This is a genomic window from Curtobacterium sp. MCLR17_055 (genome assembly GCF_003234305.1).
GTDB lineage: Bacteria > Actinomycetota > Actinomycetes > Actinomycetales > Microbacteriaceae > Curtobacterium > Curtobacterium flaccumfaciens.
Genome location: NZ_QKSX01000003.1, coordinates 1 through 110,115, shown reverse-complemented (window position 1 = coordinate 110,115; position 110,115 = coordinate 1). Strand labels below are relative to the sequence as shown.

Sequence of the window (110,115 nt, the reverse complement as noted above, 5' to 3'; positions counted from 1 at the left end):
ACTGCATGAGCGCATGCGAGATGTCGGCGTCGATGTGGTACTGCGCGGTGCCGGCGGCGTAGTACGCGCTGGACTCTTCACCGTTGATCGTCCGCCACGGGAACAGGGCGCCGCGCTGGTTCAGCTCGCGGGCCCGAGCCCGTGCCGCGTCGAGCATGTTGTAGCGGAAGCGCAGGGCGTTCCGGGCGACGATCGGCGCCGTGTACGACAGGAACGGCAGGACGTAGATCTCCATGTCCCAGAAGTAGTGGCCGCCGTAGCCGGAGCCGGTGACGCCCTTCGCGGCGATGCCGTGGCCGTCGGTGCGGGCGGTGGCCTGCGCGAGCTGGAAGAGGTTCCAGCGGACGGCCTGCTGGATCGCGGGCTGACCGGCGATCTCGACGTCACTGCGGGCCCAGTAGTCGTCGAGCCAGTCGCGCTGCTTCGCGAAGGTCTCGTCGACGTTCTCGGCGTGCGCGCGGTCGAGCGTGCGGTCGCACCGGTCGGCGAGCTCGCGCACGGGCACCCCGCGGGAGGTGTGGTAGACCACGTGCTTCACGAGCCGGATGGGCTGCCCGGCGCGGGCCTGCACCCGGTAGACGTGCTTCGCCAGGTCGTCCTCGATCGACGACGACTCGTCCCAGCTGTTCTCGGTCTCGATGTGGTGCTCGACGCCGACGCAGATCGTCATGCCGGAGCTGGACGCCTGGTACCCGAGGACCGAGCGGCCGCCGGTGCTGCGCTTGAGCTTCGGCACGAGCACCCGCTCGGTGAACGACTCGGCCTTACGGGGGTCGAAGGCGTTCGCCGCGGCCCGCATGCCGGCGTGGTACTCGTCCTGCACGTCCTGGCGGTTGAGGATCTGGCTGGACAGCAGGATCGAGGCGTCCGCGTCGAGCACGGTGACCTCGTAGTCGATGACGGCGAGGTGGCGGTCGGTGAACGACACGAGTCGACGTGCTCGGATGAGCACCCGCTTGCCGGACGGCGTCGACCACTCGGTCTCGCGGAACAGGTAGCCGCCGCGGAACTCCAGCCGACGCGTGTGCCGGAGGATGTCGGCCTCGGCCAGCACGAGCGGCTCGTCGTCGACGTAGAGGCGGATGACCTTGGCGTCCGGCGCGTTGATGATCGTCTGCCCGGTCTTCGCGAAGCCGAAGGCGTCTTCCGCATGCCGGATCGGCCAGGTCTCGTGGAACCCGTTGATGTACGTGCCGTACTGCACGCCGCCACGGCCTTCGTCGAGGTTCCCGCGCAGGCCGAGGTACCCGTTGCCGACGGCGAAGTTCGTCTCGGCGACGCCCTGCTCGTCGGGGGTGTACTCGGTCTCGACGAGGGCCCACTCGTCGATCGGGTAGCGGACGCGGTCGAGGGGGTCCGAGGTGATGGGGTTCATGCTGCTCCGTGGGAAGGGAGGGAGATGGGTACGTCGGTGCGGCCGGCAGCCAGGGAGCGTCCGGCCCGGTGGCCTACGTCGTGCTGGTGGCCGGTGCGGGCAGCTGGTCGATGAGTTCGTCGAGGTCGGACACGACGACGTCGGCACCGTGCTCGCGCAGGGCGTCCGCCCCGGCGCCGCGGTCGACACCGACGACGAGACCGAACGATCCGTTGCGGCCGGCTTCGACCCCGCTGGTGGCGTCCTCGACCACGACGCACTCGGCGGCGGTGAGTCCGAACCGGGTCGCCGCGTCGAGGTAGGTGTCGGGAGCGGGCTTGCCGGTCAGGCCGTCCTGGCGCGCGACGAGCCCGTCGACGACGACGGGGAACCGGTCGAGGATGCCCGCCGTCCGGAGCACCGACGTGGCGTTCGCCGAGCTGGAGACGACCGCGACGGACATGCCTGCGGCGATCGCGGCGGTCAGGAACCGGAGTGACCCCGGGTAGGGCTCGACACCGTGCTCGTCGAGCTCGGCGGTGAACTCCGCGTTCTTCCGGTTGCCGAGCCCGCACACCGTGTCGGTGTCGGGTGCGTCGTCCGGGGTGCCCTGCGGCAGGTCGATGCCGCGCGACTCGAGCAGCGAGCGCACGCCGTCGTAGCGGGGCTTGCCGTCGATGGAGGTGAAGTAGTCCTGCTCGGTGTACGGCGCGACCCCGTGTGCTTCGAGGTACGGCGTGAAGAGTCGGCTCCACGCGCGCATGTGCACGTCGGCGGTGGGGGTGAGCACGCCGTCGAGGTCGAACAGGAGCGCGCGCTGGTCACTGAGTCGCGCGGGCGTGCGCTGGTCCTGCGTCGTCATCTGCGGTCCTCCGGGGACTGGTGGTGGACGAATGGCTCGCGACGAGTCTAGGACCGCTCCAGTCCGGACGTTCCGACGCGCCGCACCCTGTGGAGCGAGTTCACCGGCCGCTCCGCTGTGCGGGGAGGACCCCCGCCACGGCGCACCTGTGAGGCCTCTGAGACACGCCCCGGCACGCTGACCCGGACGAAAGGCACCACCATGACCAGCGACACCACGGCCGCACCCCACGACGGCACGCAGTCGAAGCTCCGCCAGGCGATCACCGGCCCGCTGCTGTTCCTCTTCATCCTCGGCGACGTGCTCGGTGCCGGCATCTACGCCCTGATGGGGACGCTGGCGAAGGACGTCGGCGGTGCGCTCTGGGCACCACTGGTGCTCGCGCTCCTGCTGGCCCTGCTCACCGCGGGCTCCTACGCCGAACTCGTGACGAAGTACCCGAAGGCCGGCGGTGCCGCGGTCTTCGCCGAACGCGCCTACAAGGCGCCGATCGTCTCGTTCCTGGTCGGGTTCAGCATGCTCGCCGCCGGCGTCACGAGCGCCGCCGGTCTGTCACTCGCCTTCGCCGGCGACTACCTCGGCACGTTCGTCGACCTGCCGCCCGTGCCCACCGCGATCGTCTTCCTCGCCCTGATCGCCTGCCTGAACGCCCGCGGCATCTCCGACTCGCTCAAGAGCAACGTCGTGATGACGATCATCGAGGTCTCCGGCCTGGTCATCGTGATCGTGGTCGTGGCCGTGATGCTCGGCGGTGGCGGCGGTGACGTCTCCCGGATCGGCGCGTTCCCGTCCGAGGCGAACCCGGCCCTGGCGACCCTGAGCGCCGCGATCGTCGCCTACTACTCGTTCGTCGGCTTCGAGACGTCCGCCAACATCGCGGAGGAGGTCCGCGACCCCCGCCGCGTCTACCCGAAGGCCCTGTTCGGTGCCCTCGCCACGGCCGGCGTCGTCTACGTCCTCGTCGCCCTCGCCAGCGCGATCGCCCTGCCCGCGTCGGAGCTGTCCGAGTCCAGCGGCCCGCTCCTCGCGGTCGTCTCCGCCACCGGCGTCCCGATCCCCGACTGGGTCTTCAGCCTCATCGCCCTGGTCGCCGTCGCGAACGGCGCGCTGCTCACGATGATCATGTCGAGCCGCGTGACCTACGGCATGGCCGAGCAGCGGCTCCTGCCCGCCCTGCTCGCGAAGGTCCTGCCGAACCGGAAGACCCCGTGGACCGCCATCGTCGCCACCACGGTCGTCGCGATGCTCCTGACCCTGGTGGGTGACGTGGGCGTACTGGCCGAGACCGTCGTGCTCCTGCTGCTCTTCGTGTTCATCAGCACGAACGTCGCCGTCCTGGTGCTCCGCCGCGACCACGTCGAGCACGACCACTTCAAGGTCTGGACGTTCGTCCCGGTGCTCGGGGTGCTGTCGTGCATCCTGCTGCTGACGCAGCAGAGCGGTCAGGTCTGGCTCTACGCCGCGATCCTGCTCGCCGTCGGCGTGGTCCTGTACTTCGTCGCCCGGTTCACCGGGCGCCGTTCCGGACGCGACCACGAGGCGGGCGTGATCCACTGACGTCACGCACCACGGGCCTCCAGGCAGACCGTCTGGAGGCCCGTGGTGCGTCCGCCGGTCCGCCCGCGTGATCAGCGCAGGTCGCGCACCCAGGCCTCGATCGCGTCCGAGATCTGCTGGCGGGCATCAGCACGGCTGATGGTCGCCGTGCGGTCGCCCGGCTGGTCGCCGTAGGCACCGAAGTCGGCGTGGTTCGAGCCCTGGATCTCGGTCATGGTGGCGGTCGACGGCAGCTTGTCCCGCGCGGCGTCGACCTTGGCCGGGGTCGACAAGCCGTCACGCGAACCGGAGACGCTCAGCACGTCGATGTAGGAGCGGCTGATGTCGTTTGCGCAGTAGCTGCCGAGCAGCAGCAGGCCGTCGGCGTCCTGGGCGAGCTGGCACGCGCGGACCCCGCCGAGGGAGTGCCCGCCGACCCCCCAGCGTGTGACCGAGGGCGCGTGGGCCTCGAACGTGGCGAGCGGCCGGGTGTCGAAGAACGCGAGGTTCAGCGTCGGCTTCGTGATGACCACCGTCGTGCCGTTGGCGACCACCTGCCGGAACGTGGCCATGTAGGCGTACGGATCGACCTTCGCGCCGGGGATGAAGACGATCCCGACCCCGTCGGCCTGGCCGGTCGGGGTCATCACCACCGAGTCACCGGCGTCCCGGACCGCGATCCGGTCGTCGCGCCAGACCTGCAGGGCGGCGCTGCGGGTGCCCTGCATGACGATGTGCGCCCAGACGAGGAACACCACCGCGATCAGCACGACGACGGCGACGATCCAGGTGGTCCAGCGCAGCGCTCGGTTCATGTGGCCACCGTACGGCGCATCCGGACCTCGGTCCGACCGTCCGGCAACGGATCGCCGGGTTCGTCGCGGGCGCTGAAGCCGACTCGCTCGTAGGCGCAGCGGGCGACGGCGTTGTCGGGCAGCACCGAGAGTTCGAGTTCGGTGGCTCCGGAGGTCGCCGCCCACACGGCGATCGCGTCGATGAGGGCGCGGGCAACACCGCGGCCGCGCGCTGCCGGGTCGACCCACATCGAGATGAGCTCGGCGGGGCCGTCGGGGCCGGTGGGTGGGATCCCGCTGGCCATCCCGACGACCGTGCCGGGAACCTCGGCAGCGGTGTCGACTGCGAGCAGGTCGAGCGCTCCCGGGATCGACAGGCGGGTGCGCCACCGGTGTTCGGGTGCGTTCGCCCAGTCCTGCAGCGTCGAGCCGAAGGCGTGCGGGGCATCGGCGAGCGCGCGGAGGCGCACTGGTCGCCAGGCTTCCCAGTCGTCGGCGGTCGCGCGGCGCAGTTCGATCCCCACGGCCCGACGCTACCGCGGGGCGGGGTGTGACCGCAGGGGCGGGAGCCAGTGAGCAGAAGACGTCGGGTGCGGTGGTCGCACTCGACGTCTTCTGCTCACTCGTTGACCGTCGCCCGGGGAGGGTGACCGGGACGCGCTACTTGATGGCGGCGCGGATCTCGGCGGCTGCTGCGCCGACGTCCGAGGCGCTGTAGATCGCGCTGCCGGCGACGGCGATGCGGGCACCGGCCTCCTGCACCGAGGCGACCGAGGACGCGTTCACGCCGCCCGCGATCGAGAACGGGACGCCCGAGTCCTTGCCGGCGTCGAGCAGGGTCGAGAACGTGAAGCCCTCTTCCGCCTGCTCGTCGAGCCCGGCGTGGACCTCGACGAACTCGGCGCCGAGCGCGACGACCTCGCGGGCACGGGCGGCCTTGTCGGAGACGCCGATCAGGTCGACGACGATGCCCTTGCCGTGCTTCTTGGCGGCCTTGACGGCGCCGACGATCGTCGAGTCGCCGGCGACACCGAGGACGGTGACCAGGTCGGCACCGGCCGAGAAGGCGATGTCGGCCTCGAGCTCACCGGCGTCCATGGTCTTGAGGTCGGCGAACACGATCTTGTCCGGGTGTGCTTCCTTGATCGCCGTGACGGCGGACAGGCCGGCGCTCTTGATCAGGGGCGTGCCGAGCTCGAGGACGTCGACGTGCGGCGCGGCCGCGGCGGCGAGCTCGAGGGCGGCTTCGGTGGTCAGGGTGTCCATGGCGAACTGGAGCTGCATGGGTGTGCCTTTCATTCGAGGTTGGCGTGACGGGGCCAGAGGTCGTCGGCGGACTGCCCGCCTCGGGTCCACAGGGCGTGGAACACGGCGTCGCCCACCAGGGCGACCGCCTGTTCGAAGAGGCCACCGGCGTACTGGGCCGAGGCGGTGCCGGAGCGGTCGGTCTTCGTCGCGGCAGGCAGCACGATCGTGACGTCCGCCAGCTCGGAGAGCGGGGAGTCGTCGGTGGTCGAGAGCGCCACGACGGATGCGCCGACCTCGTGCGCAGTGCGCGCGGCCTGCACGATGCCGGTGGTCGTACCGGAGCCGCTCGCGACGAGGAGCAGGTCACCCTGACGGATCGCCGGGGTGGTGACCTCGCCGACGACGTGGGCGTCGAGCCCGAGGTGCATGAGGCGCATCGCGGTCATGCGGAGGGCGAGTCCGGAGCGACCGGCGCCGTGGACGAACACCCGGTCGGCGCCCTCGATCAGGTCGAGTGCGCGCTGGGCCGGGGCATCGTCGAGGCGGGCCGCCAGGTCGCCGACCTCGCGGACGACCAGGTCGAGCGCTGCGGAGACGGTGGTTGCTGCCATGCCCTCGATCCTTCCCTTGCGCGCCTCGGCACGCCGCTACCCGCCCCGGCAGGGACCCCATCCCATCGGGTGGGCCCGTCCGCTCGGGTGGGACGGGTAGCGTCGCGTCCATGGACGCATCGGTCGACACCCTGGAGGCCCGGGGCGGCTCCGCCATCCGGCTCGCGGCCGCCGAGCACGCCCGCACGGTCGCCGAGCAGGCGGACCGGCACGCGCTCACGCTGGAGTCCGTCCTCGCCGTGCTCCGGTCGTCGCGGGTCACCGACGCGGCCGCCAGGGCCGAGGCCGTCGAGATCGCCTCGGCCGCCCTCGTCGACCTGCGCACCGTGACCGATCAGCAGCGGAGCACCCTGCTCGAACCCGTCACCGGCGCGTTCTCGCGGTTGCGCGCCGACCTGCGACCGCTCGTGCGCTTCGGGGACCTCGACGTGCAGTTCGTCGAGCCGCCGGCCACCGGTCGTGCGTTGCCGGGCGACGTCGCCCACGCGGCCCGGGCGATCGTCCGGACCGCGGTGCTCGCCCTGGTCGACGACGGTGCGGCGAAGCGGGTGCGCATCCAGTGGGACTGCGACGGCCGGAACCTGCTCATGCAGCTCCGGGACGACGGCTCCGGCACGCTCGACGTGCACGACGACGCCATGCGGCCGATCGCGGAGCGGGTCGTCACGCTCGACGGGCGGGTGCAGGTCGCGAGCACGCCCGGCTGGGGGTCCGTGCTCGACATCTCACTGCCGCTCGACCCGCGGCCGACCGAAGTGGACGCGGTCGACGACGGCGACCTGACCCCACGGGAGCGCGACGTGCTGCGGCTCGTGGCGACCGGTGTCGGCAACCGTGAGATCGCCGAGGGACTCGGCATCAGCGTCAACACCGTGAAGTACCACGTGGCGAACCTGCTCCGGAAGCACGGCGCCCGGACCCGGGCCGAGCTCGCGGCGTTCAGCTCCCGGGCGTGAAGCGACGGGACCGCGACGAGGCGTCCCGACGAGACCGCGACAACGGGTACCGACGGTCGAGCGCGGGCTCGACGACGGTCGCCATCAGGAACTGGGAGAGCAGCCGCCCACCCGCCCAGTAGATGGGGATGACGAAGATCGCGGCACCCGGCCAGATGCGCGAACCGATGAGCGCCAGGGTGCCGAGCGTCACGACGATGCCGACACCGGAGTACAGGTACTGCCAACCGCGCGAAGCAGCGTCGCGCTGCGCCTGCTCCCGCTCGGCGCGCTCGTCGAGCCCGCGCACCCCGGGGTCGAGCGACGCCGGCTCCTCGGTGGCGAACAGGTCGCGCACGGGGACCTCGAGGGCCGTGGCCACCGCGGACAGCGACTCGAGGCTCGCGTCGTTGCCGCTCTCCATCCGTTGCACCGTCCGCACGGCGATGCCGCTCGTCTCGGCCAGTCGTTCCTGGGTCCAGCCCCGCAGTCGTCGGAGTTCACCGATCCGCATCTCGTTCATGTCCTGAACAGTAGGGAACCGCGGAACGGCGCACCACGACAGGGACCCGCCACCGACACGACAGCTTCCCGCCAGTCCCCCGACAGCGGCGGGTTCCTACGCTCCGGGGGCGAAGCGGTAGCCCATGCCGGACTCCGTCACCAGGTAGCGCGGGTGCGCGGGGTCGGGCTCGAGCTTCCGCCGCAGCTGGGCCATGTAGAGGCGCAGGTACCCGGAGTCGTTGCCGTGCGTCGGCCCCCAGACCTCGGTCAACAGCATCTCGCGGGTCATCAGCCGGTCGGGGTTCGTGACCAGGACCTCGAGCAGGCGCCACTCGGTGGGCGTCAGGCGGATCGCGGGGCCCTCGGCCGGGGTGACCTGCTTCGCGACGAGGTCCACGAGCAGCGGTCCGATGGCGATCGTCGGGGTCTCCTCCGACGCCACCACCCGGCGTCGTCCGAGTGCCCGCAGCCGGGCGAGGAGCTCGTCCATCTGGAACGGCTTCGTCACGTAGTCGTCCGCACCGGCGTCGAGCGCGTCGACCTTGTCCGACGAGTCGGTGCGCCCCGAGAGCACGAGGACCGGCACCTGCGACCAGGCCCGGACGCCCTCGAGCACCCCGATGCCGTCGAGCCGGGGCATGCCGAGGTCGAGCAGCACCAGGTCGGGGCGCTCGGTGATGACGGCGTCGATCGCCTCGCGCCCGTCCCGAGCCGTGACGACGTCGTACCCGCGCGCCGAGAGCGTCACCGACAGCGCGCGGACGAGCTGCGCGTCGTCGTCAGCGATCAGGACCTTCATCGGATCTCCACTCCCACGTGCCCGGCGATCGGCAGCCGCACCACGACGGTGAGCCCACCGCCCGGGGTGTCGTCGACCTCGATCGTGCCGCCCATGCCCTCCGTGAACCCGCGCGCCAGGGCCAGGCCGAGCCCGAGGCCGGTCTCGTTGTCGGTGTCGCCGAGCCGCTGGAACGGCTGGAACACCTCGTCGCGGCGGTCCTCGGGGATGCCGGGGCCGTGGTCGGCGACGCGGAGTTCGACCCCGCCGGCGAAGGCGCTGGCGGCGACCCGGACGTGGGTGCCCTCCGGCGCGTACCGGGCGGCGTTCGCGAGCAGGTTCACGACGACGCGCTGCAGCAGGACCGGGTCGGCGAGCACCGGCGGCAGGTCGGCGGGCAGGTCGAGGTCGACGTCGTCGGGGCCGAGCTCCAGCTCGTCGAGTGCTGGCGCGACCACCGTCTCGAGCGCGATCGCCGCCGGGGTGACCGCGAGGACTCCGGCCTGCACGCGGCTGACGTCCAGCAGGTCTGCCAACAGCACCGCCAGCTGACCGAGGCTCTCGTCGGCGGTCGCGAGCAGCGCCTCCCGGTCGGCCCCGGACAGGTCGATGTCGGACGCACGCAGCGTCTGCACGGCGGCGGAGGCCGCGGCGATGGGTCGGCGCACGTCGTGGCCGACGGCCGCGAGCAGCGCGCTCCGGACCCGGTCGGCGGCGGCGATGCGCTCGGCGCCGACGGCCGTGCGGGTGAGCTCGCGGTGCTCGACGGCGGCGTCGAGCTGCTGCTCGACGACCCGCAGCAACCGGCGCTGGGTCGGGTCGTCGGGCGCACCGGCGAACTCGAGCACGGCACCGGACGCCAGCGTCGTCGACGCGTCCGGCGTCGCACCGAACTCGCCGGAGGTCGCCGGCACCTCGTCACCCTGGCGGATCCGGACCCCGACGAAGCCGAACGCCTCTCGTGTGCGGTCGAGCAGTGCCTGCAGGGCGTCGTCGCCGCGGAGCACGCTGCCGGCGATGCCCATCAGGAGCCCGGACTCGGCCGAGGCCCGACGGGCGGCACGTGATCGGCGAGCGGACCGGTCGACCACGAAGCTGACCAGCACCGCACTGATCACGTACATGACCAGGGCGAACAGGTGCCACGGCTGCTGGACGGTGACCATGTAGAGGGGTTGCACGAAGAAGTAGTCGAGGCTCAGCCCGGACAGCACGGCCGTGAACACCGCCGGCCACATCCCACCCACGAGCGCCACGACGAGGACGAGCAGCTGGTACGCCAGCACGTCCACCGTGATCGCGTCCGGATCGCTGCCGATCGACAGCACCCACGTGAGCAGCGGCCCGACCAGGACCGACAGGACGAACGCGGCGACCACCCGGCCGCGGGACAGGCTGCCGCCGAGCTTGGGCAGGGTGATCCCGCCGCCAGCGCGCTCGTGCGTGACGACGTGCACGTCGATGTCGCCGGACTCGCGGATCACGGTGTTGCCGATCCCCGGGCCGGTCATGGCGGCCGCGAGCCGGCTGCGGCGGCTGACCCCGATCACGATCTGGGTGGCGTCGATCGACCGCGCGAACCGCACCAGCGTGCTCGGCACGTCGTCGCCGACGACCTGGTGGTACGTCCCACCGAGCTGCTCGAGCAGGGTCCGCTGCTTGCCGAGCGCGCCGGGGTGCCGGACGCGCAGGCCGTCGTTCGTCGTCACGTGGACGGCGGCGAGCTCGCCGCCAGCACTGCGGGCGGCGATCCGGGCGCCGCGGCGCAGCAGGGTCTCGCCCTCGGGGCCGCCGGTCAGGGCGACGAGCACGCGCTCCCGGGTCTCCCACCGGTGCTCGATGCCGTGCTCGGCGCGGTAGGCCTTGAGCGCGTCGTCGACTTCGTCGGCGAGCCAGAGCAGGGCGATCTCGCGCAGTGCGGTGAGGTTGCCGAGGCGGAAGTAGTTCGACAGCGCGGCGTCGATCCGGGCCGCCGGGTACACGAGCCCGTCGGAGAGCCGCTCCCGCAGCGCTGCCGGGGCCAGGTCGACGACCTCGATCTGGTCGGCCGCGCGCACCACGGCGTCGGGGACGGTCTCGCGCTGCACGGTGCCGGTGATCTCGCGGACCACGTCGCCGAGGGACTGCATGTGCTGCACGTTGACGGTCGAGATGACGTCGATGCCGGCGTCCCGTAGTGCCTCCACGTCCTGCCAGCGCTTCTCGTTCGGGCTCCCCGGGGCGTTCGTGTGCGCGAGTTCGTCGACCAGCGCGACCTCGGGTGCCCGGGCGATGACGGCGTCGAGGTCGAGGTCGTCCAGGTCGACACCGCGGTGCGAGACGGTGCGGCGGGGCACGACCTCGAGCCCGTTCACCAGTGCTGCGGTGGCGGCGCGCTCGTGCGTCTCGACGACGGCGACGACCACGTCGCGACCCTCGTCGAGCAGCCGACGCCCCTCTTCGAGCATCGTGTAGGTCTTGCCGACACCGGGCGCCGCACCGAGCAGGACCCGCAGCTTCCCGCGCTTCACGTGCTCATCCTCTCGCGTCCGGGGGTCGGTCTCCGCAAAACACCGGTGTTCACCTGTCGCACCGCGGATTGCGGGTGTTCGACGCGCGAGCACCGGTGTTTTGCGGAGGGGACACCCACGCTCAGGACGCCTTCGCCAGCGCCAGGTTCAGCGCGAGCACGTTCACCACGGGCTCACCGAGGAACCCGAGCTGCCGCGACTCGGTGTGCGACGCCACGAGCTGCCGCACGGTGGCGACGGACAACCCCCGAGCCGACGCCACTCGAGCCGCCTGCTGGGACGCGTAGGCCGGGCTGATGTCCGGGTCGAGCCCCGAACCGGATGCGGTCACGGCGTCGGCAGGCACCTGCGCGGCGGAGACCCCGTCGGCCTTCGCCAGCGCCGCACGACGCTCTTCGACGGCCTTGAGCAGGTCGGCGTTGTTCGGCCCGAGGTTCGAGCCGGAGGACGCCCCGGCGTCGTAGCCGTCCCCGGCGGCGGACGGCCGCGACTGGAACCAGCGGTCGGCCTGCTTGCCCGTGAACGACTGCCCGATCAACGAGGAACCGACGACCTTGCCGGACGAGTCCGTGACCATCGAGCCGTTGGCCTGGTCGTGGAACGCCGCCTGGCCGACGCCCCAGACGGCGAGCGGGTAGCCGACGCCCAGGACGACGGTGGCGACGAGGGTGAGGCGGATGGCCACACCGGCGGAACGGAAGGTGGAACGTGCAGATGCCATGACTAGAACCCCGGGATGAGACCGACCACGAGGTCGATCAGTTTGATGCCGATGAAGGGGACGACCACGCCGCCCAGCCCGTAGACGAGCAGGTTGCGGCCGAGGATCGACGACGCTGCGGCCGCGCGGTACTTGACGCCACGCAGGGACAGCGGGATGAGCGCCACGATGACGAGCGCGTTGAAGATGACAGCCGACAGGATCGCCGACGACGGGCTGTGCAGCCCCATGATGTTGAGCGCCGCGAGCCCGGGGAACGCCGCCTGGAACATCGCCGGGATGATCGCGAAGTACTTCGCGACGTCGTTGGCGATGGAGAAGGTGGTCAGGGCACCGCGGGTGATGAGCAGCTGCTTGCCGATGCGGACGACGTCGATGAGCTTGGTCGGGTCGGAGTCGAGGTCGACCATGTTGCCCGCCTCCTTCGCCGCCGTCGTGCCGGTGTTCATCGCGACGCCGACGTCCGCCTGGGCCAGGGCCGGGGCGTCGTTGGTGCCGTCACCGGTCATGGCGACGAGGTTGCCGCCCTCCTGCTCGCGCTTGATGTAGGCGAGCTTGTCCTCCGGGGTGGCCTCGGCGAGGAAGTCGTCGACGCCGGCCTCGTGGGCGATGGCGGCCGCGGTGCGGGGGTTGTCGCCGGTGATCATCACCGTGCGGATGCCCATCGACCGGAGCTCGGCGAACCGCGACGCCATTCCGTCCTTGACGACGTCCTTCAGGTGCACGACGCCGAGCAGGGCGACCGCGCCGTCGGAGGAGCGGCGGCCGACGACGAGCGGGGTGCCGCCCTGGTCGGAGATCTCCGCGACGGTCGCGTCGATGGCCGACACCACACCGGCTTCGGTGGTGTCCGCCCAGGCGAGCACTGCCGCAGCAGCGCCCTTCCGGATCTGCGACCCGTCGGGCAGGTCGAGACCGGACATGCGGGTCTGCGCCGTGAACGGCACCTCGACGGCGCCGTCCGGCAGTGCCGGCGCCACCCCTGCGTCAGCAGCGAGCGACACGATCGAGCGGCCTTCCGGTGTCCCGTCGGCGGCGCTCGACAGCGCGGCTGCCGCCATGAGCGAAGCCTCGCTCACGCCCGGCACCGGCACCACGCGGGATGCCCGACGGTTGCCGTAGGTGATCGTGCCGGTCTTGTCGAGCAGCAGCGTCGTGATGTCACCGGCGGCCTCGACCGCGCGGCCCGACATCGCCAGCACGTTGTGCTGCACGAGCCGGTCCATGCCGGCGATGCCGATCGCGGAGAGCAGGGCTCCGATGGTGGTCGGGATGAGGCAGACGAGCAGGGCGATGAGCACCGGCACGCTGACCGTCGCGCCGACGAGTCCCGCGATGGGCTGCATCGTCAGGCAGACGATCACGAAGACGATCGACAACGAGGCGAGCAGGATGTTCAGCGCGATCTCGTTCGGCGTCTTCTGCCGTGCCGCACCCTCGACCAGGCGGATCATCCGGTCGATGAAGGTCTCACCCGGCGTCGAGGTGATGCGCACCACGATCCGGTCCGACAGCACCCGGGTGCCGCCGGTGACGGCACTGCGGTCACCACCGGACTCGCGGATGACCGGTGCAGACTCACCCGTGACGGCCGACTCGTCGACCGACGCGATGCCGTCGATGACGTCACCGTCGCCGGGGATGACCTCGCCGGCGACGACCACGACCACGTCGCCCTTCGCCAGGTCGACGGACGCGACCTCCTCGGTCTCGTTGCCGGTCGCGGCCGCGTCGGTCGTCGTGTACCCGAGCACGCGGCGGGCGCTCGTGGTCGAGCGGGTCTTCCGCAGGGTGTCGGCCTGCGCCTTGCCGCGACCCTCGGCCACCGACTCCGCCAGGTTGGCGAAGACGACGGTGAGCCAGAGCCACACGGCGATGGCGATGGTGAACGCGGACGGCTCGACGACGGCAGCCGCCGTCGTCAGCGCTGCGCCGACCTCGACGATGAACATGACGGGGTTCCGCCACATGAGTCGCGGATCGAGTTTCCGCAGGGCGCCCGGGAGGCCCGACACCAGTTGGCGGGGGCCGAATGCGGACGAGCGGGTGGCCGGTTCCACGGCGGTGCGCGGTTCCGACTCCGTGGTCACGGGGGTGGTCATGACAGTCCTTCTGCGAGCGGACCCAGTGCGAGCACCGGGAAGTAGGTGAGTGCGGTGACGATGACGGCGACGCCGCCGAGCAGCCCGATGAACAGCGGGCGGTGGGTGGGCAGCGTGCCGGCGGTCTCCGGCACCCGGTCCTGCGCGGCGAGGGACCCGGCGAGCGCCAGGACGAACACCATCGGCACGAAGCGGCCGAGCAGCATCACGACGCCGAGCGAGGAGTTCATCCACGTGGTGTTCGCGGTGAGCCCGCCGAAGGCCGAGCCGTTGTTGTTCGCCCCCGAGGTGAAGGCGTAGAGCAGCTCGGTCAGCCCGTGGTTGCCGGGGTTGAAGATCGACGTCCCGAGCACCTGTTCGCGGACCCCGGGGATCACGAGCGAGAGCCCGGTGGCCAGGAGCACGAGCGTCGGCGTGACGAGGATGTACAGCGCCGCGAAGGTCATCTCCTTGGCGCGGATCTTCTTGCCGAGGTACTCCGGGGTGCGACCGACGAGCAGGCCGCCGATGAACACCGTGATGACGGCGAGCACGAGCATGCCGTACAGGCCGGATCCGACGCCGCCGGGGGTGACCTCGCCGAGCATCATGTTGACGAGCGCCATCATCCCGCCGATGGGGGTGTAGCTGTCGTGCATCGCGTTGACGGCACCGGTGGACGTCGAGGTGGTCGCGGTCGAGAAGAGCGTCGAACCGAGGATGCCGAAGCGGCTCTCCTTGCCCTCCATCGCGGCCCCGGCAGCGTGTGTGGCGACACCGCCGCCGCCGAGTTCGGCGATCGACATGACCGACAGCGACACGAGGAAGATCGCGCCCATCACGGCGAGGATCGCGTACCCCTGGCGGTCGTCGCCGACCAGGCGCCCGAACGTGCGCGGGAGCGAGAACGGGATGACGAGCATCAGGAAGATCTCGACGAGGTTCGTCCACGCCTGCGGGTTCTCGAACGGGTGCGCCGAGTTCGCGTTGAAGTAGCCGCCACCGTTCGTGCCGAGCTCCTTGATCGCCTCCTGCGACGCGACGAACCCGTCCGGGATGTGCTGCGTGCCACCGATGAGCGTGGTGACGTCGGTGCCGCTCCCCCACGACTGGACGACCCCGCCGGCGACGAGGATGATCGCGAAGACGAACGCCCCGGGCAGCAGCAGTCGGCCGAGCCCGCGGACGATGTCCACCCACACGTTGCCGAGCGTGCCCGACTTGCGACGGGCGAACCCGCGCACCAGGGCCACGGCGACCGCCAGGCCGACGGCTGCGGACAGGAAGTTCTGCACCGCCAGGCCGGCCATCTGCACCGTGTAGCCGAGGGTGACCTCGGGCGAGTACGACTGCCAGTTCGTGTTCGACACGAACGACGCCGCGGTGTTGAACGCGAGCGACGGTCCGACGCCGGGCAGCCCGAGGTCGCCGGGCAGGACGACCTGGATGCGCTGCAGCAGGTAGACGAGCAGGAGCCCGGCGACGCTGAAGAGCAGCACGCCGCGCAGGTACACGGGCCAGGACTGCTCGGCGTCCGGGTCGACCCCGATCAGCCGGTAGACCCCGCGCTCGACCCGGTTGTGGCGGACGGGCGTGAAGACCTTCGCCATCCAGTCACCGAGCGGGCGGTACGCGACGACGAGCAGCAGGACGAGGGTGGCGACCTGGGCGATGCCCGCCCAGACGTCCGCGGCGCCCACTAGAAGCGCTCCGGACGCACGAGCGCCCAGACGAGGTACACGACTGCGGCGATGCCGAGGACGGCGGCCGCGATGGTGATGCCGATCACAGCCGTTCCACCCCCTTGGCGATCAGTGCCACCACGCCGAACACGGCGAGGACACCGGCGACGACGAACACGTCGAACACGAGGGACTCCAGAAGATCTGCGGTGTCCGCGCCGGGTGACGCGGACCGGCACCACGAGTGGTGCCGAACCGATGCTGGATCCTGCGCCGCGCCTCCAGGCCGCTCCTAACGGATCCCTGACGCCGCCCTGGCGGACGCATGCACGCTCCTAACGCGCGTGACCGAGGCGGCTCAGTCAGCCGCGGTCGCGAGTCGAGTCGACAGGTCGCGGACTGCGCCACGCAGCGCCTCCGGCCCCTCGACCCGGATCGGCACGGCCAGCCCGGCGACGACTCCGGCGAGCCCGTCCCACGACCACGATCCGAGGGTGACGCGGGCCCGGTCGTCGTCGAGCTGCTCGACCACGGCGTCCTCGGGCAGGTACGGCCCGATCCGCCGCGCATCGCCCGCCGTCGTGGTCACCGACCCGGTGCACGGCCACACGTCGTCGACCGCCGACCCCTTGAACCGCGCGGACACGAACGCGGCCGCATCGCCACCGGGGATCGGACGTGGCGTGAAGGGGACGCGCGTGCGCATCCGCGGCGTGATCCGGTCGATGCGGTGCGTGCGCCAGTCGTCGCGATCGGCATCCCAGTCGAGCAGGTACCAGCGGCCGTTCCGGGCGACGACGGCGTGCGGTTCCACCCGGTGCGGGGTCTCATCGTCGCCGTACCCGAAGCGGAAGACCTCCTGCAGGTGGACGGCCTCGCTCACCGCCACCAGGACCTCCGGGTCGGTGGTGGTCCGGCTCGTCGCGGTCACGGCCTGCACCGCGTCGACCCGGGACCGCAGCCGCGCGGGCATCACCTGCCGAACGGTCGCGAGGGCACGGGCCGCCGACTCGGCGACGTCCGCCCCCGAAGCCGGCGCCACGGCGAGCGCCAGGGCGATCGCCACCGCCTGCTCGTCGTCGAAGAGCAGCGGGGGCAGGTCGGAGCCGGCCTCGAGCCGGTAGCCGCCGGCCGGGCCACGGAGCGCCTCGACCCGGTACCCGAGCCCGCGGAGTCGGTCGACGTCGCGGCGGACCGTGCGCGGACTGACGTCGAGCCGACCGGCGAGCTCGTCGCCCGGCCAGTCGCGGTGCACCTGGAGCAGGGAGAGCAGCGCGAGCATCCGTGCGGAGGGTCCGGCCATGGCGTCCATCTTCGTCCGAGAAGCGGACACGATCTGACCGCATTGCCCGTCATCCTCGTCCCATGAGCATCGAGACGACAACCCACCTCAACTTCGACGGCGACGCCCGCGCGGCGCTCGACTTCTACGCATCGGTCTTCGGCGGCGAGGTCACCGCCGCCACCTACGGCCAGATGGGCGCCCTGGACGACCCGGCCTGGGCGGACCGCATCGTCTTCGGGCAGGTCTCCACGCCCGCCGGCTTCCGTGTCATGGCCTTCGACGTCTGGCCCGGGCAGCCCTACGACCAGGGATCGAACGCCTTCTACGTGTTCGTGCACGGCGACGACACGGCCGAGATCGAGCGGTACTGGGCCGTACTGTCCGAGGGCGCCGAGGTCCGGCAGCCCCTGGAACCCTCGGCCTGGGCACCGTTGGCCGGGCAGCTGCGCGACCGCTTCGGCGTGGTGTGGCAGCTCGACGTCGCCCCCGCTGGCGACTGATCCGTCCTGAGGGCCGCGGTCAGCGCGTCGGCGTCCACGTCGACACGGTGACCGCGGCCGTCACCGTCGCCGGCTCGAACACGGTGTCCGCCGCGACGTGGTGGTGGCTCGGCCCCATGTGCACCACGTCGTGGACGTCCTCCGCCGACAGCTCCATGGTCCAGGTCAGGTCCTCGGAGGACCGCAGCGCGAACGACGGCGTCAGGGAGTCGTGCAGCCGGCGCTCCTTCTCCGGGTCCACGCTGATCGTCGCCTCGGCGAGTTCCGCCAGGTGGCCGGCCCGCGGGGTCACCACCGCGAGCACGCCGTCGGCGTGCAGGACGCGGGCGTACTCGGTCTGGTTGCGGGGTGCGAAGACATCGAGCAGGACGGCGGCAGCGCCGTCGACGACCGGGAGGCGCTCGGTCACGTCCCCGACGACGGCCCCCGCGCGCTCGTGGGCGCGTGCCGCACGCCGGATCGCGACGGCCGACAGGTCCAACGCGACCCCGAGCCTCCCGTCCGCCGCGCGCAGCGCATGCGCCAGGTAGGTCCCTGGGCCCGAACCGACGTCGAGCACGATGCCGGGCGCGGTCGCGTCCGCGACGATCGCGGCGAGCGCCCGCTCGACCGGCGCGTAGTGGCCGCGCCCCAGGAACCGCAGCCGCGCGTCCACCATCTCCGGGGTGTCCGCGGTGAGTGCGCGCCGCTTCGCGGGCAGGAGCGTCAGGTGGCCCTGCTTCGCCTCGTCGAACCGGTGACCGTTCGGGCAGCCGACCTGGCCGCCGTCGACGCGGCCGAGGGGCTCGGCGCACACGGGGCAGGCGAGCATCGGCAGCAGATCGTCACGCACCGGCCCAGCGTACGGGCCTCGGTAGCCTGACCGGATGTCGCTGCAGCAGCTCTTCGGCCTCGACGGCCGCACCGCACTCGTGACGGGAGGCAGCTCCGGCATCGGCCGAGCGATCGCCACCGCACTCGCCGACGCGGGTGCCCACGTCCTCGTCGCCGCCCGGACGTCCGCGACCATCGACGCAACCGTCGCCGGCATCCGCCAGGTGGGCCGCTCGGCTGACGGCATCGTCGCGGACCTCTCCTCCCGCGCTGGCGCACACGCACTCGCGGACGCCGCCGGGGACGTCGACGTGCTGGTGAACTCCGCCGGGATCAACCTGCGGCCGCCGATGCCCGAACTCGACGAGGCCACCTGGGACGCCACGATGGCCGTCAACCTCGATGCGCCGTTCGTGCTCGGGCAGCGGCTCGCACCCGGCATGGCGGCGCGTGGGTACGGGCGGATCGTTTCGATCAGTTCGCAGCAGGCCCACCGCCCCTTCGCCGCCAGCGGCGCGTACGGGGTCTCCAAGGCCGGCCTGGAGGCGCTGGCCCGGTCCCAGGCAGAGGCCTGGTCCGCGCAGGGGGTCACCTCCAACGTCCTCGTCCCCGGTTTCGTGCGCACCCCGCTCAACGAGCGACTCGGGTCCGACCCGGCGACGGTCGCGGCCCTCGCCGCACGGACGCTGGTCGGCCGGAACGGGCTGGCGTCGGACTTCGCCGCGGCGGCGGTGTTCCTCGCCGGGCCCGGGTCGGCCTACGTCACCGGCCAGTCCATCGCGGTGGACGGCGGGTTCTCCGTCCACTGACCCCGAGGTGCGCCGACGGCAGTGTGCTGCGCGGCAGTACGGTCAGGACATGGCAGTCATCGAGCAGGCAACGCTCCGCCCCTCCAAGGCCGAGGCGCTCGCCGCCTGGCTCCCCGACCAGGCGTGGAGCGGCGTCGTCGCGGGATCGCCGCTCCAGGTCGTCGGGCAGTTCCGGTTCGACGACCCCGCTGGCGAGGTCGGCGTCGAGGTGCTCCTCGTCCGCACCGACGACGGCCGGATCCTGCAGGCGCCACTGACCTACCGGGACGCACCACTGCCGGGTGCCGACGCGTTCCTGGTCACCGAGATGGACCACTCCGTGCTCGGGCGACGGTGGGTGTACGACGCGGTGGGTGATCCGGTCCATGCCGACGTGCTGCGCCGGGCGATCGTCACCGGCGGGCACGAAGCCTCGCTCGAGTTGGCCAACGGTGCCGGACAGCGGCCGAAGGACGCCTGGGCCAGCGGGAGCGGCTCCGATCCCGACTCCCCCAGCGTCACCTCGGTGCGAGCGACCACTGCGGACGCCCTGACGTCGATCGCGACCGATCACGGCACGATCGTCATCGCTCGGGTCGTCGGTACGGCCCTGCCCGAGGGCGAGACGCTGACCGGGACGTGGACGGACGGCTCCGAGGTGCTCGCCGTCCTGCTGCCCGAACGCGCCTGAGGTACTGGCAGGGCCTGCCTGTGCCGGGGACCGGCTGGCAGGATCGACGGCGTGAAGACACTGGAGTTGCCACAGACAGACCTCACCGCCTCCGACGTCGTCGTCGGACTGATGCGGATCAACGACATGAGCGACGAGGACATCCGTTCGCTCTACAGCGCCTCGCGTGATGCGGGCGTGAACATGTTCGACCACGCAGCGGTCTACGGCGAGTGGCACGGCTGCGAGGAGCGGTTCGGCGCCGCCGTCACGCTGACGCCCGCGGAACGCGCCGAGATCGTGCTGCAGACCAAGGTCGGCATCCGGCCGACGCCGAAGGGCGCGTACTTCGACTTCTCGTACGAGCACATCCTCGAGTCCGTGCACGAGTCGCTCGAGGCACTGCAGACCGAGTACGTCGACGTCCTGCTGCTGCACCGCCCCGACGCCCTGGTCGAGCCGGAAGAGGTCGCGAAGGCATTCGACGAGCTGCACGCCGCCGGCAAGGTGCACCACTTCGGCGTCTCGAACCACACCCCCGGCCAGGTCGACCTGCTCAAGAAGCACGTCCGCCAGCCGCTCGCGTTCAACCAGGTGCAGCTGAGCATCACCCACGCCAACGTCATCTCGCAGGGCCTGACCGCGAACATGGGCGGCCTCGAGCAGTCGGTGGACCGCGACAACGACATCCTCAACTACTCGCGCATCAACGACATCACGCTGCAGGCCTGGTCGCCGTTCCAGAAGGGCTTCTTCGACGGCGTCTTCCTGGGCGACCGTGAGCAGTACGCGGAGCTGAACGACGTGCTCGAGGAGGTCGCCGCCGCGCACGGTGTCACCCCGACCGGCATCGCGGTCTCGTGGATCACCCGCCACCCCGCGCACTTCCAGGTCGTCCTCGGCACCACCAACCCGCAGCGCGTGCGGGACTCGGCAGCCGGCTCGGACGTCGAGCTGTCGCGCGAGGAGTGGTACCAGATCTTCACCGCGGCCGGACACACCGTTCCCTGAACCGGGACCGCCCCGCCGGGTCGGGCAGGGTGGGGTCGTGCTCCACGACCTCGCCCTGCCCGTCCGCCTGACCACACGCTCCGGCGAACTGACGCTGCGGAACGCGGTGGACGAGGACCTCGATGCGCTCATGGCGCTGTTGTCCGACGACCCGATCAGCGCCGCACGGGGTGACGTCGCCGCGCCGGAGGACCGCCCGCAGTACGCCGAGGCACTCCGGTCGATCGTGGACGACCCGGCGAACGCGCTGCTCGTCGCCGAGGACGCCGACGGGCGGCTCGTCGGGACGCTGCAACTCACCCGGATCCCCGGGATGGCTCGTCGTGGTGCCACCCGGCTGCTCGTCGAGGCGGTGCGGGTCAGCAGTGCGCTGCGCTCCGGCGGCATCGGGAGTGCGCTGATGCGCTGGGTGACCGACGTCGCGGCGCCGGCCCTCGGGACCCCGCTCGTGCAACTCACCTCGGACGCTGCACGGACCGATGCGCACCGGTTCTACGAGCGCCTCGGCTTCACCGGCTCGCACGTCGGGTTCAAGTACCGGGTCCCCGACCCTTCCGCCATCCCGCCTGATATGTCACACTGAGACCAGTCGCCCCATCGAGGTGGGTGCGGAAGTGATCCCCGGGAGCTCCTGCGGTATAGCGGGGCCCGGGGATTCGCGCGTTCACCGACGGTGTTCGTGGACGCTCAGCACATGGCCCAGCTGCTCGAGGTAGGCCGTTTCCCCTCGCCGAGCCAGCGCGACCACGCCGCACACCGCGTCCGCCGCCCAGAGAAGTGGCTCGCGGCCACCCGGCAGGTGCTCGAACGCCAACCCGTGCACCAACTTGCGTGATCGCAAGGCGTCGAGGTGCGCACGATCGTTCCGGTCCGAGGGCCCGCGAGATTCGAGGACGACTCGATCGACACCGCCCGCGCGGAGTTCCAAGATCAAGTGCTCAAGAGCGAGACGGCGACGACGCTCGCTCCGGACGGATGGGTCGGTCACGCTCACGACCCCGATGGCTGCAAACGGATGGTCGCACAGCATCCCGACGATCCCGGTGCGGTGCCGGGCGTCGCTCTCGGACCAGTGCAGCTTCCGCGCCGATCGTGGCTTGATGGCGCAGAGCGAGTCCCGGAACCGCTCAGCATCGCTGTCGGCAACTGTGACCGCCCCGAGGATGTACGCGCCGGGGTCACGTTCGTCTCCGGGCTCGGATTCGTCCACGTACGCCGTCGGTACCATTCCGGAATACTACCGGTCGGATGGGACCGCGCGGCCGCTGCAGCCGGGCGCGCGCTAGTCGTCGGAGGCGGAACCCGCAGACCTCGGCGTCGGCACGTTCACGTCGACCGGGGACACCCCGGCGGGATCGGCGGAGGCACCACCCACGACGTCGAACGAGATCCCGAGCATCGCCGGGTCCTCGTCGAGTTCGAGCCCGTCCTGACGGACCTGGTCCTCCGGGATTGCACGGCCACCGGACGGGTCCCACGAGTTCGCGATCGACATGCGCACGAGCATGCCCGAGCCGCTTGGCAATCGCCCAAGAAACCCCGGAGGACCCCCGGAACGGTCAGAGGTCGTCCGGGTGCAGCCGATCGCCGGCGTGCGGACGCCGGAACACCGGGCCGCCGCCGGCCTCGTCCTCGTCGTGGTGACTGACGGGCGAGACGCTCGGGTCGGCGGAGTCGTCGCCGACGTCGGCGCCGCGGTCCTCCTCCATCTCGAGTTCGGACTCGTCACTACCGTCCACGGGGATGGATCGGCCCTGCTGTTCGGGATCGAACGGTGCGCTCATCGACATGGGGCGAGCATGCTCCCGCTCGGTGAACGCCGGGTCAACGCTGTCCGTCGGCCGCGATGAGCTCGAGCTGCGTCAGCGTCAGGTCGGTGCCGGCGGTGAACGTGAACGACGAACCACCGCCGAGGATGCGGAACACCCGGGTCTGGCCGGCCCACGAGAACTCGGCACCGTCGACCGCGGTGACGGCGTCGTCGAAGCCGACCTGCCACGAGTAGGACCCCGGCGATGCCACCGTCACGGTGTACAACGAGGCGGCGGGGCACGACACGTCGAAGGACACGGACTCCCCCGCGGCGAGCGCCGTGACGGTGCGGCCGGTGTCGTCGGTGAGCGCCGAGGCTCCGACGGGCAGGACGTCCACCGGGGCGTCCCGGTACCCGTGCACGTCGGAGGCGGAGACGGGGCGGGTGTCCGACGCCCAGCCCTGCGGTTCGTCGGACAGGGTGAACTCGATCCGCGACGCGGCCACGACCACGCTGTGCGGGATGGTGACCGAGGTCCAGGGCGCGCCGTCGACCGTCACCGATGCGACGTACCGGCCTGCGGAGCCGGCGGCGATCTCGATGACCGTGGGCGATCCTCCCGGCTGTCGCAGCACCGTCCTGCGGACCGACGGCGGCACGAGCACGTAGGTGCCGGTCGACGGCGCGAGCGGGTACAGGCCGATGGTCGCGAAGACGTACCAGGCGCTCATCTCGCCGTTGTCCTCGTCGCCGGGGTAGCCCTGGCCGAGGTCGGACCCGACGAACAGCCGCTCGAGCGACTCGCGGACGATGCGGTGCGCGTCGTCGTGGCGCCCGGTGAACATCGGGAAGAAGGGGATGTGGTGCGCCGGCTGGTTCGACAGCCCGAGCATGCCCATCCGGACGTCGCGGGCCTCGGTCATCTCGTGGATCGGGAACCCGTACGAGCCGGACCGCGCCAGGGCGCCGGTCTCGGGAGTCGCGAAGAACGCGTCGAGGGCCGCGTCGAACCGCTCCGGCCCGCCGTGCAGGTCGACGATGCCGGCGCCGTCGTGCGGCGCCGTGAACGCGGTACCCCACGCGTTCGTCTCCGTGTAGTCGTCGCCCCAGTCGCGCGGGTCGAACTCGGTGCCGACCCGCCACGAGCCGTCCGGGTCGCGGCCGATGAAGAACCCGCGCTCGGAGTCGAAGACGTGCCGGTACTGCAGGGACCGGCGGGCGAACCACTCGGCCTCGGCCTCGTAACGGGACAGGTCGGCGGGCGTCCGCGCCCGTGACGCGAGCAGGCCCGCCATGACGGCCAGACCCCAGTCGTTGATGGCCGCGTCCAGGGTCCACGACATCCCCTCGTGGGTCGCCGTGTCGACGTGGCCGCGGAAGGCGCCCGGGAGGCTCCCCTTGCGTCCGACGCGCTCGTCACGCGGCGGGACGGTCGCGTTCCGCACCGCGCTCCGGTACGCCTCGGCCAGGTCGAAGCCGCGCACGCCCTTCACCGCGAGGTCGGCGAAGACGGTGTCGCTCGTGGTTCCGGTCATGCAGTCCTCGGCGCCGGGGGCACTCCAGCGGGGCGTCCACCCGCCGTCGTGGTGGTGCTCGACGAAGCCCTGCGCGAGCTCGCCCGCGGTCTCGGGGGTCAGGAGTCCGAGGAGCGGCCAGGCCGTGCGGTAGGTGTCCCAGAAGCCGTTCGTGGTGGTGAACGGACCCTCGACGATCTCCGGCCCGGGCTCGTCGCGGATCGGGTCCGCCAGCACGTCGCCGTACGGGGAGCGGTGCCGCGGGGTGCCGGTCAGGGCGGTCTCCCCGGCGCGGTTCGGGTAGAGGAACAGCCGGTACAGGCCGGAGTACAGGCTCGTCAGCTGGTCGGGGGTCGCGCCGTCGAAGGACAGCGTCGCGAGCTTCTCGGTCCACAGCGCCTCGGCACGGGAGCACATGGCGTCGAACGAGCCGGCGTCGTCGAGGTTCGCGCGGGCGTCCTCGATCGAGACGGTCGAGATGCCGAGCAGGACGTCGACCGGGCCGTCCGTGGCCCCAGCCTGCCCCACGGACAGCCAGCCGCGCAGCTCGTGCTCGCCGATAGACGTGTGGTCTGCGGTGACGCCCGCGACCCGCAGGTGCACGTGGTGCGGCGGGGTGCCGGGGCGGTCGTCCAGGAGAGCCTCGACCACGACGGTGCCGTCGGTGATCGTCACGGAGACGTCGGACACCCGGCCGTGGTGGTCGAGCACGACGCTGCGGGTGCCGGTGAACCGGAACCCGAGGGCGAACTCCCCCGCGGTCAGCTCGGCCGTCACACCGTGCTCGAGGGCGACCCGGTAGCGGTGCGGGCCGTCCTGCTCGTCCTCGTGGTCGAACCCGAGCGCCCGGGCGGACCGGTCGACATCGGGGGTGTCGAGTGGCGAGGGCATCACCTGGAACACCCCGCGGTCGCCCATCCACGGCGACGGGATGTGACTCGTCGCGAAGGCCTGGATCGCCGGGCGGAGCCGCCCCTGGTCGTCGAGCCGGTCGTGCTCCTGGTACGCGTACGGCCAGCGGTTGCTCGAGGCGTCCGTCATCGGCAGGCCGAACACCCCGCCGTGCGGAACGCCGACGAGCGGGGCGTTGTTGCCGCGGGAGAACCGGGAGGACGCGTGGGTGCCGCGGGTCGTCCGGACGTGGCCGAGCGGGGTCGTCGGGGTCGGACGCGCGGGACCGATCCGGACGGCGTCGAGCCAGCCGCGCAGTGCGGGACGCTCGCCGTCGGTGGCCGCAGCCGACGTGTCGGAACCGAGCCGGGCCTCCAGGCGGTCGACGACCAGCCCCGCGAACGGCGTGAGGTCGACCGCGCGACGGTTCCACTGGTCCACCCACTGCTTGCGGGCCGCGTCCTGCGCGTCCGGGGTGACCGCGTCGCCGTACTGGTCGCGGACCGCGGCGTCGTCCCGCAGCCGCGAGCCGTCGGTGAAGACGACGTCGAGGGCGAAGGCCGTGGCGTCCCAGAAGTGCGGCAGGTCTGCTTCGGTCGGTTCCGACGCCCCGTCGGGCAGGGTCCGCTCGGGGAACCAGACCCAGGAGAGCTCGTCGCCGGTGGCGATGGTGCGTCCGGTGCAACCGGGCACGATCGCCTCGGCCACGGACGCTCCCGCTGGTCGTTCGACGAGCCAGGCCTCTCTCGAACCGAAGCCGACACCGTTCCGAGCGGCCACGGCCGTCGTCGGACCACCGCTCCGTTGCAGTTCTCGCACGGGGCGAGCCTATTGCTCCAGGGACTGGACGAAAACCCGGCGTGTCAGTCCTTGTTCTGTCCCGGGGCGCTGCCGGACTTGCCGGGGGCGGTGTCCGACGTGGTGTCGACCGCGCCGGTGTCGGCCGCGCCGGTGTCGGCCGCGCCCGTGCCGTCCTGCGGCTCCTGCACCGGGTTCGAGGCCGGGGTGCTCGGCTCCGGCCCGACGGGCGGGTCCTGGGTGGGCTGCTCCGGCTCGGTCGGTTCGCTCGGCTGCTCGCTGGGTTCCTCGGCGGGCTGCGACGGCTGCTGCTGCTCCTGCGGGGGCTCCTGCTCGGCGGGTTCGCTCGGCTGCTGTTCCTCGCCCGGGTCCTCGGACGGCTGCTGCTCGGTCGGCGCGGTCGACGTGGTGTCCGTCGGGGCCGGGGTGCCGTCGTCGTCGCCGTTCAGGGCGAACACCGCGACCCCGATGCCGATGAGCACCAGGACGATCACGATGATCGCGGCGATGAGCGGTCCGCGCTTCTTCTTCTCCGGCTGGTCGTCCGGCCGGTCGGCCCGGACCGGCCGGGGCGTGACCGGCGGCGGGGTCGGCCCGCTCGGGCCCGATGCGCCGCGGCCGTTCGCCTGGGCGCCGAGGACGGTCGTCGAGACGTCGTCGGCGGCGTTCGGACGCTGGGTGTCGAGGACGCGGGTGGCGTCGTCCCCCGGACCCGCGCCGCCGTTCGGCAGTTCGCTCGCCGGCATCGCCTGCGTCCGGTCGTCGGCGTTCGCCGCTGCGGCGGCACCGGCGCCGACCGCGGCACCAGCCGCACCGGCGGCCGCGGACGTCACCGCACCGGGCGTGCCGGGCAGCAGCTGCGTGGCGTTCGTCGGCTCGTCGCGGCCCAGCGCACGCAGGCGCTCGGCGGCCTCGGCAGCCGTCGGTCGCTCCGCCGGGTCCTGCGCGGTCATCACGTGCAGCAGGGTGCGCCAGGCCGTGGGCAGCTGCCGGTCGATCTCGGGTGAACGGGTGAGCCGGGCGGTGGCCGACTCGACCGCGCTGCCCGGGAACGGCTGGCGGCCGGTCATGCACTCGAGCAGCACGAGCCCGAGCGAGTAGACGTCGGCCTTGCCGGTGATCTCCTTCGCCAGGACCTGCTCCGGGGCAAGGTACGCGGCCGTCCCCATCACGGTCCCCGTCCCCGTCACGCGTGAGGCGTCACGGAGCAGGGCGATCCCGAAGTCGGCGAGCTTGACGTGCCGGCCGTCGCTCTCGAGCAGGACGTTCGCGGGCTTCACGTCACGGTGGACGATCCCCTGCGCGTGCACGGCGGCCAGGCCGTCGGCGACCTGGGCACCCAGGCGGGCAGCGGTCGCGGGGTCGAGCGGACCCTCGCGCAGACGGGTCGCCAGGTCACTGCCCGGCACGAGTTCCATGACGAGGTACGAGTCGCCGTCGACGTCGTCGAGTGCGGCGTCGTAGAGCGTGACGAGCTCGGGGGCGCGCAGCGTCGCGAGGGTCTGGATCTCCGCCTCGGCGCGGGCGCGCTCACCGCGGTCCACGGGGCCGATGCGGAACACCTTGACCGCGACCTCGCGACCGAGTTGCTCGTCGACCGCCCGGTACACGGACGCCATGCCACCGTGTCCGAGCGTGCCCGTGACGCGGTACCTGCCGCCGAAGACCCGTTCTTCCATGCCCGGCAACCTACCGGTCGCGGCTGACGGCGCTCTGCCGTTCGGGGCGCCCGGCGACTTCGTGAGCAGAAGATGTCGGGTGCGGGCGAGCGACCCGACGTCTTCTGCTCACGAAGTGATGCGGTCGACGTCCGGCGCGGGCTCGGCACCGTGGTGGAGCGCCGTCAGGTACAACCGGTGCGCCGTGATCACGAGGGCGAGCCAGGCGAGTCCGAGCGCCCACGCCGCCAGGACGTCGGTCAGCCAGTGGTGCCCGAGGAACACCCGCGACGCCCCGACCGACAGCACGAACAGGGTGCCCACGACGATCGTCCACACCCGGGTGACGACGCGCGACTGCCGCAGGAGCAGCAGGTACACGATGGTGCCCACGATCACCGTGGAGTTGAGCGTGTGGCCCGACGGGAACGACGGCGACGTCTCGTACGGCGGCACCGCGTCGGACAGCGGCGGACGGGCGCGACCGATCAGGTCCTTGCCCGCGATCGTCATGAGCAGCGAACCACCGCTCGCGGCGACCAGGAGCACCAGTGGCGTCCACGCACGGCGCTGGATCGTGAAGCCGACCAGGAACCCGAGCGCGACGATCGGCATCCCGATCGTGCCCGCGATGTCGGTCCACCAGGTGACGAGCGTGTCCGCCGTGGGTGATCGGAGTGTGAGCGCCCAGTCGAGGACGGGTCGGTCGAGCACCGCGACGTCGTCGGCTTCACGGACGGCGTCGTAGACCTCGGAGGCGATCCACGTGGCGAGGACGGCGACGCCCAGGCCGATGGCGAGGGTCAGCAGCAGGACGGGCATGGCACCGAAGCGCTTGCCGAGCGCGGTCCACGCACCGGCGACGCTGCGGCCGGCACGGGAGCGCCAACGGGTCAGGTCGACTTCGCCGACGGTGCGGTCGGCGGCGTCCCCGTGTTCGGTGTGCATCCGTCCACACTGCCCGAAGCCGCCGGGAGCCGTCCCGGCCGCCTCAGTCCTTCGCCTCCGAGTACGCCCCCACCACCCCGACCGACAGCGGGAACGTCACCGGGAAGTCCTGGAACAACAACCGGCCGGCATCGACCGCGGCCTCCCGGATCTGCTGCGCCACCCACTCGGCGTGCTCCGCCGGGGCGTGCACCACGATCTCGTCGTGCACGAAGAACACCAGGTGCGGACCGTCCGTCACGGCTCCGGGGAAGCGCGCGATCAGCCGCGAGCGCAGGGACCCCATCCACGCGAGCGCCCACTCGGCCGCGGTCCCCTGCACCACGAAGTTCCGGGTGAACCGTCCCCAGCTCCGGGCGCGGGACTCGACCGCACGCTGCATCGCCGGGGTCCCCTCGACCGTGTAGGCCTGGTTCCGGGCCTCGAACCACGAGTCCTCGGGCACCGGTGACGTCCGCCCGAGCAGCGTCGTGACGGGTTCGCCGCGCTCCCCCGCACGCGCGGCCCGTTCCACCATGTCGAGCGCCTGCGGGAACGCCCGGACCAGGCGCGGCACGAGCCGACCGCCCTCGCCCTGGGTCGCCCCGTACATCGCACCGAGCATCGCCACCTTGGCCTGCTGCCGGGTCTCCACAGCACCCGACGCCACCACGCCGTCGTACAGGTCGCGCCCGTCGCCGGCCGCGGCCATCGCCCGGTCGCCGGACATCGCGGCGAGCACACGTGGCTCCAGCTGCGCGGCGTCCGCCACGACGAGCTTCCACCCGGGGTCGGCGATGACCGCCCCGCGGATGCCCTTCGGCAACTGCATCGCTCCCCCGCCGTCGGCCGCCCAGCGACCGGTGACGACACCGCCGACGACGTACTTCGGGTGGAAGCGGCCGTCGCGGATCCAGTCGTCGAGCCAGGTCCAGCCGTTGGCGGTGAGCAGTCGCGCCAGGCGCTTGTACTCGAGCAACGGCTCGATGACGGGGTGCTCGATCTCCTGCAGCTCCCACTTCCGCGTGCTCGTGACCATCAGGCCGGCCCGGCGCAGCGACTTCAGGACGTCGGCGGGCGAGTCCGGGTTGAGACCGGGGTCGTCGAGGCGCTCGCGCACGACGGCCGCGATCTCCTCGAGGCGTCGCGGCCGCACCCCGTAGGGCACGCGCGGCCCGAGGGCGTCCTCGAGCAGCCGCTCGTGCACGTCGGCACGCCACGGCAGCCCCGCGTGCAGCATCTCGGCCGCCACGAGCGCGCCGGCCGACTCCGCGGTGAGCAGCAGGCGGAGCGCACCGGGAGCGCTCGACCCCGCCACCGCGGCGAGCTGCGCCCGGAACTCCGCCACCGGGTCGACCTCGTCGTCGGGCGCGGCGGCGGTGAACAGGGCGTCGTCGAAGAGCTGGGCCTGCGTCGGCCGGACCACGCGGGCTTCCGCGACCGGGGCGTCCAGGGCGTCGGTCGGCGCAGCGGCGAGCGCGGATCCCCGTGCCGCCAGCGCGGCCCGCAGGACACGACGGCCGAGGCGCAGGTCGACGCAGCGACCGACCCGACCGCCAGCGGCGAGCACGGCCGGGTACCAGCGGGCGGTGTCGTCCCACACCCAGCGCACGCCCGGTGCATCGTGGGCCGCGACGAAGGCCGGGAGGCCCGGCTCGTCCAGGCGGATCGGCTCGCCCCCGGCGGTCCCCGCGTCGGTCAGGGGCGTCGCGAGGACGCCGCCGTCGACGCGGCGGAGGACGAGGTGCACGACACGATCATGCCGTGCCCCACCGACCCCGGCGGACCAGGGCCGGAACGGGTGTCACTCGCCGGGTCGGACCGCCGCGGTGTCGGCGACGTCGATGCGGACGTCACCGTCCTCGGCACGGGAGACCTCGACCCGCGGATCGGCGTCGTGCTCGTCGGATCCGGACATGCGGCGGAACGTGTCCTGTCGGCGTTCCTCGAACGTCATGTCGACGCCGTCGTCGAGGTGGTCGTGGTCGGGCTTCGTCATGCCGTGCACGGTACGCGGCCGCGGCTGCGGGCGGTCACGCGACCGGTGCCGTGCCGGTCCGCTCGGTCCAGTGCCCACCCCTCGCCCACCGGTCGAGCACGGCCGCACGCAACCGACCGGACGGCGCCGCGGACCGTGCGGTGGCCAACGGCACCCCGAAGACGAACTTCGCGACGCTGGCGTCGCCCTCGGTCGCGTCGTGCGCCCCCGGCGGGACGAGACGGAAGCGCCGGGCGAAGCGCACGAGGTTGGCATCGGGGCCGAGCGCGGCGGGCAACCCCGGATCGAGCATCCAGGAGCGGCACTGCCACCGATCGGCAGCGAGCTGCGGTGCGAGGCCGCGCAGGACCTCGGGTGCGCGGGCGAACGAGCGGTCGCAGGCCACCGGGTCGAGCGGCCCGGTCTCCGGCACGTGCACCCCCCAGGCCGGCGTGCCGTCCGCCAGGTGGTCGCCGAGTTCGAACTGGAGGCGCCCCACGGCCACCACGCGCCCGGTCACCACGGCGACGAGCCACTCCACCCCGGTGCCGTGCAGTCCGTAGCGTGCGAGCTTGCGGTCGACGTCGGCGACGGAGGCCTCGGCGAGCGCGCGCGGGAGGCCCAGCTCCGCGAGCGCGTCGGCGCTGTCCGGCACCGCGGCGCGGAGCGCCGCGACCAGCAGCGCGTCCCGCTCCGCGGGCCCGGCGTCGGCGACGGTGGCGGCCAGTGCAGCCGCCACCGTCGCGGAGTCGTCCGGTGACCCCACGGCGGCGGCGAGGACCGCGACGGACGCGGGGCGGGCCTCCAGGCCGGGGGTCGCGGTGGTCACTTCAGACCGGACGACGCGAGCCCGTCCATCACCCGACGCTGCAGCACGACGAACATGATGAGCACCGGTGCCATCGCCATCAGGCTGGCGGCCATCAGCACCGGGTAGTCGATCGTGCGGTCACTCGACAGCGTCGCGAGGCCGGCGGCGAGCGGCATGTCCTCGGCGCGGGTGGAGACCACGAGCGGCCAGAGCAGCTCGTTCCACGACCACAGCACGGTCGTGATCGCGAGCACGCTGATCGAGGGACGGGCCAGGGGCAGCATGATCCGCCAGAACGTCTGGAACGGGTTCGCGCCGTCCATCCGCGCTGCCTCTTCCAGCTCGGGCGGCATGTTCAGGAACGCGGTCCGCATCAGGAACGTGCCGAAGGCGCTGAACAGCCCGGGTGCGACGATCCCCATCAGGGTGTCGAGCCAGCCGAGCCCCTGCACGATCTGGTACTGCGAGATCAGGTAGACCTGCGAGGGCACGAGCAGGATCGACAGCACGATCGCGAGCAGTGCCGCCCGGCCGCGGAACCGCATCCGGGCGAAGGCGTACCCGGCGAGCGTGCACAGGACGATCTGCGCGATCGTGCGGATGATCGTGACGTACACCGACGTGCCGAGCTGGCTGAGGAACGGCAGGCGTTCGAACACCTGCGCGTAGTTCTGCCACTGCAGCTCCCCCGGCCAGAAGACCGGCGTGACGGACTGCACCTGCGCGTTCGTGGAGAGCGACATGATGATCTGCCACAGGAACGGGAACGCCATCGCGAACCCGCCGATGCCGAGTACGACGTGGATCCACCAGTGGCTGCCGCCGCGACGGCCGGGCCGGCGTGCGGTCCGAGGCGGTGTGACGGTGGCGGTCATCCCTGCACCCACTTCCGTTGGACGCGGAACTGCACGAGCGTGACGATGCCGATGAGCAGGAAGATCACCATCGCGATCGCGGCCGCGAAGCCCTTGTCGTTGTCGATGAACCCGGCGCTGTAGAAGTAGAAGACGAGCGACATCGTCTTCGGGATCACCGGGTTGGTGCTGCCGAGGATCGCGTACAGCAGGTCGAACAGCTGGAAGCTCGAGATCGTCGTGACGATCACCACGAAGAAGATGCTCGGGCTGAGCAACGGCACGGTCACCGACCGGAACTGCCGCCACCGGCTCGCGCCGTCGAGCTCCGCGGCCTCGTAGAGCTCCGGCGGGATGTCCTTGAGCCCGGCGCCGAGGATGATCATCGAGAACCCGAGGGACGACCAGAGGCCGACCAGGCTCACCGCGATCAGCGCGAAGCCGGGGGTCGAGATCCAGTACGGGCCGTCGATGCCGAAGTTCCCGAGGAACCAGTTCACGATGCCGTAGTCGCCGTTGTACATGATCCGCCAGACCAGGGCGATCGCCGCGGGCATGGCGACGTACGGCAGGAAGAAGAGCACCCGGTAGAACTGCGCGAACCGCAGCCCCGGGGTGTTCAGCAGGCTGGCGAGCCACACCGCGATCGGGATCCCGGCGAGGACGATCACGGTGTAGATCACCGTGTTGAGCAGCGACTGGTACAGCTGCGGGTCACCGACGAGCCGGACGTAGTTGGCGACGCCGGTGAACGTGGCGCCCCCGAAGACGCCCCAGCTGGTGAACGAGTACCAGAACGTCTGGATGATCGGCCAGATGTAGAAGGTGCCGACGCCGACGAGCAACGGGAGCACGAAGAGCCACGGCCACCAGCCGTCGGTCCGTCGTGGCGCTCGGCCGCCGTCGGCTCGCTGAGCGGGGGCACCCCGCCCGGACGAACGTGTCGTCCGGGCGGGGGCGGCTGCGGCCGGGGGCCGCTCGGTGTTGATCGTCACGCGCGGGTCCTACTTTTCCTTGGCGAGGGCGGCGTCCATCTTCTGTGCGAGGTCCTCTGCCACCTGGTCGACGGGCTTCGATCCGTCGAAGGCACTCGGCAGCAGGGTGGTCTCGAGGGTGTTCCAGGCCGCGGTGTTCTTCGACACCGGCAGCGGCTTCGCGTAGTCCACCGCGTCGAGGAACACCTGCAGGTCGGCGTCGGGCATCGTCTTCGTGAAGGCGCTCTGCGTGCCCTCGTACGCCGGGATGACCGCGCCCATGTCGCCCTGCTGCTGCTGGGCCGTCTTGCCCGCGAGGTAGACCTGCAGCGCCTGGGCGGCTGCCTTGTCCTTGCTCGCCTCGGACACGACGTTCGAGACCCCGTGGATGACGGTCGCCTGCTCCTTGCCCTTGGGCAGCGGGTAGGCGACGACGTCCTTCTCGAGCTCGGTGCCGGTCAGCGCGGAGCGGAACCAACTGCCGCCCTGGTACATCGCGAGCTTGCCCGAGGTGAACCACTGGTCGGCCGTGGTGTCGGTGAGCTGCTTGATCGAGGGCGATGCCCCGGAGCCGATCAGGTCGGTCCAGAACTGCAGGCCGTCCTCGGAGGCCTTCGTGGCGTACTCGGACTCGGTGCCGTCCGCGTTCACGACCGATCCCCCGGCCTGCAGGATCGTGTTGTAGTACGTCGTCTGGCCGTCCATGCCGCCGGCCGCCCCGTAGGCGCCCTTCGACTTGAGCTTCTCGGACAGCTCGGCGCCGGTCTGCTGGAAGTCGTCCCAGGTCCAGTCCTTGGACGGCAGGTCCATGCCGGCCTGCTCGAACAGCGACTTGTTCACCCAGACGCCGATGGTGTCGAAGTCCTTCGGCACGCCGTACTGGGTGTCGTCGTACGTGTACAGGTCGTTGAGCGCGCTCGAGTACTTCGACGCGTCGATGTCACCCGAATCGACCTCGCCGGTGATCGGCGCGAGCTTGCCGTTGGCCGCGTACAGCTGGAAGTTCGGGCCGTTCATCCAGAACAGGTCGGGCAGGGTGTTGCTCGAACCCTGGGTCTGCAGCTTCGTCCAGTAGTTGGCGAACGGCGTGACGTCGACGCTCACCTTGATGTCCGGGTACTCCTCGTTGAAGCCCTTCAGGTTGGCCTTGATCGCCTTCACCTGGTTCTCGTCCCAGACGGCGTAGGTCAGGGACGCCTTGGTGTCCTTCGGCGCGGCTTCGTAATCGCCTCCGGAGCCGGACGCGCCGGACGACGAGGAGCAGCCTGCCAGGAGTGCGGCCGCGCCGAGGGCGGCGACGGCGCCGAGGAGGACGCGGCGCACGCCGGTTCCTCGGATGGGGATGTGTGCGGTCATCGGGGTGTCCTTTCGCACGGCCGTCAGGAGCCGACGGTCTGGGCGGGATGCGGGGTGGAGGGGGTGGAGTGCGGGGCGTTCGACGTGAAGTGCGCGATGGTCTCGGCCGGCAGGGACGGGACGTCGATGGGGACGGACCCGTTGCGGAGCGAGCGCGTGGCCAGCGCGCCGGCGGCGACCGCGGCACGGGCCGCGATCGGGGAAAGCTCCGACGGTTCGCCGAACGCGACGGACCGCAGGAACTCGGTCATGGTGAGCAGGTCGGCATCGGCATGCCCGTCCTCGACGCCGTCGATCGGGTACTCGCGGTCCCCCGTGGTGTCCCAGCCGCGGCGGTGCGTCCAGACCTTCACGACGCCCCCACCGGTGTCGCCGATGTTCTCGAGGCGCCCCTCGGTGCCGATGACGGTGTAGTTCCGCCAGTAGTCCGGGGTGAAGTGGCACTGCTCGTAGCTGGCCTGCACCCCGTTGTCGAGCGTCATCATCACCATCGAGACGTCCTCGACGTCGACGACGGGGTTCAGCCCGGTCTGGGCGAGCGGCGGCCAGTTGTCGTGGGAGAACCAGTCCCCCATGAGCTCGCCGCTGCGGTCGCGCCGGTCGGTGACGTCGCCGTAGACCGACAGCGAGCCCATCCCGACGACCCGGGCGGTGTCACCCCCACCGAGCGCGTGGATGACGTCGAGGTCGTGGCTCGCCTTCTGCAGGAGCAGGGAGTTCACCTTGCTGCGGTCGGCGTGCCAGTCCTTGAAGTAGTAGTCACCGCCGTTGCCGACGAAGTGCCGGCACCAAACGGCCTTGACCTGGCCGATCTCGCCGCGGTCGACGATCTCGCGCATCAGGCGGACGACGGCGGCGTGCCGGAAGTTGTGCCCGACGTACAGCGGCGTCCCGGTCTCCGCCGCGGTGTTCAGGACGGCGTCGGCGTCCTCGACCGTGATGGCCAGCGGCTTCTCGAGGTAGACGGCGATGCCCGCGCGGAGCAGGTCGATCGCGATCTCGGCGTGGGTCCAGTCCGGCGTGGTGACGATGGCCGCGTCGACGTGACCGGTGAGGTCACGGTGGTGTTCGACCACCAGGGCGTCCGGGTACTCGTCGTGCCCGCGGTCCCGGCCGGCCGCGGTGACGTCGGCGACGGCCACGACCCGGGCCTGCAGCGACGGGTCGTCCGCGGTTGCCTCGGCCACGTGGCGGGCGATGGCGGACCGCTGGCCCATCCCGATCACCGCGACGCGGAGTCCTGCGTTGTCAGCGCCCATGCTCATCGCTCCCTTGCGTGAATGTGACGCCCATGATGCCGAATCGATCATGAATGCACAATAGGCGCTCACGGATCGCTCACGCATCCGTGCCGGGGAGGGTTTTACACGATCGAAACGTCCGGACCGTTCCGGGGTGGCCGCAGGGGGCGCTCAGTCGGCGACGACGAGCTCCACGCCGGCGCTGGCCAGGTCAGCAGCGAACGAGGCAGGCACCGGCTGGTCGGTGACCAGGACGTCGATGCGGTCGAGCGGGCAGATCCGGGCGAAGGTCGACCGTTCGATCTTGGTCGAGTCGGCGACCACGACGACGCGTCGTCCGACCGAGGCGAAGTGGCGGCTGACCTCGGCCTCGCCCTCGTGCATGGTGGTCGCGCCGTACTGGCCGGTGAGACCGTCGACGCCGAGCACCACGAGGTCGAGGGCGAACTCGTCGAGGGTGTCCCGGACGAGCGGCCCGACGAGCTCGTAGGACTGCCGCCGCGCCACTCCACCGGTGACCACGATCTTCACGTTGGCGCGGACGGACAGCTCGTACCCGACGTTCAGCGCGTTCGTCACGATCGTGATGCCGAACTCGCCGTCGGCGCGGATGAACCGCTCGCTCTTGCCGAGTTCACGCGCGACCTCGGTCGTGGTCGTCCCGCCGTTGAGGCCGACGGTCTCCCCCGGCTGCACCAGTCGGGCGGCCGCGCGGGCGATCGCCGTCTTGGCCTCGGCCTGCCGGGCGATCTTGTACTGCAGCGGGAGCTCGTACCCGGCCCCGAGTGCTGCCGCGCCCCCGTGCGTGCGCGTGACGAGCCGCTGGTCGGCGAGGGTCGCGAGGTCACGGCGAGCCGTCGCGGCGGAGATCCCGAGCAGCTCCCCGATCTCGGCGATCGACACGTTGCCGCGTTCGCTCACCAGTTCGAGCAGGGCGTTCAGCCGCTGTTGGGGGGTCATGACGGTCATCCTACGGCGTCACCACCGTCCCCCGGTGATCGAAAATGACGTTTTCCCCTTCCCTTGCGCACGATCGCTCGCTACGCTTCCTGATCATCGATCACCCGGATCGATCCGGACCCGGAAGGCTCCCATGACCGACACCTTCGTGAGCGCTGAACTGGCCTCGCAGCCGGAGACCTGGCGTGCAGCCGCCGCGCTCCTGCCGACCTTCGCCGACGCACTCCCCCAGCCGGGCGAACGCGTGGCCGTGATCGGCTGCGGCACGAGCTGGTTCATCGCCATGAGCTACGCCGTCGCCCGTGAGCAGGCGGGTCTCGGCGTGACCGATGCCTTCGCCGGATCCGAGTACCCCGCGTCCCGCGAGTACGACCGCGTGCTCATGATCAGCCGCTCGGGCACCACGACCGAGATCGTCGACCTGCTGCAGGCCCTGCCGTCCCAGCGGACCGTCCTGATCACGGCCGTCGCCGACAGCCCTGCCGCGGCCGTCGCCGACCAGGTGGTCGCCCTGCCCTTCGCCGACGAGCGTTCGGTCGTCCAGACCCGCTTCGCCACCACGACGCTCGCACTGCTGCGGGCGTCCATCGGTGACGACGTCGACGCCCTCGCCGCCCAGGCCGAGACCGCGCTGACGGTGCCGATCGACGACCTGCTCGACGCCGAGCAGGTCTCGTTCGTCGGTCGTGGGGCCGCCGTCGGCCTGACGTTCGAAGCCGCGCTCAAGACGCGTGAGGCCGCGCAGTTCTGGGCCGAGTCCTACCCGGCGATGGACTACCGGCACGGCCCCATCGCGATCGCCCAGCCCGGACGGCTCGTCTGGTCGCTCGGCACCGCACCCGAGGGCCTGGTCGACGAGGTCGCCGCCACCGGCGCCCGCTTCGTCCAGCACGACCTCGACCCGATCGCCGGACTCGTCGTGGTGCACCGGTTCGCCGTCGCCCTGGCCGAGGGACGCGGGCTCGACCCGGACAACCCCCGGTCGCTCACGCGGTCGGTCATCCTCACCTGATGGGTGGCGCAGGCGCGGTGCTCGGGGTCGACGTCGGCGGCACGGGCATCAAGACCCGGCTGACGACGGCCGACGGACTCGTCCTCGACGAGACCCGGGTACCGACGCCGCGCGACGACCCGGGCGCCGAGCGCCTCGCCGCCGTCGTCGCCGAACTGGCCGCACACGCCACCCGACGGGCGCAGCTCGGAGCCATCGGGGTGGTGACCCCGGGCGTCGTCGACGACACCCGCGGCACCGTGGACCTGTCCGTCAACCTCGGGTGGCGCGACGTCCCGGTGCGTGACCTCGTCCGTGCCGAGCTCCTGCGGCAGGGGATCGACGTGCCGCTCGCCTTCGGCCACGACGTCCGAGCCGGCGCCCTGGCCGAGGTCCGGGCCGGCGACCCGGCGCTCGCGCGGGGGTCGGTCTCGTTCGTGCCGGTCGGCACCGGGCTCGCGAGCGCCCTGGTGGTCGACGGCGTCGTCGTGTCCGGCGGTGGCTGGGCGGGGGAGATCGGGCAGGTCCGCATCCAGACCGGTCCGCACGCGGGCCACCGCGTCGAGGAGATCGCGTCCGCCGGGGGAGTCGCACGTCGTTCCGGGGCACCCTCCGCGCACGCCGCCATGCTCCTGGTCCGCCAGGGCGACCCCGCAGCCCGTGCGGTCTGGGACGACTGCGTCGCGGTCCTGGCCGACGCGCTCGCCTGGACGACCGCGGTCGCCGGGGTCCACACCATCATCATCGGCGGGGGACTCGCCGAGTCGGGGCCGCTGCTGCTCGACCCGCTGCGCGACGCCGTCACGGAGCGTCTGCAGGGCGTCCGTGTCCCCGTCATCGTGCCCGCGCGGCACGGCGACGCAGCCGGCGCCATCGGAGCGGGGCTCCTCGCACGCACGCTGCTCGAGGCCGAGACCGGGGTCCTGCTGTGACCACCCTCGTCCGGGCCCATCGCATCGTCACGGCCCAGGCAGACCTGCACGACGGCTGGCTCGTCATCGGTGACGACGACACCGTGCTGGCGACCGGTACCGGGTCCCCGATGCGCACGGACACCGCCGTCACCGTCGACGGTGTGGTCGTGCCCGGGTTCGTCGACCTGCACGCCCACGGGGCGCTCGGGCACGACTTCGCCGGGTGCTCCGCCGAGGATGCCCGTGTCGCCGCCGGGCACCACCGGTCACGGGGCACGACCACCCTGGTCGGGTCCATCGCCACGGGCGAGCGCGCGGACACCGTGGCGGCCCTCACCCGGCTCCGGCCGCTCGTCGCGGACGGCACGCTCGCCGGGCTGCACCTGGAGGGGCCGTGGCTCGCGCCCGCCCGTCGCGGGGCGCACCACGTCGACCTGCTGCACGCCCCGGACCCCGCCGAGGTCGACGCCTACTGCGACGCCGCGGGTGGCGCCCTGCGGATCGTCACGCTCGCGCCGGAGCTCCCGGGTGCACTCGACGCCGTCGCCCGCTTCGCCGAAGCCGGGGTCGTCGTCGCCATCGGCCACACCGACGCCACCGCCGAGCAGACCCGCCGCGCGGTCGACGCCGGGGCCTCGCTCGTCACCCACCTGTTCAACGGGATGCCCCCGCTGCACCACCGTGCGCCCGGGCCGGTCGGGGTTGCGCTCTCCGACGACCGTGTGCTGCTCGAGTGCATCGTCGACGGCCACCACCTAGACCCCGTGACCGTCACCCTCGTGCAGCGCAGCGCTCCGGGCCGGATGGTCCTGGTCTCCGACGCCATGGCGGCGACTGGCTGCCCCGACGGCGCGTACACGGTGGCCGGATCGGCGGTGACCGTCCGCGACGGGCTCGCCGTGCTCGCCGACGGTTCGTCGCTGGCGGGCAGCACGATCACGGTCGCCGACGCCGTCCGCCGCCTGCTCGACGCCGGGACCGACCTGCCCGAGATCGTCGCGGCGTCCGCGGGGCGTGCGGCACACCTGCTCGGGGCCCCGGCACCGCTCAGCGTGGGCGCCCCCGCCGACCTGGTCGTGCTCGACCCGGAGCGCGGCAGCGTCCGAACCCTGCCGACGGCGGTGGTCGCGTGATCCTCGTCGTCACCCCGAACCCGGCCGTCGATGTGACCTACCGGGTCGCCGAACAGCGCATCGGCGAGACCCAGCGCGTGCTCGAGGTCCAGCGGCGCCCCGGCGGCAAGGGCCTGAACGTCGGACGGGTCCTCGCCGCCACCGGTGTCCCGACCCACGCCGTGCTGCCCCTCGGCGGCGACGGCGGGCACTGGATCGCCCATGCCCTCGACGACCTCGGGCTCGCCCACACCGACGTCGCTGTCCGTGGCGAGACCCGCACGACCGTGACGGTGGTGGACGACCTCGCGCACCCGACGATGTTCGGCGAGCCCGGGCCCGTGCTCAGCGCCGACGAGTGGGACACCGTCACCAGCGCGGTCGAGCAACTGCTCGACGACGGCGACGACGGCGACCCCGGCGGCACCCGCGGTGCCGCCGGCGCCCCGGCCGCCGCGGCCCTGGTCGTGTCGGGCTCACTGCCCCGCGACACCGACCCCACGGTCGTCGCCCGCTGGGTCACCACCGCCCGCCGCCGCGGTGTGCTCTCCGTGGTCGACTGCTCGGGAACGGCACTGCTGGCTGCCGCCTCGGCCGGGGTGACGGTCTGTAAGCCCAACCGCGAGGAACTGCTCGAGGCCACGGGCACCGACGACGAGCGCTCGGGGGCACTCCGGCTCCTCGGACTCGGCGCGACGGTCGTCGTGGTGTCCCGCGGATCCGACGGCATCGCCGCCCACACCGCCGAGCACGTGCTCGAGGTGCCGGCCGTCCCCGGGGTCTCGGGCAACCCGACCGGCGCCGGGGACGCCGCCACCGCCGGGCTCGTCAGTGTGCTCGTCGATGTCCTCGTCGGTGCTGGTCTCCCCGGGCCTGACGGCAGCGTCCCGGCCCCCGACGACGCCACCCTGCTCCGAGCCCTGCGGTCCGCCGCCGCACACGGTGCCGCGGCCGTCCTCCAGCCGGTGGCCGGCGTGGCCGACCCGGCAGACGTCGACCGCTTCCTGTCCACCCCGCCCGCTCCCGCCCACGACCGAACGAGGACCCCCGCATGATCACCGACCTCGCCCTCACCGGCCTGCTCGACACCGCCCGCACGGCACGCCGCGGGGTCGGTGCGTTCAACGTGGTGCTGCTCGAGCACGCCGAGGCGATCGTCTCCGGCGCCGAGCTGGCCGGTCTGCCGGTGATCCTGCAGATCAGCGAGAACTGCGTCCGGTACCACGGCGGCCTCGCACCGATCACGACCGCGACCCAGGCGGTCGCACGTGCCGCCGACGTCGAGGTCCTCGTGCACCTCGACCACATCGAGGACCCGGAGCTGGTGGCGGCCGGCGTCGAGCTGGGCGTCGACTCGGTCATGTACGACGGTTCACACCTGGACTTCGCCGCCAACGTGGCCGCGACCCGCGAGCTCGCCGCTCGGTGTCACGCCGCGGGCGTCGCGATCGAGGCCGAGCTCGGCGAGGTCGGCGGCAAGGACGGCGTGCACGCGCCCGGCGTCCGGACCGATCCGACCGACGCCGCCGCGTTCGTGGCCGACACCGGGGTCGATGCCCTGGCGGTCGCGGTGGGGACCTCGCACGCGATGCAGACCCGCGAGGCGTCGGTGGACCGTGACCTGGTCGAGCGCCTCCGTGCCGCGGTTCCGGTGCCGCTCGTGCTGCACGGGTCCTCCGGCCTGTCCGACGGTGAACTCCGCGGCGCCGTGCACGCGGGGATGACGAAGATCAACATCTCGACGCACCTGAACGGCCTGTTCACCCGTGCGCTCCGCACCGTGCTCGACGAGCGGCCGGACGTCGTCGACCCGCGAAAGTACGTGTCGGCAGGCCGGGACGCCATCGCCACCGAGACGGCACGGCTGCTGACGCTCCTGCACGCCTGACGCGCGAGCGGGCGCAAACGGGCGCGAGCTGGCGTTCAGCAGAGCGGGACGTTCACCGCCAGCCCGCCCATCGCGGTCTCCTTGTACTTCGACGACATGTCCGCCCCGGTCTGCCGCATCGTCTCGACGACCTGGTCGAGCGACACGTGGTGCACCCCGTCGCCACGCAGGGCCATCCGGGCGGCGTTGATCGCCTTGTTCGCCGCGATCGCGTTCCGCTCGATGCACGGGATCTGCACCAGGCCACCGATCGGGTCGCAGGTCAGCCCGAGGTTGTGCTCCATCGCGATCTCGGCGGCGTTCTCGACCTGCTCGGGCGTGCCCCCGAGGACCTCGGCGAGCCCTGCAGCCGCCATCGACGCCGCCGAACCGACCTCGCCCTGGCAGCCGACCTCGGCACCGGAGATCGACGCCCGTTCCTTGTAGATCGACCCGATCGCCCCGGCGGTGAGCAGGAACCGCACGACGGCGTCGTCCCGTTCGGCGGCGGGGGCGTCGGCGACCGTGGGCACGTAGGTGAGCGCGTAGTACAGGACCGCGGGGATGATGCCGGCTGCGCCGTTCGTCGGGGCGGTGACGACGCGGCCTCCGGTGGCGTTCTCCTCGTTGACCGCCATGGCGACGAGGTTCACCCACTCCATCGCGAACAGCGGGTCGTGGTCGGGGTCCTCGCGGGTGAGCTGCTCGTGCCAGGTGGCGGCGCGGCGGCGGACGTCGAGTCCCCCGGGCAGGCACCCGCCCCGGCGGACGGATCGGTCGACGCACGACTCCATCACGCCGTGGATGCCCAGCAGTCCGGACCGGATCTCGGCGTCCGTCCGGGTGACGGTCTCGTTCGCCAGGGCGATACCGCTGATCGGCAGGCGGGAACCGGCACACGCGGCGAGCAGCTCCGCGCCGCTCGAGAACGGGTAGGGCACTGCGTCGTCGACCGGGATCGCGGCACCGGCGACGGCAGCGGATGCGTCGGCCGCGGGCTCCGCCGCCTCGTCCCGTGCGATGAACCCACCACCGATCGAGTAGTAGGTCTCGTCGGCCAGGTCGGCACCGGCGGCGTCACGGGCACGCAGCCGCATGGCGTTCGGGTGCCGGGGCAGCATCGTCAGGGGGTGCAGGACGATGTCGGCGAGGCGGAACGACACGCTCGCACCGCCGTCGAGCCGCAGGACACCGTCGCGTTCCAGGGCGTCGAGCGCGACGACCATGGCATCGGGGTCGACGGTCTCCGGGTGTGACCCCATGAGCCCGGCGACGACGGCACCGAGGGTGCCGTGACCCTGCCCGGTCGACGCGAGGGACCCGTACAGGTCGACCACCACGGACGCGACGGGCAGGCCACGGACGAGCGTGGCGAACTCGGCACCGGCCCGCATCGGGCCGACGGTGTGCGAGCTCGAGGGGCCGACACCGACGCTGAACAGATCGAAGACGGAGACCGGCACGCCGCCACACTAACCCGTCCGGACGGACCGGTGCTCAGCGCCGCCGACCACCCTCGGGCGGCATCACGAACCACAGCACGACGTACGCGATCCACAGCGGCCCGGGGAAGAAGCTCAGGATGACCCAGACCACCCGGACCAGGGTGCGGGACAGGTTGAAGCGGTCGGCGAGACCGGCGCAGACGCCGGCCAGCAGACGACCGTTGCGGGGACGGGAGAGTGTGCTCATACCGACGACGCTACGCAACGCCACCGGTCGAGCGCATCCGGGACGCACCCCGAGCGTGGTGGGGGAAACCCCCGGACCGGCCCTGAGCGGCCCCGGGATCAGGGGATGAGGACGATCTTGCCGCGGGTGTGGCCCTGCTCGAGCTCCTCGAAGGCGTCCTGCACACGGTCGAGCGGGTAGGTCGCGGCGATCGGCACCTCGATCGCGCCGTTCGCGACCTCCAGTGCGAGCGCCCCGAGGATCTCCGGGTCGGCGGTGTCCGCGCTGCCCGAGGCCTTCGCTCCGACCTCGGCGGCCTCGTCGAACGCGATGATCGTCTCGATGCGGTCGACCGGCACCCCGAGGGCGATGCCGAGCCGGACGTACTCGGCGCCGTGGGTGTCGATGACGGCGTCGATGCCGTTCGTCGCGAGTTCGGTGATGCGCTCCTGCAGCCCGTCGCCGTACGCGACCGGCCGTGCACGCTTGGAACGGAGCCACTCGTGGTTCGCCTCGGAGGCGACGGCGATGACGTCGATGCCCTCGTTCGCGAGCAGCTGGGTGACGAAGCCGCCGACCCCGCCGGCGGCGCCGGACACGACGACGGTCTCGCCCGGACGCGGGTCGACCGCACGCACGGCTGCGGCCGCGGTGGTCGCGATGACGTCGAGGCCACCCGCCACGGTCCAGTCGAGCAGGCGTGGCTTCTGGACGACCTGGACGGCCGGCACGGAGACGTACTCGGCCTGGCTGGCGCGGTCCCACGACCAGCCGATGACCTCTTCACCCTCGTCGACGCCGTCCACCTCGGCCCCGACGGCCACCACGATGCCGGCGAAGTCGGTGCCCTGCCCGGACGGCAGGTCGCCACCGAACGCACCCTGGCGGATGGCCGACTCACCGGGGTTGATGCCTGCGGCGCGGACGCGGACGAGCACCCGCCCGGGCGTCACCTCGGGAACGGGCACCTCGGCGACGTGCAGGACCGATCGGTCACCCCACTCGTCGAAGCGGACAGCGCGCATGGTCTCCGGGATCTCAGTCATCCGCACCGACGCTACCCCGGCGCGCGGCACCCGGTCTGTGTGGACCGCTCCATCCCTACGAGGACGCGAAAGGGAGAGGGTGCGAGACTGGGGGCATGCCCATCCTGAACAAGGACATGCAGGTCTGCATGTCGCTGGCCGCGCGCCCGAGCAACATCGGCACCCGGTTCCACAACTTCCTGTACGACGAGCTCGGCCTCAACTACCTGTACAAGGCGTTCACCACGACCGACCTGCCCGGCGCCGTCGCCGGCATCCGTGCGCTCGGCATCCGCGGTTGCTCGGTGTCGATGCCCTTCAAGGAGGCGATCATCCCGTTGGTCGACCACATCGAGGACTCCGCCGCCGCGATCCAGTCGGTCAACACGGTCGTGAACGACGACGGCGTGCTCACGGCGTCGAACACCGACTACGAGGCGATCGCCGCCCTGCTCGGGTCGCACCAGGTCGACCCGGCTTCGCGCGTGCTGCTCCGCGGCTCGGGCGGCATGGCCAAGGCCGTCACGGCGGCGTTCCGCGGCGCCGGCTTCGACCGGTTGACGGTCGTCGCCCGCAACGAGCAGACCGGCTCGGCCCTCGCATCGCAGTACGGCTACGAATGGGTCGCCGACGAGCACGAGGCGGGGGAGACCGACCTGGTCGTCAACGTCACCCCGCTCGGCATGCGCGGCGACCAGCAGGACGCACTCGCCTTCGCGCCGGAACGGATCGAGGCGGCGCACACCGTCTTCGACGTGGTCGCGTTCCCGTCGGAGACCCCGCTCGTCCGTGCGGGACGCGATGCCGGCAAGCACGTCATCACCGGCGCCGAGGTCATCGCCCTGCAGGCGGCCCGTCAGTTCGAGCGGTACACGGGCGTCGCCCTGACCGACGACCAGGTGGCGCGGGCCAGCGAGTTCTCGCGCGCCGAGTAGTCGACGCGCCCACGGGGCGGACGGGAGGCCCGGGGCGGCGCCGCCACGCGCCTCCCGTCCGTTCGTGGGGACGTCTCAGGCGTTCGCCGCGCGCCCGACGGCCACCCACTCGAGGCGGCGGAGCGTCTCGCGGTTGCGGATCCAGATGAGCGGCTGCATGAGGAAGTCGGGCACGTACGAACCCGGCCCGGCCACCGCGTTCTCGGTGATCGTGACCTTGCAGCCGTGCCGGTGCGGTTCGACCGTCAGCTCGACGCGGGCCTCGCCGATGGGCCAGCCCTTCGGCTGGATGACCATGCGGTGCGGCGGCTCCCACACCAGCGACGTCGTGACGTCGTTGATGACGATCGGCCACGCGCCGAACGAGTGGTGCAGGTGGGTACCGACCTGCGGCCAACCGGACTCCTCCTGGCGCATGCGCGAGGCCCCGACCACCCAGGTCGTGTAGAGCCACCCGTCGCCGAGCACGTCGAAGACGGCTTCGGGACGGCAGTGCAGGATGCGGACGTTCTTCGCCATGGTGATCAGCCTTCCGGGGTGAGGTCGACGTCCTCCGGCAGGCCGAAGGTGTGCCGGAGTGCGCTTTTCGCCGCGTGCCAGCCGGCCATGCCGTGCACGCCGGGGCCGGGCGCGGAGGACTCGGAGCACAGGTACATGCCGCCGCCCATCCGCCACGGGTCGCTGGACAGGACGGGGCGCTTGACGAGCTGCCAGAAGCTCGCGGCACCGGCGGCGATGTCGCCACCGACGTAGTTCGGGTTGTACTCGCCCATCTGCACGGCGGTGCGGGAGCTCGACGAGAGGATCGTGTCCCGGAACCCCGGCGCGAACCGCTCGATCTGACGGGTGACGGCCTCGGTCGGGTCGACGTCCGACCCCGCGGGGACGTGCGCGTAGGCCCAGAAGACGTGCTTGCCCTTCGGGGCGCGGGTCGGGTCCACCACGGTCGGCTCCGCGCCGAGCACGTACGGGCGCTCGGCGTGCTGCCCGTGCGCCACCGCCCGTTCGGCCTCCGCGATCTCCTGGCGGGTCCCGCCGATGTGCACGGTCCCGGCCTTCCGCAGCGACTCGTTGGTCCACGGCACCGGGTCGGACAGCGCGAAGTCGACCTTCGCCGCCGCGTTGCCGAACCGGAAGCGCCGCAGTGCACCGTGCTTCGGGGTCGGGATCTGCTTGCCCGCGATCCGGAGCATGCCCGGCACGCTCGTGTCGAACAGCACCGCCTTCGCCGGGGTGAGGTCACCGAGCGACCGGACCTCCTGCCCGGTGACGATGCGGCCGCCGTGCGCGACGAGGTCCGCGGCGAGCGCGTCGACGATCGCCTGGCTGCCACCGATCGGCACCGGCCAGCCGCGGGCGTGCGCGTACGAGCCGAGCGACAGGGCAGCCGCCGCGGTGGACAGGGACGGCAGGTGCTGGATCGAGTGCGCGGCGACGCCGGACACCATCGCCGGGGCGGCCTCGCCGCGGAAGCGCAGGTTCCACGCAGCGGTGCCCTGCTCGAGCGCCCGCAGACCGAAGCGCAGGACGGTCAGGGGGTGCCGCGGCACGTGCAGCAGCGCGTCGGTCGCGAAGTCGGCGACCTGGTCGGCGTTCTCCGCCAGCGGGGCCATCAGCTGCTTGAAGGCCGGCCCGTCCACCCCGAGCTCGGCGGCGGTGCGATCGAGGTCCTGGTAGGCGATGCCGGCGCGGCCGCCGTCGAGCGGGTGGCCGTACTGCACCTCGGGCAGGCGGAGCTCGATGCGTTCCTCCATGCGGAAGAGCCGGAAGAACTCTGACTGCAGGGCCATCGGGTGCACGGCGGAGCAGACGTCGTGCAGGAAGCCGGGCAGGGTGAGCTCGGCCGTGCGGGCGCCGCCGCCGATCGTGTCGTTCCGTTCGACGACCTCGACCGACAGTCCGGCGCGTGCGAGCGTCACCGCTGCCGCGAGCCCGTTCGGTCCCGCTCCGACGACCACCGCATCAACCATGCACCGAGCCTAGGGACTCGTGACTGCGTGTGGTGTCGGTCACGTGCGCGAGGTGTCGGGATCAGCCGGGTCGGACTCGTCCTGGTCACCGTCGGCGTCGTCGGGTTCGTCGGCGTCGACCGGGGTCGATCCGACCGGGTGCTCGGCGAGCAACTCGGCGAAGTCCTCGTCGAGCATCTGCTGCAGCCGGTCGTCACGGCCGATCTCGTAGTCGTCAGCCGGACGCTGTGCCCACCCGAGGCGTCCGACCACGGTGGTGCCGATGTCGTCCCAGGCGCGGGCCCGCGCGGCGAGCACGATGCCGTCGACGAAGTGCTGGTCGTCGCGCCGCTTGTCGAGCATGGTGGCGAGCTGCTCGTACGTGGCCTCGCGCATCCGGAGCTTCAGGTCGTCGCCCCGCCGGTAGTCGTGCTGGTGGCGGGAACGGCCCTTCTGCTTGCTCGAGGTGGAGCGGATCTCCCGCATCCGTGCGGCGTCGCCCCGCTGTTCCTCGGCCATGCGGTGGAGTTCCTCGCGCGTGGCCTCGGCGATGAGTGCGTGGTCGAAGTACCCCTGGTCACGCAGGGCGTTCGTGATGATGCGGTTGGCCACCGCGATGGTGACGGCGGCCTTCGCGATGAGGAAGCCCTCGTCGACCGCCCGCTTCAGTTCGACCTGGCTGATGGGTCGATCGCGCACGTCGTGGTTGCGTCGTCCGAACAAGGCCATGCTCCGACGATACCGGCGACCGGTGTCGGTCGGCCTGCACGAGGGAGTCGTTCGTCAGAGCAGCAGGCCGTACACCGCGACGTCGACACGCTCGGGCCCGAGGGGCAGCGCCCCGCGCAGGGTGCCCTCGTGCACGAACCCGAGCCGCTCGGCGAGCCCCCTGCTCCGCGTGTTGTCGACCGCCGTCCGGATCTCCATCCGTGCGCACCCGCGCGCCCGGGCGACCCCGATCAGCACGGTGGCGGCCCGCCGGACGACACCACGGGCCTCCTGTCCGGCGTCCACCCAGTAGCCGAGCGATGCCTGGCCCAGGTACGGGTCGAACGTCAGCGAGGCCACCCCGACGATCCGGTCGTCCTGGCGGATGACGCAGGGCAGCGCGCGGTCCATCGCGAACTGGCCGAGCAGCCGCTCGGTGTGCAGGGCGATGGCCTCTCGGGTCTGGGGGTCCCAGGCCCAGGGCTCGGCGGCTCGCAGACGATCGGTGTTGGCGTGCACGAGTGCGAGCACGTGATCGACGGTCGTCAGGTCGCGCAGCGTCAGCGTGTAGCCGTCACCGAGGTCGCGTCCGAACGTCGTCACCGTTCCGACACTAGGCAGCCCTGCCTGTCACTCGTACCGGAGCGCCTCGATCGGGTTCTGCCGTGCGGCTCGTCGTGCCGGCAGGGTGCCCGCCAGGAACGCGATGAACATCACGACGAGGATGATCGTGGCGACCGACCCCGGCGCGAACTGCATGATCTGCAGCCCCGGCAGGTCCTTGAGGAGCGTGCCGGCCAGGACGTTCGAGATCCCGGTGCCGAGCAGGATCGCGACCCCGGCGCCGATGGCGCTGCCGAGGAACCCGATGAACACCGCCTCGAGCGAGAACAGCGTGTAGACCTTGCCGCCACCCATGCCCATCGCCTTCATCAGGCCGATCTCGCGGGTGCGCTCCTGCACGCTCATGAGCAGGGTGTTGATGATGCCGAAGCCGGCGGCGACGAGCGCGATCACGGCGAAGGCGTTCAGGACCCCGACGATGCCGCTGATGACGGTCTGGAACTGGCCGAGCTGGTCCTGGATGGTCTGGCCGAGGAACCCGTCGTCGGCCAGGGACTTCTTGACCGTGGTGACGGAGGCGTCGGCGTCGAGCGTCGCGGTGGCGCTGGCGTAGGACGTCGCGATCGAGTCGGGCTTGCCGATCTCCTGCGCGGCCTGCATGGCGTCGGTCAGTGCGGCGTTCGCCCCGGCACCGCTGCCGAACAGCGACTCGTTCTGCACCCCGACGACGGTGGCGGTGAGCGTGTGCTCCTTGCCCTGGTAGTCGTCGACGGCGATCGTGAGCTCCTTGCCGACGGCGGCCGAGGCACTGCCGAGACCCATGTTCTTCAGGTAGTCGGTCGGCAGCATCACCTGGTTGGCGTCGGTCTCGTCGTCGAGCTGCTTGCCGCTCGCCAGGTCGGCGTCGAGCTCGCCAGCGTTGGCCGTGAGCGACACGACGTACTTGCCCTGGTCGTCGTACTCGGCGTACTTCGGTGCGAGGGCGATCGCGGGGCGGAGGCTCTTGATGCCGTCCGTCTTCTCGATCGCGTCGACGTCGGACTGCGACAGGTACGAGAACGACGCGGGGCCGCGGTCGACGCTCTGACCGGACGCCTCGGGGTCGTACTTCGCCGGACCGCTGTCGGTCGAGGTGCTGTCGACCGCCTTCGTGATGGTCAACGAACCGGTGTCGCCGATCGAGGAGACCTGGCTGTCGATGTAGTTGCTGACGCCCGTGCCGATGGCCGAGGTGAGCGTGATCGTGAAGGCGCCGATGAAGATCGCGATGACGGTCAGGGTCGTGCGCAGCTTCGAGCGGAAGGTGTTCGAGACCGCGGTGCGCAGGAGGTCGAGGAAGTTCATGCGGAGTGCCTTCCGTGCGTGGCAGACGCGTCGACCGCGTCGTCGGGTCCGCCGACGATCAGGCCGTCGCGGACGTTGACGCTGCGGTCGCAGCGCGCGGCGAGCTCTTCGTCGTGCGTGACCACGACGAGCGTGATCCCCCGCTCGCGCTGCAGCCCGAACAGCATGTCCTCGACCACCTGTCCGGTGTTCGTGTCGAGGTTGCCGGTGGGCTCGTCGGCGAAGATCACGCTCGGCTCACCGACCAGCGCCCGGGCGATGACCACGCGCTGCTTCTGGCCGCCGGACAGGTCGTTGGCGTCGTTCTTCGCCTTGTCGGCCAGGCCGAGGGCGTCGAGCGCCGCCATGCCCCGTCGCTTCCGCTCGGCTCCGGAGACACCGGCGATCTTGAGCGGGAGCACGACGTTGTCGAGCACCGAGGTCTTCGGCGTCAGGAAGAACTGCTGGAAGACGAACCCGAAGGTGCTGTTCCGGGTGCGGTTGACCTGGCGGGCACCGAGCGTCGCCGCGTCGGTGCCGTCGAGCAGCACCTGTCCGGCCGACGGCTTGTCGAGCAGTGCGAGCAGGTGCATCAGCGTCGACTTGCCGGAGCCGGACTTGCCGACGATCGCCAGGCTCTCGCCCTGGTGCACCGCCAGCGACACCCCCTTGAGCGCGTCGAACCGCGTCGCGCCGCGGCCGTAGGTCCTGGCGAGGTCACGGGCCTCGAGCACGGGAGTGGTCATGGGTTCACCGTAGTGTCCGATGCACGACTGCAAGTTTGCGTTTGCTGTAGATCATGTGACGTTCCGGTTACAGTCGGGCCATGCCCGACTCCGCGACGCCGTCAGAACTCGGTCTCCGTGACCGCAAGCGCATCGAGACCCGCAACCGCATCGCCGAGGCGGCCCGGTCCCTGGCCCTCGAGCAGGGCGTCGACGGCACCACGATCGAGCAGATCGCTGCACGAGCCGACGTCTCCCCGCGGACGTTCTTCAACTACTTCGAGAGCAAGGAGGACGCGGTCCTCGGGCAGACCGAGCTCGACCTCGAACCCGCCACCCTCGAGGCGCACCTGGCCGCCGTCGCAGGGGAGCCGGCGGCGCAGGCCGTCGTGGACCTGGCGTTCCTGGTGTTCGGGTCGTCGTTCGGCGACGAGCACGAACGGCTCGAGCGCAAGGCCGTCATCGTGCGGTTCCCGCAGCTGATGCGTCGGCAGGTCACGCGGATGACCACGGTCGCCGAGGCGATGACCGGCGCGGTGCGCACGATCCTCGAGCGCGACCCGGCCTGGGGGCCGGAGGCGGCGACCCCGCAGGCGGCCGAGATGCTGCTCGGCATGTGCATGACGGGGCTCCGCAGTGCCGCTCGGCACGAAGGTTCCGACCCGGAACAGGTGCGGGCTGCGGTGGTCGCGTCGATCCGCGACACGGCTGCGCGCATCGCCGCGGCCTGAGACGCGACCACGAACGCAGGGGAGGCACGGTGCCAGCTGGCACCACGCCTCCCGTCCGTTCGTGGGGACGTCGAGAACGGTCAGGGCTTCGTGATGAAGCCCTCCTTCACCATCCAGTCGAAGGCGACGTCGGCAGGCTCACGCCCTTCGACGTCGACCTGGCGGTTCAGCTCCTGCAGCACGGCGTCCGTGAGCTTCGGTGAGATCTGGTCGTAGATCCCCTCGAGCTGCGGGTACTCCTTGAGTGTCTTCGAGTCGATGACGGGCGCGACGTTGTACGCCGGGAAGAACCCCTTGTCGTCCTCGAGCACCGTCAGCCCGAGCGACTTGATACGGCCGTCGGTGGTGAAGACCTCACCGAAGTTGCACTTGCCGCGGTCGGTGGCCGTGTAGACCGTGCCGGTGTCGAGGATGCTGACGTTGCTGCTCGGCACCCCGTTCGACCCCGAACCACCGAGCTCCAAGCCGTACTTCTTGAGCATCGGCTTGAAGCCGTCGGCACGCGAGTTGAACTCCGACTCCACGCAGAACGTGCGCTGGTCGACCGGCAGCTTCGTGATGTCGGAGAGCATCTTGACGTCTCCGAGCTCCTTGACGGCCTCGTTGCGGACGGCGAAGGCATACGTGTTGTTCATCGGCGCCGGCTCGAGCCAGGTCAGTCCGTTGCCGGCGTCCTCCTTCTTGACCGCCGTCCACTGCTCGGTCTTGTCCGGGATCCCCTTCGTGTGACCCATGAAGGTCAGCCAAGCGGTACCGGTGTACTCGTACGTGAAGTCGGCGGCGTGCGAGGTCATCAGCTCACGGACCGCGACGCTGCCGGGCACGTTCGTCTCGTCGGTGACGTCGAACCCCGCGGCCTTGGCGGCGAGCACGGCGATCTTGCCGAGCACGAGCTGCTCGGTGAAGTTCTTCGACGTCACGGTGATGTGGGCGCCGGCCGGCAGGTCGTCGATGCGCTGGATGGAGCCGGCGCCGGCCTCGGGCACGAACGACGTGGCGGGCTGCAGGCCGCACCCGGTCAGGACGAGGGCGGTGGCACCGGCGACGAACGCGGCGGCTCCGACCCGGGTGCGGGTGCTGCGGGTGCGGCGGGTCATCGGAGTCCCTTCGGTCGTGCGACCGTCTCGACCACGCGGCCGAGCCAGTCGATGGAGAGGGCGAGCAGGGCGACGAGCAGGGCCCCGGCGACGAGCACCTTCGGCAGGAACAGGGTCACGCCCGTGGTGATGAGCAGACCGAGTCCGCCCGCACCGACGAAGGTCGCCAGGCTCGCCGTGCCGACGAGCAGCACGAGGGCGGTGCGGATGCCCGAGAGCATCACGGGCACCGCGAGCGGCAGTTCGACGCGCATCAGCACGCTGAAGGCGCTCATGCCCATGCCGCGACCGGCCTCGACCAGGCGGTCGTCGACGCTCTGCACGCCGATCATGGTGTTCCGGAGCACCGGCAGGATCGCGTAGAGCACGAGCGCGATGACGGCGGACGAGCTGTTCAGGCCGAGCCAGGCGGCGAGCAGCACGATGAGGCCGACGGCCGGTGCCGCCTGCCCGAAGTTCGCGACGGCGAGCACGTACGGGCTCGCCCGGCGCAGCGGCCCGCGGGTGAGCACGACGCCCAGCGGGATGCCGATCACGAGCACCAGGACCGTCGACTGCAGGGTCAGCACGAGGTGCTGACCGGTCAGGGCCAGGATGTCCGCCGGGTTGAGCGTCGTGCGCTCCGTCGGGGTCAGGTCCGCCGTCGCGAGCCACACCGCGAAGCCGGCCAGGACGACCAGGATCGCGATCGGCTGGAACAGCAGGCCCTTCCACGAGGTGCTCGCACCGGTGGCGGGGCCGGCAGTGGCGACTGCGCTCACAGGTCTTCTCCGGTGGGCATGGCCGACACCGGTGACGACGGCATGGTCTCGATCGGGTTCGTGTTCGTTCCGACCGGCGTGTAGGCCTGGTCTCCGGCGGCGGTCGCGCGGGAGCGGGTGATCGCCTCCATCACGGTCTCGACGGTGATGACCCCGCGGAACGCGTCACGACGACCGGTGACGAGCGCGGCGCCGGCGCTCGAGACGAGCATGGTGTCGAGCGCGTCGTTGAGGGTCGCGGCCTCGCCCACGACGGGCAGGCCGGGCTCGACGCCGTCGGGGATGCGGTCGAGGCGCTCGAGCTGGCGGCGCGACGGCCACCCGATCGGGCGCTGGCGGTGGTCGACGACGACGGCGTGCTGGTGCCCGCCGGCCTCGTTCATCCGCTGCAGCACGGCCTTGACCTCTTCGCCGGGCGAGCAGGTCACGGCCGACTCGACCTCGACGTCGCGCACGCGGTTCAGCGTGAGCTGCTTCAGGCCCGCGCCGGAGCCGATGAAGTTCTCGACGAACTCGTTCGCCGGCTCGGCCAGGATCCGTTCCGGGGTGTCGTACTGCACGATGTGCGCACCCTCGGTGAAGATGACGATCCAGTCGCCGAGCTTCACGGCTTCGTCGAAGTCGTGCGTGACGATGACGATCGTCTTGTGCAGTTCCTCCTGGATGCGCAAGAGCTCGTCCTGCAGGCGCTGGCGGGTGATCGGGTCGACCGCACCGAACGGCTCGTCCATGAGCAGGACGGGCGGATCCGCCGCGAGCGCACGGGCCACGCCGACGCGCTGCTGCTGGCCACCGGAGAGTTCGCGGGGGAACCGGTCGCGGTAGGTGTCGGGGTCGAGCGAGACCAGGTCGAGCAGCTCGTCGACGCGCGCCGCGATCTTCTCCTTCGACCAGCCGAGCATCTTCGGCACGATCGCGATGTTCGCCGCGACCGTCATGTGCGGGAAGAGCCCGCCGGCCTGGATCACGTAACCCATGCGGCGGCGGAGCTCGTCGCCGTCGATCCCCGTGACGTCGTCGTCGCCGACGACGATCCGCCCCTGGGTGGGCTCGATCAGACGGTTGATCATCTTGAGGGTCGTCGTCTTGCCGCAGCCGGACGGGCCGACGAGCATGACGATCTTGCCGGCCGGGATCTCGAGCGTGATGCCGTCGACGGCGGGCTTCGACTGCCCGGGGTACCGCTTGGTGACCTCGTCGAGCAGGATGCTGCGCCCGGTGACGTCCCCGTCGGGCGCGGTGGTGGTGGCGGAGTCAGTGCTGGACACGGATACCTCTCGAGATGGTCAGGCGGCCGAGGCCGATGAGGAGCAGGTCGAGGACCAGGGCGAGCAGGACGACGCCGACCACCCCGACCACGACGGAGAACAGGGCGTTGGCGCCGCCGAGGCGGGACAGCCCGGAGAAGATGAAGCCGCCGAGCCCGGGGCCGAGCGCGTACGCGGCGATGGCAGCGATGCCCATCACCATCTGCGCGGCCACGCGGACACCGCTCAGGATGATCGGCCACGCCATCGGCAGCTCGACCTGCAGCAGGGTGCGGAACCGGCTCATGCCGATGCCACGAGCTGACTCGACGACGGCAGGCGGGATCTCGGCGAGACCGACGACCGCGTTGCGCAGGATCGGCAGCGCGGCGAAGAAGACGACCGTCACGACCGACGGCAGGACGCCGAAGCCGAGCGGGACGATGAGCAGGCCGATGACGGCGAACGACGGCAGGGTGAGGCCGATGGCCGACACCCCGTTCGCGAACGCGGTCAGGCGCGGGCTGCGGTAGACGAGTGTGGCGAGCACCACGGCGATGACCGTGGCGAGGACGACGCACTGGACGACCAGTGAGAAGTGCTGCCACGATGCGAACCAGATCTGGTTCCATCGCTCCACGACGTACTGGAACACGGGTGGGCGCTCCCCTTCCGGTCGGCTGAACTGCCCACAGATCGGGGCACGAGCTCGGCCAAAGCTACGCAGCAGCTGGACCGGTTGTACAACGCAACCCCACCGAGACGACGGTTTCCCTTGCAGTTGCGAGGATGACAACCCCTGATCAGCAGGGGTTTACCAGGGCGAGCCTGGGAGAACGGTAACGATCGGTCTGCCTGCTCGGCTATGCGCCGAGGCCGCGCAACCCCGCTCGCTCCGCGATGTCGACGAGCTGCTCGCGCCACCGGACCCATTCGTCCGGGGACTTGTCGGCCAGGTTGCCGTCACCGTCGCCGGCCAGGCCGTCGAGCATCTCGCGCACGATGTCGGCGTGACCCGCATGCCGAGCGGTCTCGTACGCCATGTGCACCAGGATCCGGTGCAGCGTGACCTCCCGGTGCCCCTCCGGCCACCACGGCACGGTCCCGGTGGCGGTGAGGTCGAGCGCCTCGATCGTGGCGTCGGCGTGGGCGGCACTCCGGTGGTGGAAGGCCACGATGTCGGCCATGGTCTCGTCGAGCGAGGCGTACATGTCCTCGCCGTCCTCCGACTCGAGCCAGGCGGGCTGGTCCGGCAGCGGCCGCCCGAACACCTCGCCGAAGTAGCCGGCCTGCACCCCGGCGACGTGCTTCACCAACCCGAGGACGTTCGTGCCCGTGGGCGTCACCGGCCAGCGGGCTTGCCGCTCGGCCAGCCCGTCGAGCTTCGCCAGCAGGGCCGCACGGTGCTTCTGCAGGTACCGGTGCAGCGTCCGCTTCACCGCGGCGTCGGCGGCAGCTGCGTCCGCGTGCGCGCCCGCGCCGTCCACGGCCGCCGCACCGTCGGGGTTCCGCCCTGCCCCTTCGTCCGACAGCAGGGCGTTGCCGCTCGCCGCCAGGGTGCTGGTGCTCGCGGGGTGCACCTCGGGGACCGCTTCGACGTCGCTCATGCCCCCGATCGTGCCACCCGGAGCTCCTCCAGGCGCGTCGACTCCTGCACGGCGACCCGTTCGGCCGTCAGCAGCAGCCCGGCGACCTCGGCACCGGTGCGTGCCGGGGCGTCGTTCCAGCTCGTCAGGTCACGCACCCGCCCCATGCGGATGTCCGGCGCGGGGCACCACAGCACGGGCTCGCCCTCGTCGCGGGCGAGGGCGTGCCACACGACGTCGAGCGCGTGCTGCACCCGGGGCGCGTGGACCGCGTGCGGCCCGCCGGCGGCGGACACGACCGCGCCGACCAGGCAGGCAGCGACGAGCGGCCGGCCCTGCACGTCCATCGCGGCGGCGCTGGAGGCCTTGCGCTCGCGGCCGTGCTCGTCGAGGTAGGCGAACCAGGCGTGCTGGACCCACCCGCGTTCGACGACCGCGCGGGCGTCGGAGAGCAGGTGGACGAGTTCGCCGAGTTCGCGCACCCGGTCGTCGACCCGTCGCGCGCGGGCGGCGGCGCGGCGGTCCGACAGACGGTCGAGCAGGCCGCGGAGACCGGGTCGGACGGGAGCGGGGGAGGCGTCGGTGGCGACGTCGTGCTGGACGCGGAGCTCGAGGGTCATGGTGGCCCCTCCGATCGGCTGTGCACGGATGGTGCGGTCACGATAGCCCCGCGGGGACTCAGTCGTCCAGCACCGCGTCGATGCTCCGTCGCGCGACGCTCCGGAAGGCGCGTTCGTCGGCGGTCGCCAGCGCGGACGCGAGCGCGACCACCCACCCTCGTGCGCGCAGCCAGGTGGCTTCCGGGGCCGCGACGCGCGCGCGGAACGCGCGCCGCCCCGGCCGGTCGAGCGTCAGCCAGGCGGTGGCCAGGTCGACGGCCGGGTCGCCCGCGGTGACGTCCCCGAAGTCGATCACGGCCGACAGACGGTCGACGCCGTCCGACGAGTCGACGAGCAGGTTGAAGGGGTGCAGGTCGCCGTGCACCCAGACGGGAGGCCCGGCGTGCGCGGGCACGGCCGCTGCGGTCCGCCACAGCGTGGCCAGCTCTCCGGCCCGGTGCACGCCGTGCTTGTCGAGTCGCGCCAGCACGGCGTCGCTCCGCGACGCGAGCGGCACCGCACGGAACGGGTTCGCCGGGGCGTCGGCCGGGGCCGGGACGTGCAGGAGCCCGACGAACGCGGCGAGCGCCTCGGCGACGGGGACCCCGGCCGCACGTTCACCGATCGCCGTGCCGGACAGCCACGGCACGATGCTCCACGACCACGGGTAGCCGAGGGCGGGGCGTCCGGTGCGCACCGGGGCAGGCACCGGGACGACCGATCCGACCCGGGCGGCGATGTCCGGCAACCAGCGCTGTTCGTGTTCGACGAGCCGTGCGGCCAGCTCCCGACGGGGGACCCGGACGGCCAGGTCGTCGCCCAGGCGCAGCACGACGTTGTCCCAGCCGTTCGCGACGACCTCGAGCGGGAGCCCGGCCAGGTCGGGGTGCTGGTCGCGCAGCAGGGACCGGACGAGCGGGACGTCGACGTCGACCTCGGCAGCGGGTGTGGGCACCGCGTCAGGCTAGTGGGCCGCCGGACACATGCCCGCGAACTGGGGCCGGTGGCGCGACACCCTTCTCGGTAGTCTCAGAGGTGAGGTGACGTGGGTGTTTCCCTGGGGGGACCCGCGTCACTCCGGAGCGATGAGTGTGACGAGCCGCGGGATCTCCGGACGCAGCCGTTCGGTGACGAACGCGTCCAGCAGGACCGTCCAGAGTTCCCGCAGGCCCGCGAACAGGTCGGCCCGGCGGGTCATCACGTCCGAGACGGTCTGCACGCCGGTGTAGGCACGGACGACGACCCGGCCGACCAGGTCCGGGTCCCACCGCGGGTCGATCTCGCCCACCTCGACGGCCTGCCGCGCGAACCCGGCGACCACCGTGGTCCAGTCGGTGTACGGGTCCTGCCGCGCGACGTCGCTCGCGGCCACGTCGGTCGACAGCCGCACCCCGGCGCTCACGACGACCTCGGACGTCATCTGGACCGCGAGCCCCTGGCACAGCCACATGATCGACTCGAGCGGGGTGGTGCCCCGGGCCACCGCGGCCTCGCCGTAGCGGCGCGAGATCGCGTGCTGCTCGGCGACGACGGCCCCGGCCATGTCGGCCTTCGACGTGAAGTGGAAGTACAGCGCACCCTTGGTCATCCCGATGCGTTCGGCGATGCCGTCCATCGAGGCACCGACGTACCCGCGTTCGTCGAACTCCGCGGCCGCGCCCTCGATGATCGCCGTGCGGGTCGCGAGCGACCGCTGCTGCCGGGTCGGTCGGTCCTGCGCCATGGGGTCCGATCGTAGTCAGCGCACGCTGCCGCCGGGGTGCACTGGCCGCATTCGGCAGGCGTTCGGCCGGGTGCCCTACGGTCGGTCGCCATGGACGGATGGCGGAACCCTGCGCGCTGGGCACGGACGGGACGGTGGCTGCTGCTGCCGATCGCGGTGCTGGACTGGGTCGCGCTCGCGCCGCAGACCATCGTGGTGCTCGCGTTCCTGATCGCCGTCGTCGGGCTCGCCGGCATGGGTGCGGCCCTCGTCGTGCACATGCTCCGTCGGTCCCGTGGGGCGATGGCCGGCCTCGGCGTGGTGATGCTGCTCGGCGGGCTCGTCGTGTTCGGCCTCGACCCGTTCCCGGGCTCGTTCCCGCTCATCCAGTCGTGGTGGCCGGAGTCCATCACGCAGCCGCAGCACGTCGGCAGCGCGTACTGGCAGCTCGCCGGCCTGGGCATCGAGCTGGCCGGGTTCGCCCTGCTCGCGACCCTGCTCGTGGTCTCGCTGACCGGGACCCCGCGCCCGCGGCCGGACCGCTTCCGCTCCTGACGCGCGCGGCACGATCAGCTGGCGCGGCACGACCGGATGGCGCGGCACGCACGCTCAGTGTCGCGTGAGCACCACCAGCGTGACGTCGACCACGGCGTCGGTGGGGACGGCCGTGCGCACCCGTTCGACCACGGTGGCCCCGTCCGGAGCCGAGCGCACCAGCGCGGCGAGGTCGTCCAGGTGCCGGAGCCCGTCCAGCGACAGGACGCCCTGGGTGCAGATCGCCAGCCGGTCCCCGGGTTCCAGGTCGAGCGCTCCGGGCGACCGTGGGATCGATGCCGGCTGCAGTCCGAGCGGCAGGTCGAGCGGGTGCAGGACGCGAGCCGGACCGTCGGCGGGGACGAGCACGGCGAGGCCGTGGCCGGCGTCGCCGAAGTCGACGTGACCCGACGTCGGGTCGAGCCGCAGGTGGAAGAGCGAGCCGACGGCGTCCGCAGCCGACAGGTCGGCGGTGACCTGCGCCTCCAGGCCGACGATCGCGTCCGACATGTCGGTGCCGGTCCGTGCGGCCACGGCACCGCGGACCGCCGCGGCGAGCAGGCCCGACGCCGGGCCGGCCGCGCTCACCCGGCCGACGGTGACGTGCAGGGCACCGTCCGGTGCGACGCGCCAGTCGGCGACGTCACCCCCGCCGTCGTCGTGCTGGGCCAACAGGACATCGAGGTCGTACCCCGGCACCGCGACCGGGTCCGGCACCAGGCCGTCGAGCACCCGACGGACCCGCCCGCGGTCGATGGCGACGCCGAGCTCGCGCTCCGCCCACCGGGCCAGGTCCCCGAGCAGGGCGACGTCGTCCGGCGAGAACGTGCGCGGAACAGCGTCCATCAGGCACAGCGTGCCCACCCGGGTGCCGTCGACCATGGTCAACGGTGCGCCCGCGTAGAACCGGATGCCGTGCTCGGCCACCGCCGCGGTGTGGGCGAACCGGGCGTCGAGCGACGCGTCCGGGATCACCATCGGTTCGCGGGTGAGCACCGTCGACGCGCAGAACTGCTCGCTGGCGGGGACACTCGACCCCTGGTACCAGCCGAAGGTCGACTGCGTGGTGACGAGGTCGTGGTGGACGAGGTTGAGGAAGGTCAACGGGACGTCGAACGCCTCGTGGGCCATGCGGGTGATGCGATCGAAGCGCTCCTCGGGTCCTGATCCCAAGATGGCGAGCGCCTCGATCACCGCGGTGCGCCTGTGCGCACCGTCGAGATGGTTGGTCACCCGGCCTGTCTACCCCCATCGTCCGTCAGGAACCAGTCCCGTGGGTGGGGGTCAGCCGTCAGCTCGCGGCGCTCGGACACCGGGGCGGCCCAGGCGGCGGCGTTCGACAGCACGCGCTGGATGTCCGGGTGGTGGTAGACGGGGTACTCCTGGTCGCCGGGCGAGAAGTAGAAGACCTTGCCGAGCCCCCGGCGGTACGCGACGCCGGAGCGGAAGACCTCGCCGCCCGCGAAGGTCGACAGGAACACCTCTTCGTCGGGGCGCGGGATGTCGAAGTACTCGCCGTACATCTCCTGGCGGTCGATGACGATCGGGTGCGGGACCCCGGCGGCGATCGGGTGCTCGGGCGCGACGGTCCAGACGAGTTCGCGCTCGCCGTCGTTCCGCCACTTCAGCGAGCAGGTCGTGCCCATCAGGCGCTTGAACGGCTTGGAGTAGTGGCCGGAGTGCAGCACCACCAGGCCCATGCCGGCGTGCACGGCGTCGACGACCAGGTCGACGACGGCGTCGCTGACCTCGTCGTGGGCGGCGTGGCCCCACCAGAACAGCACGTCCGTGGTGGCCAGTCGTTCGGCGGTGATGCCGTGGTCGGGTTCCTGCAGGGTGGCGGTGGAGACGTCGGCCCCGGGCTGCAGCTGCCGGAGCGCCTCGGCGATCACGGCGTGCATGCCGTCGGGGTAGTGCCCGATGACCGTCGCGTCACCGCGGGTCTCGTGCACGTTCTCGTTCCAGACGACGATGTTCAGGGGACGGTTCTCGGTCGACGGCGACATGGGACCCACGCTACCCGTGATCGCTTTGCGCAGGTCCTGGCGTTTTCTGATCGTTTGGCCTACCTTCAGATCACAATCGCGCAGGCGACGGTGCCAGGGGGTGCCGGTCACCGCCCGCGCCGAGGACAGGGGCTCGTCCGATGCAGCACCGCACCATCACCACCGTCGCACTCGCGGCGGTGCTCGCACTCGCCGTACCGACCACCGCGTGGGCATCACCCACCGGTCACCACTCGAAACGGATCGCGACCACCTCGACCGTGACCTACACGGCGAGCGACGCGGTCATCCCGAACCCCTCGCGCGGGTTCGACCACACCACCGAGACGCACTACCGCGCCGACGGCACCGGGTACACGCCGCTCGACGCCGCGACCCTCCGGGGCTACCGGGCCGAGGGCGTCACGCAGGTCGTCCGGGTGTTCTACATGGAGGCGTTCGTCCAGCAGCGGCAACTCAGCCCGGCCTGGCTCGCGCTCGTGCAGCACGACTACGACACCGCGCGCGCAGCCGGCGTGGGTGTGATCACCCGGTTCGCGTACGTCCAGGGTGGCTCGTACCCGTACTCGGCGCCGTACGGTGACGCCGACCTGCCGACCGTGCTCGCGCACATCGAGCAGCTCACCCCGACGCTCCGCCGGAACGCGGACGTCATCCCGACCCTGCAGGGGGGATTCATCGGGCTCTGGGGCGAGGGCTACTACACGGACCACTTCGCCAGCGACCCGGCGAACCCGGGTGTGCTGACCGAGGCCGACAAGGACGCCCGACGACAGGTCCTGCAGGCCGAACTCGCCGCCCTGCCCTCCAGCCGCTCGGTCCAGGTCCGCACGATGCAGATGAAGCAGGACGCACTCCGCACGCCGTCCGGCACGGCCGGGGCGCTCACCCCGGAGCAGGCGCACGACGGATCGGCAGCGTCGCGCATCGGGCACCACAACGACTGCTTCCTCGCCTCGCCGGACGACTTCGGCACGTTCCTGAGCAACCCGCTGTCGCTCGACCAGGACTACCTGGCGGCGGAGTCGCGGTACGTCCCCGTCGGTGGTGAGACCTGCGCCGTGAACGCGCCGCGGACCGACTACCCGTCCGCCTCGGCCGAGATGGCGAAGTACCACTACAGCTACCTCAACCTCGACTACAACAAGGACGTCCTGGCGACCTGGGGTGCGGAGGGCATGACCGACGCCGCGAAGAAGCTCGGCTACCGCTTCACGATGACGTCGAGCACCGCCACCTCGGGCGCGAAGCCGTCGGTGGCGGTGTCGATCCGGAACGACGGCTGGGCGGCGCCGTACAACAGCCGCCCGGTGCAGCTCGTCCTGACCGACGGCGATCGCCGGGTGACCGTGCCCGTGGCCGCCGACGCGTCGTCCTGGCAGCCGGGACGGACCGTGACCGTCCGGGCGTCGCTGGCCGACGTGCCGAACGGGCGCTGGAGCATCGCACTCGCCCTGCCCGCGCCGGAGGCCTCGGTGGCGGCGAACCCGGCCTTCGCGATCCAGACGGCGAACACCGGCACGTGGGACGCGAGCGCGGGTGTGAACCGCCTCGGGCAGACGGTGGTCGTGCGGCACTGAGCGGACCTGCAGGGCGCCCCGGGTCGGACGATCCGGGGCGTTCTGCTGTCTGTCAACCGGGTCCGCCACGATTGACGGCATGACTCCGCGCTCCCTGTTCCGCGCCGCCGCGGTCGCCGAACTCGTGACCTGGACCCTGCTCATCCTCGGGATGGTGCTCAAGTACGGCCTGGACGCCGGCGACTGGGGCGTCCGCATCGGGGGCGGGGTGCACGGCTTCGTGTTCCTGGCGTACCTGGTGGTCACGACGGTCGTGGCGGTGAACCAGCGGTGGTCGTTCGGTGCGCTCGTGCTCGGCTGGGCCAGTGCCGTCGTGCCGTACGCCACGGTGCCGTTCGAGGTCGCGGTCGCCCGCCGCGGCATGCTCGAGGGCGCCTGGCGACGCTCGCCGGACGCCCACTCGGGCTTCTGGGACCGTCTGCTGTTCTTCGTGGTGCGTCGGCCCGCCGTGGCCGCGGGCATCGGGGTCGTGGCCGTCGCCCTGGTCTTCACCGGGCTGCTCGCCGCCGGCCCGCCCGTGCCGTCCCGCGGCTGACGCGACGAGCGCCCACGCGTCACTTCGTGAGCAGCAATGGTCGGGTTCGTGGTGCGGACGCGACCACGGACGGACGCATGACCGCGCTCGTCTTGGCGTCGTCGGGGCGGTAGTAGCCGCCGATGTCGGCCGGGTGGCCCTGCACCGAGACGAGCTCGTCGACGATGGTGTGCTCCTGCTCACCGAGCTTCGCCGCGAGGTCCGCGAACGACGCCGCGAGCTCGGTGTCCTGGGTCTGCGCCGCGAGCTCCTCGGCCCAGTACTTCGCCAGGTAGAAGTGGCTGCCGCGGTTATCGATCGAGCCGAGCTTCCGACCCGGGGACTTGTCCTGCTCCAGGAACGTCCCGGTGGCTCGGTCGAGGGTCTCGCCCAGGATCTTCGCCCGCTCGTTGCCCGTCACACCGGCGAGGTGCTCGAGGCTGACCGCCAGCGCGAGGAACTCGCCCAGGCTGTCCCAGCGCAGGTAGTTCTGCTGCACGAGCTGCTGCACGTGCTTCGGCGCGGAACCACCGGCACCGGTCTCGAACAGGCCGCCACCGCCCAGCAGCGGGACGACGGAGAGCATCTTCGCCGAGGTGCCGAGCTCCATGATCGGGAACAGGTCGGTCAGGTAGTCGCGCAGGACGTTGCCGGTGACCGAGATGGTGTCCTCGCCGCGGCGGATGCGCTCGAGCGAGAAGCGCATGGCGTCCTCGGGCGCGAGGATCTCGATCTGCAGGCCCTCGGTGTCGTGCTCGCCGAGGTACTCGCGGACGAGCCCGATCAGGTTCGCGTCGTGCGCACGGGTCTCGTCGAGCCAGAACACGGCCGGCGTCGCGGAGGCACGGGCGCGGGTGACGGCGAGCTTCACCCAGTCGCGGATGGCGACGTCCTTGGTCTGGCAGGCGCGCCAGATGTCACCGGGCTCGACGTCGTGCTCGATGACGACGTCGCCCGAGGCGGTCGTGACGCGGACCACACCGGCGCCGGGCAGCTCGAAGGTCTTGTCGTGCGAGCCGTACTCCTCGGCCTTCTGCGCCATCAGGCCGACGTTGGGCACGGAGCCCATCGTCGACGGGTCGAAGGCGCCGTGGGCGCGGCAGTCGTCGAGCACGGCCTGGTAGATGCCGGCGTAGCTCGAGTCGGGGATGACGGCGAGGGTGTCGTGCTCGTCGCCGTCCGGGCCCCACATGTGGCCCGAGGTGCGGATCATCGCGGGCATCGAGGCGTCGACGATGACGTCGCTCGGCACGTGCAGGTTCGTGATGCCCTTGTCCGAGTCGACCATGGCGAGCTCGGGGCCGTCGGCGATGCCCTGCTTGAAGGCACGCTCGATCTCGGCGCCGTTCGGCAGCGCAGCGAGGCCGGCGAGGATCGAACCGAGCCCGTCGTTCGGGGTCAGGCCCGCGGCGGCGAGGTCGGCGCCGTAGCGCTCGAACACCGACGGGAAGAACGCCTTGATGACGTGCCCGAAGATGATCGGGTCCGAGATCTTCATCATCGTGGCCTTGAGGTGCACGGAGAACAGGATGTCCTCGGCGGCGGCGCGCTCGATCTGCTGGCGCAGGAACGACTCGAGTGCGGCCACGTGCAGCACGGTGCCGTCGACGACCTCGCCCTGCAGCACGGGGATCGACTGCTTGAGGACCTGCTCGCTGCCGTCCTCGGCCACGAAGGTGATCGTCAGGACGTCGTCGGCGGGGGCGATCCAGGACTTCTCGTTCGACCGGAAGTCGTCGACGCCCATGGTGGTGACGTTCGTCTTCGAGTCACGCGACCAGGCGCCCATGCGGTGCGGGTGCTTGCGGGCGTAGTTCTTGACGGACAGAGGTGCGCGGCGGTCGGAGTTGCCCTCGCGCAGCACCGGGTTGACGGCGCTGCCCTGGACACGGCCGTAGCGGGCGCGGACGTCGCGCTGCTCGTCGGTCGTGGCCTCGTCCGGGTAGTCGGGCAGGTCGTAGCCCTGCGCCTGCAGTTCCTTGATCGCGACCTTGAGCTGGGGGATCGACGCCGAGATGTTCGGCAGCTTGATGATGTTCGCCTCGGGGGTCTTCGCCAGGTCGCCGAGTTCGGCGAGGGCGTCGTCCAGGCGCTGCTCGTCGGTGAGCCGCTCCGGGAACTGGGCGATGATCCGGCCGGCGAGCGAGATGTCGCGGGTCTCGACGTCGACACCCGCGGTGCCGGCGAAGGCCTGGATGACCGGGAGGAAGGAGTGGGTGGCGAGGAACGGCGCCTCGTCCGTGAGGGTGTAGATGATCTTGGCCATGCTGGCGGGTACTCCCTTGTTCGACCGTCGGTACGTCCACGGTACTCGTGGCGCAGGATGTCTCGACATCAAGATACATGCCCCCCGCTTGCGCGCGGCAGATGCTCGGCCGACACCCTGGAGGCGCACTGTCGACACATAGGAACGGTGCGTGGACTGGTCTTCCGCAGCACCAGAGCGAGGGAGAGCGCGCATGACCACCACACGGCAGACCCCGGACGACTTCGGCTGGACCGCGGAGGACCTGCGGTCCGCCTACGCCTCGGACGGCAGCGGCCCCTACCGCTACGCGCCGGACGGCTCCGGCCCGTTCTCGTACGACCCCGACGGCTCCGGTCCGTGGCTCGTCGGCCCCGAACCCGGACCCGGACCCGACGGAGCCTGAGCCTCAGTCGCCGATCGAGACGCGGAACACCCGGACGCCGGCGGCACGGAGCCCGGCGAGCCCGAGCCGCATGCGCAGGGGCCGGAAGGGCCGGCGGAACCCGGACGACGCCGACGCGGCATCGATCTGGTGCAGGACCTCGGACGTCAGGGTGCGCTCGAGCTTCGGCGCCAGGCGGGTCACCCCGGACACCGTGACGACGATGCGGACGGCGTGCGGCGCGAGCATCGGTGCGATGAGCTCGGCAGCCGCCTGCGCCCGGTGGAACGCGGGGTCGTCACCGGGGCGACGGATCGCGATGACGGCCAACGCCGCGTCCCACGTCTCCTCGGGGTCCGGCAGGTCGTCGACCCCGATGACCCGCATCCGCGCGGCGTCGATCCCGGCGCGCACGGCCGCGGCACGGAGCACGGGGAGGAGTTCCTGGGTACCGGCCAGCACGACGTCGGCCGACGCCAGGTCGACCGTTCCGTACCGCTCACGCGGCGATCGGGCCATGGTGCGGGTCCTTCCGTCGCTTTCCCCTGACCGTACCGATGCGGAGGGCCCGGGGGCCGTTTCCGCCCGTGGTGATCAGGGGCCTCCCAGCGCACTCGGTAACGAAAAGATCACGAAAGGGCCTGTACAAAGCGACAGAGTCGTGCAGAATGGTGGGCGGCCATGACGACTGCACCCGAACTCGACCAGCACCCGGAGACCCCGGTGGTGCACCTGTCCCGTCGCGCCGCCCTCGAGGCCGAGCGTGCAGCAGCCCGCGGACCGCAGCGTCGCAGCAAGACGGCGCCGGTCGCGAAGGCCGCCAAGCCCGAGAAGCCGGCCAAGGCAGCGAAGGTCGCCAAGCCGGCGAAGGCCGTGAAGCCGGCCAAGGCGCCGAAGGCCGCGAAGGTCGCCAAGCCCGTGCAGGCCGTCGTCCTCGCGACCGCGTCCTCGACCGAGCCGGCCGGCCGCCGCTCCGCAGCCGCACGCGCCACCACCGAGCACGTCGACGACCGCATCCAGCGCGTCGTCCGTCGCCCCGCACCCAAGGTGACCCGCGTCGCCAGCGCACCCCGGGCCTCCCGGTCGGCCCGCGCCGGACGCATCACGCTCACCAGCGCCGCCGCCGCCATCGCGATGTTCGCCGCCTCGGCGATGCCCGCCCACGCGAGCGCCGGCACCTCGATGGCCACCTCGACCATCGCGCCCGTCGTGCGCACCCAGGACTACGCCGTGACCCAGGCAGTCACGGCCGCCGGGTTCGACCGTGACGGGTTCACCGTCGGCGGCGGCTCGACCGTCACCACGAAGACCGCTGGTTCCGCCGACACCGCGGCGACCGCGGGTGGCGCCGTCTCGTTCGGCGGCGCGGTCCGCTCGCCGTTCCCCGGCCCGGTGCAGATGAGCTCCGGCTTCGGGTACCGCTCGGCACCGTGCGGCGCGTGCTCGTCGCTGCACCAGGGCCTCGACTTCACCCCGGGCATGGGCACGCCGATCGGCGCCGTCGCCGCGGGCAAGGTCCGGGTCTCGGGCACCTACTTCTCGTACGGCAACGCGGTCATCATCGACCACGTGGTCGACGGCCGTCAGGTCTCCACGCTCTACGGCCACATGATCCCCGGCTCCTCGCCGCTCAAGGTCGGCGACACCGTCGCAGCCGGGCAGTTCATCGGGCTCGTCGGGTCCTCCGGCGTCTCGACCGGTGCGCACCTGCACCTCGAGGTCCTGATGGACGGCGTCACGCCGATCGACCCGAAGGCGTGGCTCGAGGCCCGCATCGGTCGCTCGCTCACCCTGTAGCGACCGCGCCCCGCAGCGACCGCTCCCCGTCACGACGCCGGATCCACAGCCGCTGTCGAGCGGCAGCACGGTGACGTCCCAGTCGGCCTGTGCAGACTCACAGGCATGGACGATCCCCACAGACCGCCCGCCCGTCGTCGATCCGAGGCGGCTGCCCGCTGATGGGCGCCGACACCTGGATCGCCTTCGGGCTCGTCATCCTCTTCGTGCTCGTCGGCGGGGTCTTCGCGGCCGCCGAGATCGCACTCGTCTCCCTCCGCGAATCCCAGCTGCAGCAGCTCGAACGCCGCGGCCCCTGCGGGATGCGGGTCGCCGAGCTCGGCCGTGACCCCAACCGGTTCCTGTCTGCCGTGCAGATCGGCGTGACCGTCGCCGGGTTCTTCTCCGCCGCGTACGGTGCGTCCTCGATCGCACCCGACGTCGCACCGCTGTTCCAGGGGCTCGGCCTCGAGCAGGGCGCGGCCGAAGCCGTCGCGCTGGTGCTGATGACCCTCGTCATCGCGTACCTGTCGCTCGTGTTCGGCGAGCTCGTGCCGAAGCGCCTCGCCCTGCAGCGTGCCGAGGGCTTCTCGATGGCCGTCGCCCCGACCCTGGAGCGCTTCGCGGTGCTGATGCGGCCGGTGATCTGGCTGCTCTCGAAGTCCACCGACACCGTCGTGCGACTGCTCGGCGGCGACCCGAACGCCCGCAGCGAGTCGATGAGCACCGAGGAGCTCCGCGGCCTGGTCGACGAGCACACCGGCGTCGACGAGCAGGGACGCCGGATCGCCCGCAGCGCCCTGGACGCCGGTGACCGCATCCTGCGCGAGTCGATGCGCCCCTGGTACGACGTCTCGACGCTGTATGCCGGCCTCTCCGTCGCCGAGGCCACCGACCAGGCCATCGCGGCCGGGCACACGCGGTACCTCGTGACCTCCGGCGGGCGTGACGAGGTCCAGGGGTTCGTGCACCTCCGTGACCTGCTGCGTCCGGTCGATCCCTCGGCACCGGTCGCCACGCTCGTCCGGCCGGTGCTCGCCCTGCCCGAGACGAAGTCGCTGTCGAGCGCGATCGCGGACATGCGCACCGACGGCCACCAGATCGCCCTGGTGGTCGACGAGTACGGCGGCAGCGCGGGCATGGTCACGCTCGAGGCGCTGCTCGAGGACCTCGTCGGCCGCATCCGCGACGAGTACGACGAACCGGTGGCCGAGCACGACGGCGTCGACGGTGCCACGGTGCTCGAGGACCTGGCCGCGGACGGCGGTCCCGTCCTGCCGGACGGCGACTACGAGACCGTGGGTGGGCTCGTGCAGGTGCAGCTGGACCGCGTCCCCGAGGTCGGTGACGTCGTCCTGGCCGGCGGCCACCGCCTCGAGGTGACCGCCATGGACGGTCACCGCGTCGCGCGGGTGCGCATCGGGGCCGACGCCGCGCCCTGATCGCGCCCCCGCGTCGGACGGGAGGTCCGTGGCGGCCCCGCCACGGGCCTCCCGACCGGCCCTGGTCGCGTCCACCCCGTCGAAGCGACAGAATCCCGCGAACGTTCGGGCACGATCTGTCGCTTTCGCGAACCGGACGGTAGGGCGACCCGCGAAGTGTCGCTTCTGCGCACCGGGGCTGACGGGTACCGCCCGTGCCTGCCGGACGCACGGCCCGGGCACGTACGCTCGTCGCATGGGTATCGACGTGCGCAACGAGATCCGCGACTTCCTGTCCTCCAGGCGGGCGCGGCTCACCCCCGAGCAGGTCGGCATGCCGTCGTTCGGCGGCGGGGTCCGACGCGTGCCCGGGCTGCGTCGGCACGAGGTCGCCATGCTCGCCGGCGTCAGCGTCGACTACTACACGCGGCTCGAGCGCGGCTCGCTCAAGGGCGTCTCGGACAGCGTGCTCGAGGGCCTGGCGAGCGCCCTGCAACTCGACGAGGACGAGCGCGCGCACCTGTGGGACCTCACGCGCCTGGCGAACTCCGGCGCGAAGGTCATGCACCGGAACGTGCCGACCCGCGTGCGCCCCGGCGTGCAGCGGCTGCTCGACGCCATCACCGGCGCACCGGCCTGGGTGCGGAACGAGCGCGGGGACGTCGTCGCGACGAACGAGCTCGGCCGCGCGCTCTACGCACCGCTCTTCGCCGGCCCCGGACGCCCGGTGAACACCGCACGCTTCACGTTCCTCGACCCGGCCGCCCGCGACTTCTTCCCGGATTGGGCACAGACCGCGAAGGACGCCGTGGCCGTGCTCCGGACCGCCGCGGTGTCGAACCCCTGCGAGCCGGGGCTCATCACGCTCGTCGGTGAGCTCTCCACCCGGAGCGAGGAGTTCCGCGGCTGGTGGGCTGCCCACGACGTCCGGATGCAGCGCACCGGCAAGAAGCGCATCGACCACCCGATCGTGGGGGAGCTGCGGCTGTCCTACGAGGCGCTCGATCTGGTCGCCGACCCCGGTCTGACGCTGTTCTCGTACTCGGCCGAACCGGGCAGCGAGTCCGAGCGGTCGCTCGCGCTGCTCGGCAGCTGGGCCGCGACGGAGCGGGCCGAGCAGTACGCGGCCCTGCGCGAGTCGGAGTCCGAGTCCGAGTCGGTCGACTGACCCGGCCCCCGCGGGTTCGTAGGGTGGGGACGTGACGAGGACGACGGACAGCTCAGCAGGGGACGCGGACCACCGGCAGCACCGCCGGCCCGAACCCGCGTTCGCCCGTGCGGTCGCGAAGGCACTCGGTGACGCCCGGACCGTGCTCGACATCGGCGCCGGTGCCGGTGCCGGTTCGTACGCGCCGACCGATCGCGACGTGACCGCCGTGGAACCCGCCGGAGACCTGCCCTTCGCCGACGACACCTTCGACGCCGCGATGACGACGTTCTCGCTGCACGAGTGGGACGACCTCGAGCGCGGGCTCGCCGAGGTGCGTCGCGTGACCCGGGGCCCGATCGTGGCCCTGACGTTCGACCCCGACCGCATCGAGCGCTCCTGGCTCGCCGAGTACGCGCCCGAGGTGCTGGCGGCCGACGCCCGTCGCCACCCCGCACTGCCGCGGATCGCCGACGCACTGGGCGACGACACCGTGACGAGCACCCCGTTGCCGATCCCGTTCACGTGCGTCGACGGGTTCGCCGAGGCGTACTACGCGCGCCCCGAGCGTCTGCTCGACCCCGGCGTGCGCCAGGCGGACCCGGCGTGGGGACTGGTCGACGAGTTCACCGTCCGGCGGTCGGTGGCCGCGCTCCGGACCGCGCTGGATTCGGGGGAGTGGGACCGGCGGCACGGGTCGTTGCGCATCCGCCCGACGTACGAGGGCTCGGTCGTCCTGGTCACGGCGACGCCGAACCGACCGCGGGCGGACCGGGCCGGGGTTGACACCCGGTCGTAGGCTGGTCGGGTGAGCTTCCAGGAGGTGGTCGGCGCCCGTATCGCCGGCATCAGGGCGTGAGGCCCTCGGTCGTGCCCTCGGGTGCGGCCGCCCTCGTCGAACCCTGACCTCCCCCGCCCGGTGCGGTGTGCGTCCGCACGCCCCGGGCCCGTACGAAAGCGATCACCCATGCTCCCCATCGTGGAGAAGACCCTCCGCACGTCCTTCGTCAACGCCTCGCGCAAGGAGGTGTCCGACCTCACGCTGCCCGCCGACTTCGAGACGCTCGACTGGGACGCGCTCGACTACCTCGGCTGGCGCGACCCGAAGATCGGGCGGCGTGCGTACGCCGTCGTGCCGACCCTGGACGGCGACCTGATCGGCATCCTGTTCCGGCAGGCCGAGGCCTCGCCCCGCTCCCGTGCCCAGTGCTCGTGGTGCCAGGACGTCAAGCTGCCGAACGACGTCGCGTTCTACAGTGCGAAACGGTCCGGGCCAGCCGGACGGAACGGCAACACCGTCGGCACCCTGGTTTGCCAGGACTTCCAGTGCTCGCGGAACGTCCGGAAGCTGCCGCCGCCCGCCTACGAGGGCTACGACGTCGAGGCCGCGCGCCTCCGGCGCATCGAGGACCTGCAGGTCCGGGCCGCGTCCTTCGCCGCCGAGGTCTGAGACGCCGGCGTCCTCGGAAGACGCCGCCGAGTCAGCGAGACGCCGCCGGATTCGGAGGCGTCTCGCGCTGACGCCGGCGTCTCGCGTCCGCAAACGCGACTGACGACGGACGGGAGGCCCGGTGCCAGCTGGCACCGGGCCTCCAGGCCGTCATCCGGTCGCGTCTACCGACCGATGGTCGACATGTCGGGGTAGCGGTCACCGGTCGGGACCGGCAGCGCCGACAGGCGCGACAGCTGGTCCGCGGTGAGGGTCAGGTCGGCTGCGCCGACGTTCTCCTCGAGGCGGGAGACCCGCTTCGTGCCGGGGATCGGGACGATGTCGTCGCCCTGGGCCAGCAGCCAGGCGAGCGACACCTGCGCCGGGGTGGCGCCGGCCTCGGTCGCGATGTCCTTGACGGCGTCGACGATGCGCATGTTCTGCTCGAACGCCTCCTGCTGGAAGCGCGGGTTCGCCAGGCGGAAGTCGTCGGAGTCCAGGTCGGACGGCTTCGTGATGGCACCCGTCAGGAACCCGCGGCCGAGCGGCGAGTACGGCACCAGGCCGATGCCGAGCTCGCGCAGGGTGTCGAGCACGTCGCCCTCGGGGTCCCGCGTCCACAGCGAGTACTCGCTCTGCAGCGCGGTGATCGGGTGGACGGCGTGGGCCTTGCGGATGGTCTCGGCACCGGCCTCGGACAGTCCGATGTGCCGGATCTTGCCCTCCTGCACGAAGCCGGCGAGCTGGCCGATGACGTCCTCGATCGGGACGGCCGGGTCGACGCGGTGCTGGTAGTAGAGGTCGATGTGGTCCGTGCCGAGGCGACGGAGTGAGCCCTCGAGCGCCTCGCGCACGGACTCGGGCTTGCTGGAGATCCCGCGCTGCTGCGTCGGCGTCTCTTCACCGGCCTCGTGGTGGTACAGGCCGAACTTGGTCGCGATGACGACGTCGTCGCGACGGCCCTCGAGCGCGCGGCGCAGGAGTTCTTCGTTCGTGTAGGGGCCGTAGGCCTCGGCGGTGTCGAACAGGGTGACGCCGAGGTCGATCGCGCGGTGGATGGTGCGGATCGACTCGTCGTCGTCGGTGCCGGCGCCCGTGTAGAAGGCGCTCATGCCCATGGTTCCGAGGCCGATCGGTCCGACCTCGAGGTCTGCGAGCTTGCGTGTCTGCATGCTGCAGGTCTACTCCCGGTCCCCCTGACGGCGGGAGGCACTGGCTGTACCCGCCTCCGCACCGCTACGCTGCGAGGGACGGGGCAGACGCCCCGGGCTCGGGGGAATGTCGTGGTCGTCATCTGGATCGTCATCGCCGTGGTCGTCGTGCTCGGCGCCCTGCTCGTCGTGCTCGAGGTGCAGAACCGCCGTCGGCGGCGGGCGCTCGCGGACCTCGAGGACTTCTCCGACCCCGCGGCCGGGTCACGTGCCATGGTCGAGGCCGACGCCGCTCGATCGACGGCCGAAGGGGTGTCGAGGACCGCGCACCCGGGTGGCAGCGCCTCCAGCGGGATGTTCTCCGGCTGACCCACCCGGCCGCTCCGGCGGTTGTCGGAAGCAGCGGGTCCGCGGTGACCAGGGCTACCGGCGCTTCGTGAGGTTCCTCCAAGGTGCTCGCACGAGTGCTCCGCGCACTGGTGTGATCAATCCGTGAACCTGTACTTCCGACTGTTCCTGCTGCAGCTGCGCACCCGCCTGCGCGCTCGGGTCGGTGGACGCCGTCGGGCGTCGCTCTGGGACGAGGTCCGGACGCCGTTCCGGGTCGCTCCCACCGACCTCGACCCGCTGCGCCACGTCAACAACGGCAAGTACCTGTCGATGCTCGACCTCGGTCGGCTCGACCTGATGCTCCGCTCCGGGTACTGGGCCGCGTTGTCCGAGCACGGCTGGTACCCCGTCGTCTCGGCGCAGACGATCACGTACAAGCGGTCGTTGACGCTCGGGCAGCGGTTCGAGCTCCGCACCCACGTGCTCGGGGTCGACGACCGTGCCGTGTACCTGGAGCAGACGTTCGTGCGGCAGGGTGCCGTGATGGCCCGCGCCGTGGTGCAGGCCCGGTTCCTGCGGCGTTCCGGCGGGACGGTGCCGACCGCGGACCTGCTCGAGGCGGCGGGCGGCGCGGACCGCGACCTCACCGTGCCCGACTGGGTGCACGACTGGGCGAGTGCGACCCGGATCAGCAGCAGCGCGGCCTGACCCGCGCGGCCGGCCGGTCCTACGATGACCGCATGGACATCGTCGACCTGGTGCTGCCGGACGTCGCCGCGTGGCGTGCCTGGCTCGACGACCACGAGGACGAACCGGACGGGGTGTGGCTCGTCCTCGCGAAGAAGGGCGTCACGGAGCCGACGACGCTGACCTACGACACGGCCCTCGACGAGGCGCTCTGCTCCGGGTGGATCGACGGGCAGCGGCGCGGGCGCGACGACACGACCTACCGCCAGCGGTTCACCCCGCGCCGGAAGGCCTCGCTGTGGTCGCAGCGGAACCTCGGCCTGGTCGCCGCACTCATCGCCGAGGGGCGGATGCGGGAGCGCGGGCACGCCGAGATCGAGCGCGCCAAGGGCGACGGCCGGTGGGACCGCGCCTACGCCGGCTCGGCAACGGCCACGGTGCCCGAGGACCTGCAGGCCGCGCTCGACGCCGCCCCCGCAGCCGCCGCGCTGTTCGCCGAGCTCGACGCCACCAACCGGTACGCCGTGCTGCACCGCATCACCACCGCCCCGAACGCCACGGTGCGGACGAACCGGCTCGCCAAGCTCGTCGGCGGACTCGAACGCGGCGAGACCCCGTACCCGCGGCCCACCCGTCCGTAGACCCTGCGAACCCGGAAAGCGGTCGGGGGACACCGACTCAGGGACCGGCAACGCACCGGGCGTAGACCGGGGACATGACCACAGGCACTGACACCACGAACCGTCCGGCCGCGTCCTCCGGCACCTTCCGCATCGGCGGCGACCTCGAGGTCAACCGGCTCGGCTACGGCACCATGCAGCTCACCGGCCCCGGCGTCTGGGGACCGCCGAAGGACCACGACGAGGCGATCCGCGTCCTCAAGCGTGCCGTCGAACTCGGCGTGAACTTCTTCGACACCGCCGACTCGTACGGCCCCTACGTCGCCGAGGAGCTCCTCAAGGAGGCCCTGCACCCCTACGGCGACGACGTCGTCATCGCCACGAAGGCCGGCCTCACCCGCACCGGCCCGAACGTCTGGCCGCCCGTCGGCCGCCCGGAGTACCTCCGGCAAGAGGCGGAGATGAGCCTCCGCCGCCTGGGCCTCGAGCGCATCGACCTGTTCCAGCTGCACCGCATCGACCCGAAGGTCCCGCTCGAGGACCAGGTCGGCGAGCTGAAGAAGCTGCAGGACGAGGGCAAGATCCGCCACATCGGCCTGTCCGAGGTCTCCGTCGACGAGGTCAAGGCCGCGCAGGAGATCGCCACGATCGTCTCCGTGCAGAACCTCTACAACCTGCAGAAGCGTGACGCCGAGGAGCTGCTCGACTGGTCCGAGCAGCAGGGCATCGGCTTCATCCCGTGGTTCCCCCTGGCCACGGGTGGCCTGACCGGTGAGGACTCGCCGCTCACCGAGATCGCCGAGCGCAAGGGTGCCACCCCGGCACAGCTCGCGCTCGCCTGGCTGCTCAAGCGCTCCCCGGTGATGCTGCCGATCCCCGGTACGTCGAGCGTCGCGCACCTGGAGGACAACCTCGCGGGTGCCACCGTCGAGCTGACCGACGACGAGTTCGAGGAGCTGGCGAAGCTGGGTCACTGACCCGACGCGACCAGCAGACGGACGGGAGGCGCGGTGCCAGCTGGCACCGCGCCTCCCGTCCGTTTTCCCGCCCTGTCCAGATCCGTGCTTGCGCACGCATACCGGGTATGTGCATACTCAGTATGGCCACGGTGGCCCGGGACAGGGGAAGTGTCATGAGCGTTCGGATGGGCGTACTCGCGCTGCTGGTGGGGGGACCCGGCTACGGGTACCAGCTCCGGGGGGAGTTCGAGCACCGCACCGGCGGGAGCTGGCCGCTGAACATCGGCCAGGTCTACACGACCCTGGACCGCCTGGAGCGCGACGGCCTCGTGGCCCGCGGCGACGCCGACGACGACGGACACGTCGTCTACACGGCGACCGACGCGGGTCGGGCCGAGGTGGCCCGCTGGTTCAGCGAGCCTGTGCCGGCCAAGCGCGGCCGCGACGAGCTGGCGATCAAGTTCGCCCTCGCCGTGACCGTGCCCGGGGTCGACGTCGCCCGGCTGGTGCAGGTGCAGCGCGGTGCGGCGATCCGGAACCTCCAGGACCTGACCCGGCTGAAGCGGACGACCGACCCGTCGACGGACCTGGCGTGGTCGCTCGTGCTCGAGTCGATGGTGTTCCAGGCCGAGGCCGAGGTGCGCTGGCTCGACCACGTGGAGTCGAGTGTCGCGCGGTACCGGCCGGACGAGCACCCGGCGGCGCCTGCCAGTGCCGACGCTGCCGCTGCCGCTGCGGCTGCCCGGAGCGCACGGTGACCGCCGCACCGCTCCTGCAGCTCGATGCCGTGAGCGTGCACTACGGCTCCGGCGCGAAGGCCGTTACCGCCCTGGCCGGCATCGACCTGCGGGTCGAGCGCGGCGAGATGGTGGCCGTGATGGGCACCTCGGGGTCGGGCAAGTCGACGCTGCTCGCCTGCGCCGGCACCCTGCTGCCACCGACGAGCGGTGAGGTGCTGATCGACGGCGCCTTCGTGTCCGACCGTCCCGCCAAGGAGCTCGCAGCGCTGCGGCGCCGGCTCATCGGGTTCGTGTTCCAGGACTTCAACCTGATCCCCTCGCTGACCGCGGTCGAGAACGTGGCACTGCCGCTCGAGCTCGACGGGTGGAAGGCCTCGCAGGCCCGCCGCGCCGCGGAACTCGCGCTGGACAACGTCGAGCTGTCGCACCGATCCGACGCCTACCCGGACGACCTGTCCGGCGGCCAGCAGCAGCGCGTCGCGATCGCCCGCGGCGTGGTGGGCGAGCGCCGGCTCGTGCTCGCCGACGAACCGACCGGAGCCCTCGACTCGCAGACCGGCGAGGTCGTGCTCCGCATGCTCCGTCGGCACGTCGACGCCGGAGCCGGCGCCCTCCTGGTGACCCACGACGCCCGGCACGCGGCCTGGGCGGACCGGATCGTGTTCCTGCGCGACGGTCGGGTGGTCGACGAGACCGTGTACTCGGGCGTCGAGGCGGCGCTGACGGACCGGACCGCCTCGTGAGCCGGGGTCGGCGTGCCGGGACCGGCCGGACGCCGTTCGCCCTGAGACCGGCGCTCCGCCTGGGGCGTCGACTGGCGTTCGCGAAGGCGGGCCGTGCGGCACTGATCATCGCGCTCATCGGGATCCCCACCGCCGGGTTCGCCGCGGTCGCCGTCGTGGTGCAGTCCACACAGGCCACCGCAACCGAGCGGCTCGACTACGACCTCGGCCAGGCATCGGCGCAGATGCGGGTGTCCGGCCCGGACCTGCCCGGCATGGTGCAGGACCCGGTGCAGTGGCAGTCCACGGACTCGAAGCGGAACAGCCCCGTCACGGAGTCGGACGAGGACTCCCCGTTCACGAACGTCCTGGCCCACGTGCCCGACGGCGCGCTGTCGATCCCGGTCGGCGGCACACCCGTCGTGGTCCAGGGGCCGAAGGGTCCCGTCGGCCTGACCGCGGTCGAGGGCAGCGTCTGGGACCCGTCGCTCGAGGGCCACTGGCACGTGCTCGACGGTTCCAGGCCGACCACGCGCAGTGAGCTCATGGTCACGCCGGCGACGCTCGACCGCCTCGGGGCGCACATCGGCGACACGGTGGACCTGACCGACCCGGTCACCAAGCGCTTCACGATCACCGGCACCATGACCGACCTGGGGACGGACCCGGGTTCGCAGGGCGTGTTCCTGCCCTGGGGCACGACGCTCTCGACGACCGACACCACCGACGACGTCGGGCTCACCGACGTCACCGTGTACCTGCCGTCGGACGCCCCGACGTGGTCGGAGATCCGGCAGCTCAATGCGCACGGCATCATCGTGCAGTCGCGTCCGGTCGTGCTCGACCCGCCCGACGCCCGGCTCCCCGGTGGGCAGCTGGGCTCGTCGCTCGGCTGGTACCTCGGGGCGATGGGGTTGCTCGGCGTCTTCGCGATGTTCGAGGTCGCCCTGCTCGCCGGGGCCGCGTTCCTGGTCGGTACACGGGCGGACACCCGCTCGTACGCCATCGTCACGAGCGTCGGCGGCGACAAACGGTTCGTCCGCACGATCGTCGCCGGGTCGGGCCTGGTGCTCGGGCTCGTCGGCGCGGTCCTCGGGGTCGCCGCCGGCACCGGGATCGGGGTGCTCGCCTACCGACTGATCGACAACGGCAACGTGGCGTCGTTCCCCGGGTTGCACGTGCCGCCGCTCCTGCTGCTGTCCATCGCGGCCGCCGGGGTGCTCGCCGGACTCGTCTCCGCGCTCGTCGCCGCACGGTCGGCGACCCGGATCAACGTGCTCGCGGCGCTGCGGGGCTCGCTCCGTCCGGTGCCTGTCAGCCGTCCGGCCCGCCGTCGTCGGCGCATCTGGGGCCCACTGCTCATGGTCCTCGGAGCCGTGATGACGATGGCGTGCGGCGTCGGCGTCCTCATGCTCAACGACCGCCCGGTGCAGCACGACCGGTGGGCCTACGTCGTCGGTGCCGGCGTCGCGATCGGGCCGTGCCTGATGCAGCTCGGCATCGCCATCTGCTCACCGTGGCTGCTCGCCCTGATCACCCGGCTCACCTCGCGGGCCGGTCTGTCCGCCCGGCTCGCCGCCCGCGACGCCCGCCGCAACCCGGTCCGCACGGTGCCCGTGCTGGCGAGCGTGATGAGCGTCGTGTTCGTGGCCTCCGTCGTGATCACGTGGAGTGCGTCGAGCCACGCCCAGTACGTCCGTGGGTACGAGTACTCGACGGCGGTCGGGGTCGCGACGGCCGAGGTGCAGACCGAGACGAAGGACGGCGGCAGTACCGGTCGCCACGACGCAGAACTGACGGCCCACGCCGCGAAGGTGGTGTCCGGGGTCTTCGACCAGGACCGCATCCGGGTGCTCGGTGTCGCGCAGGAGCAGCCGGGCGACACCCCCTCGACCGTCACGATCCCGCACCGCTGGAGCGCGTACGACTGCCCGGTGAACGACACCAGGAGCTGCTCGTACTACCTGGACACGGCGAGCGTGTCGAGCCCGCACATCTGGACCGGGACCGTGGACGACTACGCCGTGCTCACCGGGCACCGGCCGTCCGCCGCCGTGCGGGACGCGCTCGAGGGCGGCGAGGCCGTGTCGCTCTGGCCCGAGTACGCCCACGACGGCGCGGTCCGCGTCGACACCTTCCACGACCGGACGTGGGAGAGCGACCCCATCACCGAGCGGAGCCGACCGGCGGCCAGCGTCTCGATCCCCGCCGTGCTCGACGTGCAGACCCCGCGGATCCAGGTCGGCGTCTTCATGACGAAGGCGACCGCCGAACGGTACGGCGTGCCCGTGGTCGACGGCATGCTCGTCACGACGCTGCCCCACGACCTCGACCCGGCCCAGGCGGACGAGCTGAGCTCGGCGTGGCAGAGCTTCGGCGGCGACGACCGTGCCCGGTGGAGCGGCCCGTCGTTCATGTACGAAGCCGGCCCCACCGACAACGAGGCGATCATCCGGGCGATCGTGCTCGCACTGGCCGCGGCCGTCACGATCGGTGCGACGGCGGTGGCGATCGGACTCGCACGGTCCGACGGCCGGCGGGACGACGAGGTGCTCGACGCCATCGGTGCCGCACCGCGCCTGCGCCGAGGGGTGTCGACCTGGCAGGCGGCGATCCTGGCCACGGTCGGCTCGGTGATCGGGACGCTCCTCGGACTCCTGCCCATCCGCGCCCTGACCCTGCGCTTCACCGAGAGCCCGGTCGGCGTGAACCACATGCCGTTCGTGCCGGACTGGCCGGTGCTGGCGCTGCTCGCGATCGGCCTGCCCCTCGTGGTGACGGCCGGGGCCTGGCTGACCTCGCGGGGTCGGCGGCGGGTGGCGGTGCGACGGGCGCACTGACGCGCGCGCTGCCTCGTGCGCTCCGCTTCGCTTGGTGAGCAGAAGATGTCGAGTCGGCTGCTCGGACTCGACGTCTTCTGCTCACGAAGTGACCCGCAACGAAGACTCGGAAGCACATTGACTACCTTTGGCGTCACAACAACCGAACGATCACAGCGCGGACGTCCTTGAGTGGCCACATCAGCAACGGATGGGTGAGATGAGCGAAATTGCACGGCTCGTCGATGCCGGAGCGATCGAAGCCGCGGTCGCCGAAGCTCAGGGGCTGGCTCCCGACCGGGTGGCCGACCTGCTCTTCGCCTCGGGCGGCTTCGCTGTGGACATGGCTCCGTACGACGCGTTCGTCCGGCGCTGGTACGAGCGCCTCGACAGCCCCTATCTGCGCGCGGCGGCTGCGGAACGGTTCGGGGATGCCTACCTCACCGAACTCGCGGGGGTGCCCGGGGGCGAGGCGTTCGCGGCCGAGCTGACCGAGGCCGCACTCCGAGCCGTGATCGCGCACACCGGTCGACTGATGCGCGGGCCGGCGATCACCGAATGGGCAGAACCGCACGTCGCGGTGATGAGCACCGCCCGCGCGCGCTCCTGGCGAGACGCGTCGATGGATCTCGCGAAGGTGCACTTGCCGGAGTGACGGACTGGAGGCCCGTGGCGGCGTCGCCACGGGCCTCCAGTCCGTCATGGAGTGAGCAGAAGGCGATGGGTCGGGTTTTCGGACTCGTCGCGTTCTGCTCACTCGATGCCACTCACGCGAGCTCGGGCAGCGCCTCCGCGTAGGTGCGGAAGTCGCCGCGCTCCGTGTGGATCGCCCACAGGCGGTCGGCGATGGACTCCCCGGAGTGCTCGGGCCGCCCGTCGTCGATGCCGAACGGGATGATGAGCTGGCCGACGTGGACGTCCTCGTCGCGGACGGCGTCGTGCAGCAGCTGCGCGTAGGCGCTCTCGGCGGCGAAGGCGACGGACGTGCCGGTGACGCGGGCGCCCGGTCGGACCGCGCTGCCGCCGTTCACGAACAGGATCGTGCCGTGGCCGATCGCGCGCATGCCGGGCAGCACCTGGCGGACGGCGTTGACCGAGCCGTAGACCGAGAACTCGATCGGGCCGACCAGGTCGTCCGCCGTGGTCTCGAGCACGGGGCGCATGTACTCCTTGGCGGGGAGCGGGCTGTACTGCAGCACCTCGATGGGGCCGAGCTGCTCGGTGGCGCGCTCGAGTGCGGTGCGCAGGGAGTCCCCGTCTCGGACGTTCGCGGCGAACCCGGCTGCGGTGTGGCCGCGCTCGCGCAGCTCCGCGGCGAGGCCGTCCAGGCGGTCCTGGTTGCGGGAGATCAGGGCGACGGCGAAGCCCTCACGGGCGAAGCGCTCGGCGACGGCGAGGCCGAGGCCCTTGCCGGCCCCGACGATGGCGATGGTGGTCATGCGGTGTACTCCTCGTCGCTCACGTGCTCGAGCCAGGTGGTGGTCGTCGCCGGGTCGTCGGCGGCCTCGAGCATCGCGAGGTGTTCCATGTAGTCGGTGGGTGTCGCGCCGTGCCAGTGTTCCTCGCCGGCCGGCGTGTAGACGGTCTGTCCAGCCTGCACCTCGATGACGCGGCCGTCCCGGGTGCCCATCCGCGCGACGCCCTCGGTGACGTGCAGGGTCTGGCCCTTGGCGTGCGAGTGCCAGGCGGTGCGGGCGCCGGGCAGGAACCGGACCTTGGCGACGGTCATCGTCTGACCGGGCTCCTTCGGCGAGGCGATGGCGTCGAGGTACACGTCGCCGGTGAACTGCTCGGGCGGGTTCTTGACGGTCGGCTGCTTCGGTTCGATCTGCATGCCGACGACGGTAGGCGGCTGTGCGCACCGTCGGGAGGTGCCGACAGACCCCCTCAGGGGTTTCCCGAACGCAGCGTGTGTGATCGACCCACGACCCCGGGAGGATCATCGTGGACACACCCGCCGGAATGCCCCGCAGCCGCCGCCGCTGGTCGGTGGCCGGCCTCGCCGCCGTCGCCGCACTGGCCCTCACCGCCTGCACGAGCGGCGACGGAGCAGAGCGGGACGGATCCGACCGGGGCGGTTCGCCGTCGGCGCGCGCGACCGCGCCCGCCGACCTGTCGGCCGGTCAGGTGGCGCTTGACGGTGACACCACCGACGTGGTCACCGGCCTGGAGGCCCCCTGGTCGGTGGTCCTGACGGGTGACGACGGCGACGCGCTGGTCAGCGAGCGCGACTCGGCCCGGGTGCTCGAGCTGCGGTCCGACGGCACCACCCGTCAGGTCGGCACGGTCGACGGTGTCAGCCACGGCGGCGAGGGCGGACTGCTCGGGCTCGCGCTGCACGACGACGACCTGTTCGTCTACTCCACGGCCGACGACGGCAACCGGATCCAGCGGTACGAGCTGACGGGGAGCACCGGGTCGTGGGGGCTCGGCGAGGCGACGACGATCATCGACGGGCTGCCGAAGAACACGTTCCACGACGGCGGCCGGATCGCGTTCGGGCCCGACGACATGCTCTACGCGAGCGTCGGGGACGCCGGCGCGAGCACGGACGCGCAGGACGAGGAGTCACTCGCGGGCAAGATCCTGCGGCTCACCCCGGACGGCGACGTCCCCGCCGACAACCCGATCGACGGCTCGCCGGTGTGGAGCCTCGGGCACCGCAACGTGCAGGGCATGGGGTGGTCGTCGGACGGCACGATGTTCGCGTCGGAGTTCGGCGAGAACACGAACGACGAGCTCAACGTGATCGAGCCCGGGTCGAACTACGGCTGGCCCGAGGTCGAGGGCACCGGCGGCGAGGACCAGGGGTTCGTCGACCCCGTGCAGCAGTGGTCCACCGACGAGGCGTCCCCGAGCGGCCTCGCCGTCGTCAACGACACGGTGTTCGTCGCGAACCTGCGGGGCGAGGTGCTCCGGGCGGTCCCCGCCGACGACCCCGGCACCGCGACCGAGTACTTCGCGGGTGACTTCGGCCGCATCCGGACGGTGCTCGAGGGCCCGTCGGACACGCTCTGGTTCGTCACGAACAACACCGACGGCCGTGGGACGCCGTCGAGCGGGGACGACCGGATCGTCTCCGTCCCGTTCACGCGCACGTGAAAGGGGTTCCCGCAGCCCCTCGCTCGCCCCGGATGGGGCCAAGTACCGTGACGGCATGAACCACCGCGACGAAGCGCGCGACTTCCTCTCCAGCCGTCGCGCCCGCATCACCCCCGAGCAGGCCGGCGTCGAGACCTTCGGCACACGGCGCCGCGTCACCGGGCTGCGTCGCGAAGAGGTCGCACGACTGGCCGGCGTCAGCATCGACTACTACACGCGACTCGAGCGCGGGAACCTGCAGGGGGTCTCGGACAGCGTGCTCGACGCCATCGGCCGGGCCCTGCAGCTCGACCCCGCCGAGCAGGAACACCTGCGCGACCTGTCGCAGCACCAGAACGAGACCCCGCGTCGCGCCGGTCGTGTCGTGCCCGTCGCTGCCGTCCGGCCCGAGCTGCAGTACCTGCTCGACGTCGTCACGGACGCCCCGGCGATGATCATCAACAACCGGCAGGACATCGTCGCCGCGAACGCGCTCGGCTTCGCGATGCACTCGGACCTGGTCGCGGCACCAGCACGGCCGATGAACTTCTCGCGCTTCATCTTCCTCGACCCGCAGGCGCGGAACTTCTACCAGGACTGGCAGCGGGCCGCGCACACGAACGTCGCGATCCTGCGCCGCGAAGCGGGCCGGACGCCGAACGACAAGGACCTCGCCGCGCTGATCGGCGAGCTGTCGATGCGGAGCGACGACTTCCGCGGCCTCTGGGCAGCGCACGACGTCCGACGCCACTACGCCGGCGTGAAGTCGTTCCGGCACAGCGTCGTGGGGCCGCTCGAACTGCACTTCCAGACGCTCGAACTCGCCGAGGACCCGGGGCTCTCGCTCACGATCTACCCGGCGACCCCGGGCAGCCCGACGGCCGACGCCCTGCGGGTGCTGGCCTCGTGGGCGGCGACCGAGGGCATCGCGGAGCGGGCGCGCCAGCTCGCCTGACGCGGTGGTCGCGACCACCCAGGGTCTGGCGCGGCCCGCTCAGCGGTGACGCGCCAGCGTCACGCGGGCCGCGCCGACCGAGCCTGCGAGGGAGGACGGCGCCAGCCCGCACCGCGCCTCCCGGCCGCTGGTGGTCGCGTCAGACCTCCGGGATCACCCGGTCGAACCGGCTCGTGTCCGTCCCGTCCGGGTCCGGGCCGTTGCGACGGCCGGTGTCCAGGGCGTCGAGCCGCGCGAGCTCGTCGTCCGTCAGCGCGAAGTCGAAGACGGCGAAGTTCTCGGCGATGCGACCGGGGTTCGTCGACTTCGGGATCGCGTTCCGCCCCTGCTGCACGTGCCAGCGGAGCATCACCTGCGCCGGCGTCCTGCCGTGCGCCTCGGCGATCGACCGGATCGTCTGGTCGTCCATCACGCTGACCCGCTCGTCGCCCCAGCCCGGGTAGAACGTGATGCCGCCGATGGGAGACCACGCCTGGTCGAGGATGCCGTGCTCGGCGTCGGCACGCTGGACGTCCGGCTGGGTGAAGTACGGGTGCAGTTCGACCTGGTTGAGCGCCGGGATGACGTCGGACTGCTCGAGCAGGGAGCGCAGGTGGTGGGGCATGAAGTTGCTCACACCGATCGCGCGGACCCGGCCGTCGGCGTACAGGCGCTCGAGTGCCCGGTACGCCTGCACGGTCTGCTCGAAGCGGTCCGGTGCGGGCTGGTGCAGGATCAGCACGTCGATCGTGTCGAAGCCGAGCTTGCCGGTGGCCTTGTCGAAGGCGTGCAGGGTCTCGTCGAAGCCGTAGTCCGAGACCCAGATCTTGGTCTCGACCACGATGTCGTCGCGGTCGACGCCCGAGGCGCGGATGCCCTCGCCGACCTCGCGCTCGTTGCCGTACGCGGCGGCGGTGTCGATGTGGCGGTACCCGGTCTCCAGCGCCGTGCGGACGGCGTCCACGGTCTCCTCCGGGGCGCTCTGGAACACGCCGAAACCGATGGCGGGGATCTCGAGTCCGTTGTTCAGGGTGACTGTCTCCATGCCGACGACGCTACGCCGCCGACCCCCTGCTGACGGGTACCAGCAACCCCTGCTTCCGGCACCCGGCCGGCCGTACCGTGGACGCATGGACACCAGAAGCGAAGTGCGCGACTTCCTCCGCACACGCCGCGAGCGCGTCACGCCGCAGCAGGTCGGTCTGCCCGACTTCGGTGGGGTCCGCCGCGTCAAGGGACTGCGGCGCGAAGAGCTCGCACTCGTCGCGGGGATGAGCGTCGACTACTACGTCCGCCTCGAGCGCGGAAACCTGACCGGGGTCTCCGAGAGCGTCCTCGAGTCGTTGTCCCGCGCGCTCCTTCTCGACGATGCCGAGCACGCGCACCTGTTCGACCTGGCCCGTCTGCAGAACGCTTCGGGTGCCTCACGCCGGACGATCCCGACGTCGAAGGTCCGGCCGAACGTGCAGCGGGTGCTCGACTCGATCAGCGCCCCGGCCTGGGTCCGCAACGGCCGGTTCGACTTCCTCGCCGGCAACGCGCTCGCCCGAGCGGTGTACTCGCCGCTGTTCCTGTCGCCCTCCGGCACCCCGAACACCGCGCGTTTCGCGTTCCTCGACCCGCGCGGTCAGCAGTTCTGGCGAGACTGGGACTCGGTCGCCGGCGACGTGGTCGCCGCCCTGCGCGCCGAGGCGGCCCGCTCGCCGTACGACAAGGGACTGACCGACCTGATCGGGGAGCTCTCCACCCGCAGTGATAAGTTCCGGCGGCGCTGGGCCGCACACGACGTGATGCGGCACCGGAGCGGTGTGAAGCGCGTGCACCACCCGGACGTGGGCGACATCGACATGAGCTACGAGACGATGGAGCTCGTCACGGACTCGGGGCTGACCATGGTCGTGTACGGCACCGAGCCCGGGTCGGCGTCCGAGGAACGGCTGCAACTGCTGGCGAACCTCGCGGCGACGAGCGCGACCGGTGCGACGAGTGCGGCGGCTGCGTCGACCGCTTCCGTCGCCGGTGCTGCTTCCGTCGCTGGTGCTGCTGCTGCCGGGGAGGACGCGTGAACGAGACCGAGTCCGTCGAGACCGTCGTCCCGGCTCCGCCGACCGGGTTCCTCGGCCGACTGCGGTTCCGGTGGCGTGCCGAGCAGGAGATCCACGAGCTCACCCGCGACCGTGAACTCGAGGAGCGGGTCCGAGCCGAGGCAGCGGTGCGGCTCGCGCCCGGCCCGTGGCACCTGGGGGAGCTGTTCCGGCGACGGTGACGGCTGAGGGGGGAGGACAGCACCTGTCACGGCTCCGCGGTCGGCCCTAGCGTCGAGGACATGACCTTCGCCGACACCGACCCCGAGTTCGCCCGGTACCACGCCGACTTCGTGGACGAGACCCTGCGGAACGCAGCACTCAGCGAGCACGACCGCGTGGTCGTCCAGCTCGGTGCGACGATCGCGGCCGGGGCGCCGGCGGCGTTCCGCGACCTGCTGGACGAGGCCCTCGACGGCCCGCTCTCGCCCACCGAGGCGAAGGAGATCGTCTACCAGGCCGTGGCGTACGTCGGTTCCGCACGCGTCGGCGACTTCCTGACGATCACCAACACCGTGCTGGTCGCCCGCGGGGTCACCCTGCCGTTGGCCGGACAGTCGACGACGACCCCGGCGGACCGACTCGAGCGCGGCCGAGCGGTGCAGGGCTCCGTCGTCGGTGCGGACCGCGTCGACGCGATGTACGAGACCGCCCCCGCGGACGCCGTGCACTTCCAGCGGTTCCTGTCCGGCAACTGCTTCGGGGACACCGTCGGCCGGGACGGCCTGTCGCTGCCCACCCGTGAACTCCTGACCTTCGCGCTGCTCGCGGCACTCGGCGGGGCCGACGCCCAGGTGCAGGGGCACGTGGCCGGCAACCTGAACGTCGGGAACACCCGCCGGCAGATGCTGGACGTCCTGACCGTGCTCGTCCCGCTCATCGGCTACCCGCGCACGTTGAACGCCCTGGCCGCCGTGAACGAGGGAGCACCCGCAGCATGACCACCGACCACTCGATGTCGACGGGCCGGACCCTGCTGTTCGCCGTCGCCGGGGGAGCAGCGGTCGGCAACCTGTACTGGTCGCAGCCACTGCTCGACGACATCGCATCGTCGCTCGGCACCTCGGCGTCCCTCGCCGGGCTGCTCGTCACGCTGACCCAGGTCGGCTACGCCCTCGGCATCCTGCTCGTCGTGCCGCTCGGGGACGTCCTCGACCGCCGGCGCCTGATCCCCTGGGTGCTCGTCGCCTCCGCCGTCGCGCTGCTGCTCGCCGCGATCGCTCCGACCTTCGCGACGCTCCTGGTCGCCCTGGCACTGGTCGGGCTGACCACGGTCGCCGGGCAGCTCCTCATCCCGCTGGCCGGGGACCTCGCCGACCCCGCGCAGCGCGGACGCGTCGTCGGCACGATCGCGTCCGGGGTGCTCACCGGCATCCTGGTGTCGCGGACGATCAGCGGCCTGGTCGCGGACGCGTTCGGGTGGCGTGCGATCTACGTGCTCGCCGCCGTCGTCGCGGTGGTCCTGGCCCTGCTGCTGCGGCGCGCCATCCCCGAACTTGAGGCCCGCGGCGGGGTGCAGTACCCGCAGCTCATCCTGTCGGTGTTCCGTGCCGTCCGGACCCACCGGACCGTCCAGGTCACGCTGGTGATCAGCTCGTCGGTGTTCGCCGTGTTCACGATGTTCTGGACCGCCCTGACGTTCCTGCTGAGCAGCGACCCCTACGACTTCTCCACCAGCAGCATCGGGCTGGTCGGCCTGGTGGGGCTCGCGGGTGCCGTTGCGGCGCAGCGGGTCGGGCGACTGCACGACCGCGGGCTGTCGGTACCCGTCACCGGGGGAGCGATCGTGCTCCTGCTCGTCTCCCTGGTCGTCGCCGGGATCGGTGCGCACTCGATCGTCGTGGTGCTGCTCGCCGTGCTGCTGCTCGACGTCGCCGTGCAGGCCGCGAACGTGCTCAACCAGACCCGGCTCTTCTCGGTGGACCCGGCCGCGCGGAGCCGGCTCAACACGGCGTTCGTCACCTCGAACTTCATCGGCGGTGCGATCGGCTCCGCGCTGGCGTCGGTGCTGTGGAACGCCGGGGGCTGGACGGCGGTCACGATCGGCGCCGCGGTGCTTACCGGGTTCGCCGCGACGGTCTGGGTCGTGCACCGGAACCATGGGCTCGTGGTCGAGCCGGAGCGGGCCTGATCACGGGGCTCAGCGGACCAGGGGGTTCGCGACCTCGAGCTCACGGTGGTCGACGAGCCAGCGCACGGCGTCCAGCACGGTCTCCTCGGCGGTGAACGCCGGCGCGTAGCCGAGCAGGCGACGCGCCTTCTCGGTGCTGAAGACCTGGCTGCGGGACAGGTGCTCCCAGCTGGCGTCAGCGTGCTCTGGAGCCGTGGTCTCGCGGAACCGGTCCCACGTGACGGGGTCGAGCCGGGCCTCCTGGCCGAACCACGACGCTGCCAGGTGGGCGTACCCGCGCGCGGTGAGCGCCGTCGGAGCCGTGACGAAGAAGTCCTCGCCCGCCGCCGCATCGCGGTGCTCGACCGCGAGCTGGAACGCCTGCGCGACGTCGTCGGCGTGCACGGGTGCCATCGTCTCGGCGCCGAGACCGGGGACCTCGAGCGGTTCGCCGGCGGACAGCTTCGTCAGCACCGACGTGTCGAGGTTGCCGAGCGGACCGATCGGCGTCCAGCCCGGACCGCTGATGTGCCCGGGGTGCAGCGACGTCGTGACCAAACCGCCTGATGCGGTTTCTTCCTTGAGCATCCGGGCGATTGCGTCCTTCTTGACGCCGTAGTCACCGAACGGCGGAGTCGCGTTCTGCTCGGTGATCGGCAGCACGTGCGAGACGCCGGCGCGCCAGATCGAGCCGCAGTGCACCAGGTGCGTGCCGGTGCCGCGGAGCGCGTCGACCAGCGCTGCGGCCGAGGACTCGGTGAAGCAGACGAGGTCGACGACGGCGTCGGCACCGAGCGCGGCGATGCGGCTGCCGAAGGTGCCGTCGCGGTCCTCCTGCTCGCGGTCGGCGGTGATCCGCTCGACCTGCTGCCACTCCGGGGCGTCGGCGTACGGGGTGCTCGTGCCGCGGGCGACGGCGACGACCCGGTGACCCGAGCGGACGAGACGGGGGACGAGGAACGAGCCGATGTGGCCGGTGGCTCCGATGACGACGATGTGCATGGGGGCCACCGTAGGCCGAGGCGTGCGGATCGTGAGCAGGAATGGTCGGGTGCGGCGGTGCGACCCGACCGTTCCTGCTCACGAAACGCGCCCGCGGCGTGCGCGGCGCCCACGAGCGCCGCGCACGAGCGCCGCGCCCGCCGCGCTCAGTCGGCGGTGATGACCTTCACGGAACCGGCGATGGTCGCGGCGTCCTCGGCGAGCGCGACGACGGGGTCGGGCAGGCCCGCACCCCCGAGGGCCTTCCGCGCACCCCAGCCGACGAAGCTGCCGACGAGGGCACCGACGCCACCGAGGATCGCGCCCTCGATGCGCAGGTCGCGCTTGCCGGTGGTGCCGAGGGCGGCACCGGCGAGGGCACCGGACGCGATCCGTCCGAGCAGTGCGGACGGGGCGATGCGGTTCGGGGTCTTCGGCAGCTTGTCGCCGATGAGCTCACCGATGGCGGAGGCCACGAGCAGCCCGCGGCCGACCGGGGTGCTGAAGACCTTCCACTGCTGCCACGAACCCTTCAGCGAGGACCGGTCGTGGTTCAGTGCGAGGACGGCGAGCGGGGTGGCGCTCCGGCCGCCGCTCATGATGCCGAGGACCAGGGTGCGGACCAGGGTGTGCTGCTCGTGCTGCTTGCTCATCGTGACTCCTGTCGTGTTGCCCCCGACGGTACGCAGGGTGACCTCGGGTGTTCCGAGCATCGCGGGCGACGGGCGGACGTCCGGCGTTCCCCGGGCGTTCCCCGGGCACGGAGCCGCGCCGAGTAGCGTCCGGCCCATGAGCAACGTCATCGTCTTCGGCGGCCACGGCAAGGTCGCACTCCTCGCCACCCGCATCCTGTCCGAGCGCGGACACACGGTCACCTCCGTCATCCGGAACGCCGACCAGTCCGACGAGATCCGAGCCCACGGCGGCGAACCGCTCGTCGCGGACATCCAGCAGCAGTCCCTGAACGACTTCGCCGAACTCGTCCGCGGGCACGACGCCGTGGTGTGGTCGGCCGGTGCCGGTGGCGGGTCCGTCGACCGGACCTGGGCGATCGACCGCGACGCTGCGGTGCTGTCGATCCAGGGGGCGAAGCAGGCCGGCGTCGACCGGTACGTGATGGTGTCGTTCTCGGGCTCGCAGCTCGACCACGGCGTCCCGCAGGACCAGGACTTCTTCGCGTACGCGCAGTCGAAGATGATCGCCGACGCCGTGCTCCGCGACTCGGGGCTGCAGTGGACGATCGTCGCCCCGAGCACCCTGACCGACGACGAGCCGACCGGCTCCGTCGACTGGGACGGCTCGTCGACGCAGGTGCCGCGCGGTGACGTGGCGCACGTGGTCGCCGACGTGGTCGAGAACCCCGGCACGGCCGGCAACACGTTCCGCTTCAACACCGGGTCGACGCCGGTGGCGGAGTTCCTGCGCGCCGACGCGGTCTGACCGAGACCGACTGCGCCGACGCGGTCTGACCGAGACCCGCAAACGGACGGGGTCGCGGCGGTTCTCCGCCACGACCCCGTCCGTGTCCCTGCAGAGCGTCGAGCTCAGTAGAGCGTCGAGATGCCCGTCATGTCGCCACGGCCGAGCGTGCGGCCGTCGAGCTCGCAGTAGCCGCCGGACGGCTCCATGACCTGGCCGGTGCCGGTCTTCACGTGGTCGAGGCCGTACAGGTGGCCCCACTCGTGCGTCGCGACGACCTGGGTGTCGAAGCGCGCACCCGAGCAGGTGGCCGTCGAGCTCCACTTGAAGCCGGTGGCGTAGCGCTGGTCGGCCTCGCGGGCGTTGCCGTTGCCGTCGAACCAGACGCAGGTGACACCGAGGGTGCCGGTCGGGAGCTTGCCCCAGCCCATCACGTTGTAGCCGTTGTTCCGCGAGCAGCCGCCCTGGTCGGTGAGGTTGGGCTTCTGGGTCGCGAGACGCAGGTAGTCGTTCTTCGCCGTCGACGTGACGGTCCGGTCACACGCCGAGATCGTGCCGTTCCAGGCGTTCGCCCCCTTGCGCAGGGCGTCCTTGGCGTACGTCGACTTCTGCCCGGTCTGGTTGTAGTACCACTTGACCGTGCTCGGCCAGGTGTAGCCGGACGCCTTGTACGCCGTGCTCGTGCACTTCGTGGTCGCAGCGGTCGTCGCGGCGGGAGCGGCCTGTGCCGTCGCGGCCTGGCTCTGCGCACGCTCCTGCTGGACGGCGGGGGCCGAACCGGTCCAGGCCTCGTCCACTCGGACGGCGACACCGGCGGAGCCGTTGTTCGCGATGAGGACGTCGGCGAGCTCGGGCGCCCCGGGGGCGGCCGAGCTGCTCGCCATGACGCTCTCACCCGGCGCGGGGAGCGCGAAGGTGCGTCCGTCCGGCGTCACGACCGTGCCGGAGGTCGCCGTGCAGCCGCTCTCGAGCGTCTGCACGGACAGGGTCCCGGGGGCGCAGCTCGCGCCGGCCCCCGGGGTCGCCGCCTGGGCGGGTGCTGCGGTGATGGTGAGGCCGGCGAGGATCGCGACGATCGCCCCGGTGCTCAGCGCGTTCCTGACAGGACGCATGGTTCCCTTCCAGCGGCAGGCGACGTGCCCCCCGCTCCTGATCGGGGTCCATGCTCGCCGATGACCACGCAGCGGGTCCAGGACTGCGCTGCGGGGACACGCCCCCAGTCAGGGGCGGCGCTCAGGCCATCTGCGCGTAGAAGGGCTCCGGTGCATCGGCGAGCGACGCCTTCACCATCCGGCTCCAGTCGTCGACGAGCACCTCGGCCACGCCACGCTCCACACCGTCGAGTGCCGCTCGGGCCACGTCCGTCGGGTCGGTCTTCGGACCGTCGTAGTCGCCCATCATGTCGGTGTCGGCCGCACCGAGGTGGAGTCCCTGCACGCTGATGCCCCGGTCGGCGAGCTCGAGGCGGACGGCGTTCGTCATGTTCCACTCGGCCGCCTTCGCCGCGGCGTAGCCACCCGCGCCGGGCGCCGCGAACCACGACAGGGCCGACAGCACGTTGACGATCGCGCCGCCGCCGTTCCGCTCGATCACCGGTGCGAAGGCGCGGATCATCGACAGGCTGCCCCAGAAGTGCGTGTCCATGGCCTTCCGGACGATGGTCAGGTCGTCGGTCACCAGGGAGCCCTGCGTCGAGATGCCGGCGTTGTTCACGAGCAGCGTCACGTCGCCCGCGGCTGCGGCCACCGCGTCGACCGAGGCCTGGTCGGTGATGTCGAGGGGCAGCGCGACGACGCCCTCGACGTCGACGAGTTCGGGGCGGCGTGCGGTCGCGTAGACCTTCGACGCCCCGCGCTCCAGCAGCTCCAGGGCGAAGCGGCGTCCGATGCCCCGGTTCGAGCCGGTGACGAGTGCGACCGATCCAGCGATGTCCATGGTGTCTCCTCCTGCCGCTCGGGTGTCTCCCGCAGCGGCTCGGCTACGCTAAGACCTCACATCCATGTCAGGGGCAAGCCCCGGATCGGAGCACCATGCGCATCGGTGACCTCGCAGCAGAGACCGGCGTCAGCGTCCGCTCGCTGCGGTACTACGAGGAGCAGGGGCTGCTCACCGCGTCGCGCACCGCGAGCGGGCAGCGGGTCTACACGGACGCCGCCGTCGAGCGGGTCCAGCTCGTGCAGCAGCTGTTCGCCGCCGGGCTCGCGAGCCGCACGATCGTGCAGCTGCTGCCATGCGTCGACCGCGGGGAGTCGACGCCGGAGTCGTTCGCGCTGCTCATCGCGGAGCGGGACCGGATCACCGCGCAGCTGGCCGAGCTCGAGGCGGTCCGGGGCCGGCTCGACCAGGTCATCGAGATCACCGAGCACCCCACCGCCGAGCACTGCCCGGCACTGCGTGACCGACCTGCGGAGGCGGTCGCGGCCTGAGACCCGGCACCTGACGGACTGGAGGCCCGTGGCGGGTCCGCCACGGGCCTCCCGTCCCTAGCGGGTCGCTGACGACGCCCGCACCACCAGCGCGTGGCGCGAGCGCAGCACCCCGGGTGCCGCCGGGGCGCCTTCCTCGAGCTGGGCGACGAGCACCCCGACCGCCGTCGCCGCCGTGCGGTCGAAGTCGGCCGACACCGTGGTCAGCGCCGGGGTCGAGTACGCCGACTCCTCGATGTCGTCGAACCCGACGACCGCGACGTCGTCCGGCACGGTCCGGCCCGCGAGTTGCAGGGCACTCATCGCCCCGAGCGCCAGCGCGTCGTTGCAGCAGACGATCCCGTCGACCGGCACGCCGGCGTCGAGGAGCTGCCGTGCGGCCGCCGCACCCTCGGCCCGGTGCCACAGCGCGGTCGGCACGACCCGCTCGGGAGCGAACGGCACACCGTGGTCGTCGAGCGCCTCGCGGTAGCCCCGCAGTCGCTCCTGCGCCGTGCGCACGGGGCCCGACGGGTCGGAGCCGATGAACGCGATCGACCGGCGACCGGCGTCGAGCAGGTGGGCGGTCGCGTCCCGCAGCGCGTCGGCGTTCGACATGGCGATGAACGGCACGGGGGCGTCCGGGATCGGCTCACCGAGCACGACCAGGGGGAACTTCACCTCGAGCGCGGCGGCGTCGCTCGGCCGGACGGTCAGCGGGCTGTAGATGATGCCGTCGATGGAGTGCTCGCGCATCCGGGTGATCGCGTCCGCCTCGCGCACGCCGCTCGCGGTCTGCTCGATGAGCACCGTGTAGCCCACGGCTCCGGCAGCGCGGATGACGGCGTCGGCGAGTTCGGCGAAGTACGCCTGCCGCAGTTCCGGCACCGCGAGCCCGAGCACCTTGGAGCGTCCGGCGCGGAAGTTCCGGGCCGAGACGTTGAGTTCGTAGCCGAGCTCGTCGACGGCGGCCATCACGCGGTCACGGGTGCGGACGGAGACGTGTTCGTAGCCGGACAGCACGTTCGAGACGGTCTTCTTCGAGACACCCGCCACGGCGGCGACGTCGCTCATCGTGGGCGGAGAGCGGTGCCCCTGCGCCATCGGGCGCCCCCTCTCACGTGCGGACTGCGTTCGGCAGGAACCTACCGCACCAGCGTGGTGCGGACCGGACGGGAGGCCCATGGCGGGTCCGCCACGGGCCTCCCGTTCAGGCTCGGCCCGTCCAGGGCCCCGCTCAGTCCGCCAGGAACCGCAGGACCGCGAGCACCCGCCGGTTCTCGTTCGGCGTCGCCTCGAGCCCGAGCTTGGTGAAGACGGCGGTGACGTGCTTCTCGACGGTCCCGCCGGACAGGAACAGCGTGTCCGCGATCGCGGCGTTCGACCGCCCCTCGGCCATCAGGCGCAGCACGTCGGTCTCGCGGGCGGTGAGCGAGTCGAGCGGACCGCTCGTGGCACGCGGCGCCTGGACCAGTGCGGCCGCCACCTCGGGGTCGAGCACGACGTTGCCCGCTGCGACCTGGTGCAGTGAGTCGATGAAGGTGCCGACCTCGGCGACCTGGTCCTTGAGCAGGTACCCGACGCCGACGGTGGCGACGTCGAGCAGCGCCCGCGCCCACTGCGCCTCGGCGTACTGCGAGAACAGGAGCACCCCGACGTCGGGCCGGACGTCCTTCACCCGCATGGCCGCGCGGACGCCCTCGTCGGTGTGGGTCGGCGGCATCCGGATGTCCATCACCACGACGTCGACCGCGCCGTGCGCGACGGCGGCCACCGCGGCGTCGCCGTCCGACACCGGCACGACCTCGTGCCCGCGACCGCGCAGCAGGGACGTCAGCCCCTCGCGCACGATCGTGTTGTCGTCGGCGACGACGATCCTCACCGTTCGGCTCCGCTCGGCATGCGCATCCGGATGCGGGTCGGGCCGCCGGCGGGGCTGTCAACCTGCAGGTCACCGTCGACGGCGCGCAGCCGTTCGAGCACCCCAGCCAGGCCGGTGCCGTGACCGTCGGGGGTGCCGAGCGCGACGTGGGCCCCGCCGTGGCCGTCGTCCTCGACCTCGACGAGCAGGTCGGTGCCGAGCATGCCGACCCGGACGGCGGTGGCCGAGGCTCCGGCGTGCTTCGACACGTTCGTCAGCAGCTCGAGCACCCCGAAGTACGCGATGCCCTCGACGACGCGGGACGGCCGGACGGGCAGGTCCACCGACAGCGCGACGGGGAACGGGGTCCGGGAGCACGCCGAGGTCAGCGCGGCCTCGAGCCCCTCGTCGAGGACGGGCGGGTGGATGCCGCGGGCCAGGGCGCGGAGCTCGACCAGGGCCTCCTTGGTCGACGCGTGCGCCCGGTCGACCAGCGCGGTGACCGCGTCCGGGTCAGCGCCGGTCTGCAGGCGGTCGCGGGCGTCGCCGAGGGTCATCGCCAGGCCGACGAGCCGGGCCTGGGTGCCGTCGTGCAGCTCCCGCTCGATGCGGCGCAGGGTGGTGTCGGCGTCGAGCACGGCGGCGTCGCGCGAGGCCGTGACCTGGCGGAGCCGCAGGTCGCGGGCGGTGGCACCGAGCAGAGCGCGGATGACCACGCGCTGCAGTGCCGCGAGCCCGTGGTTCACCGCGGGCCAGAGGAACAGCACGATGAGCAGGCCCAGCACCGCGAACGCGACCTGCAGCGGCGGGGTGTCGACGTACACGCCGAGGAACTGCGCACCGCTGTGGAGCTCGCCGTCCGTGCTCCGCTGCGCCGGCAGGAAGTGCCCCCACGCCGCGTGGGTCATCGCGCCCAGACCACTGACGAGCACAGCGGTCGAGACGGCGAACGTGGTGGTGGTCAGCACGAACCCCGCGAGCAGGTACGCGAACGCCCGCCAGGTGGGGCCGTCCGACAGCCGGGCGAACGCGGTGCCGAGCGGCGTCGAACCTGCACGGGGCGGTGCCGGGGCGACGACGACCTGCCCGAGCAGCGCGGCGGACATCCGGCGGGTGACCGCGGCGAACCAGTGCGACCCACCGAGCAGGAACGCGGCGACGACCAGGCCGACCCAGGTCAACGACACCGGGATGCCGACGGCCAGCACCACGACGAACCACGCCAGCGCGGCGATCGCGATCGGCAGGTGCGCGGCGTGGAACGCGAAGGCCCGCCAGGTGCTGCCGTCGGCGACGGCTCGGAACGGTCGGAACCGGGGGGCGGTGGTGGGGGCGCCCGGGGTGGCGACGGCGGTGTACATGCGGACCTCTTCGTGTCGGTGACGAGCTTATTGCCCGACACCAGCCTCGCCGCGGGGGTCCGCCCGCACACCGGTGCTGCCCCCCGTGGTCGGTGGGGAAACCCCGCGATCATCGTCAGCCGGGTCGGCTCAGGCCCCGGTCTGCTCCGTCGGCGCGGCCACGGGCTTCGACTGGCTCGACCCTCGTTGCCGTAGTGACACGGTGGCGATCACCATCACCGAGATGACCAGGAACTCCGACTGCCAGTTCTGCATCGACTCGAACCAGAACTGGCTCGTGCCCAGGTAGCCCCACGCCGAGACCACGCTGTCGCCGTGCTCGAGCTGCTCCTCGTTGTAGGCCGCAGCGCCACCGATCACGTGCCCGACGACACTGCCGAGGAACAGCACCGCGAACAGGATCAGCAGCGAGTTCTCGTACAGCACGAGCACGATCCCGCCCCGGCGCACCGGCCACGGAGCCTTCGGGTCGTCGGCGTGCTCCCGGGGGTCCTCGTCCTGCGGGCTCTGTTCGTCCAGGGGCTCGGACTCGCTCGACCCCTTCTGGAACAGGAACACCGTGAACACGATGTACGCGCCCATCTGCAGGAACTCGCTCTCCCAGTTCTCGAAGGTCGCCTCGGCGAAGTCACCGCTCGTCAGGAAGCCCCAGAGCGACACGGCCGCCTCGCCGTGCTGCAGCGCGTCCGCCGCGGACACCCGCCACCCGGCGAACACCATGCCGACGAAGCACACGACGAAGACGGCGACGTTCGCGAGGAGCAGGCCGTGCCGTCGCACGCGCTGCCACCCGCTCGATCCGTTGTGCAGGCCGAGGGTCACCGGGTCCTCCGTTCGTCGTGTCGACGCCATCCTCGTCCGGACGCCACGAACGCCTTCGCAGGACCGTCCTGGCCGGATCGCGCTGGTGGGCGGGCCGGTTCCGGACACCTTCCGCACATCGGCTGTCCGACTTTCGCCGTCCGACCCCGGTTCGTCCACGACCGCCGGGGAGCCCGACCTACCGTCGATGCCAGCCCGATCGCCAGGACCGCCGACGCCGGCGAGGACGCAGAGAGGAATGGGCCCGAGCCATGACCACCACGACCACCTTCACCACCGACACCGCACTCGCCCCGAAGCACGCCCACACTGCAGTGGCCCGCCGTGCACGCTGCGTCTCCGAGCGCAGCCCCTTCACCGAGATCCGCGAACAGGCTCGGCTCCGGACGCTCATGGTCGCCGCGACCGCGACCGGGATCGTCTCGGTCACCGCCACGGCATCCGCGGCCGTCGTCGTGATCGGTCTCGGCGCATGAGCCCCGTGGCCCAGCCGTTCGACGACGACGCGATGGACGAACTCCGTGCCCAGCCCCTCGAGTGGCGCCGCCGCGGCCTGACACCCCCCACCGAACTCGAGGCGCTCATCACCCGACGGCTGTCCGGCGTGGTGCGGGGCGTCCCGGCTGACCCGACGTACGCGGACTTCTTCGTCGCAGCGTGAGCAGCACCACCCTCGTGGCCGAACCGACCGCCTCGTCCGGAGCGCCGGTCGGGCTCGGAGCGCTCGATGCGCTCGACACCGTCCGCCACCGGCACGACGAGTGGATGCGCGGGCTGCTGGAGCATGAGGCCGCCTTCGACGACCCCCGGGACCGGCTGCTCGCCGTGTTCACCCACCTGGAGCACCGACTCGTGGCCGACGGGCACCGGGCGTGGTCCGACACGGCCCACGCCGGAGCAGGAGCAGCCGCTGACGGGACCGATCTCGTCGACCTGCTGCACGACCAGCTGCGGCAGGTCGAGGCGCACGTCGCCGAACGCTGCGCGGCCGCCGCGTTGCCGGCGCACCTCGGCCAGGCGCTCACCCTGCTGCTCCACGGAGCCCACGTCGAGGCGACGGTCCACCGCTCGGTGCAACCGGTCCGCACGGCCCGGACCGCCGCGGCGATGTTGCTCGCGGTGCACGAGGGGGACGCCCTGTTCTGACCGCATCCGGACAATCGCACGATGGCCCCGAACCGGGGTGTGAAACTACTGCTCGAGCGACATGAACGACGACACCGAGCAGCCCGCGCGTATCCGGGTCGACGAGCAGGGCACGGACCTCGCAGCCGCGAAGCAGACCCTCGCGACCGCGTACGACGGCATCGAGTGGCACGCCGACACCACGGGTGACGGGTTCGACTACCGGTACACGGCAGCCGGCGACGGCACGATGACACTCCGCGCCGTGCACTTCGGTGGACGCCTGACGGGCGAGATGCCCGCCGGTGACGACTTCGTCGTGCAGTGGATCACCCGCGGGCTCGGCGTCCTGGGTGACGGCGGCACCGCCATCCACCTGGTGCCGGGACGCCCGCAGATGTGGCCGAACGAGGCGTTCCCGTTCCGCTTCGAGGACTACGACCAGCGGCTCGTCCAGGTGAACCGCGCCGCCGTCGAGGGGGTCGCCGCCGAGCGTGGCCTGTCGCTCCGCCGCTTCGACCACACCGCCCGGATCGACGACGCGGCGATCCGGCAGTGGCGACAGACGGTCCAGCTCATCTCCGCGACGACCCTGGACCGACAGGCGTCCCCGCTGCTGCAGGCCGAGATGGGCCGGCTGGCCGCGGTGTCCCTGCTCGAGCTCTACCCCCGCGCCACCGCCGACCTGCCGCCCGAACTCCTGCTGCCGCAGCACCGTCGGATCCGGCAGGTCGTCGAGTACGTCCACGAGCACGCGCACCTGCCGATCACCAGCACCGACCTGGCCCGGATGGCGCACCTCAGCCTCCGCGCCCTGCAGGCCGCCTTCCAGCGGCTGCTCGGCATGTCGCCGAACGCCTACATCCGCTCGGTGCGGCTCGACCGCATCCGGACCGAACTGCTGGCGTCCGACGCGGCCACCACGAATGTCGCCGACGTCGCCCGCTACTGGGGCTTCGCCCACGCGGGCCGGTTCTCCGCCGCGTACGCCGACCGGCACGGCGAGTACCCGAGCGAGACGCTCCGCCGCTCCTGACGGCGGTGCGCGCGACTCAGAGCGTGACGCCGGTGGCCGTCGCGAGCGCGTCGAGCAGTTCGGTGCGGAACCGCTGGTCGGCGACCGCCGGGTGCGGTTCCTGCCGATCCCCGTGGAACCAGTAACCACCTGTCACGGTTTGGTCCGGGTCGGTCGCGAGCGTCTCCTGCGTGCGGTGTCCCAGCTCGAAGTCGTCGGGAGCGCCGGCCCCGCCCATCTTGGTCGCCACCCAGCCCGGGTCGACGGCGTTGCTCAGCACGCCCGGGCGTCGGAGCGGCACCTCGGCGGCGAGCGCCGTGACGAACAGCTTCGTGTCGGAGTACGAGTTCGTCTCGGAAGCGCCGGTCCAGTCGACGGTGTCCAGGCGCGGGCGGCCGCCCCGGTGCATCCCGCTGCTCAGGTACACGTGCCGCCCCGGCGCGCGCAGCAACGCGGTGAACAGGTAGGGCGCCACGACGTTGACGGGCACCAGGGAACGGCCGGAGATCACCCCGGCGTTGTGCACGACGGCGTCGAGCGGGGTGCCGGCATCGAGTTCCCGGGCGGTGGCGATCACGGCGTCGCGGTCCGCCAGGTCGGCGACGACGAGTTCGGCGCCGCGCTCCACGAGGTCGGCGACCGCCTCGGCGCGGGCCCGGTTGCGCGCGTGGACGACGACGTCGTGTCCGCTGCGGAGCAGCGAGTCGGCGGTTCCCCGCCCGAGGCCGTCGGTGGATCCGGTGACGAGGATGCGTGCCATCCGCCCATCATGCGCCCGACCGCTGCGGCGGGTCCGGCAGGTGGACCGGGAACGGGCGGACGGGAGGCGCGGTGCGGGCCCGCCACGGGCCTCCCGGCTGTTCACGGGCCGGCCACAGGGCCGCGGTACGGTCGCTGCATGAGCAGCTTCCTCGAGCCCATCGACGCCGTCGGCGTCGGTGACGCGACGATCGTGCCGGACGCCACACGACCGGTCGCGGCGGTCGTCACGGGCGACGACGTGCGGTGGGTGACGTGGCCGGACGCCCCGTTGCCGGACGGTGCGGTCGACGAGGTCGGGGTCCTCGGGACCGCGACAGGTGCCTGGGTCGTCTACGGATCGCGCGAGGAGGTGGGCGACGACCTCGACGAGATGTCCCGGACCGCCGTGCACGTCACGCCGACCGGGGTGACGTGCACGGTCGACCTCGGTGATCGACGCGTGCTCGGGGCGGACGTCGAGGGGCTCTGGATCGGCGACCCGCGTGACGCGTCGATGTGGATGGGTGAGGACGAGGACGAGGGCCTCGAGGATCCGGAGGACGACGAGGCGGTCGAGAACGACGAGGACTCGGACGACCCGCTCGACGGCGTCGACCCGGAGACCCTGCCGTGGGCGCCGTCGGAGCCGTTCTGGCCGTCGCCGGAAGAGTGGGCGGCGACGCTGGCGGCCGGCGAGGAGCCGGAGGACGACGACCCCGAGCTGCTGGACGACGACGATGACGACGTCCGCCCCCGCTACTTCTGGAGTGCCGGATCCGACGCCGACGACGAGGACGACTTCCCTCGCCGGTCGGGACCACCGGCTGACCCCGCGCCGCCCCTGCCGACCCCGCCGACCGAACTCGTGCTCGTCCGGACCGACGGCAGCCGGACGACGATCGCCGTCGACCACCTGGTCGAGGACGTCCGCCGTACCCGCTCGGTCCTCACCATCCGGTACATGCCCACCGGACCCCGGCGCACGCCCGATCCGACGGGCGGGTTGACCTACCACTACGACGCTCGGGAGGTCGACCTCGACGTCGCTGCCGGCCTACCCAGCGCCGTCACCACCGATGACCTGCCGTCCCGCCCCGCGAGCGACGAGGACGAGACGTCGTGGGAGGACGAACAGGAACGTCTGGAAGCAGCCCTCGCACCGTGGACGGAGCGCTTCGACCTGACCGACGTCGAGGGCGCGCACTGGCCGTTGCACGACCTGGACGCTGCCGCACGGGAGCGCGCGGTCGCGGACCTCGTGGGCGTGTTCGAGGCGCTCGACCAGCCCGGCATCCTGTGGACCCGCGACCACCCCGAACCCCGGCGGTCGGCGAGCGACTACCGAGCCGTCGAGGTCACCGTCGAGGGCGAGTGGCCGGCGACCGAGGTCGTGGTGTCGTTCGAGCACCGCGCCGTGCCGTACCTGCGGCTCCGTCGGCGCTACCGGGTGTTCGACGATGCCGGGCACGTGGAGGACTGGACCTACGTCACGGTGCACCTGGAGGAGGAGATCGCCACCGGGCACATCGCTGACCGGTCGGACGCCGTGGACGGGGTGCTCGACATCTGACGGGCTCGCCCTGCCGGGCCGTCGGTCAGGGCGTCTCGTGGGCGAGCTCGGGGTAGAGCACCCCGATCGGTGCCCCCAGGTTCGCTTTCACGTGCGCGCTCAGGTCGTCTGCGATGACCTCGTACTCGTCCTGCTCGACGCCGTCCAGCACCATCTCCGCGACGGCTGCCGGGGACGTCTTCGCGGCGTCGGTGTGCGCAGCCATCCGCGTGTCCACGTACCCGACGTGCACGCCCGTCACGAGCACCCCAGCCGGCGCGAGTTCGAGTCGGAAGGCGTTGGTGGCAGCCCAGAGTGCCGCTTTCGACGCACTGTAGGAGCCGCCGTACGCCAGCCAGCTGGCGACGGAGTGGATGGTGACGAGTGCTGTGCCGCGGGCCGCGACCAGGAGCGGTGCGAACGCCTGTGCGACCTGGACCGGTGCGAAGAAGTTGCTCTCCATCACCTGCCGCAGGTCCCGCTCGTCCAGGTCGAGCATGCTCGCCGTCGGCGGGAGGACGCCCGCGTTGTTGATCACGACGGTGACGTCCTGGGCTGCGGCGACGGCGGCCGTGATCGAGGAACGATCCGTGACGTCGAGCCGCAGCGGCACGATGCGTGGGTCGTCCCAGTCTCGGGGTGTGCGTGCGGTCGCGTAGACCTTGGCGGCGCCGCGTTCGAGCGCGACACGGACGAGTTCGGTGCCGATCCCGCCGTTCGCTCCGGTGACCAGGACGACGGCGTCGTTGAGAGAGGGCATGGGGTCTGCTTCCTGTCGAGTGGGGAGGACGATGATCAGCGGGCGGACGGCAACAGCGGGCGGAGTGCGCGGGCGAGCACGCGGTCGAGGGCACGGTCCGGGAGGATCCGGGCCAGTCGGGTGAGGAGCGCCGCGTCACGCCCGATCGTGTACCGGGTCTTCGGGCGCGGGTGGGTCGCAGCAGTCACGATGGTCTCCGCCGCGACGGCAGCGGTGACCCCGTCGCGCAGGAAGGTGTCCGACTGGGCGAGGATCGCGTGGATCAGCCCGCCGTACCGACGCTGCTGGTCCGGTGTCATTGCGTCGGCCAGGCGCCGCGCGGTCGTGCCACCGCGCCCCACCATCTCGGTCTTGACTGCTCCGGGTTCCACGATCACGACTCCGACACCGTCTGCCGCGAGCTCTCGGCGGAGTGCGTCGCTGACGGCCTCGAGTGCGAACTTCGACCCGGAGTACGCGCCGTAGGTCGGCTGGGCCAAGCGACCGCCGAGGGAGCTCATCATGACGACACGACCACGGCTCCGGAGCAGCGCGGGCAGCAGGGCCTGCGTCACGGCGATGTGGCCGAAGAAGTTCACGTCGAACTGGCGCCGCCACTCGTCCATGGGGAGCACCTCGACCGGCGCGTTCACCGCGATGCCCGCGTTGTTGACCACGGCTGCCAGCGGGTGACCGTCCGCGTCGACCACGGCGGCGAGTTCCGCGATCTGCGCGGGGTCGGTGATGTCGAGGATGACGGGGCGCACGGTCGCGGACTGCAGGGCGTGGCCGTCCTCGGGCCGTCGGACACCGGCGAGCACACGGTGGCCCCGGGCAGCGAGCGCACGGACGGTCGCTGCACCCATGCCGGTCGAGGCTCCGGTCACGACGAAGAGCGAACCAGTTTCAGTTGACGTTGTCATCTGGGTAACGTAGCACTTCGGATGACATTGTCAACTGTATGATCGTGGGATGGTCAGCCGAGCAGAATCCGCTGCGATCACGCGCCGTTCGCTCCTCGACGCCGCCAGGTCGCTGCTCGACGAGGGCGGGCCGCAGCGTGTCACCCTCCGCGAAGTGGGGAACCGAGCCCAGGTGTCCCGTGGTGCCGCGTACCGGCACTTCGCGGACAAGGAGAGCCTGCTCGCCGCGGTCGGCGCCGAGAGCTGGGACCGCATCGCCGAGGAGCTCGCACAGATCGGGGCGGGGGGACACCGGTCGTCCGAGGCCGTCCTCCGGGCGGCACTCGAGGCCCTGATGACGGTGGCGAAGGACGAGCCGGAGGTCTACCGGATGATGTTCACCCTGCCGGCCAACGACCCGGACGAAGCCATCGCCGCTGCAGCGCGGGCCCAGGCCGAGTTCCTGGCCATCGTGGGTGACGTGGTCGGCACCGAGCGAGCACACCTCTACGGCGCGATGCTGCTCACGAGTGCGCACGGGATCGCCAGCATGGACGCGAGTGGACACTTGTCACCGCAGATGTGGCAGACGACGCCGGACGAGGTGGTCGCCGCGCTGGTCCAGCTCGTCGCAGAACGGTCCTGAACCGGGCGGCTCCGGGCCCACCGGACTCACCGGACTCACCCCCGAGCGCAGTGCTCACCGTGCTGCACGCCCACTCGTTCGCAGCGCGGGCCCGAGGACCACGGTGGTCTGGGCGCTGAGGTCCTGCAGCAGCTCCTCGGTCGTCAGCGCCTGGTGGACGGTGGCGGTCAGCCCGATGTGCAGCACGGCGGTGACCACCCGGGCGAGCACCGGGGCGTCGACGGTCGTGACCCGGGCGTGCCGCTCGAGCACCGCGGCCACCCCGTCCTCGAGACGCTGGGCCAGGGCGAGTCCGCGGTGCCGGTTCGGTTCCGCCGGGTCGCCGAACACCAGCTCGTGCAGGTAGGTCCGACCGTTCTCGGGGTGCTCCCGGACACAGTGCACCACCGGTCCGAGCAGCGCGAGCACGACCGGTACGGCATCGGCATCGTCGGGGGCGGCCGCGACCGCCACGAGACCGTCGTCGATCGCCGCTGCGAACCGCTCGTTCTGCACCATGATCAGCAGCTCGGCCTTGGTCGCCGCGTACCGGAACAGGGTGCCGACGGCGACGTCCGCCCGGTCGGCGATCTGCTGTGTGGTGACCCCGCTGACGCCCCGCTCCAGGAACAGGGTGCGTGCGGCGTCGAGGATGCGCCGGGTCTTGTCCTGCCGTCCGCGTTCCCGCCGACCGAGGGTGGATTCCATCGCGCTCCTTGACAACATTACTGAGTGTGATCATTATTGAGCATACTCGGACAAGCCGAGGCGCACCACACGAGACGAGGACGGCGATGGAGGACGAACCGCACACCGAGCGCACCATGTCGACGACGACCCGCGCGATCGCCGTCCCGGGCGGGACCGTCCTGGCCCGCACACTCGGCAGCACCACCGCGGGCATCCCGCTCGTCGTCCTGACGCACCTCGCCGCCAACCTCGACAGCTTCGACCCCGAGCTCGTCCAGCCGCTGGCCGAGCACGGCGGCGTGGTCCTGCTCGGCTACCGCGGAGTCGGTGGCGCCGGAGGACGTGCCCGCGACTCGATCGAGGAGATGGCCACCGATGCCCTCGCAGCGATCCGGGCGCTCGGTCTCGACCGGATCGACCTGTTCGGGTTGTCGATGGGCGGGATGGTCGCGCAGGAGATCGTCGAGCGCGCACCCGGCCTCGTGGAGCACCTCGTGCTGGCCGGGTCGGGACCGGCTGGCGGGCCCGGTCTCGCACGCATGACCGGTGTCGTCGTCCGCACGATCCTGCGGGGGCTCGTCACCGCCACGGATCCCACGACCCTGCTGTTCTTCACCAGGACACCTGTCGGGCGCCGTGCCGCTGCCGACTACCGGGCACGCCTCACCCGTCCGCGTGCCGACCGAGACCGTGCGATCAGCCCGGCGGTGTTCCGCGCACAACTCCGCGCGGTCCGCCGGTGGGGCGATCGGCCCCTCGTGCCGACGCCGTCCGGGTTCACCGGGCCCGCGGTGCTCGTGCACGGCGACTCCGACCGGATGGTCTCGGTCGCCAACGTCGACGTCCTGCGCGAGCGGTTCCCGCACGCCTCGGTGCGGATCGTCCCCGATGCCGGGCACGGCGTCGTCTCCCAGGACCGGACGGCCGTCGTCGACGCGGTCCGCGACCTGCTCGGCCAGTAGCCCCCCGTACCCCCAGACCCTCACCACCACAGGAGCACCAGACCCATGCGCGCGTTCATCTTCGACGACTACAAGCAACCCCTCCACGGAGCCGACGTCGCCGAGCCGGTGGTCGGCGACCACGACGTGCTCGTCGCGGTCGCTGCCGCCGGGCTCAACCAGCTCGACGAGAAGCTCCGGCTCGGCGAGTTCAAGCTGATCCTGCCGTACAAGACCCCGCTGACCCTCGGGCACGACGTCGCCGGCACGGTCATCGCCGTCGGTGCCGCGGTCCGCCGGTTCGCCGTCGGCGACGAGGTCTTCTCGCGACCGCGTGACCACCGCATCGGCACCTTCGCCGAGCGCATCGCCATCGACGAGGCCGACGTCGCACACGCCCCCGCGAACACGAGTCCGGTCGAGGCCGCGTCGCTCCCGCTCGTCGCCCTGACCGCGTGGCAGGCCCTGGTCGAGCGCGGGGACGTGCAGGCCGGGCAGAAGGTCCTGATCCACGCGGGCTCGGGCGGCGTCGGCACGATCGCGATCCAGCTCGCCAAGCACCTCGGTGCACACGTCGCCACGACCGCGTCGGCTGCCAACGGCGACTTCGTCCGGGAGCTCGGCGCGGACGTCGTCATCGACCACCGCACGCAGGACTTCGCCCAGGAGCTCTCCGGGTACGACCTCGTCCTCGACAGCCTCGGCGGCGAGAACCTCGAGCGGTCCCTCACCGTGCTGCGACCGGGTGGCAAGGCGATCAGCATCAGCGGCGCCCCCGACCCCGCCTTCGCGCGGGCGGCCGGGCTGAACCCCGTCCTCCGCCTGGTCATCGCCGCCATCAGCCGGAAGATCCGCCGCCGGGCGAAGCGGCTCGGGGTGACCTACGAGTTCCTGTTCATGCGCGCCGACGGGCAGCAGCTCCGCCGGATCGCCGACCTGGTCCGCGACGACGTCATCCGGCCGGTCGTCGGTGCCACGTTCCCCTTCGACGAGACCCCGCAGGCACTCGAGTCGATCACCACGAGCCGGGTGCGCGGCAAGACCGTCGTCACCGGCGCCTGAGCACCTTCCCCTCCACGCACCACCTGACGAACGGACCACGACCATGCACGACGCAGCAGCACCCGTCACCTCCTACGCACTGGCACCCGCGAAGACCATCACCGCCGGCGGGATCACCTTCGCCTACCGCGAGCTCGGCCCGGTCGAGGACGTCCCCGTCGTGTTCTTCGTGCACCTCGCCGCGACCCTGGACAACTGGGACCCGCGCATCGTGGACGCGATCGCCGCGCACCGGCACGTGATCACCTTCGACCAGCAGGGTGTCGGCGCCTCGTCGGGCACGGTGCCGCGGACGATCGAAGCAGCCGCCGACGACGCGCACGCCTTCATCACCGCCCTCGGGTACGACCAGGTCGACGTGTTCGCGTTCTCGATGGGCGGGATGATCGCGCAGGACCTCGTCGTCGCGCACCCCGGTCTCGTCCGGAAGCTCGTGCTCACCGGCACCGGACCCCGCGGCGGGAAGGACATGGACAAGGTCGTCACCACCACGTACTTCGACGTCCTCCGTGCGACGCTCACCCGGTCGGACCCGAAGGAGTTCCTGTTCTTCAACCGCGACGCCGTCGGCAAGCGCGCTGCCAAGGCGTTCCTCGAGCGGTTGCAGGAACGCAACGTCGACCGTGACGCACCCATCGGCCTGCGGGCGTTCGGGACCCAGCTGCAGGCCATCAAGCGCTTCGGCCGCTCGACACCGTCGGACCTGTCCGTGATCACGCAGCCCACACTCATCGCCAACGGCGATCACGACCGGATGGTGCCGTCGGTCCTGTCCGAGGACCTGCACCGCCGCATCGCCGGCTCGGAGCTGGTCATCTACCCGAACTCCGGCCACGGCGGGGTGTTCCAGTACTGGGAGCAGTTCGCTCCGGTCGCGGCGGAGTTCCTGCGGCGCTGACCCCGACGCGCACTGCACCGATCAGCTCGGCAGGACCGCCCCGGCCTGTGCGCGGATCGTCGCGACCACCTCGGCGACGCTCGTGCCCGGGTCGGCGCTGGACACCATCGTCACGAACAAGACCGCGGAGACGACGTGCGCCAGGGTCGCCGCCCGGTCCTCGTCGAGACCGCCGTGCTCCGCGATGAGTCCCGCCACCGTGCGCTCGGTCTCGCCCGCGATCGTCAGGGCCTCGGCGTGGTTCGGTTCGCCCGGGTCACCGAACGCCATCTCCCGCAGGTAGGTGCGTCCGTTCTCCACCTGCACCCGGTTGCACGCGACCACCGGTTCGACCAGGGCGACCACGGCGTCGACGAGCGTTCGTGCGTCGGCTGCGGCCCGTCGGCCCAGCTCGAGGGCCTCGCGGTAGTGCTCGTTCTGCACGAGCAGCAGCAGTTCGCCCTTGTTCTTGACGTACAGGAAGAGCGTGCCGGCACCGATGTCGGCACGTTCGGCGATCTGCTGCGTGGTGACCTCGTCCACACCCTGCTCGGCGAACAACTCCTTCGCCGCAGCGACGATGCGCTCGAGCTTGACCTGCTTGTTCCGCTCGCGTCGTCCGGACGGCTGGGTCACCTGCACGACTGCTCCTCCGGGTCCGGGAACGCCCGTCGGGGGACGGGGCACCGACAATCATCCCAGGCCACGAAGCGTGCGGCTCGCTGGTCCTGTACGTTTCCTGTGTAGACATCCCCTGACCAGAGAGGACGCGGCGCCATGAGTGACGGCACGCCCCAGTACAACCAGCAGAACCCGAACCCCTACGCCGCCGGCGGGCAGCCCTACGGCGCTCCGATGCAGCCGTCGTCCGACCGCTTCAACGTCATGGCGATCGTGGGGTTCGTCCTGGCCTTCGTGGTGAACATCGCCGGCCTCGTGGTGTCGATCATCGCGCTCTCGCAGATCAAGAAGACCGGGGAGCGCGGCCGCGGCCTGGCCCTCGCCGGCATCATCATCAGCGCCCTGTCGCTCGTGTTCGGCATCATCTGGATCATCTTCCTGATCGCTGTCGTCGCGAACGCTCCGGCGGGCAGCATGGGCAGTTACTGACGCCCACCAGCACCAGACGGGAGGCCCGTGGCAGCTCGCCACGGGCCTCCCGTCTGTCCGGTGTCGGTTCCGAGCGTGGCCTCAGCCGATGACGCCGGTGTGCTCCAGCACGATGTTCAGACCGATCAGGATCAGGACGACACCACCCGCGATCTCCGCCGGCTTGCCGAAGCGGGCACCGACACGGCGACCGACCAGGACCCCGACGAACGACAGCACCGCGGTGGTGATCCCGATGAGCAGCACCGCGCCCCCGATCGAGACGGGCAGGAACGCCAGGGTGACGCCCACCGCCAGGGCGTCGATGCTGGTCGCGACCGCCAGTACGAGGAGCTCGCGGACCGGCAGCCGGTCGGTGTCCTGCTCGGTGTCCTCGTGCTTCGAGAACGCCTCCCACAGCATCTTCCCGCCGATCAGCGCGAGCAGCCCGAACGCGACCCAGTGGTCGAAGGCCGCGATGTACTGCGCGAACGCCGACCCGAGCAGCCAGCCGAGCAACGGCATCACCGCCTGGAACACCCCGAACGTCAGCGCGATCACGATCGCGTGCCGCACGTCGAAGCGCTTCATGTGCAGGCCCTTGCCGAGGGCGACGGCGAAGGCGTCTGCGGAGACGCCGAGCGCGATGAGGAAGAGGGCCCAGAACGACATGGGGGTGGCGCCTTTCGAGACGGTCGGATGGAGACTCCGACGTCTCAGGACCTGACGATCCTGGCACGGTCTGGGGCACGAAAAGGCCTGATCAGCGGGATTCGTCTCCCCGAATCCGCGGGTTGGTGGGCCCGGTCCGCCAACCCGGCCCACGTTCTCGACGTGACCAGGGGACGGACTGGAGGCTCGTGGCCGTGCCCGCCACGAGCCTCCAGTCCGGCAGTCAGTGCGTCAGGAACCGGCGGCCGCGTGCGCGGCCACCTGGCTGGCCGTCAGTTCGGTGCCGTAGACGGCGGCGTACCGCATCGACCCGGTGAAGTACGGGTTGTTCGTGGCACCCGGCCACCCGCTGACGACGTCGTAGCCGACGCGGAAGTACCCGGTGAAGTTCTCGGGGCTCTTGAAAGCCGCGTTCGACGTGACGAGCGTGCCGTCGACGTACAGGCGCATCCCGTTGGTGGGCGACATCGTGGCGACGGTGTGGTGCCAGGCGCCGTCGGTGTAGGCCTTCGGCGAGGTGAGGACCTGCGTGGCGCCGTTGTACGTGCCGAACGCGAGCTGGCCGCTGGTGGTCAGGTAGAGCTTCCGGTCGTGCTGGCTCGACGCTCCGGTCTGGCTGCTGCCGAAGCCGATGAGCATGCCGCCGGCGACCGTGGTGCGGAACCAGACCTCCTCGCTGAAGGTCGTGGGGTTGGCGTACGAGCGCGGGGTGGAGACGTAGCTCGTCGAGCCGTTGAGCGCGTACGCGCTCCCGCTGTCGCGGGGGCAGGCGTTCGGGCTCGGCGTGGTCGCGGTCATGGTGCCCTGGTAGGTGCCGTTCGCGCCGCGACCGGACCAGTCGGTGGCCGTCCGCGAACCCGATGCCTCGGTCAGGCGGTAGGCGAACAGGGCGTTCGCGGTGTCCGCGCCGACGGCGCCCGTGCAGGTGAAGTACGGGGCGGTCGCGGCCGTGTTCGCACTGTTGGTCACGCGGGCGGTGTACGCCGAGCGGGTCGGGGCGAACTGGTTCAGCAGGACGACGACGGCCAGGGCGACCACGAGGAGGACGGCGACGACGCGACCGTCGCGCAGGCGGCGGAGGATCACGAGGGACGCACCGCTTCGACGCGGCCGACCGCCAGGCACGCCACGAGCGGCACGAGGCACACGGCGATCAGGGCGACCCAACCCAGGGGGTCGAGGTCGATGTTCGACATGAGCTGGTAGTGCCCGTTCTTCGTCAACTCGTGGATGACGACCTTGCCCATCTCGCCGTCGACCAGGTGGACGCTGTTGCCGCCGTGGGCGTCGACACGGACCGGGAAGATCCCCGACGAGATCACGGTGGCCTCGACGCCGGTCGGGCTCGAGGTGTTCGTGATCGTCGTCACGTTGACGAACGGCTTGAACACGAACGCCGCGTACGAGACGGTGAGGGCGCTGCCCGCGATCCGCAGGCACGTGCGGGTCACCCGGTCGGTGAACGCGCTGGTCAGGGTCAGGATGATCAGCGTGCCGATGAGCAGGATCGGGGCGGCGCGGAGCAGCCAGCCGATGCGCGGGACCAGGAGCGCGGGGGTGCCGATGACGTCGGCCTGGGTGAGCGTCCACGGGTCGGTCGCGCCGTTGACGTCACCGCGGGTGTGGATCCCGCCGTCCGCGTCGATCGAGACGATGCGGTGGGTGTAGACGACGTCCGGGTTGGCGGAGGTCTCGAACGAGACGATGTCGCCGACGCTGAGCGTGGCGACGTCCACCGGCAGGTCGAGCACGAGGGTGCCGACCGGGGCGGCTTCGCCCATCGAGGGGGTCTCGACGACGAACCAGCGGCCGCCGGCGGAGAGGAACAGGACGGCGGCGGTGAGGAGCAGTGCGGCGATCGCGGCGACCGACCAGGCGAGGACCGTCTCGGAGCGGGTGACCTGACGGCCGCGGAGGACCGGGCGGTCGAGCATGCCGCTGAGCGGGATCGCTGCGGTCTGGCTCATGGGCTCTGCTCCGGGGATTCAGGGGAATGGCGACGCTCGACCGGAGGGGGGTCGGCCGAGCGTCGCCATTCCCCTGAATCCCCGGAGCAGAGC

Annotated in this window: 119 protein-coding genes (1 of these 119 only partly in view); 49 read left to right on the top strand and 70 right to left on the bottom strand. The window is 71.7% G+C overall.

What is annotated here, in order from left to right; translation table 11 throughout:
* Both DEJ09_RS03870 and DEJ09_RS03865 read right to left on the bottom strand, forming a co-directional pair.
* Positions 1–1,375 carry the 5' portion of a glycoside hydrolase family 65 protein gene (locus DEJ09_RS03870; RefSeq protein WP_071406211.1) on the bottom strand. 1,136 nt of this gene lie to the left of the window's left edge, so 1,375 of the gene's 2,511 nt are visible here — the first part of the coding sequence; it begins with the start codon at positions 1,373–1,375; its stop codon lies beyond the left edge, outside the window.
* A gap of 73 nt (positions 1,376–1,448) precedes the next feature.
* A complete protein-coding gene (locus tag DEJ09_RS03865; RefSeq protein ID WP_071406212.1) occupies positions 1,449–2,216 on the bottom strand; it encodes an HAD family phosphatase in 768 nt (255 codons plus the stop codon).
* A 201-nt stretch (positions 2,217–2,417) separates the two neighbouring features.
* On the opposite strand from DEJ09_RS03865, the gene DEJ09_RS03860 reads away from it, so the two are divergent.
* On the top strand, positions 2,418–3,773 hold the full coding sequence (locus tag DEJ09_RS03860) for an APC family permease (protein ID WP_111087707.1): 1,356 nt from the start codon (positions 2,418–2,420) through the stop codon (positions 3,771–3,773).
* Between the two features lie 71 nt (positions 3,774–3,844).
* Here DEJ09_RS03860 and DEJ09_RS03855 read toward each other — a convergent pair whose 3' ends face one another.
* From DEJ09_RS03855 to hxlB, 4 genes are all read right to left on the bottom strand, one after another.
* Positions 3,845–4,567: an alpha/beta hydrolase gene (locus tag DEJ09_RS03855; RefSeq protein WP_111023339.1), complete on the bottom strand. Its 723-nt coding sequence runs from the start codon at positions 4,565–4,567 to the stop codon at positions 3,845–3,847.
* Positions 4,564–5,070 carry a GNAT family N-acetyltransferase gene (locus DEJ09_RS03850; RefSeq protein WP_111087706.1) on the bottom strand — a complete coding sequence of 169 codons (507 nt, stop codon included), beginning with the start codon at positions 5,068–5,070 and terminating at the stop codon, positions 4,564–4,566. The genes DEJ09_RS03855 and DEJ09_RS03850 overlap by 4 nt, the downstream gene beginning before the upstream one ends.
* Before the next feature lie 136 nt (positions 5,071–5,206).
* A complete protein-coding gene (hxlA, locus tag DEJ09_RS03845) occupies positions 5,207–5,830 on the bottom strand; it encodes a 3-hexulose-6-phosphate synthase (protein ID WP_071406215.1) in 624 nt (207 codons plus the stop codon).
* Between the two features lie 11 nt (positions 5,831–5,841).
* Complete coding sequence (gene hxlB / locus DEJ09_RS03840; protein ID WP_056072118.1) at positions 5,842–6,405, bottom strand: 6-phospho-3-hexuloisomerase; 564 nt, start codon at positions 6,403–6,405, stop codon at positions 5,842–5,844.
* 110 nt (positions 6,406–6,515) lie between these two features.
* On the opposite strand from hxlB, the gene DEJ09_RS03835 reads away from it, so the two are divergent.
* On the top strand, positions 6,516–7,361 hold the full coding sequence (locus tag DEJ09_RS03835; RefSeq protein WP_071406217.1) for a LuxR C-terminal-related transcriptional regulator: 846 nt from the start codon (positions 6,516–6,518) through the stop codon (positions 7,359–7,361).
* On the opposite strand, the gene DEJ09_RS03830 is transcribed toward DEJ09_RS03835, so the two are convergent.
* The 8 genes from DEJ09_RS03830 to DEJ09_RS03795 all read right to left on the bottom strand — a co-directional run bounded on the left by DEJ09_RS03830 (position 7,345) and on the right by DEJ09_RS03795 (position 16,919).
* Positions 7,345–7,863 (bottom strand): helix-turn-helix domain-containing protein, encoded by a 519-nt coding sequence (locus DEJ09_RS03830; RefSeq protein ID WP_027466794.1) that lies wholly within the window; start codon positions 7,861–7,863, stop codon positions 7,345–7,347. The two genes, DEJ09_RS03835 and DEJ09_RS03830, sit on opposite strands and share 17 nt — an antisense overlap.
* A 96-nt stretch (positions 7,864–7,959) precedes the next feature.
* On the bottom strand, positions 7,960–8,643 hold the full coding sequence (locus tag DEJ09_RS03825; protein WP_027466795.1) for a response regulator: 684 nt from the start codon (positions 8,641–8,643) through the stop codon (positions 7,960–7,962).
* Positions 8,640–11,132 (bottom strand): ATP-binding protein, encoded by a 2,493-nt coding sequence (locus DEJ09_RS03820; protein ID WP_111087705.1) that lies wholly within the window; start codon positions 11,130–11,132, stop codon positions 8,640–8,642. The genes DEJ09_RS03825 and DEJ09_RS03820 overlap by 4 nt, the downstream gene beginning before the upstream one ends.
* 121 nt (positions 11,133–11,253) lie before the next feature.
* Positions 11,254–11,853, bottom strand: a complete 600-nt coding sequence (kdpC, locus tag DEJ09_RS03815; protein ID WP_111087704.1) for a K(+)-transporting ATPase subunit C — start codon at positions 11,851–11,853, stop codon at positions 11,254–11,256.
* A 2-nt stretch (positions 11,854–11,855) separates the two neighbouring features.
* On the bottom strand, positions 11,856–13,955 hold the full coding sequence (gene kdpB / locus DEJ09_RS03810; RefSeq protein ID WP_111087703.1) for a potassium-transporting ATPase subunit KdpB: 2,100 nt from the start codon (positions 13,953–13,955) through the stop codon (positions 11,856–11,858).
* Positions 13,952–15,634: a potassium-transporting ATPase subunit KdpA gene (kdpA, locus tag DEJ09_RS03805; protein WP_111028926.1), complete on the bottom strand. Its 1,683-nt coding sequence runs from the start codon at positions 15,632–15,634 to the stop codon at positions 13,952–13,954. The genes kdpB and kdpA overlap by 4 nt, the downstream gene beginning before the upstream one ends.
* Complete coding sequence (locus DEJ09_RS03800) at positions 15,634–15,723, bottom strand: potassium-transporting ATPase subunit F (protein WP_017887940.1); 90 nt, start codon at positions 15,721–15,723, stop codon at positions 15,634–15,636. Before DEJ09_RS03800 ends, kdpA begins: the two co-directional genes overlap by 1 nt.
* 251 nt (positions 15,724–15,974) lie before the next feature.
* Entirely contained in the window at positions 15,975–16,919 is a 945-nt protein-coding gene (locus tag DEJ09_RS03795) for a YafY family protein (RefSeq protein WP_111087702.1), read from the bottom strand.
* Positions 16,920–16,981: 62 nt separating this feature from the next.
* On the opposite strand from DEJ09_RS03795, the gene DEJ09_RS03790 reads away from it, so the two are divergent.
* Positions 16,982–17,401, top strand: coding sequence for a VOC family protein (locus tag DEJ09_RS03790; RefSeq protein WP_111087701.1), 420 nt, complete (start codon positions 16,982–16,984; stop codon positions 17,399–17,401).
* A 19-nt stretch (positions 17,402–17,420) separates the two neighbouring features.
* On the opposite strand, the gene DEJ09_RS03785 is transcribed toward DEJ09_RS03790, so the two are convergent.
* On the bottom strand, positions 17,421–18,233 hold the full coding sequence (locus DEJ09_RS03785) for a putative RNA methyltransferase (protein ID WP_111087700.1): 813 nt from the start codon (positions 18,231–18,233) through the stop codon (positions 17,421–17,423).
* A 34-nt stretch (positions 18,234–18,267) separates the two neighbouring features.
* Between DEJ09_RS03785 and DEJ09_RS03780 the strand changes: the two genes are divergently transcribed.
* From DEJ09_RS03780 to DEJ09_RS03765, 4 genes are read left to right on the top strand one after another with little or no spacing between them, the layout of a single operon-like run.
* A complete protein-coding gene (locus tag DEJ09_RS03780) occupies positions 18,268–19,023 on the top strand; it encodes an SDR family NAD(P)-dependent oxidoreductase (RefSeq protein WP_111087699.1) in 756 nt (251 codons plus the stop codon).
* 49 nt (positions 19,024–19,072) lie between these two features.
* Positions 19,073–19,693: a hypothetical protein gene (locus DEJ09_RS03775; protein WP_111087698.1), complete on the top strand. Its 621-nt coding sequence runs from the start codon at positions 19,073–19,075 to the stop codon at positions 19,691–19,693.
* 51 nt (positions 19,694–19,744) lie between these two features.
* On the top strand, positions 19,745–20,683 hold the full coding sequence (locus DEJ09_RS03770; RefSeq protein WP_111087697.1) for an aldo/keto reductase family oxidoreductase: 939 nt from the start codon (positions 19,745–19,747) through the stop codon (positions 20,681–20,683).
* 37 nt (positions 20,684–20,720) lie between these two features.
* On the top strand, positions 20,721–21,266 hold the full coding sequence (locus DEJ09_RS03765; RefSeq protein ID WP_111087696.1) for a GNAT family N-acetyltransferase: 546 nt from the start codon (positions 20,721–20,723) through the stop codon (positions 21,264–21,266).
* Between the two features lie 81 nt (positions 21,267–21,347).
* Here the strand turns inward: DEJ09_RS03765 and DEJ09_RS03760 are convergent, their stop codons facing one another.
* The 14 genes from DEJ09_RS03760 to DEJ09_RS03695 all read right to left on the bottom strand — a co-directional run bounded on the left by DEJ09_RS03760 (position 21,348) and on the right by DEJ09_RS03695 (position 36,398).
* Positions 21,348–21,893, bottom strand: a complete 546-nt coding sequence (locus DEJ09_RS03760) for a hypothetical protein (protein ID WP_027466807.1) — start codon at positions 21,891–21,893, stop codon at positions 21,348–21,350.
* A gap of 72 nt (positions 21,894–21,965) precedes the next feature.
* Positions 21,966–22,178, bottom strand: a complete 213-nt coding sequence (locus DEJ09_RS03755) for a hypothetical protein (protein WP_139179591.1) — start codon at positions 22,176–22,178, stop codon at positions 21,966–21,968.
* A gap of 64 nt (positions 22,179–22,242) precedes the next feature.
* Complete coding sequence (locus DEJ09_RS03750; protein WP_111087695.1) at positions 22,243–22,473, bottom strand: hypothetical protein; 231 nt, start codon at positions 22,471–22,473, stop codon at positions 22,243–22,245.
* A gap of 34 nt (positions 22,474–22,507) precedes the next feature.
* Positions 22,508–25,660: a GH92 family glycosyl hydrolase gene (locus DEJ09_RS03745; protein WP_258373776.1), complete on the bottom strand. Its 3,153-nt coding sequence runs from the start codon at positions 25,658–25,660 to the stop codon at positions 22,508–22,510.
* Between the two features lie 44 nt (positions 25,661–25,704).
* Complete coding sequence (locus DEJ09_RS03740) at positions 25,705–27,318, bottom strand: serine/threonine-protein kinase (RefSeq protein WP_111087693.1); 1,614 nt, start codon at positions 27,316–27,318, stop codon at positions 25,705–25,707.
* 108 nt (positions 27,319–27,426) lie between these two features.
* Positions 27,427–28,245 (bottom strand): phosphatase PAP2 family protein, encoded by an 819-nt coding sequence (locus tag DEJ09_RS03735; protein ID WP_027466811.1) that lies wholly within the window; start codon positions 28,243–28,245, stop codon positions 27,427–27,429.
* A gap of 43 nt (positions 28,246–28,288) precedes the next feature.
* Positions 28,289–29,974: a bifunctional 3'-5' exonuclease/DNA polymerase gene (locus tag DEJ09_RS03730; protein ID WP_111087692.1), complete on the bottom strand. Its 1,686-nt coding sequence runs from the start codon at positions 29,972–29,974 to the stop codon at positions 28,289–28,291.
* A gap of 54 nt (positions 29,975–30,028) precedes the next feature.
* On the bottom strand, positions 30,029–30,223 hold the full coding sequence (locus DEJ09_RS03725) for a hypothetical protein (protein WP_017887924.1): 195 nt from the start codon (positions 30,221–30,223) through the stop codon (positions 30,029–30,031).
* A 34-nt stretch (positions 30,224–30,257) separates the two neighbouring features.
* Entirely contained in the window at positions 30,258–31,031 is a 774-nt protein-coding gene (locus DEJ09_RS03720; RefSeq protein WP_111087691.1) for a hypothetical protein, read from the bottom strand.
* Positions 31,028–31,888 (bottom strand): carbohydrate ABC transporter permease, encoded by an 861-nt coding sequence (locus DEJ09_RS03715; RefSeq protein WP_181433258.1) that lies wholly within the window; start codon positions 31,886–31,888, stop codon positions 31,028–31,030. Before DEJ09_RS03715 ends, DEJ09_RS03720 begins: the two co-directional genes overlap by 4 nt.
* On the bottom strand, positions 31,885–32,862 hold the full coding sequence (locus DEJ09_RS03710) for a carbohydrate ABC transporter permease (protein ID WP_111087690.1): 978 nt from the start codon (positions 32,860–32,862) through the stop codon (positions 31,885–31,887). Before DEJ09_RS03710 ends, DEJ09_RS03715 begins: the two co-directional genes overlap by 4 nt.
* 9 nt (positions 32,863–32,871) lie before the next feature.
* Positions 32,872–34,197: a sugar ABC transporter substrate-binding protein gene (locus tag DEJ09_RS03705; protein WP_111087689.1), complete on the bottom strand. Its 1,326-nt coding sequence runs from the start codon at positions 34,195–34,197 to the stop codon at positions 32,872–32,874.
* 23 nt (positions 34,198–34,220) lie between these two features.
* A complete protein-coding gene (locus DEJ09_RS03700) occupies positions 34,221–35,462 on the bottom strand; it encodes a Gfo/Idh/MocA family protein (RefSeq protein WP_111087688.1) in 1,242 nt (413 codons plus the stop codon).
* 147 nt (positions 35,463–35,609) lie between these two features.
* Positions 35,610–36,398 carry a DeoR/GlpR family DNA-binding transcription regulator gene (locus DEJ09_RS03695; protein ID WP_027466817.1) on the bottom strand — a complete coding sequence of 263 codons (789 nt, stop codon included), beginning with the start codon at positions 36,396–36,398 and terminating at the stop codon, positions 35,610–35,612.
* A gap of 133 nt (positions 36,399–36,531) precedes the next feature.
* On the opposite strand from DEJ09_RS03695, the gene DEJ09_RS03690 reads away from it, so the two are divergent.
* Genes DEJ09_RS03690 through DEJ09_RS03670 form a run of 5 tightly spaced genes read left to right on the top strand, consistent with a single transcriptional unit; the run spans position 36,532 to position 41,303 of the window.
* Positions 36,532–37,410: an SIS domain-containing protein gene (locus DEJ09_RS03690; protein ID WP_111087687.1), complete on the top strand. Its 879-nt coding sequence runs from the start codon at positions 36,532–36,534 to the stop codon at positions 37,408–37,410.
* On the top strand, positions 37,410–38,321 hold the full coding sequence (locus DEJ09_RS03685) for an ROK family protein (RefSeq protein ID WP_111087686.1): 912 nt from the start codon (positions 37,410–37,412) through the stop codon (positions 38,319–38,321). The genes DEJ09_RS03690 and DEJ09_RS03685 overlap by 1 nt, the downstream gene beginning before the upstream one ends.
* Positions 38,318–39,436 (top strand): N-acetylglucosamine-6-phosphate deacetylase, encoded by a 1,119-nt coding sequence (nagA, locus tag DEJ09_RS03680; RefSeq protein ID WP_111087685.1) that lies wholly within the window; start codon positions 38,318–38,320, stop codon positions 39,434–39,436. Before DEJ09_RS03685 ends, nagA begins: the two co-directional genes overlap by 4 nt.
* Positions 39,433–40,470, top strand: a complete 1,038-nt coding sequence (locus DEJ09_RS03675; protein WP_111087684.1) for a 1-phosphofructokinase family hexose kinase — start codon at positions 39,433–39,435, stop codon at positions 40,468–40,470. The genes nagA and DEJ09_RS03675 overlap by 4 nt, the downstream gene beginning before the upstream one ends.
* Positions 40,467–41,303, top strand: coding sequence for a class II fructose-bisphosphate aldolase (locus DEJ09_RS03670; RefSeq protein WP_111087683.1), 837 nt, complete (start codon positions 40,467–40,469; stop codon positions 41,301–41,303). Before DEJ09_RS03675 ends, DEJ09_RS03670 begins: the two co-directional genes overlap by 4 nt.
* A gap of 35 nt (positions 41,304–41,338) precedes the next feature.
* Here DEJ09_RS03670 and DEJ09_RS03665 read toward each other — a convergent pair whose 3' ends face one another.
* From DEJ09_RS03665 to DEJ09_RS03655, 3 genes are all read right to left on the bottom strand, one after another.
* Entirely contained in the window at positions 41,339–42,745 is a 1,407-nt protein-coding gene (locus DEJ09_RS03665; protein ID WP_111087682.1) for an L-serine ammonia-lyase, read from the bottom strand.
* Positions 42,746–42,779: 34 nt separating this feature from the next.
* Positions 42,780–42,974, bottom strand: coding sequence for a PspC domain-containing protein (locus tag DEJ09_RS03660; protein WP_027466823.1), 195 nt, complete (start codon positions 42,972–42,974; stop codon positions 42,780–42,782).
* Between the two features lie 98 nt (positions 42,975–43,072).
* Positions 43,073–43,999, bottom strand: a complete 927-nt coding sequence (locus tag DEJ09_RS03655) for an NADP-dependent oxidoreductase (protein WP_071406237.1) — start codon at positions 43,997–43,999, stop codon at positions 43,073–43,075.
* 95 nt (positions 44,000–44,094) lie between these two features.
* Between DEJ09_RS03655 and DEJ09_RS03650 the strand changes: the two genes are divergently transcribed.
* Positions 44,095–44,913 (top strand): shikimate 5-dehydrogenase, encoded by an 819-nt coding sequence (locus tag DEJ09_RS03650; protein WP_111087681.1) that lies wholly within the window; start codon positions 44,095–44,097, stop codon positions 44,911–44,913.
* A 75-nt stretch (positions 44,914–44,988) separates the two neighbouring features.
* On the opposite strand, the gene DEJ09_RS03645 is transcribed toward DEJ09_RS03650, so the two are convergent.
* The 6 genes from DEJ09_RS03645 to DEJ09_RS03620 are packed head-to-tail and all read right to left on the bottom strand — an operon-like array spanning position 44,989 to position 50,203.
* The gene (locus DEJ09_RS03645; protein ID WP_111045811.1) at positions 44,989–45,432 is read right to left on the bottom strand and encodes an SRPBCC family protein; all 444 of its coding nucleotides are present in this window, start codon (positions 45,430–45,432) and stop codon (positions 44,989–44,991) included.
* A 5-nt stretch (positions 45,433–45,437) separates the two neighbouring features.
* Entirely contained in the window at positions 45,438–46,883 is a 1,446-nt protein-coding gene (locus tag DEJ09_RS03640; protein ID WP_111038416.1) for an NAD(P)/FAD-dependent oxidoreductase, read from the bottom strand.
* A gap of 39 nt (positions 46,884–46,922) precedes the next feature.
* Positions 46,923–47,591, bottom strand: coding sequence for a hypothetical protein (locus DEJ09_RS03635; RefSeq protein ID WP_111028900.1), 669 nt, complete (start codon positions 47,589–47,591; stop codon positions 46,923–46,925).
* Positions 47,592–47,645: 54 nt separating this feature from the next.
* A complete protein-coding gene (locus tag DEJ09_RS03630; RefSeq protein ID WP_181433257.1) occupies positions 47,646–48,173 on the bottom strand; it encodes a GNAT family N-acetyltransferase in 528 nt (175 codons plus the stop codon).
* A gap of 27 nt (positions 48,174–48,200) precedes the next feature.
* Positions 48,201–49,478, bottom strand: coding sequence for an ABC transporter permease (locus DEJ09_RS03625; RefSeq protein ID WP_111053667.1), 1,278 nt, complete (start codon positions 49,476–49,478; stop codon positions 48,201–48,203).
* Positions 49,475–50,203, bottom strand: coding sequence for an ABC transporter ATP-binding protein (locus tag DEJ09_RS03620; RefSeq protein ID WP_031260145.1), 729 nt, complete (start codon positions 50,201–50,203; stop codon positions 49,475–49,477). Before DEJ09_RS03620 ends, DEJ09_RS03625 begins: the two co-directional genes overlap by 4 nt.
* Positions 50,204–50,283: 80 nt before the next feature.
* Between DEJ09_RS03620 and DEJ09_RS03615 the strand changes: the two genes are divergently transcribed.
* On the top strand, positions 50,284–50,913 hold the full coding sequence (locus DEJ09_RS03615; protein WP_111087679.1) for a TetR/AcrR family transcriptional regulator: 630 nt from the start codon (positions 50,284–50,286) through the stop codon (positions 50,911–50,913).
* Positions 50,914–50,993: 80 nt separating this feature from the next.
* Here DEJ09_RS03615 and DEJ09_RS03610 read toward each other — a convergent pair whose 3' ends face one another.
* The 8 genes from DEJ09_RS03610 to DEJ09_RS03575 all read right to left on the bottom strand — a co-directional run bounded on the left by DEJ09_RS03610 (position 50,994) and on the right by DEJ09_RS03575 (position 57,926).
* Positions 50,994–52,010, bottom strand: coding sequence for a glycine betaine ABC transporter substrate-binding protein (locus DEJ09_RS03610; RefSeq protein ID WP_111087678.1), 1,017 nt, complete (start codon positions 52,008–52,010; stop codon positions 50,994–50,996).
* Entirely contained in the window at positions 52,007–52,771 is a 765-nt protein-coding gene (locus tag DEJ09_RS03605; protein ID WP_110865308.1) for an ABC transporter permease, read from the bottom strand. Before DEJ09_RS03605 ends, DEJ09_RS03610 begins: the two co-directional genes overlap by 4 nt.
* Positions 52,768–54,039 carry an ABC transporter ATP-binding protein gene (locus DEJ09_RS03600; RefSeq protein WP_017887899.1) on the bottom strand — a complete coding sequence of 424 codons (1,272 nt, stop codon included), beginning with the start codon at positions 54,037–54,039 and terminating at the stop codon, positions 52,768–52,770. The genes DEJ09_RS03605 and DEJ09_RS03600 overlap by 4 nt, the downstream gene beginning before the upstream one ends.
* Entirely contained in the window at positions 54,026–54,673 is a 648-nt protein-coding gene (locus DEJ09_RS03595) for an ABC transporter permease (RefSeq protein ID WP_071245638.1), read from the bottom strand. The genes DEJ09_RS03600 and DEJ09_RS03595 overlap by 14 nt, the downstream gene beginning before the upstream one ends.
* Before the next feature lie 208 nt (positions 54,674–54,881).
* Positions 54,882–55,625 carry a DinB family protein gene (locus DEJ09_RS03590; RefSeq protein WP_111087677.1) on the bottom strand — a complete coding sequence of 248 codons (744 nt, stop codon included), beginning with the start codon at positions 55,623–55,625 and terminating at the stop codon, positions 54,882–54,884.
* Positions 55,622–56,224, bottom strand: a complete 603-nt coding sequence (locus DEJ09_RS03585) for a hypothetical protein (RefSeq protein WP_111087676.1) — start codon at positions 56,222–56,224, stop codon at positions 55,622–55,624. The genes DEJ09_RS03590 and DEJ09_RS03585 overlap by 4 nt, the downstream gene beginning before the upstream one ends.
* Before the next feature lie 58 nt (positions 56,225–56,282).
* A complete protein-coding gene (locus tag DEJ09_RS03580; RefSeq protein WP_111087675.1) occupies positions 56,283–57,158 on the bottom strand; it encodes an aminoglycoside phosphotransferase family protein in 876 nt (291 codons plus the stop codon).
* 117 nt (positions 57,159–57,275) lie between these two features.
* On the bottom strand, positions 57,276–57,926 hold the full coding sequence (locus DEJ09_RS03575) for a ScbR family autoregulator-binding transcription factor (protein ID WP_111087674.1): 651 nt from the start codon (positions 57,924–57,926) through the stop codon (positions 57,276–57,278).
* A gap of 90 nt (positions 57,927–58,016) precedes the next feature.
* Between DEJ09_RS03575 and DEJ09_RS03570 the strand changes: the two genes are divergently transcribed.
* Complete coding sequence (locus tag DEJ09_RS03570) at positions 58,017–58,460, top strand: disulfide bond formation protein B (RefSeq protein ID WP_111032167.1); 444 nt, start codon at positions 58,017–58,019, stop codon at positions 58,458–58,460.
* Between the two features lie 54 nt (positions 58,461–58,514).
* Here DEJ09_RS03570 and DEJ09_RS03565 read toward each other — a convergent pair whose 3' ends face one another.
* A complete protein-coding gene (locus DEJ09_RS03565) occupies positions 58,515–59,672 on the bottom strand; it encodes a GAF domain-containing protein (RefSeq protein WP_111087673.1) in 1,158 nt (385 codons plus the stop codon).
* Positions 59,669–60,445, bottom strand: coding sequence for a ThuA domain-containing protein (locus tag DEJ09_RS03560; RefSeq protein WP_258370872.1), 777 nt, complete (start codon positions 60,443–60,445; stop codon positions 59,669–59,671). Before DEJ09_RS03560 ends, DEJ09_RS03565 begins: the two co-directional genes overlap by 4 nt.
* Positions 60,446–60,585: 140 nt before the next feature.
* Between DEJ09_RS03560 and DEJ09_RS03555 the strand changes: the two genes are divergently transcribed.
* On the top strand, positions 60,586–62,025 hold the full coding sequence (locus DEJ09_RS03555; RefSeq protein WP_111087672.1) for a DUF4832 domain-containing protein: 1,440 nt from the start codon (positions 60,586–60,588) through the stop codon (positions 62,023–62,025).
* Between the two features lie 79 nt (positions 62,026–62,104).
* Positions 62,105–62,560 (top strand): DUF3817 domain-containing protein, encoded by a 456-nt coding sequence (locus DEJ09_RS03550; protein WP_111087671.1) that lies wholly within the window; start codon positions 62,105–62,107, stop codon positions 62,558–62,560.
* 19 nt (positions 62,561–62,579) lie between these two features.
* On the opposite strand, the gene DEJ09_RS03545 is transcribed toward DEJ09_RS03550, so the two are convergent.
* Positions 62,580–64,805: an NADP-dependent isocitrate dehydrogenase gene (locus tag DEJ09_RS03545; protein WP_111087670.1), complete on the bottom strand. Its 2,226-nt coding sequence runs from the start codon at positions 64,803–64,805 to the stop codon at positions 62,580–62,582.
* 193 nt (positions 64,806–64,998) lie between these two features.
* Here DEJ09_RS03545 and DEJ09_RS03540 point away from each other — a divergent pair, with 193 nt between their 5' ends.
* Positions 64,999–65,190: a hypothetical protein gene (locus DEJ09_RS03540; RefSeq protein WP_111087669.1), complete on the top strand. Its 192-nt coding sequence runs from the start codon at positions 64,999–65,001 to the stop codon at positions 65,188–65,190.
* A 3-nt stretch (positions 65,191–65,193) separates the two neighbouring features.
* Here the strand turns inward: DEJ09_RS03540 and DEJ09_RS03535 are convergent, their stop codons facing one another.
* A complete protein-coding gene (locus DEJ09_RS03535; RefSeq protein ID WP_071406257.1) occupies positions 65,194–65,688 on the bottom strand; it encodes a hypothetical protein in 495 nt (164 codons plus the stop codon).
* A 162-nt stretch (positions 65,689–65,850) separates the two neighbouring features.
* Between DEJ09_RS03535 and DEJ09_RS03530 the strand changes: the two genes are divergently transcribed.
* The 5 genes from DEJ09_RS03530 (at position 65,851) to DEJ09_RS03510 (ending at position 70,963) form a co-directional block, all read left to right on the top strand.
* Positions 65,851–66,966, top strand: coding sequence for a M23 family metallopeptidase (locus DEJ09_RS03530; RefSeq protein WP_111087668.1), 1,116 nt, complete (start codon positions 65,851–65,853; stop codon positions 66,964–66,966).
* Positions 66,967–67,127: 161 nt separating this feature from the next.
* Positions 67,128–68,387 carry a hemolysin family protein gene (locus DEJ09_RS03525; RefSeq protein WP_111087667.1) on the top strand — a complete coding sequence of 420 codons (1,260 nt, stop codon included), beginning with the start codon at positions 67,128–67,130 and terminating at the stop codon, positions 68,385–68,387.
* 235 nt (positions 68,388–68,622) lie between these two features.
* A complete protein-coding gene (locus DEJ09_RS03520; RefSeq protein WP_071406260.1) occupies positions 68,623–69,534 on the top strand; it encodes a helix-turn-helix transcriptional regulator in 912 nt (303 codons plus the stop codon).
* A gap of 31 nt (positions 69,535–69,565) precedes the next feature.
* The gene (locus DEJ09_RS03515; protein ID WP_111087666.1) at positions 69,566–70,312 is read left to right on the top strand and encodes a class I SAM-dependent methyltransferase; all 747 of its coding nucleotides are present in this window, start codon (positions 69,566–69,568) and stop codon (positions 70,310–70,312) included.
* 168 nt (positions 70,313–70,480) lie between these two features.
* Positions 70,481–70,963 (top strand): FBP domain-containing protein, encoded by a 483-nt coding sequence (locus DEJ09_RS03510; RefSeq protein ID WP_071406263.1) that lies wholly within the window; start codon positions 70,481–70,483, stop codon positions 70,961–70,963.
* Between the two features lie 164 nt (positions 70,964–71,127).
* Here the strand turns inward: DEJ09_RS03510 and DEJ09_RS03505 are convergent, their stop codons facing one another.
* A complete protein-coding gene (locus DEJ09_RS03505) occupies positions 71,128–72,114 on the bottom strand; it encodes an aldo/keto reductase (RefSeq protein WP_110865323.1) in 987 nt (328 codons plus the stop codon).
* 111 nt (positions 72,115–72,225) lie between these two features.
* Here DEJ09_RS03505 and DEJ09_RS03500 point away from each other — a divergent pair, with 111 nt between their 5' ends.
* The 8 genes from DEJ09_RS03500 to DEJ09_RS03465 all read left to right on the top strand — a co-directional run bounded on the left by DEJ09_RS03500 (position 72,226) and on the right by DEJ09_RS03465 (position 79,625).
* Positions 72,226–72,462, top strand: a complete 237-nt coding sequence (locus DEJ09_RS03500) for a hypothetical protein (protein ID WP_111087665.1) — start codon at positions 72,226–72,228, stop codon at positions 72,460–72,462.
* A 123-nt stretch (positions 72,463–72,585) separates the two neighbouring features.
* On the top strand, positions 72,586–73,131 hold the full coding sequence (locus DEJ09_RS03495; protein WP_111087664.1) for an acyl-CoA thioesterase: 546 nt from the start codon (positions 72,586–72,588) through the stop codon (positions 73,129–73,131).
* A gap of 32 nt (positions 73,132–73,163) precedes the next feature.
* Positions 73,164–73,751, top strand: a complete 588-nt coding sequence (locus tag DEJ09_RS03490; protein ID WP_111087663.1) for a YdeI family protein — start codon at positions 73,164–73,166, stop codon at positions 73,749–73,751.
* A gap of 74 nt (positions 73,752–73,825) precedes the next feature.
* A complete protein-coding gene (locus DEJ09_RS03485) occupies positions 73,826–74,707 on the top strand; it encodes an aldo/keto reductase (protein WP_110859382.1) in 882 nt (293 codons plus the stop codon).
* Positions 74,708–74,862: 155 nt separating this feature from the next.
* The gene (locus tag DEJ09_RS03480; protein WP_258370701.1) at positions 74,863–75,447 is read left to right on the top strand and encodes a PadR family transcriptional regulator; all 585 of its coding nucleotides are present in this window, start codon (positions 74,863–74,865) and stop codon (positions 75,445–75,447) included.
* Positions 75,444–76,172, top strand: a complete 729-nt coding sequence (locus DEJ09_RS03475) for an ABC transporter ATP-binding protein (RefSeq protein WP_071404089.1) — start codon at positions 75,444–75,446, stop codon at positions 76,170–76,172. The genes DEJ09_RS03480 and DEJ09_RS03475 overlap by 4 nt, the downstream gene beginning before the upstream one ends.
* Complete coding sequence (locus tag DEJ09_RS03470) at positions 76,169–78,991, top strand: ABC transporter permease (RefSeq protein ID WP_111087661.1); 2,823 nt, start codon at positions 76,169–76,171, stop codon at positions 78,989–78,991. Before DEJ09_RS03475 ends, DEJ09_RS03470 begins: the two co-directional genes overlap by 4 nt.
* 190 nt (positions 78,992–79,181) lie before the next feature.
* Positions 79,182–79,625, top strand: coding sequence for a hypothetical protein (locus DEJ09_RS03465; RefSeq protein ID WP_111087660.1), 444 nt, complete (start codon positions 79,182–79,184; stop codon positions 79,623–79,625).
* Between the two features lie 112 nt (positions 79,626–79,737).
* Here the strand turns inward: DEJ09_RS03465 and DEJ09_RS03460 are convergent, their stop codons facing one another.
* Positions 79,738–80,409, bottom strand: coding sequence for an SDR family oxidoreductase (locus DEJ09_RS03460; RefSeq protein WP_111087659.1), 672 nt, complete (start codon positions 80,407–80,409; stop codon positions 79,738–79,740).
* On the bottom strand, positions 80,406–80,804 hold the full coding sequence (locus DEJ09_RS03455; protein WP_071248546.1) for a cupin domain-containing protein: 399 nt from the start codon (positions 80,802–80,804) through the stop codon (positions 80,406–80,408). Before DEJ09_RS03455 ends, DEJ09_RS03460 begins: the two co-directional genes overlap by 4 nt.
* A gap of 110 nt (positions 80,805–80,914) precedes the next feature.
* On the opposite strand from DEJ09_RS03455, the gene DEJ09_RS03450 reads away from it, so the two are divergent.
* A complete protein-coding gene (locus DEJ09_RS03450; RefSeq protein ID WP_181433256.1) occupies positions 80,915–82,072 on the top strand; it encodes a sorbosone dehydrogenase family protein in 1,158 nt (385 codons plus the stop codon).
* A gap of 55 nt (positions 82,073–82,127) precedes the next feature.
* Positions 82,128–83,006: a helix-turn-helix transcriptional regulator gene (locus tag DEJ09_RS03445; RefSeq protein ID WP_111023424.1), complete on the top strand. Its 879-nt coding sequence runs from the start codon at positions 82,128–82,130 to the stop codon at positions 83,004–83,006.
* A gap of 139 nt (positions 83,007–83,145) precedes the next feature.
* Here DEJ09_RS03445 and DEJ09_RS03440 read toward each other — a convergent pair whose 3' ends face one another.
* Positions 83,146–84,030: an aldo/keto reductase gene (locus DEJ09_RS03440; RefSeq protein ID WP_111087657.1), complete on the bottom strand. Its 885-nt coding sequence runs from the start codon at positions 84,028–84,030 to the stop codon at positions 83,146–83,148.
* 85 nt (positions 84,031–84,115) lie between these two features.
* On the opposite strand from DEJ09_RS03440, the gene DEJ09_RS03435 reads away from it, so the two are divergent.
* Genes DEJ09_RS03435 through DEJ09_RS03420 form a run of 4 tightly spaced genes read left to right on the top strand, consistent with a single transcriptional unit; the run spans position 84,116 to position 87,200 of the window.
* Complete coding sequence (locus DEJ09_RS03435) at positions 84,116–85,051, top strand: helix-turn-helix transcriptional regulator (RefSeq protein ID WP_111087656.1); 936 nt, start codon at positions 84,116–84,118, stop codon at positions 85,049–85,051.
* Positions 85,048–85,251, top strand: a complete 204-nt coding sequence (locus DEJ09_RS03430) for a hypothetical protein (protein ID WP_071404097.1) — start codon at positions 85,048–85,050, stop codon at positions 85,249–85,251. Before DEJ09_RS03435 ends, DEJ09_RS03430 begins: the two co-directional genes overlap by 4 nt.
* Positions 85,252–85,311: 60 nt before the next feature.
* The gene (locus DEJ09_RS03425; RefSeq protein WP_111087655.1) at positions 85,312–86,010 is read left to right on the top strand and encodes a carboxymuconolactone decarboxylase family protein; all 699 of its coding nucleotides are present in this window, start codon (positions 85,312–85,314) and stop codon (positions 86,008–86,010) included.
* Positions 86,007–87,200: an MFS transporter gene (locus DEJ09_RS03420; protein ID WP_111087654.1), complete on the top strand. Its 1,194-nt coding sequence runs from the start codon at positions 86,007–86,009 to the stop codon at positions 87,198–87,200. Before DEJ09_RS03425 ends, DEJ09_RS03420 begins: the two co-directional genes overlap by 4 nt.
* 9 nt (positions 87,201–87,209) lie before the next feature.
* Here the strand turns inward: DEJ09_RS03420 and DEJ09_RS03415 are convergent, their stop codons facing one another.
* A complete protein-coding gene (locus DEJ09_RS03415) occupies positions 87,210–88,181 on the bottom strand; it encodes an NAD(P)-dependent oxidoreductase (protein ID WP_111087653.1) in 972 nt (323 codons plus the stop codon).
* Between the two features lie 146 nt (positions 88,182–88,327).
* A complete protein-coding gene (locus DEJ09_RS03410; protein WP_181433003.1) occupies positions 88,328–88,813 on the bottom strand; it encodes a DUF4126 family protein in 486 nt (161 codons plus the stop codon).
* Positions 88,814–88,949: 136 nt separating this feature from the next.
* Between DEJ09_RS03410 and DEJ09_RS03405 the strand changes: the two genes are divergently transcribed.
* Complete coding sequence (locus tag DEJ09_RS03405) at positions 88,950–89,600, top strand: NAD(P)H-binding protein (RefSeq protein ID WP_071404101.1); 651 nt, start codon at positions 88,950–88,952, stop codon at positions 89,598–89,600.
* A 104-nt stretch (positions 89,601–89,704) separates the two neighbouring features.
* On the opposite strand, the gene DEJ09_RS03400 is transcribed toward DEJ09_RS03405, so the two are convergent.
* The gene (locus DEJ09_RS03400; RefSeq protein ID WP_111045734.1) at positions 89,705–90,691 is read right to left on the bottom strand and encodes a matrixin family metalloprotease; all 987 of its coding nucleotides are present in this window, start codon (positions 90,689–90,691) and stop codon (positions 89,705–89,707) included.
* Positions 90,692–90,812: 121 nt separating this feature from the next.
* A complete protein-coding gene (locus DEJ09_RS03395) occupies positions 90,813–91,514 on the bottom strand; it encodes an SDR family oxidoreductase (RefSeq protein ID WP_071404103.1) in 702 nt (233 codons plus the stop codon).
* 95 nt (positions 91,515–91,609) lie between these two features.
* Here DEJ09_RS03395 and DEJ09_RS03390 point away from each other — a divergent pair, with 95 nt between their 5' ends.
* Positions 91,610–92,005 (top strand): MerR family transcriptional regulator, encoded by a 396-nt coding sequence (locus tag DEJ09_RS03390; protein ID WP_111038385.1) that lies wholly within the window; start codon positions 91,610–91,612, stop codon positions 92,003–92,005.
* Positions 92,006–92,062: 57 nt separating this feature from the next.
* On the opposite strand, the gene DEJ09_RS03385 is transcribed toward DEJ09_RS03390, so the two are convergent.
* The 4 genes from DEJ09_RS03385 to DEJ09_RS03370 all read right to left on the bottom strand — a co-directional run bounded on the left by DEJ09_RS03385 (position 92,063) and on the right by DEJ09_RS03370 (position 96,028).
* On the bottom strand, positions 92,063–93,058 hold the full coding sequence (locus tag DEJ09_RS03385) for a LacI family DNA-binding transcriptional regulator (protein WP_181433255.1): 996 nt from the start codon (positions 93,056–93,058) through the stop codon (positions 92,063–92,065).
* A gap of 163 nt (positions 93,059–93,221) precedes the next feature.
* Positions 93,222–93,866 carry a response regulator transcription factor gene (locus DEJ09_RS03380; RefSeq protein ID WP_071248572.1) on the bottom strand — a complete coding sequence of 215 codons (645 nt, stop codon included), beginning with the start codon at positions 93,864–93,866 and terminating at the stop codon, positions 93,222–93,224.
* Positions 93,863–95,206, bottom strand: coding sequence for a sensor histidine kinase (locus DEJ09_RS03375; RefSeq protein WP_111087650.1), 1,344 nt, complete (start codon positions 95,204–95,206; stop codon positions 93,863–93,865). Before DEJ09_RS03375 ends, DEJ09_RS03380 begins: the two co-directional genes overlap by 4 nt.
* 129 nt (positions 95,207–95,335) lie before the next feature.
* Positions 95,336–96,028, bottom strand: a complete 693-nt coding sequence (locus DEJ09_RS03370) for a DUF6766 family protein (RefSeq protein WP_164941154.1) — start codon at positions 96,026–96,028, stop codon at positions 95,336–95,338.
* Positions 96,029–96,279: 251 nt separating this feature from the next.
* Between DEJ09_RS03370 and DEJ09_RS03365 the strand changes: the two genes are divergently transcribed.
* The 4 genes from DEJ09_RS03365 (at position 96,280) to DEJ09_RS03350 (ending at position 98,189) form a co-directional block, all read left to right on the top strand.
* Positions 96,280–96,504: a hypothetical protein gene (locus DEJ09_RS03365; RefSeq protein WP_110862921.1), complete on the top strand. Its 225-nt coding sequence runs from the start codon at positions 96,280–96,282 to the stop codon at positions 96,502–96,504.
* Entirely contained in the window at positions 96,501–96,689 is a 189-nt protein-coding gene (locus DEJ09_RS03360) for a hypothetical protein (protein WP_111099667.1), read from the top strand. Before DEJ09_RS03365 ends, DEJ09_RS03360 begins: the two co-directional genes overlap by 4 nt.
* The gene (locus tag DEJ09_RS03355) at positions 96,686–97,174 is read left to right on the top strand and encodes a hypothetical protein (RefSeq protein WP_111087649.1); all 489 of its coding nucleotides are present in this window, start codon (positions 96,686–96,688) and stop codon (positions 97,172–97,174) included. The genes DEJ09_RS03360 and DEJ09_RS03355 overlap by 4 nt, the downstream gene beginning before the upstream one ends.
* Before the next feature lie 61 nt (positions 97,175–97,235).
* Positions 97,236–98,189, top strand: a complete 954-nt coding sequence (locus tag DEJ09_RS03350) for an AraC family transcriptional regulator (protein WP_111087648.1) — start codon at positions 97,236–97,238, stop codon at positions 98,187–98,189.
* Positions 98,190–98,205: 16 nt separating this feature from the next.
* Here the strand turns inward: DEJ09_RS03350 and DEJ09_RS03345 are convergent, their stop codons facing one another.
* Complete coding sequence (locus tag DEJ09_RS03345; protein WP_111087647.1) at positions 98,206–98,928, bottom strand: SDR family NAD(P)-dependent oxidoreductase; 723 nt, start codon at positions 98,926–98,928, stop codon at positions 98,206–98,208.
* A gap of 138 nt (positions 98,929–99,066) precedes the next feature.
* Between DEJ09_RS03345 and DEJ09_RS03340 the strand changes: the two genes are divergently transcribed.
* Positions 99,067–100,479 (top strand): hypothetical protein, encoded by a 1,413-nt coding sequence (locus DEJ09_RS03340; protein ID WP_111087646.1) that lies wholly within the window; start codon positions 99,067–99,069, stop codon positions 100,477–100,479.
* A 25-nt stretch (positions 100,480–100,504) separates the two neighbouring features.
* Here DEJ09_RS03340 and DEJ09_RS03335 read toward each other — a convergent pair whose 3' ends face one another.
* Together DEJ09_RS03335 and DEJ09_RS03330 are read right to left on the bottom strand one after the other, a co-directional pair.
* Positions 100,505–101,218 carry an SDR family oxidoreductase gene (locus DEJ09_RS03335; protein ID WP_111087645.1) on the bottom strand — a complete coding sequence of 238 codons (714 nt, stop codon included), beginning with the start codon at positions 101,216–101,218 and terminating at the stop codon, positions 100,505–100,507.
* Positions 101,219–101,253: 35 nt separating this feature from the next.
* Complete coding sequence (locus DEJ09_RS03330) at positions 101,254–102,120, bottom strand: SDR family oxidoreductase (RefSeq protein ID WP_181433254.1); 867 nt, start codon at positions 102,118–102,120, stop codon at positions 101,254–101,256.
* 49 nt (positions 102,121–102,169) lie between these two features.
* On the opposite strand from DEJ09_RS03330, the gene DEJ09_RS03325 reads away from it, so the two are divergent.
* Positions 102,170–102,745, top strand: a complete 576-nt coding sequence (locus tag DEJ09_RS03325) for a TetR/AcrR family transcriptional regulator (protein WP_111028855.1) — start codon at positions 102,170–102,172, stop codon at positions 102,743–102,745.
* Positions 102,746–102,799: 54 nt separating this feature from the next.
* Here the strand turns inward: DEJ09_RS03325 and DEJ09_RS03320 are convergent, their stop codons facing one another.
* Positions 102,800–103,432 carry a TetR/AcrR family transcriptional regulator gene (locus tag DEJ09_RS03320; RefSeq protein WP_111087643.1) on the bottom strand — a complete coding sequence of 211 codons (633 nt, stop codon included), beginning with the start codon at positions 103,430–103,432 and terminating at the stop codon, positions 102,800–102,802.
* Positions 103,433–103,518: 86 nt separating this feature from the next.
* On the opposite strand from DEJ09_RS03320, the gene DEJ09_RS03315 reads away from it, so the two are divergent.
* The 3 genes from DEJ09_RS03315 to DEJ09_RS03305 are packed head-to-tail and all read left to right on the top strand — an operon-like array spanning position 103,519 to position 106,315.
* Positions 103,519–104,376, top strand: coding sequence for an alpha/beta fold hydrolase (locus DEJ09_RS03315; RefSeq protein ID WP_111087642.1), 858 nt, complete (start codon positions 103,519–103,521; stop codon positions 104,374–104,376).
* A 45-nt stretch (positions 104,377–104,421) separates the two neighbouring features.
* A complete protein-coding gene (locus DEJ09_RS03310; RefSeq protein WP_111087641.1) occupies positions 104,422–105,417 on the top strand; it encodes an NADP-dependent oxidoreductase in 996 nt (331 codons plus the stop codon).
* A gap of 43 nt (positions 105,418–105,460) precedes the next feature.
* Entirely contained in the window at positions 105,461–106,315 is an 855-nt protein-coding gene (locus tag DEJ09_RS03305) for an alpha/beta fold hydrolase (RefSeq protein ID WP_111087640.1), read from the top strand.
* Positions 106,316–106,336: 21 nt separating this feature from the next.
* On the opposite strand, the gene DEJ09_RS03300 is transcribed toward DEJ09_RS03305, so the two are convergent.
* Complete coding sequence (locus DEJ09_RS03300; RefSeq protein ID WP_111087639.1) at positions 106,337–106,936, bottom strand: TetR/AcrR family transcriptional regulator; 600 nt, start codon at positions 106,934–106,936, stop codon at positions 106,337–106,339.
* Positions 106,937–107,071: 135 nt separating this feature from the next.
* Between DEJ09_RS03300 and DEJ09_RS03295 the strand changes: the two genes are divergently transcribed.
* A complete protein-coding gene (locus DEJ09_RS03295; protein WP_111087638.1) occupies positions 107,072–107,404 on the top strand; it encodes a DUF4190 domain-containing protein in 333 nt (110 codons plus the stop codon).
* An 81-nt stretch (positions 107,405–107,485) separates the two neighbouring features.
* Here the strand turns inward: DEJ09_RS03295 and DEJ09_RS03290 are convergent, their stop codons facing one another.
* The 3 genes from DEJ09_RS03290 to DEJ09_RS03280 form a co-directional block, all read right to left on the bottom strand.
* Positions 107,486–108,055, bottom strand: coding sequence for a manganese efflux pump MntP family protein (locus DEJ09_RS03290; RefSeq protein WP_027466883.1), 570 nt, complete (start codon positions 108,053–108,055; stop codon positions 107,486–107,488).
* Between the two features lie 231 nt (positions 108,056–108,286).
* On the bottom strand, positions 108,287–109,141 hold the full coding sequence (locus DEJ09_RS03285) for a LamG domain-containing protein (protein ID WP_111087637.1): 855 nt from the start codon (positions 109,139–109,141) through the stop codon (positions 108,287–108,289).
* Positions 109,138–110,022 (bottom strand): S26 family signal peptidase, encoded by an 885-nt coding sequence (locus tag DEJ09_RS03280; RefSeq protein ID WP_111087636.1) that lies wholly within the window; start codon positions 110,020–110,022, stop codon positions 109,138–109,140. Before DEJ09_RS03280 ends, DEJ09_RS03285 begins: the two co-directional genes overlap by 4 nt.
* Positions 110,023–110,115 lie beyond the last annotated feature (93 nt).

Excerpts from the sequence above, each read along its gene's own strand:
- DEJ09_RS03405 (WP_071404101.1), top strand. The coding sequence starts at position 88,950 with ATGAGCAACGTCATCGTCTTCGGCGGCCACGGCAAGGTCGCACTCCTC.
- DEJ09_RS03360 (WP_111099667.1), top strand. The coding sequence starts at position 96,501 with ATGAGCCCCGTGGCCCAGCCGTTCGACGACGACGCGATGGACGAACTC.
- DEJ09_RS03795 (WP_111087702.1), bottom strand. The coding sequence starts at position 16,919 with ATGGCCGGACCCTCCGCACGGATGCTCGCGCTGCTCTCCCTGCTCCAG.
- DEJ09_RS03465 (WP_111087660.1), top strand. The coding sequence starts at position 79,182 with ATGGGTGAGATGAGCGAAATTGCACGGCTCGTCGATGCCGGAGCGATC.
- DEJ09_RS03330 (WP_181433254.1), bottom strand. The coding sequence starts at position 102,120 with ATGACAACGTCAACTGAAACTGGTTCGCTCTTCGTCGTGACCGGAGCC.
- DEJ09_RS03645 (WP_111045811.1), bottom strand. The coding sequence starts at position 45,432 with ATGGCGAAGAACGTCCGCATCCTGCACTGCCGTCCCGAAGCCGTCTTC.
- DEJ09_RS03695 (WP_027466817.1), bottom strand. The coding sequence starts at position 36,398 with ATGACCCCCCAACAGCGGCTGAACGCCCTGCTCGAACTGGTGAGCGAA.
- DEJ09_RS03490 (WP_111087663.1), top strand. The coding sequence starts at position 73,164 with ATGGACATCGTCGACCTGGTGCTGCCGGACGTCGCCGCGTGGCGTGCC.
- DEJ09_RS03290 (WP_027466883.1), bottom strand. The coding sequence starts at position 108,055 with ATGTCGTTCTGGGCCCTCTTCCTCATCGCGCTCGGCGTCTCCGCAGAC.
- DEJ09_RS03310 (WP_111087641.1), top strand. The coding sequence starts at position 104,422 with ATGCGCGCGTTCATCTTCGACGACTACAAGCAACCCCTCCACGGAGCC.
- DEJ09_RS03395 (WP_071404103.1), bottom strand. The coding sequence starts at position 91,514 with ATGGACATCGCTGGATCGGTCGCACTCGTCACCGGCTCGAACCGGGGC.
- DEJ09_RS03530 (WP_111087668.1), top strand. The coding sequence starts at position 65,851 with ATGACGACTGCACCCGAACTCGACCAGCACCCGGAGACCCCGGTGGTG.
- DEJ09_RS03390 (WP_111038385.1), top strand. The coding sequence starts at position 91,610 with ATGCGCATCGGTGACCTCGCAGCAGAGACCGGCGTCAGCGTCCGCTCG.
- DEJ09_RS03660 (WP_027466823.1), bottom strand. The coding sequence starts at position 42,974 with ATGAGCACACTCTCCCGTCCCCGCAACGGTCGTCTGCTGGCCGGCGTC.
- DEJ09_RS03385 (WP_181433255.1), bottom strand. The coding sequence starts at position 93,058 with ATGAGCGACGTCGCCGCCGTGGCGGGTGTCTCGAAGAAGACCGTCTCG.
- DEJ09_RS03400 (WP_111045734.1), bottom strand. The coding sequence starts at position 90,691 with ATGCGTCCTGTCAGGAACGCGCTGAGCACCGGGGCGATCGTCGCGATC.
- DEJ09_RS03775 (WP_111087698.1), top strand. The coding sequence starts at position 19,073 with ATGGCAGTCATCGAGCAGGCAACGCTCCGCCCCTCCAAGGCCGAGGCG.
- DEJ09_RS03830 (WP_027466794.1), bottom strand. The coding sequence starts at position 7,863 with ATGAACGAGATGCGGATCGGTGAACTCCGACGACTGCGGGGCTGGACC.
- DEJ09_RS03585 (WP_111087676.1), bottom strand. The coding sequence starts at position 56,224 with ATGACCCTCGAGCTCCGCGTCCAGCACGACGTCGCCACCGACGCCTCC.
- DEJ09_RS03485 (WP_110859382.1), top strand. The coding sequence starts at position 73,826 with ATGACCACAGGCACTGACACCACGAACCGTCCGGCCGCGTCCTCCGGC.
- DEJ09_RS03525 (WP_111087667.1), top strand. The coding sequence starts at position 67,128 with ATGGGCGCCGACACCTGGATCGCCTTCGGGCTCGTCATCCTCTTCGTG.
- DEJ09_RS03685 (WP_111087686.1), top strand. The coding sequence starts at position 37,410 with ATGGGTGGCGCAGGCGCGGTGCTCGGGGTCGACGTCGGCGGCACGGGC.
- DEJ09_RS03455 (WP_071248546.1), bottom strand. The coding sequence starts at position 80,804 with ATGCAGATCGAACCGAAGCAGCCGACCGTCAAGAACCCGCCCGAGCAG.
- DEJ09_RS03715 (WP_181433258.1), bottom strand. The coding sequence starts at position 31,888 with ATGACCGCCACCGTCACACCGCCTCGGACCGCACGCCGGCCCGGCCGT.
- DEJ09_RS03790 (WP_111087701.1), top strand. The coding sequence starts at position 16,982 with ATGAGCATCGAGACGACAACCCACCTCAACTTCGACGGCGACGCCCGC.
- DEJ09_RS03325 (WP_111028855.1), top strand. The coding sequence starts at position 102,170 with ATGGTCAGCCGAGCAGAATCCGCTGCGATCACGCGCCGTTCGCTCCTC.
- DEJ09_RS03655 (WP_071406237.1), bottom strand. The coding sequence starts at position 43,999 with ATGACTGAGATCCCGGAGACCATGCGCGCTGTCCGCTTCGACGAGTGG.
- DEJ09_RS03280 (WP_111087636.1), bottom strand. The coding sequence starts at position 110,022 with ATGAGCCAGACCGCAGCGATCCCGCTCAGCGGCATGCTCGACCGCCCG.
- DEJ09_RS03570 (WP_111032167.1), top strand. The coding sequence starts at position 58,017 with ATGGACGGATGGCGGAACCCTGCGCGCTGGGCACGGACGGGACGGTGG.
- kdpC (WP_111087704.1), bottom strand. The coding sequence starts at position 11,853 with ATGGCATCTGCACGTTCCACCTTCCGTTCCGCCGGTGTGGCCATCCGC.
- DEJ09_RS03635 (WP_111028900.1), bottom strand. The coding sequence starts at position 47,591 with ATGGCCTTGTTCGGACGACGCAACCACGACGTGCGCGATCGACCCATC.
- DEJ09_RS03315 (WP_111087642.1), top strand. The coding sequence starts at position 103,519 with ATGGAGGACGAACCGCACACCGAGCGCACCATGTCGACGACGACCCGC.
- DEJ09_RS03670 (WP_111087683.1), top strand. The coding sequence starts at position 40,467 with ATGATCACCGACCTCGCCCTCACCGGCCTGCTCGACACCGCCCGCACG.
- DEJ09_RS03550 (WP_111087671.1), top strand. The coding sequence starts at position 62,105 with ATGACTCCGCGCTCCCTGTTCCGCGCCGCCGCGGTCGCCGAACTCGTG.
- DEJ09_RS03295 (WP_111087638.1), top strand. The coding sequence starts at position 107,072 with ATGAGTGACGGCACGCCCCAGTACAACCAGCAGAACCCGAACCCCTAC.
- DEJ09_RS03855 (WP_111023339.1), bottom strand. The coding sequence starts at position 4,567 with ATGAACCGAGCGCTGCGCTGGACCACCTGGATCGTCGCCGTCGTCGTG.
- hxlB (WP_056072118.1), bottom strand. The coding sequence starts at position 6,405 with ATGGCAGCAACCACCGTCTCCGCAGCGCTCGACCTGGTCGTCCGCGAG.
- DEJ09_RS03340 (WP_111087646.1), top strand. The coding sequence starts at position 99,067 with ATGAGCAGCTTCCTCGAGCCCATCGACGCCGTCGGCGTCGGTGACGCG.
- DEJ09_RS03445 (WP_111023424.1), top strand. The coding sequence starts at position 82,128 with ATGAACCACCGCGACGAAGCGCGCGACTTCCTCTCCAGCCGTCGCGCC.
- DEJ09_RS03375 (WP_111087650.1), bottom strand. The coding sequence starts at position 95,206 with ATGTACACCGCCGTCGCCACCCCGGGCGCCCCCACCACCGCCCCCCGG.
- DEJ09_RS03640 (WP_111038416.1), bottom strand. The coding sequence starts at position 46,883 with ATGGTTGATGCGGTGGTCGTCGGAGCGGGACCGAACGGGCTCGCGGCA.
- DEJ09_RS03535 (WP_071406257.1), bottom strand. The coding sequence starts at position 65,688 with ATGGCCCGATCGCCGCGTGAGCGGTACGGAACGGTCGACCTGGCGTCG.
- DEJ09_RS03690 (WP_111087687.1), top strand. The coding sequence starts at position 36,532 with ATGACCGACACCTTCGTGAGCGCTGAACTGGCCTCGCAGCCGGAGACC.
- DEJ09_RS03780 (WP_111087699.1), top strand. The coding sequence starts at position 18,268 with ATGTCGCTGCAGCAGCTCTTCGGCCTCGACGGCCGCACCGCACTCGTG.
- DEJ09_RS03590 (WP_111087677.1), bottom strand. The coding sequence starts at position 55,625 with ATGAGCGACGTCGAAGCGGTCCCCGAGGTGCACCCCGCGAGCACCAGC.
- DEJ09_RS03735 (WP_027466811.1), bottom strand. The coding sequence starts at position 28,245 with ATGCACACCGAACACGGGGACGCCGCCGACCGCACCGTCGGCGAAGTC.
- DEJ09_RS03460 (WP_111087659.1), bottom strand. The coding sequence starts at position 80,409 with ATGACCACCATCGCCATCGTCGGGGCCGGCAAGGGCCTCGGCCTCGCC.
- DEJ09_RS03435 (WP_111087656.1), top strand. The coding sequence starts at position 84,116 with ATGGACACCAGAAGCGAAGTGCGCGACTTCCTCCGCACACGCCGCGAG.
- DEJ09_RS03365 (WP_110862921.1), top strand. The coding sequence starts at position 96,280 with ATGACCACCACGACCACCTTCACCACCGACACCGCACTCGCCCCGAAG.
- DEJ09_RS03415 (WP_111087653.1), bottom strand. The coding sequence starts at position 88,181 with ATGCACATCGTCGTCATCGGAGCCACCGGCCACATCGGCTCGTTCCTC.
- DEJ09_RS03410 (WP_181433003.1), bottom strand. The coding sequence starts at position 88,813 with ATGAGCAAGCAGCACGAGCAGCACACCCTGGTCCGCACCCTGGTCCTC.
- DEJ09_RS03860 (WP_111087707.1), top strand. The coding sequence starts at position 2,418 with ATGACCAGCGACACCACGGCCGCACCCCACGACGGCACGCAGTCGAAG.
- DEJ09_RS03505 (WP_110865323.1), bottom strand. The coding sequence starts at position 72,114 with ATGCAGACACGCAAGCTCGCAGACCTCGAGGTCGGACCGATCGGCCTC.
- DEJ09_RS03305 (WP_111087640.1), top strand. The coding sequence starts at position 105,461 with ATGCACGACGCAGCAGCACCCGTCACCTCCTACGCACTGGCACCCGCG.
- DEJ09_RS03320 (WP_111087643.1), bottom strand. The coding sequence starts at position 103,432 with ATGGAATCCACCCTCGGTCGGCGGGAACGCGGACGGCAGGACAAGACC.
- DEJ09_RS03425 (WP_111087655.1), top strand. The coding sequence starts at position 85,312 with ATGACCTTCGCCGACACCGACCCCGAGTTCGCCCGGTACCACGCCGAC.
- DEJ09_RS03750 (WP_111087695.1), bottom strand. The coding sequence starts at position 22,473 with ATGTCGATGAGCGCACCGTTCGATCCCGAACAGCAGGGCCGATCCATC.
- DEJ09_RS03520 (WP_071406260.1), top strand. The coding sequence starts at position 68,623 with ATGGGTATCGACGTGCGCAACGAGATCCGCGACTTCCTGTCCTCCAGG.
- DEJ09_RS03740 (WP_111087693.1), bottom strand. The coding sequence starts at position 27,318 with ATGGAAGAACGGGTCTTCGGCGGCAGGTACCGCGTCACGGGCACGCTC.
- DEJ09_RS03835 (WP_071406217.1), top strand. The coding sequence starts at position 6,516 with ATGGACGCATCGGTCGACACCCTGGAGGCCCGGGGCGGCTCCGCCATC.
- DEJ09_RS03555 (WP_111087672.1), top strand. The coding sequence starts at position 60,586 with ATGCAGCACCGCACCATCACCACCGTCGCACTCGCGGCGGTGCTCGCA.
- DEJ09_RS03540 (WP_111087669.1), top strand. The coding sequence starts at position 64,999 with ATGACCACCACACGGCAGACCCCGGACGACTTCGGCTGGACCGCGGAG.
- DEJ09_RS03575 (WP_111087674.1), bottom strand. The coding sequence starts at position 57,926 with ATGGCGCAGGACCGACCGACCCGGCAGCAGCGGTCGCTCGCGACCCGC.
- DEJ09_RS03620 (WP_031260145.1), bottom strand. The coding sequence starts at position 50,203 with ATGACCACTCCCGTGCTCGAGGCCCGTGACCTCGCCAGGACCTACGGC.
- DEJ09_RS03825 (WP_027466795.1), bottom strand. The coding sequence starts at position 8,643 with ATGAAGGTCCTGATCGCTGACGACGACGCGCAGCTCGTCCGCGCGCTG.
- DEJ09_RS03610 (WP_111087678.1), bottom strand. The coding sequence starts at position 52,010 with ATGACCCGCCGCACCCGCAGCACCCGCACCCGGGTCGGAGCCGCCGCG.
- DEJ09_RS03650 (WP_111087681.1), top strand. The coding sequence starts at position 44,095 with ATGCCCATCCTGAACAAGGACATGCAGGTCTGCATGTCGCTGGCCGCG.
- DEJ09_RS03335 (WP_111087645.1), bottom strand. The coding sequence starts at position 101,218 with ATGCCCTCTCTCAACGACGCCGTCGTCCTGGTCACCGGAGCGAACGGC.
- kdpB (WP_111087703.1), bottom strand. The coding sequence starts at position 13,955 with ATGACCACCCCCGTGACCACGGAGTCGGAACCGCGCACCGCCGTGGAA.
- DEJ09_RS03755 (WP_139179591.1), bottom strand. The coding sequence starts at position 22,178 with ATGTCGATCGCGAACTCGTGGGACCCGTCCGGTGGCCGTGCAATCCCG.
- DEJ09_RS03865 (WP_071406212.1), bottom strand. The coding sequence starts at position 2,216 with ATGACGACGCAGGACCAGCGCACGCCCGCGCGACTCAGTGACCAGCGC.
- DEJ09_RS03625 (WP_111053667.1), bottom strand. The coding sequence starts at position 49,478 with ATGAACTTCCTCGACCTCCTGCGCACCGCGGTCTCGAACACCTTCCGC.
- DEJ09_RS03700 (WP_111087688.1), bottom strand. The coding sequence starts at position 35,462 with ATGAGCATGGGCGCTGACAACGCAGGACTCCGCGTCGCGGTGATCGGG.
- DEJ09_RS03705 (WP_111087689.1), bottom strand. The coding sequence starts at position 34,197 with ATGACCGCACACATCCCCATCCGAGGAACCGGCGTGCGCCGCGTCCTC.
- DEJ09_RS03725 (WP_017887924.1), bottom strand. The coding sequence starts at position 30,223 with ATGACGAAGCCCGACCACGACCACCTCGACGACGGCGTCGACATGACG.
- DEJ09_RS03420 (WP_111087654.1), top strand. The coding sequence starts at position 86,007 with ATGACCACCGACCACTCGATGTCGACGGGCCGGACCCTGCTGTTCGCC.
- DEJ09_RS03510 (WP_071406263.1), top strand. The coding sequence starts at position 70,481 with ATGCTCCCCATCGTGGAGAAGACCCTCCGCACGTCCTTCGTCAACGCC.
- hxlA (WP_071406215.1), bottom strand. The coding sequence starts at position 5,830 with ATGCAGCTCCAGTTCGCCATGGACACCCTGACCACCGAAGCCGCCCTC.
- DEJ09_RS03615 (WP_111087679.1), top strand. The coding sequence starts at position 50,284 with ATGCCCGACTCCGCGACGCCGTCAGAACTCGGTCTCCGTGACCGCAAG.
- DEJ09_RS03350 (WP_111087648.1), top strand. The coding sequence starts at position 97,236 with ATGAACGACGACACCGAGCAGCCCGCGCGTATCCGGGTCGACGAGCAG.
- DEJ09_RS03440 (WP_111087657.1), bottom strand. The coding sequence starts at position 84,030 with ATGGAGACAGTCACCCTGAACAACGGACTCGAGATCCCCGCCATCGGT.
- DEJ09_RS03345 (WP_111087647.1), bottom strand. The coding sequence starts at position 98,928 with ATGGCACGCATCCTCGTCACCGGATCCACCGACGGCCTCGGGCGGGGA.
- DEJ09_RS03480 (WP_258370701.1), top strand. The coding sequence starts at position 74,863 with ATGAGCGTTCGGATGGGCGTACTCGCGCTGCTGGTGGGGGGACCCGGC.
- DEJ09_RS03560 (WP_258370872.1), bottom strand. The coding sequence starts at position 60,445 with ATGTCGCCGTCGACCGAGAACCGTCCCCTGAACATCGTCGTCTGGAAC.
- DEJ09_RS03545 (WP_111087670.1), bottom strand. The coding sequence starts at position 64,805 with ATGGCCAAGATCATCTACACCCTCACGGACGAGGCGCCGTTCCTCGCC.